This is a genomic window from Candidatus Binatia bacterium (assembly GCA_029243485.1).
In the GTDB taxonomy this organism is placed as follows: Bacteria; Desulfobacterota; Binatia; order UBA12015; family UBA12015; genus VGTG01.
This window is the reverse complement of sequence record JAQWRY010000002.1, coordinates 1-82,849: the sequence shown is the minus strand read 5'-3', so window position 1 is coordinate 82,849 and position 82,849 is coordinate 1. Positions and strand designations below refer to the sequence as shown.

The 82,849-nt window shown below is 64.6% G+C and carries 76 protein-coding genes; 44 read left to right on the top strand and 32 right to left on the bottom strand.

Annotation, left to right across the window (positions count from 1 at the left end):
* Positions 1–188: 188 nt before the first annotated feature.
* Positions 189–1,292, top strand: coding sequence for a Na/Pi symporter (locus tag P8R42_02085; GenBank protein MDG2303436.1), 1,104 nt, complete (start codon positions 189–191; stop codon positions 1,290–1,292).
* A gap of 29 nt (positions 1,293–1,321) precedes the next feature.
* Positions 1,322–1,999, top strand: coding sequence for a PhoU domain-containing protein (locus tag P8R42_02080; GenBank protein MDG2303435.1), 678 nt, complete (start codon positions 1,322–1,324; stop codon positions 1,997–1,999).
* Between the two features lie 97 nt (positions 2,000–2,096).
* Here P8R42_02080 and P8R42_02075 read toward each other — a convergent pair whose 3' ends face one another.
* The 4 genes from P8R42_02075 to P8R42_02060 form a co-directional block, all read right to left on the bottom strand.
* Complete coding sequence (locus P8R42_02075) at positions 2,097–2,291, bottom strand: hypothetical protein (protein MDG2303434.1); 195 nt, start codon at positions 2,289–2,291, stop codon at positions 2,097–2,099.
* A 78-nt stretch (positions 2,292–2,369) separates the two neighbouring features.
* Positions 2,370–2,510 carry a hypothetical protein gene (locus tag P8R42_02070; protein ID MDG2303433.1) on the bottom strand — a complete coding sequence of 47 codons (141 nt, stop codon included), beginning with the start codon at positions 2,508–2,510 and terminating at the stop codon, positions 2,370–2,372.
* A 124-nt stretch (positions 2,511–2,634) separates the two neighbouring features.
* Positions 2,635–3,264: a TetR/AcrR family transcriptional regulator gene (locus P8R42_02065; protein ID MDG2303432.1), complete on the bottom strand. Its 630-nt coding sequence runs from the start codon at positions 3,262–3,264 to the stop codon at positions 2,635–2,637.
* A complete protein-coding gene (locus P8R42_02060; GenBank protein MDG2303431.1) occupies positions 3,264–4,439 on the bottom strand; it encodes an acyl-CoA dehydrogenase family protein in 1,176 nt (391 codons plus the stop codon). Before P8R42_02060 ends, P8R42_02065 begins: the two co-directional genes overlap by 1 nt.
* Before the next feature lie 80 nt (positions 4,440–4,519).
* Here P8R42_02060 and P8R42_02055 point away from each other — a divergent pair, with 80 nt between their 5' ends.
* The 3 genes from P8R42_02055 to P8R42_02045 are packed head-to-tail and all read left to right on the top strand — an operon-like array spanning position 4,520 to position 8,077.
* Positions 4,520–5,371: a glutathione S-transferase family protein gene (locus P8R42_02055; protein ID MDG2303430.1), complete on the top strand. Its 852-nt coding sequence runs from the start codon at positions 4,520–4,522 to the stop codon at positions 5,369–5,371.
* Positions 5,372–5,428: 57 nt separating this feature from the next.
* Positions 5,429–6,562 (top strand): LLM class flavin-dependent oxidoreductase, encoded by a 1,134-nt coding sequence (locus P8R42_02050; GenBank protein ID MDG2303429.1) that lies wholly within the window; start codon positions 5,429–5,431, stop codon positions 6,560–6,562.
* 6 nt (positions 6,563–6,568) lie between these two features.
* Entirely contained in the window at positions 6,569–8,077 is a 1,509-nt protein-coding gene (locus tag P8R42_02045; GenBank protein ID MDG2303428.1) for an alkaline phosphatase, read from the top strand.
* A gap of 87 nt (positions 8,078–8,164) precedes the next feature.
* On the opposite strand, the gene P8R42_02040 is transcribed toward P8R42_02045, so the two are convergent.
* Positions 8,165–9,166 (bottom strand): prenyltransferase, encoded by a 1,002-nt coding sequence (locus tag P8R42_02040; GenBank protein ID MDG2303427.1) that lies wholly within the window; start codon positions 9,164–9,166, stop codon positions 8,165–8,167.
* 129 nt (positions 9,167–9,295) lie between these two features.
* Between P8R42_02040 and P8R42_02035 the strand changes: the two genes are divergently transcribed.
* From P8R42_02035 to P8R42_02015, 5 genes are all read left to right on the top strand, one after another.
* Entirely contained in the window at positions 9,296–9,685 is a 390-nt protein-coding gene (locus tag P8R42_02035; GenBank protein MDG2303426.1) for a PPOX class F420-dependent oxidoreductase, read from the top strand.
* A 40-nt stretch (positions 9,686–9,725) separates the two neighbouring features.
* Positions 9,726–9,932: a hypothetical protein gene (locus tag P8R42_02030; protein ID MDG2303425.1), complete on the top strand. Its 207-nt coding sequence runs from the start codon at positions 9,726–9,728 to the stop codon at positions 9,930–9,932.
* Positions 9,933–10,338: 406 nt separating this feature from the next.
* The gene (locus P8R42_02025; protein MDG2303424.1) at positions 10,339–12,810 is read left to right on the top strand and encodes a TonB-dependent receptor; all 2,472 of its coding nucleotides are present in this window, start codon (positions 10,339–10,341) and stop codon (positions 12,808–12,810) included.
* Positions 12,811–12,957: 147 nt separating this feature from the next.
* On the top strand, positions 12,958–15,381 hold the full coding sequence (locus tag P8R42_02020) for a CoA transferase (protein ID MDG2303423.1): 2,424 nt from the start codon (positions 12,958–12,960) through the stop codon (positions 15,379–15,381).
* 12 nt (positions 15,382–15,393) lie between these two features.
* The gene (locus P8R42_02015) at positions 15,394–16,251 is read left to right on the top strand and encodes an SDR family oxidoreductase (protein MDG2303422.1); all 858 of its coding nucleotides are present in this window, start codon (positions 15,394–15,396) and stop codon (positions 16,249–16,251) included.
* Between the two features lie 25 nt (positions 16,252–16,276).
* Here the strand turns inward: P8R42_02015 and P8R42_02010 are convergent, their stop codons facing one another.
* The 3 genes from P8R42_02010 to P8R42_02000 all read right to left on the bottom strand — a co-directional run bounded on the left by P8R42_02010 (position 16,277) and on the right by P8R42_02000 (position 19,292).
* Entirely contained in the window at positions 16,277–16,966 is a 690-nt protein-coding gene (locus P8R42_02010) for a hypothetical protein (protein MDG2303421.1), read from the bottom strand.
* A gap of 5 nt (positions 16,967–16,971) precedes the next feature.
* A complete protein-coding gene (locus tag P8R42_02005; GenBank protein MDG2303420.1) occupies positions 16,972–18,732 on the bottom strand; it encodes a hypothetical protein in 1,761 nt (586 codons plus the stop codon).
* Positions 18,733–18,821: 89 nt separating this feature from the next.
* Complete coding sequence (locus tag P8R42_02000; protein ID MDG2303419.1) at positions 18,822–19,292, bottom strand: DUF4920 domain-containing protein; 471 nt, start codon at positions 19,290–19,292, stop codon at positions 18,822–18,824.
* A gap of 151 nt (positions 19,293–19,443) precedes the next feature.
* Here P8R42_02000 and P8R42_01995 point away from each other — a divergent pair, with 151 nt between their 5' ends.
* The 6 genes from P8R42_01995 (at position 19,444) to P8R42_01970 (ending at position 24,721) form a co-directional block, all read left to right on the top strand.
* On the top strand, positions 19,444–20,043 hold the full coding sequence (locus P8R42_01995) for a helix-turn-helix domain containing protein (GenBank protein MDG2303418.1): 600 nt from the start codon (positions 19,444–19,446) through the stop codon (positions 20,041–20,043).
* Positions 20,044–20,123: 80 nt separating this feature from the next.
* Positions 20,124–21,305 (top strand): acyl-CoA dehydrogenase family protein, encoded by a 1,182-nt coding sequence (locus P8R42_01990; protein ID MDG2303417.1) that lies wholly within the window; start codon positions 20,124–20,126, stop codon positions 21,303–21,305.
* Positions 21,306–21,335: 30 nt separating this feature from the next.
* On the top strand, positions 21,336–22,454 hold the full coding sequence (locus P8R42_01985; protein MDG2303416.1) for an acyl-CoA/acyl-ACP dehydrogenase: 1,119 nt from the start codon (positions 21,336–21,338) through the stop codon (positions 22,452–22,454).
* Positions 22,455–22,467: 13 nt separating this feature from the next.
* Positions 22,468–22,980 (top strand): MaoC family dehydratase N-terminal domain-containing protein, encoded by a 513-nt coding sequence (locus P8R42_01980; GenBank protein ID MDG2303415.1) that lies wholly within the window; start codon positions 22,468–22,470, stop codon positions 22,978–22,980.
* Positions 22,977–23,459: a hypothetical protein gene (locus P8R42_01975; GenBank protein MDG2303414.1), complete on the top strand. Its 483-nt coding sequence runs from the start codon at positions 22,977–22,979 to the stop codon at positions 23,457–23,459. The genes P8R42_01980 and P8R42_01975 overlap by 4 nt, the downstream gene beginning before the upstream one ends.
* Positions 23,460–23,473: 14 nt before the next feature.
* Positions 23,474–24,721, top strand: a complete 1,248-nt coding sequence (locus P8R42_01970; protein MDG2303413.1) for a CoA transferase — start codon at positions 23,474–23,476, stop codon at positions 24,719–24,721.
* 102 nt (positions 24,722–24,823) lie between these two features.
* Here the strand turns inward: P8R42_01970 and P8R42_01965 are convergent, their stop codons facing one another.
* Positions 24,824–25,192, bottom strand: coding sequence for an EthD domain-containing protein (locus P8R42_01965; GenBank protein ID MDG2303412.1), 369 nt, complete (start codon positions 25,190–25,192; stop codon positions 24,824–24,826).
* A 52-nt stretch (positions 25,193–25,244) separates the two neighbouring features.
* Here P8R42_01965 and P8R42_01960 point away from each other — a divergent pair, with 52 nt between their 5' ends.
* Together P8R42_01960 and P8R42_01955 are read left to right on the top strand one after the other, a co-directional pair.
* Complete coding sequence (locus P8R42_01960; GenBank protein MDG2303411.1) at positions 25,245–26,399, top strand: acyl-CoA dehydrogenase family protein; 1,155 nt, start codon at positions 25,245–25,247, stop codon at positions 26,397–26,399.
* A 28-nt stretch (positions 26,400–26,427) separates the two neighbouring features.
* Positions 26,428–26,922, top strand: coding sequence for a MaoC family dehydratase (locus P8R42_01955; protein ID MDG2303410.1), 495 nt, complete (start codon positions 26,428–26,430; stop codon positions 26,920–26,922).
* 21 nt (positions 26,923–26,943) lie between these two features.
* On the opposite strand, the gene P8R42_01950 is transcribed toward P8R42_01955, so the two are convergent.
* Positions 26,944–27,291 (bottom strand): hypothetical protein, encoded by a 348-nt coding sequence (locus tag P8R42_01950; protein ID MDG2303409.1) that lies wholly within the window; start codon positions 27,289–27,291, stop codon positions 26,944–26,946.
* Positions 27,292–27,644: 353 nt separating this feature from the next.
* On the opposite strand from P8R42_01950, the gene P8R42_01945 reads away from it, so the two are divergent.
* Together P8R42_01945 and P8R42_01940 are read left to right on the top strand one after the other, a co-directional pair.
* Positions 27,645–27,818 carry a hypothetical protein gene (locus P8R42_01945; GenBank protein MDG2303408.1) on the top strand — a complete coding sequence of 58 codons (174 nt, stop codon included), beginning with the start codon at positions 27,645–27,647 and terminating at the stop codon, positions 27,816–27,818.
* On the top strand, positions 27,815–27,982 hold the full coding sequence (locus P8R42_01940) for a universal stress protein (protein ID MDG2303407.1): 168 nt from the start codon (positions 27,815–27,817) through the stop codon (positions 27,980–27,982). Before P8R42_01945 ends, P8R42_01940 begins: the two co-directional genes overlap by 4 nt.
* A gap of 10 nt (positions 27,983–27,992) precedes the next feature.
* Here the strand turns inward: P8R42_01940 and P8R42_01935 are convergent, their stop codons facing one another.
* A complete protein-coding gene (locus P8R42_01935) occupies positions 27,993–28,400 on the bottom strand; it encodes a hypothetical protein (protein MDG2303406.1) in 408 nt (135 codons plus the stop codon).
* A 338-nt stretch (positions 28,401–28,738) separates the two neighbouring features.
* On the opposite strand from P8R42_01935, the gene P8R42_01930 reads away from it, so the two are divergent.
* Positions 28,739–29,122 carry a hypothetical protein gene (locus P8R42_01930; protein MDG2303405.1) on the top strand — a complete coding sequence of 128 codons (384 nt, stop codon included), beginning with the start codon at positions 28,739–28,741 and terminating at the stop codon, positions 29,120–29,122.
* A 6-nt stretch (positions 29,123–29,128) separates the two neighbouring features.
* On the opposite strand, the gene P8R42_01925 is transcribed toward P8R42_01930, so the two are convergent.
* Positions 29,129–29,797 (bottom strand): hypothetical protein, encoded by a 669-nt coding sequence (locus tag P8R42_01925; GenBank protein MDG2303404.1) that lies wholly within the window; start codon positions 29,795–29,797, stop codon positions 29,129–29,131.
* Between the two features lie 71 nt (positions 29,798–29,868).
* Here P8R42_01925 and P8R42_01920 point away from each other — a divergent pair, with 71 nt between their 5' ends.
* The 3 genes from P8R42_01920 to P8R42_01910 are packed head-to-tail and all read left to right on the top strand — an operon-like array spanning position 29,869 to position 32,031.
* The gene (locus P8R42_01920; protein ID MDG2303403.1) at positions 29,869–30,888 is read left to right on the top strand and encodes a zinc-binding dehydrogenase; all 1,020 of its coding nucleotides are present in this window, start codon (positions 29,869–29,871) and stop codon (positions 30,886–30,888) included.
* Positions 30,875–31,729 (top strand): MaoC/PaaZ C-terminal domain-containing protein, encoded by an 855-nt coding sequence (locus P8R42_01915; protein MDG2303402.1) that lies wholly within the window; start codon positions 30,875–30,877, stop codon positions 31,727–31,729. The genes P8R42_01920 and P8R42_01915 overlap by 14 nt, the downstream gene beginning before the upstream one ends.
* A 26-nt stretch (positions 31,730–31,755) precedes the next feature.
* Complete coding sequence (locus P8R42_01910) at positions 31,756–32,031, top strand: lipoyl domain-containing protein (GenBank protein ID MDG2303401.1); 276 nt, start codon at positions 31,756–31,758, stop codon at positions 32,029–32,031.
* Between the two features lie 79 nt (positions 32,032–32,110).
* Here P8R42_01910 and P8R42_01905 read toward each other — a convergent pair whose 3' ends face one another.
* Both P8R42_01905 and P8R42_01900 read right to left on the bottom strand, forming a co-directional pair.
* Positions 32,111–32,773 carry a GDSL-type esterase/lipase family protein gene (locus P8R42_01905; GenBank protein ID MDG2303400.1) on the bottom strand — a complete coding sequence of 221 codons (663 nt, stop codon included), beginning with the start codon at positions 32,771–32,773 and terminating at the stop codon, positions 32,111–32,113.
* A 15-nt stretch (positions 32,774–32,788) separates the two neighbouring features.
* Complete coding sequence (locus P8R42_01900; protein MDG2303399.1) at positions 32,789–33,775, bottom strand: LLM class flavin-dependent oxidoreductase; 987 nt, start codon at positions 33,773–33,775, stop codon at positions 32,789–32,791.
* Between the two features lie 65 nt (positions 33,776–33,840).
* Here P8R42_01900 and P8R42_01895 point away from each other — a divergent pair, with 65 nt between their 5' ends.
* Positions 33,841–35,013: a CaiB/BaiF CoA-transferase family protein gene (locus tag P8R42_01895; protein ID MDG2303398.1), complete on the top strand. Its 1,173-nt coding sequence runs from the start codon at positions 33,841–33,843 to the stop codon at positions 35,011–35,013.
* On the opposite strand, the gene P8R42_01890 is transcribed toward P8R42_01895, so the two are convergent.
* From P8R42_01890 to P8R42_01880, 3 genes are all read right to left on the bottom strand, one after another.
* A complete protein-coding gene (locus tag P8R42_01890) occupies positions 34,980–35,327 on the bottom strand; it encodes a hypothetical protein (protein MDG2303397.1) in 348 nt (115 codons plus the stop codon). The two genes, P8R42_01895 and P8R42_01890, sit on opposite strands and share 34 nt — an antisense overlap.
* An 8-nt stretch (positions 35,328–35,335) precedes the next feature.
* On the bottom strand, positions 35,336–35,521 hold the full coding sequence (locus tag P8R42_01885; GenBank protein ID MDG2303396.1) for a hypothetical protein: 186 nt from the start codon (positions 35,519–35,521) through the stop codon (positions 35,336–35,338).
* 351 nt (positions 35,522–35,872) lie between these two features.
* A complete protein-coding gene (locus P8R42_01880; GenBank protein MDG2303395.1) occupies positions 35,873–38,530 on the bottom strand; it encodes an MMPL family transporter in 2,658 nt (885 codons plus the stop codon).
* Between the two features lie 192 nt (positions 38,531–38,722).
* Between P8R42_01880 and P8R42_01875 the strand changes: the two genes are divergently transcribed.
* Complete coding sequence (locus P8R42_01875; GenBank protein MDG2303394.1) at positions 38,723–39,535, top strand: VacJ family lipoprotein; 813 nt, start codon at positions 38,723–38,725, stop codon at positions 39,533–39,535.
* Here P8R42_01875 and P8R42_01870 read toward each other — a convergent pair.
* Positions 39,492–40,103 (bottom strand): ABC transporter substrate-binding protein, encoded by a 612-nt coding sequence (locus P8R42_01870; GenBank protein ID MDG2303393.1) that lies wholly within the window; start codon positions 40,101–40,103, stop codon positions 39,492–39,494. The genes P8R42_01875 and P8R42_01870 overlap by 44 nt on opposite strands.
* Before the next feature lie 119 nt (positions 40,104–40,222).
* Between P8R42_01870 and P8R42_01865 the strand changes: the two genes are divergently transcribed.
* Positions 40,223–41,473: an alkyl sulfatase dimerization domain-containing protein gene (locus P8R42_01865; GenBank protein MDG2303392.1), complete on the top strand. Its 1,251-nt coding sequence runs from the start codon at positions 40,223–40,225 to the stop codon at positions 41,471–41,473.
* A gap of 9 nt (positions 41,474–41,482) precedes the next feature.
* Complete coding sequence (locus tag P8R42_01860) at positions 41,483–42,733, top strand: sulfotransferase (protein MDG2303391.1); 1,251 nt, start codon at positions 41,483–41,485, stop codon at positions 42,731–42,733.
* Here P8R42_01860 and P8R42_01855 read toward each other — a convergent pair.
* Positions 42,730–44,868 carry an FAD-dependent oxidoreductase gene (locus P8R42_01855; protein ID MDG2303390.1) on the bottom strand — a complete coding sequence of 713 codons (2,139 nt, stop codon included), beginning with the start codon at positions 44,866–44,868 and terminating at the stop codon, positions 42,730–42,732. The genes P8R42_01860 and P8R42_01855 overlap by 4 nt on opposite strands.
* Positions 44,869–44,940: 72 nt before the next feature.
* On the opposite strand from P8R42_01855, the gene P8R42_01850 reads away from it, so the two are divergent.
* Positions 44,941–46,878 (top strand): DUF3604 domain-containing protein, encoded by a 1,938-nt coding sequence (locus tag P8R42_01850; GenBank protein MDG2303389.1) that lies wholly within the window; start codon positions 44,941–44,943, stop codon positions 46,876–46,878.
* A gap of 344 nt (positions 46,879–47,222) precedes the next feature.
* On the opposite strand, the gene P8R42_01845 is transcribed toward P8R42_01850, so the two are convergent.
* From P8R42_01845 to P8R42_01835, 3 genes are all read right to left on the bottom strand, one after another.
* Complete coding sequence (locus tag P8R42_01845; protein MDG2303388.1) at positions 47,223–47,663, bottom strand: nitroreductase/quinone reductase family protein; 441 nt, start codon at positions 47,661–47,663, stop codon at positions 47,223–47,225.
* Positions 47,664–47,691: 28 nt separating this feature from the next.
* Positions 47,692–49,338, bottom strand: coding sequence for a D-aminoacylase (locus P8R42_01840; GenBank protein MDG2303387.1), 1,647 nt, complete (start codon positions 49,336–49,338; stop codon positions 47,692–47,694).
* Between the two features lie 142 nt (positions 49,339–49,480).
* Positions 49,481–50,008, bottom strand: coding sequence for a DUF4136 domain-containing protein (locus P8R42_01835; GenBank protein MDG2303386.1), 528 nt, complete (start codon positions 50,006–50,008; stop codon positions 49,481–49,483).
* Positions 50,009–50,114: 106 nt separating this feature from the next.
* On the opposite strand from P8R42_01835, the gene P8R42_01830 reads away from it, so the two are divergent.
* The 3 genes from P8R42_01830 to P8R42_01820 are packed head-to-tail and all read left to right on the top strand — an operon-like array spanning position 50,115 to position 53,096.
* Positions 50,115–50,885, top strand: coding sequence for a TonB-dependent receptor plug domain-containing protein (locus P8R42_01830; protein ID MDG2303385.1), 771 nt, complete (start codon positions 50,115–50,117; stop codon positions 50,883–50,885).
* A 4-nt stretch (positions 50,886–50,889) separates the two neighbouring features.
* A complete protein-coding gene (locus tag P8R42_01825; GenBank protein MDG2303384.1) occupies positions 50,890–52,032 on the top strand; it encodes an LLM class flavin-dependent oxidoreductase in 1,143 nt (380 codons plus the stop codon).
* Positions 52,032–53,096 (top strand): Gfo/Idh/MocA family oxidoreductase, encoded by a 1,065-nt coding sequence (locus P8R42_01820; protein ID MDG2303383.1) that lies wholly within the window; start codon positions 52,032–52,034, stop codon positions 53,094–53,096. Before P8R42_01825 ends, P8R42_01820 begins: the two co-directional genes overlap by 1 nt.
* 3 nt (positions 53,097–53,099) lie before the next feature.
* Here P8R42_01820 and P8R42_01815 read toward each other — a convergent pair whose 3' ends face one another.
* The gene (locus P8R42_01815) at positions 53,100–53,879 is read right to left on the bottom strand and encodes an SDR family oxidoreductase (GenBank protein MDG2303382.1); all 780 of its coding nucleotides are present in this window, start codon (positions 53,877–53,879) and stop codon (positions 53,100–53,102) included.
* Between the two features lie 161 nt (positions 53,880–54,040).
* On the opposite strand from P8R42_01815, the gene P8R42_01810 reads away from it, so the two are divergent.
* Together P8R42_01810 and P8R42_01805 are read left to right on the top strand one after the other, a co-directional pair.
* Complete coding sequence (locus P8R42_01810) at positions 54,041–55,537, top strand: DUF1800 family protein (GenBank protein MDG2303381.1); 1,497 nt, start codon at positions 54,041–54,043, stop codon at positions 55,535–55,537.
* A 12-nt stretch (positions 55,538–55,549) separates the two neighbouring features.
* Positions 55,550–56,956 carry a DUF1501 domain-containing protein gene (locus P8R42_01805; protein MDG2303380.1) on the top strand — a complete coding sequence of 469 codons (1,407 nt, stop codon included), beginning with the start codon at positions 55,550–55,552 and terminating at the stop codon, positions 56,954–56,956.
* Positions 56,957–57,279: 323 nt separating this feature from the next.
* Here P8R42_01805 and P8R42_01800 read toward each other — a convergent pair whose 3' ends face one another.
* Entirely contained in the window at positions 57,280–58,128 is an 849-nt protein-coding gene (locus tag P8R42_01800; GenBank protein ID MDG2303379.1) for an LLM class F420-dependent oxidoreductase, read from the bottom strand.
* A gap of 162 nt (positions 58,129–58,290) precedes the next feature.
* On the opposite strand from P8R42_01800, the gene P8R42_01795 reads away from it, so the two are divergent.
* The 4 genes from P8R42_01795 to P8R42_01780 are packed head-to-tail and all read left to right on the top strand — an operon-like array spanning position 58,291 to position 61,994.
* Positions 58,291–58,935, top strand: coding sequence for a TetR/AcrR family transcriptional regulator (locus P8R42_01795; GenBank protein ID MDG2303378.1), 645 nt, complete (start codon positions 58,291–58,293; stop codon positions 58,933–58,935).
* A 3-nt stretch (positions 58,936–58,938) separates the two neighbouring features.
* A complete protein-coding gene (locus P8R42_01790; GenBank protein MDG2303377.1) occupies positions 58,939–59,928 on the top strand; it encodes a Rieske 2Fe-2S domain-containing protein in 990 nt (329 codons plus the stop codon).
* The gene (locus P8R42_01785) at positions 59,928–61,148 is read left to right on the top strand and encodes an amidohydrolase family protein (protein ID MDG2303376.1); all 1,221 of its coding nucleotides are present in this window, start codon (positions 59,928–59,930) and stop codon (positions 61,146–61,148) included. Before P8R42_01790 ends, P8R42_01785 begins: the two co-directional genes overlap by 1 nt.
* A 45-nt stretch (positions 61,149–61,193) precedes the next feature.
* Entirely contained in the window at positions 61,194–61,994 is an 801-nt protein-coding gene (locus P8R42_01780) for an acetoacetate decarboxylase family protein (protein MDG2303375.1), read from the top strand.
* 6 nt (positions 61,995–62,000) lie between these two features.
* Here the strand turns inward: P8R42_01780 and P8R42_01775 are convergent, their stop codons facing one another.
* Positions 62,001–64,976 carry an alpha/beta fold hydrolase gene (locus P8R42_01775; protein ID MDG2303374.1) on the bottom strand — a complete coding sequence of 992 codons (2,976 nt, stop codon included), beginning with the start codon at positions 64,974–64,976 and terminating at the stop codon, positions 62,001–62,003.
* Between the two features lie 93 nt (positions 64,977–65,069).
* On the opposite strand from P8R42_01775, the gene P8R42_01770 reads away from it, so the two are divergent.
* From P8R42_01770 to P8R42_01755, 4 genes are all read left to right on the top strand, one after another.
* Positions 65,070–65,495 carry a hypothetical protein gene (locus P8R42_01770; protein MDG2303373.1) on the top strand — a complete coding sequence of 142 codons (426 nt, stop codon included), beginning with the start codon at positions 65,070–65,072 and terminating at the stop codon, positions 65,493–65,495.
* Positions 65,483–65,959, top strand: a complete 477-nt coding sequence (locus P8R42_01765) for a hypothetical protein (protein ID MDG2303372.1) — start codon at positions 65,483–65,485, stop codon at positions 65,957–65,959. Before P8R42_01770 ends, P8R42_01765 begins: the two co-directional genes overlap by 13 nt.
* Before the next feature lie 28 nt (positions 65,960–65,987).
* A complete protein-coding gene (locus P8R42_01760) occupies positions 65,988–66,764 on the top strand; it encodes an SDR family NAD(P)-dependent oxidoreductase (protein MDG2303371.1) in 777 nt (258 codons plus the stop codon).
* A 589-nt stretch (positions 66,765–67,353) separates the two neighbouring features.
* Positions 67,354–68,340, top strand: a complete 987-nt coding sequence (locus P8R42_01755) for a TauD/TfdA family dioxygenase (protein MDG2303370.1) — start codon at positions 67,354–67,356, stop codon at positions 68,338–68,340.
* 4 nt (positions 68,341–68,344) lie between these two features.
* Here P8R42_01755 and P8R42_01750 read toward each other — a convergent pair whose 3' ends face one another.
* From P8R42_01750 to P8R42_01735, 4 genes are all read right to left on the bottom strand, one after another.
* The gene (locus P8R42_01750; GenBank protein ID MDG2303369.1) at positions 68,345–69,538 is read right to left on the bottom strand and encodes an MFS transporter; all 1,194 of its coding nucleotides are present in this window, start codon (positions 69,536–69,538) and stop codon (positions 68,345–68,347) included.
* A 44-nt stretch (positions 69,539–69,582) separates the two neighbouring features.
* A complete protein-coding gene (locus P8R42_01745) occupies positions 69,583–70,563 on the bottom strand; it encodes an aldo/keto reductase (GenBank protein MDG2303368.1) in 981 nt (326 codons plus the stop codon).
* 839 nt (positions 70,564–71,402) lie between these two features.
* On the bottom strand, positions 71,403–73,622 hold the full coding sequence (locus tag P8R42_01740; protein ID MDG2303367.1) for a DUF3604 domain-containing protein: 2,220 nt from the start codon (positions 73,620–73,622) through the stop codon (positions 71,403–71,405).
* Positions 73,623–73,644: 22 nt separating this feature from the next.
* The gene (locus P8R42_01735) at positions 73,645–75,339 is read right to left on the bottom strand and encodes a glycosyltransferase family 39 protein (GenBank protein ID MDG2303366.1); all 1,695 of its coding nucleotides are present in this window, start codon (positions 75,337–75,339) and stop codon (positions 73,645–73,647) included.
* A gap of 146 nt (positions 75,340–75,485) precedes the next feature.
* On the opposite strand from P8R42_01735, the gene P8R42_01730 reads away from it, so the two are divergent.
* On the top strand, positions 75,486–76,103 hold the full coding sequence (locus P8R42_01730) for a glutathione S-transferase family protein (GenBank protein MDG2303365.1): 618 nt from the start codon (positions 75,486–75,488) through the stop codon (positions 76,101–76,103).
* Between the two features lie 179 nt (positions 76,104–76,282).
* Here the strand turns inward: P8R42_01730 and P8R42_01725 are convergent, their stop codons facing one another.
* Genes P8R42_01725 through P8R42_01715 form a run of 3 tightly spaced genes read right to left on the bottom strand, consistent with a single transcriptional unit; the run spans position 76,283 to position 81,374 of the window.
* Positions 76,283–78,553, bottom strand: coding sequence for a DUF3604 domain-containing protein (locus P8R42_01725; protein MDG2303364.1), 2,271 nt, complete (start codon positions 78,551–78,553; stop codon positions 76,283–76,285).
* On the bottom strand, positions 78,550–80,925 hold the full coding sequence (locus P8R42_01720) for a penicillin acylase family protein (protein ID MDG2303363.1): 2,376 nt from the start codon (positions 80,923–80,925) through the stop codon (positions 78,550–78,552). Before P8R42_01720 ends, P8R42_01725 begins: the two co-directional genes overlap by 4 nt.
* Positions 80,926–80,936: 11 nt before the next feature.
* On the bottom strand, positions 80,937–81,374 hold the full coding sequence (locus tag P8R42_01715) for a CoA-binding protein (GenBank protein ID MDG2303362.1): 438 nt from the start codon (positions 81,372–81,374) through the stop codon (positions 80,937–80,939).
* 76 nt (positions 81,375–81,450) lie between these two features.
* Between P8R42_01715 and P8R42_01710 the strand changes: the two genes are divergently transcribed.
* On the top strand, positions 81,451–82,698 hold the full coding sequence (locus P8R42_01710; protein ID MDG2303361.1) for a cytochrome P450: 1,248 nt from the start codon (positions 81,451–81,453) through the stop codon (positions 82,696–82,698).
* Positions 82,699–82,849 lie beyond the last annotated feature (151 nt).

Here is an 82,849-nt window from a genome sequence, read left to right as displayed (position 1 = left end):
GGGGGCAAGGGTTGACTGCGTCGGCGGGCAGGGTACTACGCGCGGCATGCTCGTTCTGCGCAGTCAGCCGACGGATCGAGGAGCTGTTCAGGCGTCTCGTCCCTGGGCACTCCATGGCTGATTCGACACCTCCGGCGCGTCCCCCGGTGATTCCTCCGTCTTTTGCCGAGAGTCCATTCGTTCGGTTCGTGACGGTTGTTGCGCTTTTGTTCCTCTTCCTGCTCGGCGTGAACGGATTGGGAGACGGCTTCAAGTCTCTCGGCAAAGGGCTGCTCGACGTCTTCTTCAACGCGACGGACAATCCATTCATGGGGTTGGTCGTCGGGCTTCTTGCGACCACTCTGGTGCAGAGTTCGTCGGTTTCGACGGCGCTCATCGTCGGCTTGGTGGCGGCGCCGGAGAATCCGCTTCCCGTCGCGAACGCAGTGCCGATGATCATGGGCGCGAACATCGGCACGACGGTTACGAACACGATCGTTTCGCTGGGGCATGCCGGTCGACCGGACGAGTTCCGGCGGGCCTTCTCGGTGGCGACCTGTCACGATTTCTTCAACTTCATGGCCGTCGCGATCTTGCTGCCCTTCGAGATGATGACCGGGTACTTGCGACGCAGTGCCGAGTACCTCGAGCAGCTCGTCACGGGAATCGGCGGCGTGAAGTACCAGAGCCCGATCAAGGGCGCGCTGAAAGCCACCCTCAAGCCCGTGAAGGAGTTCGTCGCCGAGTTGGTGGAATCACCCCAGGCCCAGGCCTTGATTCTCATCAGTCTCTCGGTCGGGGTGATCTTCGTCGCATTGTTCATGATCGTTCGCGTGATGCGCGCGGCCACTTCGAGCCGCGTCGAGTCTCTGGTCTCCAAGGGCCTCGAGAAGGCGGCGCTGCTCTCGATGTTCGTCGGAGTCGTCGTGACGGTGATGGTTCAGTCGAGTTCCATCACCACGTCTCTTCTCGTCCCGCTCGCCGGCGCAGGTGTGGTGACGCTCGCGCAGGCCTTCCCAATCACGATCGGAGCCAACATCGGGACGACCGTGACGGCGCTGCTCGCGGCTCTCGCGACGACCGGGGCTAACGCGGGTGCCGGCATCACGATCGCGCTCGTCCACCTTCTGTTCAATCTGACAGCGACCGTGCTGATCTTCCCGATCGAGCGAGTCCGGGAGCTTCCCCTCCGCGCAGCGCGTTGGCTGGGCGATGTGGCAGTCCGTTCTCGACGTTGGGCTTTGATCTACGTCGTCGTGCTATTCTACGGCTTGCCCGCGGTGCTCGCGGCAATCGATCAATACCTACGGTAGGACCTGGAGGCGTTCATATGCTTCGCGAGATGTTGGATCTGTTGCGTTCCACCGAGCCGTTGAAAGAGATGGGAGACAACTTCTCCCAGATGCTTGAGATGTCTCGCCAGCTCACGGTTGCAGCCGGGGAGCTCTACTTCGGCGAAGCCGGAAAGCCGGAAGAGCGGACTGAGATCTACCGTCGTGACGTGAAGGTGAACAAGCTCGAGCGGCGGATCCGCAAACAGGTCATCAAGCATCTCTCGCTTGGCCTCAATAGCGCCGACCTGCCGTACTGTCTTCTGCTCATGAGTCTCGTGAAGGACGTCGAGCGTATCGGCGACTACGCGAAGAATCTGACCGAGGTTCACGACTTCCGCCCCGAGCTCCTGCCCGACGACGACATCGTCGCCGAGCTCCGTGAGATCCGCGTCGAAGTAGAAGGCGCGTTTTCCGCGACACTCGACATCTTCCAGAAGTCGGACCGCGAGCGCGCGATGGAGCTCATCCAGCAGGGCAAGACGACGGGGCAGCGCTGCGACGCACTCATCGTGCGGATCGCCCGGAGCGGGTACGACGCGGGCGCCGCGACGGCAGTGGTTCTCGGCACGCGCTACTACAAGCGGATCGGCGCGCACTCGACGAACGTTCTCACGAGCGTAGTGATGCCGCTGCACAAGCTGGACTACTACGACGAGCACACCGCGGCGCGAATCGTCGACTCCTAGCCGGTCCGGGCTCCGAACGCGCCGGAGACGGAAACGTCAAGCCGGTGGAAAAGGACCGCGCGTAGAGCGACAGCGGTGTTCCACGGATTCTTCTCCTTCACCTTGAAGTTGATCCCGATGGTTTCGCCCCCGATGTCGAACGCGGAAGCGCGAAGGCGAAAGTCTCGATGTTCTCGTTGAAGATGTTTATGTCGCTCGTGACGTAGGTGATGTCGACGAGCCCGTCGATGTTCATGAAGGGGAGCACCCAGGCATCGATGGTGCCGACATAGGAGGTCCAGGTGTTGTCCAAAAGGCTGAAGTTCGACGATGGAATGTTGAAGGTCCGATCGCGGAAAGTAATCTGGTTCGACGTGAAAACCTGCTTGTTTCACTGGGCGACAAACGCGAAGTCGAAGTCGATGGGCAGCGGCAGCCGATCCGCGAACTTTCCCGCGAGGTTCTTGAACAGCGGGAGGAACGACTGCAGCTCCCGCTCGAGCGGGCCGGGCTCGAACCCGACTGTCGCCATCTCCTCGAGACATCTGCGCCCAGGCGATCGGGGCCATCGCCAGGATCGCGATCAGCGCTGCGATTCTGAACGGGAGTCCGTTGGTCAAGAGTTTTGCGCTCACACGCTCGTGGTTACGTAAAGGCTACTCGATCGGAGGAAGCGGTCCGTGCGCGAGCTGCTGCGCTTCGTCTTCGCTGACCCCGAGCAGGCGGAGCGAGTACGACGTGAGATGCGGGTCGATCTCGTTGGTCGCTGTGCCGGAGAGCTTCGCCCGCATGCCTTCGAGAATCAGGCCGGAGAGTGCAATGGTCAAGCTCGCCGCGTGACCACGTTTGAACCGGCCGCTGCGCACGCCCTCCTCGACGTCGCGCAGCGCGCGATGTTGGAAGTGCTGCGTCAGCCGCGTACTGGCGTCGGGCATGCGGAGGATGAACCAGGCCCACACCGGATCGCGGTCGGGCGTGGCCAGGAGGTGTCGGAAGCATGTCGCGAGAACGCGGGCGGGATCGTCCATGCCCTGGGTGAGACGATCCAGCGCGGCCCCGAGCGCTTCCAAGCCGCTCGACAGAACCTCGTCGACGATCGCCTCCTTCGACTCGAAGTGGTTGTAGAACGTTCCGAAGCCGAGGTCGGCTTCTTCGGTGATCTCCGCGATCGTGGCGGCATCGACTCCCTTTCGCGACAGGATGGTGGCGGCTGCGGTGACCAGCCGCTCTCGGTTCCGCTGTTTTCGGCGGCTGCCGCGCGTGGGTTTCGCGTCGGGGAGGCCCATCAGATCATCACGGGGCCGAGCTCGAGTCCGACCATGTGACGTCCCGCGATCTCGGCAGATGTGTCCCACACGAGGATCGCGTGTGCGCCGACCGCGTGCAGATCCCGGAAGGCACGCTGGAGAGGCGCGTCGTCGCGCAGGCCGCCGCCGCCGCTCGCCTCAAAGAGTCGGTCGACCGCGCGGGTGCAGAGTCGCACGGCGTACGAGGCGTTGCGCCGGTATCGGACTCGCGAGGCTTCGTCCGGAACCTCCCCGTCGGTGGCGTCGCGGTCCATTCGTTTGCAGGCGTCCATGACCAGAAGGCGCGCCGCGTCGACCTCGGCCGCAGCTTCCGCGAGGCGCAGCTGCGACGCCGGCTGTTGCTTCTGCTTTTGCCCGGTGAAAACGAAGACGCGCTTCTGCAGCTGCTCCTGAAACGCCTCGATGGCTCCCTCGGCGATCCCGAGTGCCGCGCCGGCAAGGGCGATGGTGAGAGCGCCGGTGAAGGTGACGCGGAACAGCGGGCCGTCGTTCACGGCGTGTCCCGGACAGTTGCCCATCGCCGCTTGGATCAGCGACATCGTCCGGTGCTGTGGGACGAAGACGTCATCGATGACGATATCCTTGCTGCCGGTGCCGCGCAGGCCGGCGACGAACCACGTGTCGTCGATCGTGAAGTCGCTCTTCGGAACCAGGTGCATGAGGAGGTCGGGCGCTTCACCGGTGAGTTTTCCGCAGACGGCGACCCAATCTCCGTTGTCGCACCCGCTTGCGAACGACCAGCGTCCGCTGAGCCGCACGCCGCCTTCGGCGGGATCCGATTTCCCCATGGGGGCGAACACGGCTGCGAACGACGGGCGCGGGTTCTCGAACACCTCGCGCTGCGCCGCCTCGGGGAAGAGTCCGACGAGCCAGTTGTGAACGGCCATTACACCGAAGCACCAGCCCGTAGAGCCGCAGCCGCGCGCCACCGTGGCCGTCGCCTCGAGCAAGTCCGTCAAGCTGCGTTCGAGCCCGCCGCCGCTCGCGGGCTGCACGATGCTCACGAGTCCCGTGCGTCGCAGGTCCTCGAGGGTGCTCGCGGGAAGTCGGCGGAGCTTCTCGGTTTCGAGCGCGCGGCCTCTTAGGGTCGGGACCAGGGCTTCGGCGCGATTCAGCAGTTCCTCACGAGACGGCAATCCTTCGGGTTGGATCATGATGAAGTCATCATCTATGAGTGGTCCATCGGGAACAAGGGTGGACCCCGCCTGATCCCGCCTGAGAGGAGCGCCGTTCCATGATCATCCCGGACGATGAGGTCGCGACCGTAGAAGTGAAGTCCTGGAAGGGGCTGCACCTGCTCCACTTCCGCAGTTCGACCTGTTCGCAGAAGGTCCGCGTCCTGCTGCATGAGAAGGGGGTCCCGTACGAATCCCACCAGGTCGATCTGATGCGCGAGGAGCACGTCAGCGCCTGGTACCTCGGCATCAATCCGCGCGGAGTCGTGCCGGTGCTCGTGCACGACGGGGTCGTCCACGTGGAGAGCAACGACATCCTGGAGTACCTCGATGGTCACTTCCCATCGGAGGCGGAGCCATTCTTCCCCCAGAACGCCGAGGAGCGCGCGTGGGCCAAGGAGAATCTGGACCTCGAGGACAGCCTGCACGTGCATCTGCGGAACCTGACGATGGGGTTCCTGGTCCCGCGGCGCGTGGCGATCAAGTCCGAGGAGACTCTCGAGCGCTACGAACGAGAGGGCGCCATGAATCCGAAGCGAGCGCTCGAGGTGAAGTGGTGGCGCGACTACGCCCGCGACGGGATCGACGACGAGACCGCGCGCGCCTCGGCCGCGGCCCATCGGGCGGTGTTCGAAATGCTGGACGCTCGACTCGCGTCGTCCGCGTGGCTCATCGGGGATCGCCTTTCGGTGTTGGACATCGCGTGGTTCATCACGACCAACCGACTGCGCCGCACGGGGTATGATCTCAGCGTTCATGCGAATCTGCTGCGTTGGCACGTCGCCCTCGCCGCGCGACCGGCGTTTGCTGAGCAGACCCGCGATCCGTGGGTGCTCGAGAAGCTGGTCATGCCCCTCTACCGCTCCATCCGGAAGCTCCAGGGGACGAGCCTGGCCGACGTGGTGGGCTGACCGCGGGATCCAGCCGCTCGGCTTTCGCAACGCGCGAAGGCATGGCACGACTACCTCATGGAATTCGGTACCTTTCACTCGGCGCACGTCCCGCTTCAGCCCGAGGCCGAGGCGCAGCGTGCTCTCGAGCACGCGCGAATCATGGATGAGGTGGCGACGGCCGAAGCAGCCGACCGCGTGGGCTTCAAGTACGCGTGGATGACCGAGCACCACTTCCTCGAGGAGTATTCCCACCTTTCCGCGAGTGAGGTCTTCGGCGGCTTCATCGGAGCTCGGACCAAGAACATCCACATCTCGACCGGGATCCTGAACATCACGCCGCCGGTGAATCCGCCGGCGCGCGTCGCCGAGCGCGTCGCAATGATGGATCATCTCACCGAGGGGCGGTTCGAGTTCGGTGTCGGCCGAGGCTCGTCGAGCACCGAGTTTCAGGGGTTCGGGATCCCTGACGGAGACACCACTCGTTCGATGCACGATGAGGCTCTGGTCGAGATTCTGCGGATGATGAAGGACGAGCGGTACTCCTACGAGGGCAAGCACTTCTCGATGCCCGACCGACTCGTGCTGCCGAAGCCTTACACCCGCCCGCATCCGCCGCTGTGGATCGCCTGTGGGAGCCCCTCTACGTTCGAGAAGGCGGGACGGCTGGGGATGGGTGCGCTGTGCTTCACGCTCGGTCCGCCCGAACAGATTGCGCCGCTCATAGAGACCTACAAGAAGGCGATCCGCGACTGTGATCCGGTCGGTGACTACGTGAACGACAACGTGGCTTGCGTGAGTCGTTTGATCTGTGACGAGGACGGGAAGAAGGCGCGCGATCTCGCGTGCAGCATCGGAAGCGCGTACTATCAGAGCCTCGTGTTTCGCTGGCTCGACTCGTTCCCGCACCCCGACGGCATCCCGAAGTGGCCGGCTCTGATCCCCGAGCCCACTCCGGAGACGATCCAGGAGCAGATCGATTCCGGCCTCCTCGTTGCCGGAGATCCGGAGGACTGCGCTCACGGCGCCCAGAAGTATCTCGATGTGGGATGCGATCAGCTCATCTTTGGTGTTCTGAACAACACGATGAGCCGCGAGCAGGCGGTGAATTCCATCGAAACATTCGGAAAGAATGTAATTCCGCGCTTCGACGACGATCCCGTGCACAGCACGAGGCGTCAGCGCGAAGCGCAGTGTCCGGCGGCGGGTTGAGGCATCGTGTCGTCTCGTCTTCTCTTCTACGTTTGCGCCGCGCTTCTCGTCACCGGCTGCGCCGGCGGTAGTCGTCGGGCGGAGCCGACGCTCGCGCAAGAGAACGACCCCTGGTTCCGTTCCGGTGAGAAGACGCTGGCGGAGATCGAAGCCACGCGGCGGATAGTCGGTCAGGCGAAGAACGTGATCCTCTTCGTGGGCGACGGACTCGACGTCGCGACGGTTACGGCGGCGCGAATCTACGAGGGCCAGCTCCGCGGTGAGCCCGGCGAAGAGAACGTGCTCAGCTTCGAGCGGCTCCCGCATCGCGCGCTGCTGAAGACCTACAACACGAATCAGCAGGTCGCTGATTCTGCCGGGGCCGGCACGGCCTTGCTCGCCGGGGTCAAGACGAAGGCGGGTATCGTCGGTCTGAGCGAGGGCGTCACGCGTGGCGATTGTGCCTCGGCGGCGGGCCGTGAGGTTTCGAGCCTATTTGAAGTTGCGCAGAAGGCGGGTATGGCGACCGGTGTGGTCACGACGGCGCGGCTCACGCATGCGACCCCGGCGGCAGCCTTCGGCCACACGCCCGAGCGGAACTGGGAATCGGACGCCGACATGCCGTCTGAGGCGATCGAGGCCGGCTGCGTCGATCTCGCGCGGCAACTGGTCGACGGAGAAGTCGGTTCGAAGATAGGCATCGCGCTCGGCGGCGGTCGCGGGTACTTCCTTCCCGACGACGCGGAGGGCCCCGAGGGAGTGTCCGGGCTTCGAAGCGATGAGCTCGACCTAATCGCGCGGTGGAAGCAGACACATCCCGATGGTCACTTCCTCTGGAATCGGGAGCAGTTGCTCCGTCTCGTTCCAAAGAAAAACGAGCAGGTCCTCGGGCTCTTCGAAGCCGATCACATGGCATTCGAATCGGACCGTGACCGCGCGGGCGAGCCGTCTCTCACCGAGATGGCTTCTGCGGCACTCGACGCTCTCTCGAAGAACGATGACGGATACGTTCTGCTCGTCGAGGCGGGACGCATCGATCACGCGCACCACTACGACAACGCGTATCGGGCTCTGATGGGAACCGTGGAACTCGCCGCCGCCGTTCAGTTGGCGATGGACCGAACCGATCCCGACGACACCCTCATCATCGTCACGTCCGACCACGGGCACACGATGACGATCGCCGGCTACCCGACGCGCGGAAATCCGATCCTCGGCAAGGTCGTGTCAAACGATGCCTCCGGTCAACCGGAGACCGTGCCAGCGCGGGCGCTCGACGGCATGCCGTACACCACGCTCAGTTACGCGAACGGTCCGAGTGCCGCGCGCGGCATGCCGCGTCCCGACCTCACCGGCTTCGACACCACGACGACGAACTTTCAGCAGCCCGCCCAGGTGCCTCTCTCGATGGAGACCCACGGCGGAGCGGACGTGCCGAGCTATGCCCGCGGCCCCATGGCGCACTTGCTGACCGGCACCGCCGAGCAGAGCTACGTGTTCAACGTGATTCTGCGCGCGGCCGGACTTGCGCCCTAATTAGAAAAAACCCCTGCAAATGGGGCCAATATGCTCAGCTATCGTCACCGAGAGTAACAATAAGTCGGCGCGAGCGACGCCGCAGAGCTAGAGAACGCGCGAGATCACGATGTCGGCCGCGAGGCCGATCAGGAACAGCATGCCGAGGCGGCGGTTGTACCAAAAAGTGATCGCGACGTACCAAAGCGGCCACACGCCCGCGGGCAACTCGGGCGGCGGTGCTTCCGGGCGCGGCTCTTTGTATATCTGCCAGACGCGCTTGAGGGACGGCGCCGCACCGAAGCACAGCAGCATCGTGACGCTGAAGTACCCGATCCACACGAGGTACGAGATGACCCCGAGCTGTGCGAACAGCATTCCCATCACGGCGTAGCGCGAGAGCTGGTCGCCCAGGATCACGGGCAGCGTGTGAATGCCTTTCTCAGCGTCGGCGGGGAGTTTGTCGATGTGCTTGCCGAACAGCACCGCCGTCGGGCCGAGTGCGTAGGCGATGCTCGCGACGGCGACGTTGTTGCTCCACTCTCCCGTAATCACGTAGTATGTGCCGCCGACCATCAGCGGTCCCCACACGGCGAGCACCGCGGGCTCGCCCAGGCCGATGTACTTGAGCGGCCAGGTGTAGAACAAAACGAAGAACGCGCCCGAGCCCAGCAGCCACAAGACGACCTCACCGCGGAGCACGACGAGGTACACGCCGACGGCGAGAGCCGCGAGGCCGGTGACGATCGCGTACGTCATGAGTCCACGGACAGAGAGGAAGCCGTCTTGTACGGTCTGCGGACCGTACTGCGTGCGGAAGTAGTTCCCTTCGTCGACGCCTTTCCAATAGTCCGTCAGGTCGTTCACGAGGTTGTTCGTCGCGTGCGCCAGGCAGAGGCCCAGCGCGCACAGGCCGAACAAGAGGCCGTCGAACTGGCCGACCTTTGCGGCGAGCAGTCCCGCGAAGGCAGCCGACGTGAAGGTCATCACGATCACGGCCGAGCGCGTGGCGATGAGCCACCTCGAGACGAGGTCGAGACCGGCCCAATCTTCCTTGGTGATACGAGGCATGACGGTGAGCGCCTTGCCCCACATGGCGAAATTCAACATGAGGACCCCTCGTGGTTGGTGCCCCAGGTTATAGCCAGGCGTCCGCCTCGGAGCGAGCCCGGGGTGGGCAGGGCTTCACAGGGTTTCGAGGCTGGTGCGATTCCGCAGGCGGTACCGTAGAGTCGGACCGTGGCGAAGACCGAGCTGGCTGACGAGACGTACGTAAGTCTGGAGACCTTCAAGCGGGACGGCACCGGGGTGAAGACGCCCGTGTGGGCCGCGCCACTCGACGGCACCATGGTGATCTTCACTGAAGGCTCGTCCTACAAGGTGAAGCGCGTGCGTCAGAATCCGAAGGTGCGGGTGGCTGCGTGCGATGCACGGGGAGGCGGTGCACGGGACTGGGTTCCGGGGACGTGCGAGGTCGTTCCTGCGGGAGAGCACGAGGACCGGGCGTACCAAGCGTTACGTGCGAAGTACGGTTGGCAGATGACCACCGTCGACTTCTTCTCGTGGCTCTTCGGGCGGATCGACGGTCGCGTCGTCCTCGCGGTCAAACTCGACGAGGCCGCTTCCTAGCCATTGTCTGGTAGCTTTCGACGGTCGGGTCGAACCACGAGTGCAACTTCCCGCGCGCCTGGTCTCCGCCGCGCAGGAGCGAATCACCCTCGGCGAGGAGTATCGAGGACAACACGATGCGATTCACGTGCTCCGAGAGCAGCGTCATCTCGTCGGCGCTCACGTCGCCGACGGCTTTGCGGTACGAGCGGAGCGACGCCCGGGAGAAGGGTGCCGTGGCGGCCTGATCGGTGCCGATCGGCCGTAGGTTCGCCAGCGATCCGGGGCCGAAGGCCTGGGACAGGACGGGGTCTTTCGGGACCTCGCCGAGCGTCTCGACGGCATCGGGAATCCGGTCGTGGCGCGGAGAAACGCCTTGTAGATCAGCTCTCGACGGCCGGAAAAGTACCGGTAGGCGGTCTGCTGGCTCGAGCCCGCCTCGCGGACGATGTCGATTACGCCGGTCTTTGCGACCCCGAACTTCTTCAGGCATTTGGTGGTGGCGGCAATGAGACGCTCACCGGTCTCGTCCGAGGACCCGGGAGTTCGCCTGGGAGAGAGGGCGAAAGGGTTGCCATCGAGTCGGGAATCTTACATAGGACACGATCTGTCAAGTGTACATTTGTGGCTGCGGCGATTTCTGTCGGCCACCGACCGACGTCGAGAGGCCATCCATGAAATCGAGATTCCACCTGAGTAACCGATTCATTATCTGCGCCCTCATCGTGCTGGGGATCATGACCCTGTTCGCCACGCCGACCGTTGCACAACCCGTTGACGGAACCGAAGCGCCGGCTGAGTTTCAGCGCGATCTCGTCGACGACGACAGCCCCGGCGGCACGACCGACGAGATCGACGCCGCCGACGCGCAGTATGAGGCGGCCGAGGCCGACGGTGGGGACATCCCCGGCGCGACCCGCAGGGTGACGACGCAGGTCGAAGAGATCGTGGTCAGCGCGCGTAAACGGGCAGAGGCACTCGAGGACACTCCGGTCGCTGTGACGGCGCTCACCGCCAGCACGCTGCGCGAGGCGGGTGTCTATCGTGTCGACCAGGTGGCGGAACTCGTTCCGAATCTGCAGTTCCAGGACAGCATTCAGGGCAACCTGGCGCAGTTCGCGATTCGCGGTGTCGGCACTGGCGCCCCGGACATCCAGTTCGATCCGGGTGTCGCGCTCTACCTCGATGGCGTGTTCCTGCCGCGCGCCTCCGGTTCGCTGTTGAGCGTCGTCGACGTGCAGCAGATCGAAGTCCTGCGCGGTCCGCAGGGAACCTTGTTTGGTAAGAACAGCGTCGGCGGCGCGATCAACATGACGACCGTAAAGCCGCATCACGACTTCGAAGGCTTCGCGATGGTACGGCCGGGCAACTTCAACTCGGTCGAGACCGAGGTGATGCTGAACGTGCCGATCGTGGAGGACTTCCTTCTGAGCCGCGTGGCGCTTTTCACGGCAAACCGCGACGGCTACGTCCACAACACAGCGCAGGACAAGTACTACAGCAACCGCGACGAGATCGCCTTCTTGGGGAGCCTTCGCTTCCTGCTCACCGACGATCTCACCTTTGATCTGTCGGGAACGTGGTCGCGGTCGCACACTCTCGGTCGTGGCGGACGGTGCGTCGTCGTGAACGAAGATGCGCCGCTTTCGTCGCTCTACGGGGGGTTCTACCCCGAGTGTAAGAAGACGTCGCTTTTCGAGAACAACGCCAACATCCAAGGAATGTCGGACATCGAGGGTTACGGTACGTGGGGCGTGTTCAACTACGACCTCGGAGACGTGTGGGAGATCGAGGATCTCGCGATCAAGGCCCTTGGTTCGTGGAACGAGCAGATCCCGCGTACGCGCTTCGACGTGGACAACACGAGCGCCGAGGTCGTCGTCCTCTCCACGGCTGGTGGTTCCGAGTTCGACGGCGCACCGGGCAAGCAGCAGCAGACGTCTGGTGAGTTGCAGGTCAACGGCGCCGCGTTCGATGGCATGCTGGTGTTCGTCGGTGGCTTATTCGCCCAGTGGGAGAACGCGGCCGACACGCGCACGACGGTCGTGGGCCCGCCTCTGAACCGCTTCACGACGAACGTCTCCGAGATCAAGAACTGGACGTGGGCGCCCTACCTCCAGGCCACGGCCGATTTCACCGAGTGGCTGAGCATCACCGGCGGTATTCGCTACACGCAGGATAACAAGGAACTCACGCTCAGCCAGTTTGTTTCGAATACGGGTGAGGTCCTGCTCGACGAAGTGAACGACTCGGAGCTGTTTACCGCGTGGACGCCGATGGCGAGTATCGCTTCGACGGTTCCGTTCGATCTTCTGCCGGATTCGGTCGACCACGTCATGGGGTACTTCACCTACGCGCAGGGCTTCAAAGGCGGCGGCTTCAACGCACTTCCGGGCCCCCGGAACCAGGAGGGGACGGATGCCCTTGCCGCGGCGTTCCAGCCCGAGACGCTGAACAATTTCGAGTTGGGCTTGAAGTCGATCTACCTCGACAACAGGCTTACGCTGAACCTGGCCGGTTTCTACGGCAAGTATGACGACATCCAGAAGGTGTCGGTCCAGGCCGTCGGGTTCGATGAGCAGGGTGTGCCGATCATCCAGCGCATCACGGAGAACGCGGCGGTGGCGACGATCAAGGGCTTCGAGATCGAGGCGCAGGCGTACCCGGTCGAAGGTCTGCAGATCACCGGCAACATCGGCTACACGGACGCGACGTACGACGACTTCCCGAACGCCGTGAGCGATCTCACCGACCAGTCGATCGACCGCTCGGGCGAGACCTTCAACAACGTTCCGAAGTTCACGAGCTTCCTGGCCGTCCAGTACTCGTGGCTGATCGAAGGGGCTGATGAGGCCGAGATCCTGCAGGGTTGGCTCACGCCGCGCCTCGAGTGGTACTACCAGAGCATGGTGCACCTGAACGGCCCCGAGCTCGCCGACTCGGTGCAGTCCGGCTACAACCTCCTGAACGCGCGCCTCTCGTACGCCTTCTGGGATGATCGCGCCCAGGTCGCCCTCTGGGGCAAGAACCTCACTGACGAGACCTTCATCAACTGGTCGACCCCGACGGTCTCCACCTTCGGCTTTTTGGTGAACTTCCCCGGCCTCCCCCGCACCTGGGGCGGCGAGATCTCCTACAGGTTCTAGGCCCGAACCTCCCCGTCAGCTGGCGGGGGCAAAGGGGAAAAATCGAAGAGGGAAGCGGGGACACATTTCAGTGTGGCCCCGCTTCCTACTAGCCCCTTAGAGTCAGCCTGATAGAGCTCGGCCCAGCTTCCATATAGGAAGACCCCGATGCTCTCCCCCTACCGCGCCCTAGACCTCACCGACGTCCGCGGCCAGATCGCGGGCATGATCCTCGGCGACCTCGGAGCCGACGTCATCCGGGTCGAGCCGCTCGGCGGTAGCGACGCCCGCCGCACGGGCCCGTTCCTCGCGGACGGCCCGGAGGCGGAGCGCAGCCTCAGCTTCGCCGCCTACAACCGCGGCAAGCGTTCGGTCGAGCTGGATCTCGAGTCGGACGAGGGCCGCGCAGCGTTCGTCGAGCTGGTCCGCGGCAGCGACTTCGTCTTGGATTCGGGCCCCCCGAGCCTGCTCGACGGGCTCGGTCTCGGCCACGACGAACTCCGGAAGATCCAACGTCAGATCGTGCACGTCCGCGTGACCCCGTTCGGCAGCGACGGTCCGTACGCCGACCACCCGGCTGCCGACCTCACGATCGCGGCGCTCGGCGGACCGATGTCGGTTCAGGGAGATCCCGGCCGGCCACCCGTTCGTCTGAGCGTTCCGCAGGTCTGGCGACACGCCGGGGCCGAGGCTGCCGTCGCGGCGCTCCTGGGCCATGCGCGAATGCGGACGACGGGCGAAGGTGTGTTCGTCGACGTTTCGGCGCAGACCGCCATGACCTGGACGATGCTCAATGCGGCCGTCGCGCACGCAATCCAGGGTAGGGACTTCGAGCGCGAGGGGGCGAACCTTCAGATCGGTCCCGTAGGCTTCCGTTTGGTTCAGCGTTCTCGCGATGGCCACATCGTCAGTCTCCGCCGTGCGGTCGGCTTTCTCGGTCTTCTGCCGTGGATGCTCGAGAGTGGCGTCGTCGACCAGGAGTTCGCAGACCGCGAGGATTGGTCCACCTGGGACTATCGCGTGTTTCGCGGCGGTGAGTTCGCCGTCACGCGTGAGGAACTCTACGACGTCTTCGATCGGTTCTACGCGGCGCACGACAAGGACGAGCTATTTCGGCGCGGCCTCGAGATGGGTCAGACGCTGGCGCCGGTGCAGACCATCGATGAATTGCTCGACTTCGATCAACTGAAGGCCCGACAGTTCTTCGTCCCGCGGACGCTACCCACCGGCCAGGGAGTGCAAGTGCCTGGTGTGTTCGTGAAGACCGCGGGGGTGTCGATGGGCCAACCGTCGCCCCTCCTCGGGGAGCACACGGAAGAGATCGTCGCCGAGCTCAGTCGTTCGCCGCGAACCCGAGCGCGAATCGAAGTGAACGAGCCGCGTGCCCTTCCGCTCGAGGGGCTCAAGGTTGCGGACTTCAGCTGGGTGGGTGTCGGTCCGATCTCTGCGAAGTATCTCGCCGACCACGGCGCCGACGTCGTGCGCATCGAGTCGCAAGCACGGCCCGATGATCTGCGAACCGCCGGTCCGTTCATCGGCGGGAAGCCGGGCTGGAATCGCTCGCACTTCTTCGGTGAGTTCAACACCTCGAAACGAGGCCTCGCGCTGGATCTGAAGAACGAGAGTGCGGCTCAGGTGAGTCGCAGGCTCCTCGAGTGGGCGGACGTCGTGCTGGAGAGCTTCACTCCCGGCACCGCGGCGCGCCTCGGCATCGGCTACGAACAGGCTCGGGCTGCAAACCCGGGTGTGGTGATGGCCAGCACGTGTCTGATGGGCCAGAGCGGGCCGTGCGCGCACATGGCCGGCTACGGGTATCATGCCGCCGCCGTTGCGGGCTTTTACGAGCTCACCGGATGGGCCGATCTCCCGCCGGCGGGTCCGTGGAATGCCTACACCGACACGGTCGCGCCGCGCTTCCTCACGGCGACCTTGCTCGCGGCGATCGACCATCAGCGACGAACCGGCGAGGGGCGATACATCGACCTGGGCCAGATGGAGGCCGCGCTTCAGTTCCTCGCGCCGGAGATGATGTCCAGACAGGCGACCGGCGAGATGTACTCGCGCAACGGAAACCGGGCGAAGGATGCCGCACCGCAGGGCGTCTACCCGTGCGCCGGTGAGGATCAGTGGTGCGCCATCGCGGTCGAGACCGATGCGCAGTGGCGTTTGCTGCGTGCGACTCTGGGGGATCCGGATTGGGCCATGGACTCGAGCCTGAACGACGGGGCGGGGCGTCTCGCTGCGCACGACGAGATCGATGATCACATCGCGCGGTGGACGAAGGGGCGGGATGGCCACGAGGTCATGAATGGGCTCCTTGCTGCCGGCGTGCCCGCGGGCCGCGTGCAGCGGAGCAGCGATCTGATGGTCGACCCACAGCTCCGGCATCGGGGTTTCCACCGGGAGTACGAGCACGCCGAGATGGGGCGGGTGCCTTACAGTGGCCACCAGTTCCGCGTGAGTGGATACGAGAACGGGCCGCGTGGACCGGCGCCGATCCTCGGTGCTGACAGTTTTGAGATCCTCACCGAGACGCTGGGATTCGCCGCCGAAGCTGCGGCCGAACTCATCGCAGCCGGCGCGGTCGCGTAGGAGGCAGGTACAGTGAGCACGCAACGTCCTTCGAACGTTCCGCCCATCGAGAAGTGGGACCGGCTTCTTGCCGACAAGGTCTCCGTCATCACGGGTGGTGGCGACGGAATCGGCGGTGGAATCTCCCGTCTCTTCGCCCAGCATGGCGCGCTCGTAGAGATTGCCGAGATCGACGCGGATCGCGCGGCGGCGGCAATGAGAGACATCGAGGCGACCGGCGGCAAGGCGCGTGCGCACATCGTGGACGTGCGCCGCTCTGAGGATGTGGCGAAGCTCCGAGCCGCCGTTTTAGACGAGCACGGTCGCGTCGACGTGCTCGTGAACAACGTCGGTGACTACCGGCCGCTCGTCCGGTTCCAGGATTCGAACGCGGAGTCGTGGCAGGCGATGTACGAGATCAACCTGCTGCATGTGTTCGCCGTCACGCAGGCGTTTCTCGATCCGATGATCGAGAGTGGGGGCGGCGCGATCGTGAACGTCCACTCCGTCGAGGGCATGCGCGGCTTTCCGGGAGAGCCGGTCTACGCTGCGATGAAGGCGGCGGTGGCGCACTTCACGACGTCTCTCGCCGTCGCATACGGACGCAAGGGCATTCGGGCCAACGGCATCGGGACGGATCTCACCCAGACGCCGCAGGTCGACTACATCAAGGGCTACGAGGACCGTGAGGAGCTGTGGGAGGCGTGGGCACCCGTCGGTCGACTCGGTTGGCCGGAAGATCAGGCGCGCGCGGCGCTCTTTCTCGCGAGCGATCTGTCCTCGTTCATCAGCGGCCACAACCTGCCGGTCGACGGCGGCACGAAGGCCGGCGGTGGGTGGTTCTTCTCTCCGGACGCGCGTCGCTTCGTGAATCGTCCCAAGGGGCTGTAGCGGAGCCCATCGGAAGAGCGGTTCGCTAGAGCCGGGCCGCCGCGTCCGAGAGCCACATGATCGAGTTCGCGCGGTCGACGAACTGGTCTTCGTCCTCCTGCGCCCCGAGAGAGCGGTTCCAGTTCGTCTCCACAAAGAACTCTTTGAGGGAGCGAAGGTGTAGCTCCGAGACGCTGCTGACCTCCCCGATTCCGAACCCGCTTGCTTCGGCGGCCTGCCGGCTCGCCTCTGCGTCGACGTGGAACTGTGTGTAGCCCGCGATTCCCCTCGTCTTGATCCCGAAGGCGGAGTGGACCTCGCCGTAGCGCGCGAGATACGCGGCGGGCGAGAAGTCCGCCCGGCGTCGCATGCAGTACTGGTAGCGAATCGGGGTGGGGTCGCAGCTGACGAACACGTTGTTCTCGCCAACGAGGATGGCGCTCGAGTCCGCGTGAATCCGTGATTCCAATCGGGGGCCCAGATCACGAACGGCGCGCGCGAGATTGTTGCCCGCGTCCGACTCGCTCAGGCGGATCTCGAGGGTTGCGTCGAATGCCCGGGTGGGTCGCCCGGTGCCGGTCATTCGCATCGGGTCGTCGTCGCGAGCGACGAGGGTCGTCGCTCGTGCCCCGTTCGGAAGACCGGCGCACAGCGACCGGGAAAGATCCGGCAACGCGGAGACGAGCTCGTCCTTTTTCCCGCCGCGTGCGGTCAGGTGAAGGAGGAGCTTGTTCACGGACATCAGTCCGCTTGGAAGACTCGTCCCAGCAGCAGGAACATGGAGTTCTCGGTGCTGACGCCCGCCTGGATCGCGCACGCGTCACAGTGACCGTCACCGGCTCCGGGGCTCGAGTCGCACTTGGTGTCATCGCCCACACCGCCGCAGGCCGCGCCGATGTTTCCGGCCGCGCACGCGACCGGAGTGCAGGCGCCGCCGCCGCGTAGCTGATTCTCCGGCGTGCGCGAGGCTCGCGTCACTGTCTCGGTGTCGGGGGAGCCGTCTTTCGCGACGCCGTTGTTGAACAGGCCGCAGAATTTGATCGTGCGCTCCGCCGGATCTTCTCCGTCGAAGGCGAGGGGAGGTGTGAAATGCTCCACGATCGGATCGTTGTAGACGAAGTTCTCATAGAACTTCGTTCCGTCGGGAAGCCATGCCTCGAAGTGTCGGCCGAAGCGGTGCGTGTGCTGCGTGATCTCCGTGATTCGGGTGCCGGGCTCGAAGGTGAGCGAGTTGCAGTACCGCGCTTCGGTGAACGGGGGAGTCCCGGCGGCTTGATAGAGGCTGCCGAAGTCGACCGGGATCGGGGTCGACACGAAGTTCTGTTCGTCCGCGAAGAGGTAGTTCAGTCGTGCGTTCATCGCATGGTCCTGCGCGGTGAGATTGAACGCGTGCGAGTTCCAGTAGATGAGCCCACTCAGGGGAATCTCGGCGTACACGCCCTCGCCGAACTCGGTGAACAGCTGCGCGCGCTGCGCGCCGCCGATACCTTGGACGTCGGTGGGGTCGACGGAGGCTCCGAATTCGGATGGGCCAAAGCCGAAACACGAGCCGGTCTTCGTCGCGCTTGCGCACAGGCCGTCTCCGCATGATTCGGGGTCCGTCGGTTCGCAGACCTCGCCATGCAGTTCGCCGCCGCGGCAGGTCCACGCTCCGTAGGCCGGGTCGTGCACCTTATCGACGGGAACCGCGGGCGCGTACAGGATGAGGTGGTGACTCTGCGGATCCTGCCGCATGTCGAAACCCTTGTATCGGAACATCGTGCCGGTCGGGTCTTTGAACTCGTCGGGGACGCGGTCGGTGAAGTCGTAGTACGAGGCGAAGCAGACCTCGGTCTCCGAGCCGCCCTCGAGGTTGAACTGAGGCATGACGAACTGGATGCCTTCTTCGGGCGCCGGCGGTGGCAGGGGGTCGATCGTGATCGGCGTCGGGTCGGCGACGCAGCCGTCGATCAGGCTGACGGTCGACGCAACTACCCCGTTGCGCGGTGCACCCGAGTAGATCCAGAGCCGTAGGAGCTCGAGCTCCTCGCTGGACAGTGGCGCTTGCCCGTTTGGCATGGCGGCGCCCGGGACCTCGAATCGGTCGGGCAGCGTCGCGGCCGCGACCTTCAAGAAGAGAAGGCTGTTGTCGTTGCGCCCCGGCTGGACCAGCGGGATGTTCCGTATCTGACCGGTCTGGTTGTAGAGGTTGTCGTAGGCGACGTCGGCCGAGAGATCGAGGCCGCCCGCGGCGGCGCTGCCGTGACAGACTTCCGCCGCGCACCCGCGGCGCTCGAAGACGATCGTCTGGATTGCCTCGAAGGTGCTGTCGTACGAGTCGGCGCACTCCGGGTCGGTGGGGGCGGTCGGATCCGTGGGCTCGGTTGGTGGATCGACGGGGGGCTCGCTCGGGTCGCTGCCCGGTGCACTGTTGGTACTGGTGGGGCTCGTACCGCTGCTGCCGCACGCGGCGAAGATCAGGGTCAAGCAAACGGCAAAGACGGAACTCGTGAATTTCGACATTCTCCCCCCCCCCCGGGCCTCGGGGGGCCCAGCCGAGGTGATATGACAGCTGGTGGGCTCCGAGCAAGGCCCGAAGCCGGGCCGGGACTTCAGGGAGCGGCCGGCGCCTCGTAACGAATCGGCAGCAGTCGGACGCCGGTTGCGATCATCGAGACTTCCTGGCGTGGGCCGTCGACCTCGCCGGGCGAGCCGTTTCGAGCCTCTTCCTCGTAGTGTCGAGCCATGTCCTCGGAGAGCGTTTTCACCTCGACCACGCCTTCGACGAGCGCCTGCCGACCACTGCAGTCGGTCGGCACGAAGAAGCCGTAGTCCTTGAAGCGCACCCGGACATGGGTTTCGCCGCTCTGCAGCACCGTCCAGCAGCCCTTGCGTTGGCAGACGTCGGCGACGGTGCCGCGGACCAGGACCGGTTTCTTCCCCAGCTCCGCCGCCTGCTGCACGACCTGCGGCAGGGGGGTCTCGTCGACGAGCTGCAGCGTCGCGCCGAAATCCTGAGCCGGTGCTGCGACCGCGAACACCGTCAAAAGCGTCGCCGTGAAAAGCCCTGTGAGAGTCTTCATGGACATCGATCTCCTCGAGACGAGTTCTATCTGCTTCGGGCACTCCCGGGAAAGCGCTGCTGCGGGCGGAGGGAGGCTTTCACTGACGCTCCGCCATTCAATAGACAAGCGTCATTGACAGGACACACGTCATTTGGCAGAAAAAGGGGGAATGTCGGCCGCCGAAACCGCCCGGATGACCACCCGGGACCGTCAGCGCCTGGAAACGCGCCAGCGCCTATATGACACGGCTCTGGCCGAATTCCGGGAACGGGGCTTCGACGCCGTGCAGGTCGAGGACATCGTTCGTGCCGCGGGTGTCGCGCGCGGCACTTTCTATCTCCACTTCCAGAACAAGGAAGACCTGCTCAATGCCTTCCGCGGCACGGTCGAAGAGCAGATTCGCGACCGCCTCGACGGGCTCCCGCGCCCGCGCTCGGCCAAGGACCTCGTCCGTCTCGTGACCGATGCGCTCCTCTCGACGCGGGGCAACGCGACGAGCGCGCGGGAGTTGGTCGCCTTGGCCTTCCGGAATCAGCCCGAATACGACTGGAACGAGAACCCGTACTTCGCGCCGATCACTCGCTGGGTGGCGCACTTTCAGGAGCGCGGCGAGATTCGCAAGGACCTCTCCGCAGAAGAGATCACCGGCCTTTTCGCGACGACTTTTTTTGGAACGCTCCTCGGCCCGGCCGCTCCTCGTCGCGGCCGCCGACGCGCGATCGAGTGCCTCGGAGACGTCTTTCTCGATGGCATCCGGGCACGGAGCTGACGCACTGACGAACTACGAGGCGGGCTTCCCGCTTCGACTGACAATTCCCGCTCGTTTCACTTCACCAAGGAGGGCGCACCGTGGACTTCGATTTTACACCTGAGGAACAGGCTTTCGCCGACAAGGTCGACAAGTGGTTGGTCGACAATCACGACCCGGTCGTGATGGACCCGACGCGGGAGAACTTCACGCAGCTCGCGGACACGCCGGAGCGTCGTGCGTTCATGAAGAAGCTCGCTGCCCAGCGTTGGCTCGGGATGTCGTGGCCGAAGGAGTACGGCGGTCAGGAGATCGAGGGCGTTTACGAGTACATCCTGAACGAGGCACTCGCGAAGCACTCGGCGCCGCAGATCGGCAAGGGCGTCGGGATCATAGGCAAGACGTTGATCCGTCACGGGAGTGATTTCCTCAAGAAGGAGTTCCTCCCCAAGATTCTGAATGCCGAGGTCGAGTTCGCGGTCGGGTACAGCGAGCCGCAGGCCGGATCCGACGCGGCGAACATGCAGCTCAAGGCCGACAAGGTCGAGGGCGGCTGGAACCTGAACGGTCAGAAGATCTGGACCACCTCGGCGCACTTCGCCGATTGGTACTGGGTCGGCGCACGGACCGATCAGGACGCGTCGAAGCACACCGGGCTCAGTCTGTTCCTGATTCCGATGAAGGACAAAGGCCTCGAAGTCGTGAGTCTGCCCACGATCGGCAAGGACACGACGAACCAAGTCTTCTTCAACGACGTCTTCGTTCCCGACGAGTACATGGTTGGAACTCCGGGCATGGGCTTCCAGTACATCTCCGAAGCTCTCGATCTCGAGCGCTTCACGATGTTCACGCTCTCGCCGAGCACCGAGCGTGCGCGGCTGCTCATCGAGTGGGCGAAGGAAGCGAAGCGGGACGATCGCCAGATCAAGGACGACCCGAACGTGCGCCGGTTGATTGCGCGCATCGTGACCGATCAGGCTGTCGCGAAGGGGCTCAGCGTGCGCTTTGTGTGTGCGGCGCGGAAGGGCGGGAAGCCGCCGACGATCCAGTCGTCGCAGTACAAGCTCTTCGCCACGGCCCTGTCGCAGCGCGTCTGTAAGGACGCGCTGGACATCCAGGGTGCCGCCGGTCAGATCCGCGAAGGGCAGGACGAAGGTCCAATTCGCGGCCGCTTCGAAGGCGCCTATCGCGCGACGGTCGTGGAGACCATCGGCGGTGGCTCGTCGGAGATTCAAAAGAACATCATCGCCAGGCGCCATCTCGGGTTGCCCAAGAATTTCTGAACGCGACTCGAACGGACTGAGGATACGACGATGAATCTCGATTTTAGCGAAGAACAACAGATGATCACGGACATGGCCCGCGCGATGTTCGAGGAGCACTCGGACATGGATGCCGTCCGCAAGCTGGAGGACGACCCGAAGGGCTACTCCGACGGACTGTGGAAGCAGATGGCGGAATCCGGCCTTCTCGGCCTGACGATCCCGGCCGAGCACGGCGGTGGCGGGCAGAGCCTGCTCGAGGCGGCCCTGGTTTACGAAGAGCTCGGTCGCGCACTCGCATCCGTGCCGCACTTCGTCTCCGCGATCATGAGTGGGGGCATGCTCACCGAGGCGGGGAATGATGCGCAGAAGGGCGCGTGGCTGCCGAAGATCGCTACGGGTGAAGCGATTCTGACGCCCGCCTGGCTCGAGCCGGATCGGGGCTACGGACCGGTCGGCGTCCAACTCGCCGCGAAAGCGGACGGCGACGGCTTCGTGCTGAACGGCACGAAGCAGCACGTCTACTTCGCCAGCTCCGCGGATCGGCTGATCGTTCTTGCCCGCACGGATGCGGGCATCGATCTGTTCCTGGTCGATCCGAAGGCGGGTGGCGTCGAGATGCGGCAGATTCTCTCGCAGTCGGCCGACGCGCAGTATCGCGTGACGTTCAGCAACGTGAAGGTTTCGGCAGACGATCGAATCAGCGCAGCTGGTTCGGGCTGGGCCACGTTCGAGACCGCGATGTACGACGGCATCGTTCTGCTCGCAGCGCAGGCGGTGGGTGGGGCGAACAAGGCTCTCGACATCACGGCGGACTACTGCAAGATCCGGACGCAGTTCGATAAGCCTCTCGGAGCCTTCCAGGCATTGGCACACTATCTCGCCGATGCGTCGACTCGCATCGACGGCGGCCGGGTTCTTGTGCACGAAGCCGCGTGGAGTCGAGCCAATGGCCGTTCGATCCGACGTCTCGCGCCGATGGCGAAGCTGTTCTGCTGCGAGACCTACGCGGACGCCACGCGTATGTGTGAGCAGCTCTGGGGCGGTGTCGGCTTCACGTTGGAGTACGACGTGCAGCTCTACTTCCGCCGATCGAAGCAGCTGCAGCTTTCGTGGTGGGACACGCCGTACTTGGAAGAGCTCGTCGCAGTCGACGTGCTGGATTCCTGAGGGGGACCTGCGGATGTCGGATCTACCGGAAATCGTTGAGTCGTGGATCGGCCAGCGTCGTCACGAAGAGGACGGCGAGTTCGATGTGGAGCGCGGCTTCGTTCTGACGGGCTGCTCGTCGGTCGAGAACGGAAACCCGCTGTATTGGGATGAAGACGTCGCGAAGGACGTCACGGGAGGCTGGATTGCGCCGCCGACGATGATCTCGGTGTGGTGTCGCCCCCACTTTTGGGCGCCCTACCGGGACGAAGAGGGGCTCGCTCTCCGGACGCACTTCGACCTGAAGATCGAGCTCGACTGCCCCGAGGCGATCATGTCCGCCGATGAGCTCATCTTCTTCGAACCGGTGCGGATGGGGGAGCGGGTGAAGCAGTATCAGATCCTTCGTTCGGTGACGGGACCCAAGACGACCAAGCTCGGGACCGGCCGCTTTTGGAACATCGAAGTGAACTACGAGAACATGAAGGGCGACCTTCTCGTACGCGAGGAGATCGCCGGGTTCGGCTACAAAAAGGAAGCGAAATGAGCGCGACGAAGAATCTGACGCTCGATCAGGTGAAGGTGGGCGAAACCCTGCCGGATCTTCCGTACGACGTGACCGCGACCACGGTCGCCTTCGGTGCGATCGCGACGCGCGACATCCGTCCGATGCACCACGACAAGGATTTCGCCCAGAACCGCAACGGCGTGAAGGACATCTTCCTGAACACGCCGAATCTGGCGCATTGGTTCGAGAAGTATCTCACGGACTGGACCGGACCGAAGGGCCGCCCCGGACGGATGCAGTTCCGCATGAAGGGATCGGTCTTCTGTGGAGACCGCATGGTCTTCACGGGGAAGGTCACCGACGTCTCGACAGACGACAAGGGGTGCGGCTGGGTCTCGATCGACGTCAACGTGGACGTCGAAGGCAACACGATGACCTCCTGCGCCGCGCGCTTCGCAGTCCCGACGAACCCCGAAGACAATCCGTGGGCCCGCAAGGGCGACGACTGGCAGCCTTGAAGAAGGATTTCTCCGTGAAAGATTCCAAGCAGCTTCTCTTTGGTGTGCGCGTGATCGAGTCGAGTCTCCTCGGCCCGGGGCACGTGGCGACTTTCTTCGCCGACATGGGCGCCGACGTCATCAAGGTAGAGCCGCCTTCGGGTGACTACATCCGTCAGATGACGTGGCCGATCGTGGACGGCGTTTCTCTCCTCCACCTGCACACGCACCGTGGGAAGAAGAGCATCACGCTGAACCTGAAGAATCCCGAGGGTGTGCAGCTCTACAAGGATCTCGTCGCCACCGCGGACGTCGTGGTGGAGGCGTTGCGTCCTGGTTCGATGGCGAAGCTGGGGCTCGGCTACGACGACTTGAAGAAGGTGAACCCGAAGATCGTATTCGCCACTCTTTCAGGTTACGGCGCGACCGGGCCGTACCAGAACATGCCGAGTCACGGGATTGCTTACGACACGTGGTCGGGGATTGTGCAGCCCGTCGTCGACGACGAGGGCTTCTGTCACATCCCGCGGGACATGCCGAACGTGGGCATCAACGTCGGACCTATGATGGCCGCGATGGCGATTCTCGCGGGAGTCATCAAGGCCCGCGAGACGGGCGAGGGCTGTGAGATGGAGATGGCCCAGTCCGACGCGTCCGCGTACATGGACTGGTATCGCATCGAGACCGAGAGGGCGTACCTGCGGCCGGAGGACGAGGTCACGGGGAATCCTTCGGACGACTACGTCCGACGCCCCGCCGGGCTCGCGGGGATGTGGGAAGGCGTTCGCTACCAGGCCTACGAGGCCAAGGACGGCCACATCTTGTTCATGGCTTCGGAGCAGGCGTTCTGGAAGAACTTCTGCGCAGGCCTCGACCGTATGGACCTCTTCGAAAAGTGGCCCGGCTCGAAGTACGCCGACCATGCGCGCGGCAACAAGGAACTCCAGACGGAGTTACGCGACATCTTCCGCACCCGCACGGTGAAAGATTGGCTCACGTTCGCGTCGGAGAAAAACACGACGATCGCCCCGATCAACACGACGAAGAACGTCGGCGACGATCCCCAGTTCCAACACCGCATGCCCTTTCTCCCCATCGACGCCGTCGGCTGCGAACAGCTCCCCCTCCCAGTCTACGTCGACAACAAGCCCCTCCCAACCCCCACCATGGCCCCCACCGTCGGCCAAAACACCGACGAGGTCCTCTCCAAAGTCCTCAACAAAACCCCCGAAGACATAGCCACCCTCCGCAAAGCCGGAGTGTTCGGAGGGGACGTTGGTTAGTCTCGGCCTTTTTGTTTAGTCGTCGACTCCCCAAGCATCAGCCCTCACCTAAAGTGCGCGACGACTAAACAAAAAGGTCGAGACTAACCAACGTCCCCTCGCTCAGAAGATCTCGTGTTCTTCGGTGAGGAAGAGGGAGCAGTTGGGGAGGTCTAGGAAGCGGGCTTCGTCTTTTAGGAGGGCGCGGCCGGCGGCGAGGGCTTCTTCGGTGGTGGCGGCGCCTACGGATTCAAGGGAGTCGAACCAGACTTCGGTGATGCCGTCGTAGGGTTCGGCGGAGCCGCGTGAGGAGCGGAGCCCGTCTGTGCCGGGGCCGGGGATAAGGTGGCTCTGCACGTAGCGCGTCATCTGCGGGAGATTCTCGCGGACGCGCCTCACTAGGGGGCCGTGGTCGTTGAGCCAGGTCTCGAGGAACTCTTCGAGGGAGAGCTCCGGACGGCGGCGGCAGCAGAAGACGAGCTTGATGGCCATGCCGTTTTCTTAGCCTTATACGCGCGGCCCGACACGCGCTAAGTTGGATCTCATGGGCCGACGCAACGCGTGGATGACCGACGAGCTGGAGGCGATCTACCAGCAGACCCTCGACTTCGTGGCGCGGGAGGTCGAGCCGCAGGGCGCTGCGTGGGAGGAGGACGGCAAGGTTCCGCGGGAGATTCTGCAGAAGATGGGCGAACTCGGGATGCTGGGTCTTCGCGTTCCTGAATCTCTTGGCGGGGTTGGGCTCGGTCCGGTCGCATCCGCCGTGTTCTCCGAGGCGCTCGGTTCGTCGTCGTTCGGCGGGTTCGACGTGACTGTGCTCGTGCACACGGACATGGCCGGTCCACATCTGGTGAGTTCCGGTTCGCCGGCGCAGCACGAGCGGTGGATGGGTGATGTCCTCGCCGGAGAGGTCATCCTCGCGATCGCGGTGACCGAACCCGATGCGGGCTCCGACGTCGCCGGAATTCGAGCGACGGCGCGGCGTGATGGCGATGGTTGGATCCTGAACGGACGCAAGACGTTCATCACCAACGGCGTCTACGGCGATCTCACGATCGTCGCGGCTCGTACGAATCCAGACGACAAGTACGGCATCTCCATGTTCCTGGTTCCGAAGGGCACGCCGGGTTTCGAGGTCGCGAGTCAGTTGGACAAGCACGGCTGGCGCTGCTCGGACACTGCCGAGCTGGTTCTCGAGGACGTATTCGTCCCCGACGATCAGCTCCTCGGTACGCCGCACCGAGGCTTCTACGAGACGATGCGTAACTTCCAGAACGAGCGCATGGTCCTCGTGGGAATGGGTGTCGGGGCGGCGCAGAAGGCCATCGATCTCACGCTGAAATACACGCAGGACCGGCCGGCCTTCGGTGGGCGGCTCTACGACCTCGGCGCGATCCGACAGAGACTGGCTCTCGCGCAGGCCAAGGTCGACGCGGTCCGGGCTTCGATGTACCACGCGGCGTGGCTCGGGGAGCAGGGAACGGACAACGTGAAGGAGATGTCGGGCGTGAAAGCTTGGGGTGCGGAAGTCGTGAACCAAGTGATGTATGAGTGCACCCAGTTCCACGGCGGTATGGGCTTCATGCGCGAATCGGCCGTGGAGCGCATGTATCGCGATGCTCGGGTGTTGACGATCGGTGGCGGAGCGACCGAGGTCATGCTCGAAGAGGTGGCCAAGCGATCCATCGTCGGAGGGTGATCGGACCCGGCAGCGGAGGAGAGAACGAATGACGCAGAAGGATGCCCCAGCCCGGCCGGTCCGGGGAATGTGGTTCGAGGAGCTGACCCCCGGAGTCGTCGTCCAGCACGCCATCCGGCGGACGCTCACCGAGTCCGACAACGTTCTCTTCACGTCGATGACGATGAACCCGGCCTGGCTTCATCTCGACTTCGACTACGCGACGAACGAAACGGAGTTCGGCAAGCCGCTAGTGAACTCGATGCTCACGCTGGCCACCGTCATCGGAATCAGCGTGCATGAGACGACGCTCGGTACGACCGTCGCGAACCTCGGGTTTCAGTCGATCATTTTTCCTGCGCCTCTGTTCCACGGCGACACGATTCGTGTCGAGAGCGAGGTGATGGCTGCGCGTGCGTCGAAGTCACGGCCGACCCAAGGGGTGGTGACGTTCGAGCATCGGGCGTTCAATCAGGATGGGGCGCTGGTTTGTAAGGCGGTTCGGGATGCTTTGATGCACTGCAAGGAGAAGGGGACGCACTGAAGTACGTCCTCCTCGCTGCCCTTAGAAGCGGTGACTCAGCTCCGGCCCCCAGGTGCGGGGAGGTCCGTAGAACCGCGCTGCGATTCCGAAGGTGTTGGCGAGCCCCGACCCGAAGGTAAAGCAGGCCTCGTCGGCCAGGTTCTGGCCGCAGAGGGCGATCTGCGTTCGGTCGTCGCCGGAGTTCACGCCGTCGAAGCTGTCGTAGCGCGTATCGAGGATGCCCACGGATCCCTGCGCCCGGAGTCCCTCCATCAACAGAGCGAGACTGCCCATCGGTGTCCACGCGCTGAAGATCTGGCTGCCGGCGTCGTCCAGGTCGATGGTGTCGGTGCGAAGGTTGAGTATCTCTGCGGAGAGCCCCTTCTTCACTCGCCGTCTGCACCCACGCGGCTCCCGCAAGTGAGCCCGTGATGACGAGCGAAACGATCCGTCGAATGGCCGCAGACGTGCGCTCTCCTCGGTAGAGGATCAACTCATTCTAGCGCGGGGCACGGTTGAGCCGCAGAGGCCAAACACCGAACAAACATCATTGCGTGATAGTGTTTGCGGCTCTCCTTTCCCTTCGGTCAGCCCGCCCGCCATCTTCCAGGCCAGCGGAGCGACCAGTGATCAATCTCAGCCAGATTCTCTGCCCGACCGACCTTCCGGACCATTCCGAGGAGGTCGTCAGCGCGGCCGTGTAACTCGCCGATCCGTTCGAGGCGAAGTTCAAGCTGCTGTCTGTGGTGGAGGACACCTTTCCGTACACGGAGGTCTACCGTGCGCTTTCCGACGTCGGGATCTCCGACGTGATCTCCGAGCAGATCCGGAAGGATTTCGAAGCGCTGGCGGACCGACACCGAGATCCCGCCGTCGACATGGATACCATGGTGCTCGTCGGGAACCGGCGAAGGTGATTCTCGCAACGGCCGCCGAATCGAACGCCGATGTAATCGTGATGGGGAGCGTCGGTCGCAGCGCGCTCGATATCGGGCTCTTGGGTTCGGTCGTCGAGAAGGTGCTCCGCAAGGCACCCTGTCACGTTCTGATGGTGAAGCTTGAACCGCACTCGGGCGACTAGCCCACCGCTGTTACTTGGTCTGGACGCCCGTGTCGGCGTTGCCTACCTCCAGCGATCTCTCGATAAACGCCGCGGCGTCCGCGCGCCCGCGAAGATTCGCCTCGAAGTGCGCGAGCGTTGCGATCCGGACCAACTGGAGCTGTCGGTCTGCAGACATCGTTTGCACGTAGCCGTTGTTGCAGAACCGTTCGAGGTCGCAGTCGTCGCGACGGTACACGTCTCCGGGCACACCGTTGGTCATTAGAGCCTCCGATTCGGCGAAGGAGCCCTCGTCCTCTTCGTCGACCTCGCCTTGAACGGCGGCACAGCCCACGGTGATGTGGCCTGCGGTCGGGCTGCCCGGTGCGGCGCTGTTCGAGAGCGGGAAAGAACCGGGCGCCGGGGCGGGATTCTCGCTGCCGCCCGGGTCGCTAAGCACGAACGGCTACTAGATACGGACTGGCAGGTTTCTCTCGGCAGACCCGGAAAATTGCCGTTTGCTCGGGTCGAGCGACTGGTGTCGGCGTAGATCAGGTCGAAGGCGGCGACCCCGAACGGACCGAGTTGATCGAACTCCGTCTGGCTCGCGGCTTGGACGGTGCGGGTGGCGCCATCCCCACAACTGGTGAGGGCGACGAGCATGGCCAGAGTTCCAGCGGTGGCGATCCTGCGCACAGCGTCCATCCAAACTTCATAATGCGGCCGCCCGAAGCTGCCAAGCGCCCCTCGAAACCGTGCTTGTCTGCAGGCGCAGCGATCCCGTAAGAAGAAAGGATCATGTCACGAGCCAGCAAGTTCTTTGTCGGGATCCTCCTTGCTACGGTCTGCGGCCTGGCCCTTGTGGCGCCGGCCCGCGCGATCGACGTCATCATCTTCGAAGAGTTGAAAGAGGGGGCGGTGGAGTACGGTAAGATCAGCCAGCGCTTCGTCACCTGCAAGATGGATCCGCCCTATTCGGTCCGGACGGCATTCCTCAAGTACGCGCAGCACCAGGGCGTCTCGCAGCAGCACCTGGAGATCCTCTCGAAGATCTTCGACGACGGGTCCGCCCGCGTCAGGAATCTGCGCAGCGGGTTCTCGGAAGAAGAGTGCAAGGCGAAGATCGAGTCTCCCCAAGGGCAGAAGCTCTTGGAGGACATCCGCCAGTGGGGCGGGAAGTAGGACGCCTTAGCGGGCCAGCGAGCGGGCCAGCGCCTCGGTAGCCGCGAGCGCCGGTGAGGACAGCACCGGCACGCCCACCTCCGCGAGAAGCGGTTCGGCGCGAGCCATCGAAGCCTGGGCGAGAACGATGCAGCCCACGCGGTCTCCGCGGCCGAGGCGGACCCGCAGGGAGTTGGCGATCGCCGCGGCGAACGCATCGAGATCGCCGGCTTCGAAATGCGGCCAAGCGTCCAAGCACGGTGTGATCTCGTAGTCCGCTTTTCGTCCGGCCTCGCGATACGCGTCCTCGAGCAGCTGCGAGGTCGGATCGATCGTGCTCTCCAGACAGACCGCGACGACGCAGGTTCCGTCGCAGCGGACCGCGGCCTCGATCATGGGGCGATCGATGCGAAACACGGGCGCGCCCGCCGCCGCGATCTCGTCCGCGATCGGTCCCAACGTCGAGCACGTGCAGACGACTACGGCGGCATGCGTGCTCATCTCTTCGAGGTGGCGAGAGACGGCGGTGCGGAGATCTCCCGAGAGCCCTTCTCGCTGCGCACGTTCGAGCCAATCGGGCCGGACCGTGTGCTGGAGCTCGACCTGGCCGACATGTTCGGCGAGGAGCCGGTCGAAGGTCTCGATGTGGATCTTCGCGGTGTGGAGAAACGCGATGCGGGGAAGTGGGGTCGACATTCGTTCGGCTTCGAATCTTAGCAGAGAATGGGACCTTTGACCTGCGGAAACGCGGCCCGTAGAGCATCTGCATGAAGCAAGTTCGCATTCACGGCCCGGGCGACGTGCGGGTCGACGACATCGAGCCGATCCAGCCCGGTCCCCGGGATGCCGTCGTGCAGGTCGCGGCGTGCGGGATCTGCGGCAGCGATCTGGGGTACGTGAGGTTGGGCGGCGTCGCGGGGCCCTCGCCGGAGCCGGTTCCTCTGGGACACGAGCTCTCCGGAGTGATCCTCCGCGTCGGGAGCGAGGTCACCGAGCTTGCCCCGGGAACGCGGGTGGTGCTGAACCCGATGGGCGCCGGGAATTCGATCGGAAACGGCTCGGCGCAGGGCGGCTTCACTCCGGAGCTCCTCGTCCCGAACGCGGCCGACGGCGGTACGCTCTTTCCGATTCCGGATTCGCTCTCGTTTGCGGCGGCGGCTCTCGCGGAGCCGCTCGGTGTCGGAATGCAGGCCGTGAACCGGGCCGAGGTGTCGAAAGGCGACAAGGTCGCGATTTTCGGTGCCGGCCCGATCGGGTTGATGTCGCTCGCAACGCTTCGCTTCCGCGGCATCGATGACGTCGTCATGCTGGACTACTCGGACACGAGGCTCGAGGTCGCTCGCACCATGGGCGCGCGTGAAACCGTGAACCCGGGAAAAGAAGAGACATGGAAGCGTCTCACCGAACTGCACGGAACGGGTCCGTGGCTCGGCATGGAGATGCCGGGAAGCGATGCTTACATCGAGGCATCGGGCGCGGCTCCGGTGCTCACGCAGATCATCGAGAACGCGAAGTCGGATGCGCGTGTGTCGATAGTCGCACTCCACCGCGAGCCCATTCCGGTGAGCTTCCTGCTCGTCATGTCGAAGCAGCTGACCCTCGCTGGGTCGATTTGTTACCCGGAGGACTACACCACGATGATCGACATGCTCACCAAGGTCGATCTCACTCCCATCATCACGCACCGCTTTCCGCTCGACGAGTTCGGCGACGCCTTCGCGGTCGCGAACGACTCGAACGCCGGTGCCAAGGTCATGATCGAGGTGAACCCGAATGCCGATCGATAGAGACAAAGCGCTCGCCCACGAGTTTGAAGCGGGGGACGGCGGCTACTCGAAGGACAACGTCATCCTTTACCACCTCGGCGTGGGAGCGGGCGTGCCCGCGACGGACGCGAGCGAGCTTGAGTACACCTACGAGAAGAGGCTGAAGGTTCTTCCGAGCTTCACCACGGTCGCGAACTCCGGTGCTTCCGCCAAAATCTTCAGCATTCCGGGACTCGAGTTCAACCGGGCGATGATGCTTCACGGCGAGCAAGAGGTGGAGATCCACAAGCCGCTGCCGCCGGAGACGAAGTTGCGCGGGAAGACGAAGGTCGCGGACATCTACGACAAGGGGAAGGCGGCGCTTCTGTTGCTCGAGACCGCTGTCACGGATGAGGCCGGCGACGCGCTCTACACGAATCGCATGTCGCTCTTTCTTCGCGGCGAGGGCGGCTTCGGCGGACCGAAGGGGCCCGAGGTTTCGAACGCGAAGCCGGACCGCGCGCCCGACGGTGTGGTGGAGTCGACGACGCTCCCCCAGCAGGCGCTGCTCTATCGCTTGAACGGCGACAAGAACCCACTCCACTGCGATCCTGACTTCGCAGCGAAGGGCGGCTTCGATCGTCCGATCATCCACGGGCTCTGCTCGTACGGCATCGTCTGCAAGGCGGTTGTCGATGGCGTTCTCGGTGGCGATCCGACGAAGGTCGCGAAGTACTCCGCGCGTTTCCGCGGGATTGCGTTCCCGGGTGAGACGTACCTCACGTCGTTCTGGAAGGAAGGCGACACAATCCTGGTCGAGGCGAAGTCGAAGGAGCGTGACGCGGTCATCATCTCCAACGCGGTGGTGACGGTCCGGTCGTAGGCGCGCCGATGCCCATTCCAATCCGAATGCCAGCTTTCAGCGAGGGCATGCAGGAGGGGAAGATCGTCGCCTGGTCGCATATGCTGGGCGCTTGGGTCGAGAAGGGCCGCCCGCTCGTGATCATCGAAGCGGACAAGTCCGAACTGGAGATCGAGGCCTCTACGTCGGGCTTCGTGCGGCACTACTACGTCCATTCCGGCGACATCGTGCGGTGCGGAGGGCTTCTCGGCGTTATCACGGCTCGCGCCGATGAGGAGTTTGATCCGGTGGCCTTCGAGGTCGAGGAGACGACTGGGTTCTAGGCCGGCGTCGCCGAGACCGGGCTCATGGATTGCCGTCGACCAGCGGCGAGGCATGGACCCCCCGTCGAACTGCGGTGCCCTAGTTCCGCACGTACGGATCGAGCGCGTCGCGCCAAACGACGTAGGCCGGTCCCATCAAGTGAAGCCGGTCGTTCGCGTACTCGCTGCGGATGGCGCCGCCGTCCGCATCGACGAACAGCGGAAAGACGTCGATCCAGGTCGCATCGTGCGCCACAGCCACCTTCTCCAGCAGGCGGTTCAGCTCCTGAACGCCCGGAGTAAACCAGCTGTCGCGCGGGAGGACGCTTTGGACGTAGACCTGGGTCCCGGGAGACTCCCGGTGGATCCGGTCGAGGATCGTACCGACGTTCGTCGAGATATCCTCTGCAGAGATCGTCATGGCGAGATCGTTGGTGCCGATCTTGAGGAACACCTTCGAGGGCTTGCCGCGCGTGATTGTCTCGAGGCGGTCGAGAACGCCCTCGCTCGTATCTCCGCCGATGCCGCGGTTCTTCGCGGGTATGCCCGGGAAGAGCTCGTCCCACGCACCGCCCTCGGTGATAGAGTCGCCTAAGAAGACGACGTCTCCTTCTTCGATCGGAAGCGTTTCGTATAGGGACCGCAACCGTTCCTGCTGCATACGGATGAATGCGAACCCATCGGTGATGTAGTAGAGCCCGCCCACGCCGGCGACGGTGATCACGTTGAAGAGGACGGAGAGGCCGATCAGCAACCGTTTCATCGAGATCGACGGGTATCAGCTGGTGGTGTCGCGCAGAAACGGCGCAACTTCCCGCTCATACAGACGCAGCATCTCCCACGCGTAGGCGGGGTCGATCCCGGCGAGCAGCGGGCTCAAATACAGGACGCCGTCCTCTCCGAGGCTCTCGCCGAGTGCGATCGCTTCCTCGGGCCGAAGCACCTGGTACGCGCTGCTCTGCTTTGCGGTCTCGGCGGTGATGTCCTCCGCGTAGGGCCCCAGCGGGCGGCCGTACGCTTGGACTGTCCACTCGCTGTAGGAGCGAAGCTGATGCAGGACGTGCGGGAGGAGCCGCTCCCAGGCGCGCTCGGGTTCCTTCGAGACCCACAGGAAGATCGGGCCGTGTGGCGGATAGATGCCGGGGTCGGGCTTCCCGAGCTTCACGCACTCTTCGCGGTAGGGCGTCCAGAGCCGGGGATCCAACGGAGGAAACCAGCCGTCGGCGATGCGCGCCGCGCGTCGAGCCGAAGCCTTGGTGCCGCCGCCAAGAATGATGGGAGGTGCCGGATCTGGCTTCGGCGTGACGTGGCAACGCCGGCCTTTCCACTCGAACGGTTCTCCGGTCCAGGCGAGTCGGAGGAACTTGATCGTCTCGCCGACGGTCTTCCACCGGTCCTCCAAGCGGCGTCCGTACATCTCGAACTCGGATGGTCGGTAGCCGCCTCCGATCCCGAGGATGAGTCGCCCGTTTGTGGCGAGCTGCGTTACCGCGGCGTCCTCGGCGAGTCGGACTGTGTCGTAGAACGGGGCGAGGATCACCGACGTCCGCAGGAGGATGCGCTTGCTCCGCGCCCCCATCGCGGCGGCGAGCGGAATCGGCGACGGGTTGTAGCCGTCCGGGGAGCCGTGGTGTTCGCCGAGACCGACGCTCTCGAATCCGAGATCGTCGGCCCACGCGACCTGGTCGAGGGCGGCGGCGTAGAGTTCTCGGGCGGGCGCACCAAACTCCGGGGCGCGCATGTCGAAGGTGATGACCCGCTTCATGGCTGTCTATGAGCCGCGCACCGGCGGCGTTGTCAAATCCGAGAGCGACCCGTATCCACGTGCGCATGGCGAATCGACCTGCGGCGCTTGAAGGAATCACGATCCTCGACTTCTCTACGGTCGGGCCGGCCACGCGCTGCGCGCGGATCCTGGCCGACTACGGCGCACGAGTCATCAAGGTCGGCGTTCCGCCGAAGAAGATGGGTCTGCAGACGCAGCCTGCGTTCTGGAGCTACTCCGCGAACCGCGGGCTCGAGCAGGTCCGCATCGATCTGAAGGCACCCGAGGGGAAGGCCGCGTTCCTCGCCCTCGCGAAGACCGCCGACGTTGTAATCGAAAGCTACCGCCCCGGTGTGATGAAGAAGCTGGGCCTGTCGTACGAAGAATTGAAGGCGCAGAATCCGCGGATCATCGCTTGCTCGACCAGCGGGTTCGGGCAGGATGGACCCGCTTCCTTGCAGGCCGGCCACGACATCAACTACCTGGCCGTCGGCGGCTACATGCACACCAGCAACCGTCGCGAGGACGGCGGTCCGCCGATCCCGGGAGCGACCGTCGCCGATAGCGCGGCCGGCGGCATGCACGCCGCGCTCTCGATCTTCGCGGCGCTGATGCGGCGTGAACGAACGGGGGAGGGCGAGTACCTCGATGTCTGCGTGGTCGAAGGCGTGCTGTGGCTCACCTCGCTGTACGTCGATCAGTATCTGGCCACGGGTGACTCTCCGGGGCCGGGGCACGACGTTCTGACCGGACGGTACGCCTGCTACGACATCTACGGCTGCAGCGACGGCAAGTGGCTCGCGGTCGGTGCCATCGAAGGACATTTCTACGCGAATCTCTGTCGCCTCCTCGGGTGCGAACAGTGGATCGAGAGTCAGTACGACGACGCCGTGCAGGATCAGATCCGCGCTGACTTCAAGGCCGCGATTGCGAAGCGACCGCGCGACGAGTGGGCGGCCGAGCTTCCGCCGGCGAACACGTGCGTGGCGCCGGTCTACTCCATCGACGAGCTCGTAGAGGATCCGCAGTTTCAGGCCCGCGGCATCTTCACCGAGGCCGTGCACCCCGAGCACGGCAAGTTTCGTCAGGTCGCCCCGGCGCTCGCGGGCATGGATCGACCGACGGAGCCGGTTCCGGTCCCCGACTGGAGCAAGACCAACACCGACGAACTGCTCGCCGAAGCCGGAATCGCGTCGGACGAGATTCAGAAGATGCGCGACGAGGGCATCATCGGCTGAAGGTCCTGAGCGTGTCCTCGCGCTTCATCTTCAGAACAGGTCTTCTCTCGGCGGGAGGAAGGCCTGGCTGGCACTGCTGCCGGGAAGTCGACGATGATGTCGACGTTCTGCGTTACGGAGCCGGGCCACCTTCCCACGGGGAGGGCGTTCGTCGCGATGTGCGCTCGCCCCTTGTCGTCGATCACGCTCAGTTGTGCGGACGTCGCTTGGCCCGTCTCGTCGAGGAGGCGTAGCTCGACTTCGGCCGCACCAGCGATCGTGCCGATGAGGAAGAACGGGACGAGAACGAGCCGACGTGCGAGAGCGCGCAGCACCGAGTGGCTTAGAGCAAGGCGTCGCAGCTCAGCGTTTCCAGCGCGCCGAGGATGAGTGCCTGGTCGCCAAGGGGGAACAGCACGAGGTCGGCGACGCCAGCATTCAGAAACTCGTTCATCACTACGGCGCCCTCGAAGGTTGCGAGTGCGGCCGAGGGGGCGGAGAAAGTGGGAGGCGAATTTGTGTTCGCCATGTCGATCGTGAGTACTTCGGCGACCCCGGTCGCGTTGTCGGTCGCGAAATCGGTTCCGGGGAGAACCCGAGGATGTTGGTGCCGAGGCCGAAGGCCTGCTTGTACGCGGTGTCGCCGCCCTGTGCCGTGTTGGCTCCCGTGGTGCCCTTCTCATCGTTCTTCTTCTCGGTGCCGCCGAACTCGGTGCAGTAAGTCGACGTCGATGCCGTGGCCGGAAGCGCGAGCGAGATGCCTTACGTGCCGGCGAACGGCGTGGTGAGACTCACGGCAGGTCCCTTGCCGACCGCTTTGATCACCTTCTCCTTGATGAGAACGCTCTTGCACGTTCTCTTCGGATCCGGGTCGAAGGCGTCATTCGCGCCCTTGTACCCCTTGCTGCCGGCGGGCCAGCTCGATAAGGGCTGGGAGAACGACGAGGTTCGCCGCGAGGGTGAAGAGCATCCCAAAGACCAGGACCTCCCCCATGGTCGCGATTCCCTGGTGACGAGAGAGTGCGAGGCTCCCGAAGCTCGCGATCGTCGTGATCGCACTCCAGAAGACGGCCCGGGCGGTGGTGGTTCCGAGGAGTTGCTTTCCCGATGCGAGCGCGTCGTGTGAGCGCCGAACGAGATGGACGCCGCTATCGACGCCGATGCCGAGAAGAAGCGGGAGGACGATCACGTTCGCGAAGTTGAAGGGCATCCGGATCAACGCCATGCCGCCGAACGTCCAGGCCCCCGCGAGGACCAGTGGCGAGAGAATCAGAAGAACGTTGCGCAGGCTCCGCGTGAGGACGAAGAGGAGAATCGCGATAGAGATGAGGGCGAAGGCCAACGCCTGGCGGAGCGAGCGTGCGGTCGCGCGGCCAAACTCGATCAGGTTTACCGAGACTCCCGTGGCGTGGGGCGCGATGCTGCGTACGGCGTCCACGAACTCTTCGCGGGCACCTTCCTCCGAAAGGTCGGCTCTGGGGAAGACCTGCACGCGGGCTTCGCCCGTTGTTGCGAGCATCTCTCCGCGGAGACCCGGTGGGAGGTCGTCGAGCCCGAACGGCTCGGCCGCGAGGGCCATGCGCATGCGGTCGATCTGCGCGGGGAGATTGCCGAGCAGGACCTGCTCGAGGGTAGCAAGAGACGCGGCCGGATCCTGATCCGCCTCTAGCCTGGCGAGGAACGTGTCGAGTCTCGTTCGGAGCCCCCTCACGCTCTGATAGAGAAGTCCTTCGTCGCTCGCGAGGTCGGGGTCATCGAGGAGTGAGCGTAGGTCGCGGAGGGCTTCGATCTGCTCGGCGACGGTGGGAGGCGCTCGATCGCTCGGGGGGGCCTCCGGCGTGTCGAGAAAAAACGCGGCGTCGGCCAGGATCTCGACTTTGTCGTCCTGATCGGATGGGACCCAGTAGTTCACCGTGCGCGTTGATTCGACGAGCTCGAGTTCATCGAGCCGCTTCTGCACGCTCTCGGCGGTCGTGAGGTCCGGAGCGAGGACGTCGGCGTACCACGGAGACGTGTCGCTCTGCTTTAGGAGGTCCTGAAAGGCCTCCACCGACTCCGTGTTCGGGTCCCGCATCGCGACGACGTCGCTGTCGAACCACGCGCGCGGATAGAGGCTGACGGCGACCAGAGCGAGCGCGACGCCGATGCCCACCACAACGCGCGGGTGGCGTTCCAGCGCGGCGGGCGTGGCGATCCACGAGTGCTGGGGGCCCGCCGGAGTCGCGAGCGGTTCATCCGTGGGCCGCCTCCAGAAGAGCAGCACTGGCAGCAGGGTGAGATTTTGGAAGAGGATGACGAACATCCCTGTGCCCGAGATCAGCCCGAGCTCCGCGACGCCGAGGTAGTCCGTCGGGACGAAGGCGTAGAAGCCGATCGACGTGGTGAAAGTGCAGATCAGGAGCGAGGTCCCGACCTCGTCGATCGCGGACCGCAGCGCACGGATCGGATCGGTGCCGTGCCGCATCTCTTCCTGGAAGTGCATGCCGAGGTGGATCGAGAAGTCGACCCCGAGCCCGATGAACAGAACCCCGAATGCAATCGAAATCAGATTCAGCTGCCCGACCACGGCGGCGGCGAACGCGGCCGTCCAGATGAGGCCGACGAGAAGTGTTCCGGCGGCCGCTCCAACCATGCGCCCGGAGCGGAAGGCCATCTGGAGAACGATCGCGACGAGGAGGAAGGATCCGATCCCCGAGAGGCCGACGTCCACCGCGAGGCCGAGCATCTCCTCGTGGTTGAGCGCGGGGTTGCCGGTGATCCGGACACGGACGCCGCGTTCGGGCCCAAGACCCGCGGCGTCCGCCAGCTCTCGGATCTTCCACATCGCCGGACCGGCGGGGAGAAGCGCATCGAACGAGAGCACCGGCTCGACGATGATGACCTGCCGCGTGCCCGGGTCGATTGCCGAGCCCTCCAGCATCAGTGCTTCCCACGAGATCTCGATCGGGAACTCTTCGTAGACGCGCGTGGTCGCATCTCCGAGTCGTTCGAAGATCGGCGCGAAGCGCGCTCTCTCCTCGCCGCTCGTCTCGTCGAGGCCCATGCGGAGGAGGCGACTCAGGTTCGCGATGCTGCCGTCGCGCGTGAGATCGGCGATCACCGGCTGCATGCGGACGAAGCCATCGGTCAGCTCCTCGAGTTCCTCGACCGAGAGAAGGAGAAGGCCGTTCTGCTCGAAGAACGGGTCGCCCCCGGGCACGTTCACTGCTTTGAATTTCTCGGGTTCTTCGCGGAGCCGCGCGGCCAGCTCCGTTGCGGCTTCGCGAGCGATCTCCGGGCTGCCGGCGTCGATCACGATCAGGATCGAGTCGTCCAACGAAGAGAAGTGCTCCTGGAAAGCGGCCGCATCCCGCTGGAAGGGAAGATCGGGAGACAGCAAGCGCTTGTTGTCTGCATTCACGCCGAGGTGCGTGACGGTGAAGAGAGCGAGCGCGAGCGTCACGATGGCTTCCACCGCGACCACCGCCGATGCGCGTCGAGCGACGAACTCCACCCAATCGCCGAGCGCGCCCCGTACTGCCTCCTCGATCCTCCCCACCCTCGAGAGCACGATAGCAAGGTCTGGTGGAGCTGTCAGATGTCAGGACCGGGTGACGGGCTGGCGAGTGCGCCAGTATTTGCGCCCCGGCCGCCCCGCCTCGACTCATCGGCAGTCCTGCACTACCCTGACGGGGTGCTGTCTCGGGTTGGTTTAGGGTGCCTGCTTTTCGGAGGAGCGGTTGCATCGGCAGTGTTGTGCGTCGCATCCGCCGGCTGGGCCGAGTCGGAGTCCGACCCCGTCGCTGCGGAGTCCCCGGATCCCCTGTTTGACGATGATTTCGACGACTTCGACGTCGGGCCGCCCCGGCCGGCCGACCCGTTCGAGGGCGTGAATCGCGGTACGCACCGCGTGAACGAGGAGATCGATCGCTGGGTCCTCGACCCCATCACGTGGACGTACCGCAAGGTCACGCCGAAGATGTTCCGAAGATCGATGCGGAACTTCTTCTGGAATCTGAGCGAGCCGACGACGATGGTGAACGACCTGCTCCAACGCGAGTGGGACGACGCGGCGGTCGCCCTCACGCGGCTGGTCGTGAACTCGACGTTCGGCATCGGTGGGTTGTTCGATCCAGCGAGTTCCCTCGGGCTCGAGCCGCACGAATCCGACTTCGGTCAGACCATGGCTCTCGCCGGGATTGGGCCGGGGCCGTACATGGTACTTCCCGTCGTCGGTCCGTCGACCTTACGCGACGGATTTGGCCTCGCCGTCGACGTCATGTTCCGCCCGTCGACGTTCGTCGTCCCGCTCGCCGATCAGTTGGTGTTCACGACGATCCAGGGCGGTGGCTTCGGGCTGACCACGCGCGAGGAGTACTACGATCAGCTGAAGATCTTGCGGGAGTCTTCGATCGATTACTACTCGGCGCTACGAAGCGCGTATTCGCAGAATCGCGAAGCCGAGATCTGGGATCGACGCGAGCATCACCTCGAGGACGAGGAGGTCGAGGAGGGGGCGGCTACTCCGGCGGACCCGCAGCCAGCTGTTCAGACTTCGAGTTGACGGCCTTCACCAGAGCCTCGAAGCCATCGCGCCGCAGGACCGCTCCGTACTCGGACCTCCGCAGTGCGATCTCGCTCACGGTTCCGTTCAAGTAGCAGTCGATCACCTTCCACCCGTTCGGCGTCTCGCGCAGGCGGTAGGTCAGCAGGGTGTTGTCCTTGCCGGGGGTCACGATCTGGGTCCGGACGACGACCGTGTCGTGGGTGCCGTCTTCTTCGCCGAGGGTTTCGAACGAGGGCCCCTTCTCTCCCACGAACCGTCCGGCGTAGTTCGACGCGGTGAGGCGTGTGAAGGTAGCCAGCCACTCGGCTTTTTGCTCCGGTGTGAGGTCCTTCCCGCGGCGGCCGAGCACCTTGCTCGCCATGAATCCGAGGTCGAAGGCCTTCTTCACGGCGGGTTCGGTCGTGTCGAACCGGCTCTGGAAGTCGCCCCCACCCTCGAATAGGCTCAGGAGCGTTCCATTGAATTGCTCGACCACTTCGGTCTGGGGTGACGCTAGGGTGGGCGAGGCGTGCAGCGCAAGCGCCACCCCAACGGCGGCCAGCGCGATTTTGTAGCTGTGGATCAAGGTTTCTCCTGAACGGTTCCGTGCTGGGTTCGCCACAGAGGCTAGGCGGCCACTCGGGCGGCCGCAAGGTTGCTTCGCTCGGTCGGGCGAGGGAGAGGAGAGACGGAGGAATATTCCCTATGAGTGCGCCGATATACCGCGCCCGTCCGAACGCGTTCGACATCAAGCCCGCGTCCCAGACCGAGACGCAGAAGGTGAACGACTTTATCCACCTCTCGGAGGGGCTGTCGAACAGCTACATGATCTCGACATCCGAAGGTCGCATCGTGATCAACACCGGGATGGGCTTCGAAGCCCCGGTCCACAAGGATGTGTACGACAAGGCGGACTCGTCGGCGACGCGCTACATCTTGCTCACGCAGGGGCACGTCGACCACGTCGGCGGGGTCGATCACTTTCGAGAAGACGGGACGGACGTCGTCGCGCAGGCGAACAATCCCGAGCACCAGGAGTACGACGCTCGGATCCAGACGTTCCGGACGATGCGAAGCTTCTTCGCCTTCGCGGAAGCAATCACGGCGGCGGGGCGCATGCCCGGTGCGAAGAAGCCGGCCAAGCAATCGATTCCGACTCCGACGATCCTGTTCGACGACCATCACCGACTGGAGCTCGGCGGGCTCGAGATCGAATTGTTCGCCACGCCGGGCGGCGAGACAAGAGACTCGTTGATCGCGTGGCTTCCCCAACACCGAATCTGCTTCGTCGGGAATCTCTTCAGCGCTCTCTTCGGACACATTCCGAATCTCGTCACGATCCGGGGCGATCGGTATCGGGACCCGATGGAGTTCGTGGAGTCGATCGAACGCGTCCGCGACCTCGAGCCCGAAGTTCTCTTGGTGGGACATGGTGGCCCGATCCACGGGGCCGAACGAATCCGCGAAGAGATCGAACGCGTGCGGGGTGCCGTCCTCTACCTCCAGGCCGAAGTCGTGAAGGGGATGAATGCGCAAAAGACTGTGCACCAGCTGATGCGCGAGATTGAGCTTCCTCCCGAACTCGAGGTTGGCCAGGGGTACGGCAAGGTCAGCTGGGATGTCCGGGCGATTTGGGAACTCTACGCAGGTTGGTTTCACGCCTCCTCGACGACCGAGCTCTATCCCGAGCCCGTGTCGACCGTTTACGAAGACCTCGTGGAGCTAGCAGGCGGCGCCGAGCGTGTGGCCTCGGGCGCCGCGGCAAAGGTCGCCGCCGGAGATCCTGTCGCTGCCATTCACCTCGCGGAGATCGCCCTCGCGGCAGACGACGCCAATGCGACCGCGCTTCGCGCGAGCCGCGACGCCCATTGTCAGCTCGAAGAGAAGAGTGTGAACTTCTGGGAGACGAAGTGGCTTCGCCAACAGATTACCCAGACCGAAAAGAAGCTCGGCTAGGGAGCCACGATGCCCGAAGACATTCGCATCACCGATCTCGTCGACCCTGTTCTGAACGACTTCCAGAAGGCGGTGCGGGCCTACGGCGACACCCTCGAACTCGATTTCACCGTCGACGGGATTCTCGCGCAGGCGCGCGCGGCCACCGGGCTCGACGATTTCGGGCCGGATGACTACCTGGAACGCCTCGGTCTCCTCGTCGACGAGTGGTCGGCCGACGATGGTCTTACGGGCATCGGGAAGCTCACGCTCTGGAACAAGCTCACCCTGTTCGCGCGAAGCCGCTTGGTGATCCTCGACTATCTGAAGGCGCACCCGGAGGTCCACGACGTCGAGATCGAGCGGCCGATCATCGTTGCCGGTCTGCCGCGGTCCGGAACGACCCACCTCCTGAATCTGATGGCGGCGGACTCACAGAAGCACTCGTTGCCCCTGTGGGAGTCATACGAGCCTCTCCCGATGCCGAACGAAGAAGCCGGCGAAGACGGCATAGACCCGCGGTACGCGCGCTGCGCGGCGCAGTGGGATGCTATTCAGAAGTCGTCGCCGCTTTTGCCGGCGATGCATCCGCTCGATCCGGATCACATTCACGAAGAGCTCGAGCTCATGGGCCCGAACTTTGCATCGTACAATTTCGAGTGGCTCGCGATGTCGCCGCGCTGGCGGGATGATTACTACGCACACGATCAGACGCCCCACTACGAGTACATGAAGACGGTGCTCAAGATCCTGCAGTCGCGGCGCGGGCCGGGGCGCTGGGTGCTGAAGTGTCCGCAGCATCTGGAGCAACTGCCGGTCCTGCGCGCGACCTTCCCGGATGCGACGTTCGCGGTCACGCATCGCGACCCGGTGTCTGTCATCCAATCCGCGGTGACGATGCTGGCCTACGGGCAACGCAACGGGCGGAAGAAGGTCCAGGTGAAGGCGCTCGTCGAGTATTGGAGCGACCGCGTGGAGCATCTCCTGCGGGCGTGCGTCCGCGACCGTGATGCGTTGCCGGAAGCCCAGAGCATCGACATCCCGTTCCACGAGTTCATGGCCGACGACATGGCCATGGTCGAGAGGATTTACGAGAAGGCGGGAGAAGTGATGACAGACACGACGCGTGCTGAGCTGCGCGGCTTCATCGACAATCACCCGCGCGGAAAGTACGGGCGCGTGATCTACGCCCTCAAGGACGACTTCGGTGTGGATCCCGAGGAGTTGCGCGAGCGCTTCTCGTTCTACTTCGACGCGTTCCCGGTGAAGCGCGAGCGCTAACCGATCTCCAACGCGGCGCGGAAGCCGTCGTGGATGGCTCCTTCGAGGTAGCTCACGCCGTTGACGTCGCCGACCGACACGACGGGTACGCCCGCCGATTCGAGGGCCGACGTGGCCGCGGGGTTGGCATCCAGCCCTTTTGCGAGAACCACGGTGTCGGCGGGAGCCTGCTGTTGGGTGGCTTCATGCCCAGGTTCGATGGGGGCACGGAACGTCACCTTGTCTTCACCGATCTCCACAACGGTTGCGTCGGTCACGAGCTGGACGCCGGCTTCGCGGAGTTCGTAGAGCACGCGCCAGCGCCGGGGGTGGGCCATCTCCGTTGCGATTACCGGCCCCTCCTCGAGAACGACGACCTCGCGGCCGCGCTCTGCGAAGAAGTCGGCGATCTCCGCGCCGACCAGGCCGCCGCCGACCACGACGACGCGCTTCCCGACCGGCATGTACGCTCGTGACGCTTCGCGGAGCTTGGCCGGATCGCTCGAGATCCCGGTCATACGGCCGGCGCGGACGGCAAGACGGCCGGTGAAGGAGAGTTTGTTTGCTGCCTCATCGCTGCCGTCGCCGGTGAGAAGGGCGCGCAGGTCATTGCCGTCGAAGACGTGGGTCTGATCGACGCCGGGGATCTCGGGTTTCGCGCGCCGTGCGCCCGCGGCGGAGATGACGACGTCGGCTCGCCACGCTCGAATGGTATCGGCCGTCGCCTCTTCGTCGAGATGGACGTCGATCTCGAGCGTCCGCATCTGCTCCTCGAACCAGCGCAGCAGCCGTTCATTGGGTTCGTACACCAATGCGGCAAATCGGAGGGTCCCACCTAGGTGGGACGATTTCTCGTAGAGAACGACGTCGTGGCCGCGGAGCGCGGCGACTCGCGCGGCCTCCATGCCGGCAGGGCCGCCACCGACGACGAGGACGCGCTTCTTCGTAGTGGCGCTCGTGCGGGCGGGCTCTGCGCGTTCGAGTTCGAGCCCGGTGATCGGGTTCACGGCGCAGCGCACGCGTTTGTCGAAGAAGGGCTGCGCGACGCAGACGTAGCAATAGATGCAGGGGCGGATGTCCTGTGGGCGACCGGCGGTGAGCTTTGCCGGGAGCTCCGGGTCGGCGAGAAGCTTGCGACCCATGGAGACGACGTCGGCCTTCCCTTCCGCGATGAGACGGTCGCCGGCTTCGGGCTCGATGCGGCCCACGGCGATCACCGGGACGTCGACCCGTTTCTTGATCTGGGCTGCGAAGTCCGCATAGCCCGACGGCTCGTGCACGATGGGGCCGAGCGTGAAGCCGGCGCCGATCGGGTCGGAATACGCACTCACGTGAATGGCGTCGGCTCCGGCTTCGGCGGCAAGCTCGGCTGTGCACATCGCTTCTTCGAACCGGATTCCGTTCTCGACGCCGAACTCCGTGGCGTCGATGCGGCACCAGACGGTGAAGTCCTGCCCCGCGCGCTCCTTGCAAGCGCGCAGCGTATCGCAGAGGAGCCGAGCGCGGTTCTCGATGGATCCGCCCCACTTGTCGTCGCGGAAATTCCACGCGGGCGAGAGAAACTCGGAAAAGATGTATCCGTGGGCCCCGTGTAACTCGACCGCGTCGAAGCCGGCGCGGCGCGCCCGTTCTGCGGCGTCGGCAAAGTCTGCGACGAGTTGGTCGAGATCTTCGGAAGTGGCCACGTGAATCGTCGGTTGGCCCCCGGCGGCGCGGCCCATCTGGGTCATCTCGTCCATCGTGAGATCGAGCGGGCCCTTCGGAAAGCCTGCGTGCTCCGGCTCGGACGGCATGAGGAGGGGACGGCCTTCGCGCGTGTCGAAGCGCCCGACCTTGCCGTGATGCGCGAGCTGAATCGCGATTTTCGCGCCGTGCTCGTGTGCCGTGTTGGCGAGGGCCGTGAGGCCGGGCAGGTAGCGATCGTCGGAGACGGCGATCTCGTTGGCGGTGTTGGCACCGCGCGGATAGCACGCCGCGGTATTCTCGGTGATGAGCAGTCCGGCGCCGCCCCGCGCACGTTCTTCGTAGTATCGGAGCACCGGTTCGCGGATCGACCCGTCGGATTCGACGATCTCGACGCCCATGGGGGCCATCGCGATGCGATTCCTCAGCTCTACGTTTCCGATCTTGGTCGGCGAGAGAAGGTGTTCGAGCATGACGTGGGCATACCACAGGGTGGGGCGAGTTCGGGGTTGAAGCGCCTCGTGCCCTTACTCTATGCCTGCAGGATGCGCCGCGCCGTTCTTCTCGCTGGTCTCGTTCTCTGCCTCCCGACCGCCTCGGTGGCCGTGCCCGATCGTCCCTACGAGGTGACCGAAGAGCGCGCCGACTGTGCAGACTTCGATGCGCTCCGCCGGCCGTTCTTCGGCGACACGCACGTTCATACTGCGTACTCGTTCGACGCGCGGGCGCAGGACACGCGCAACACGCCTCGCGATGCGTACCGCTTTGCCAAGGGTGCGCCGATGGGCATCCAGCCCTACGACGAGAAGGGCGAACCGACTCGGACCATTCGGATCGACCGGCCGCTCGATTGGACGATGCTCAGCGATCACGCCGAGTTCCTCGGCGAGGTCCGGATCTGTCGTACCCCGGGTACGTGGAGCTACTGGCATCCGGTCTGCATCGCGCACCGCAATTCCGACTCCGGTAACAAATTCATGTTGGCGGCTTACGGTCTCGTCCTGAAGCGTCGCTGGGGCATCTGTGGCGACGAGAACCAGAGCTGCTTCGACACCGCGCGGGACGTCTGGTCGGAGATTCGAGACGCCGCCGAAGAAGCGTACGATCGCAGCGAGGCGTGCGCGTTCACGAGCTTCGTCGGGTACGAGTGGACGGCGAGCGTGGGCGAGGGAAGTAACCTTCATCGAAACGTCGTCTTTCGGAACGATCAAGTGCCCGACCTGCCCGTGAGCTGGATCGAGACCCCGTCGGCCATGGACCTCTGGAGCCATCTTCAAGAAGAGTGCGTAGATGGCATCGAAGGATGCGACGCCCTCACGATTCCCCACAACTCCAACTTGAGCGGTGGCTTGATGTTCCAGACCGCGAAGGTGTCCGAAGATGCGATCCCTGGAGCCGTCGACCGGGAAGAGGCGAAACTCCGATCCCGTTGGGAACCGCTCGTCGAGATGATGCAGCACAAGGGGGATTCCGAATGTGATCCGCTCGCGGGCTCGATCTGGGCGGACGACGAAGCGTGCGGGTTCGAGAAGCTCCACTACGATCGATTCGGTGCGACGCAGTCGTCCTGGGCGACATGGCAGCAGGCCGCTCCGTCCAACTTCGTACGCGATGCTCTTAAACAGGGGCTGCGGTACGAGGGTGAGCTCGGAGCCAACCCACTCAAGTACGGCGTCATCGCGTCCACCGACACGCATATCGCAGCGCCCGGGCTCGTCGCTGAGAAGAACCACCCTGGACACGGTGGGGCCGGCAAGGGCGGCGGTGCGGAAGCGGCGGATGAGTTCCCTGACGACTTCGAGTTCAGCCCTGGCGGACTCGCGGTTCTCTGGGCCGAAGAGAACACGCGCGACTCGCTGTTCGCCGCCATGCAGCGCCGCGAGGCGTACGGAACGAGCGGAACGCGGCCGGTCGTCCGCTTCTTCGGCGGGTGGGACTACCCCGACACGCTGTGCACGGATCCGCTTCTCGTCGCGAAGGGGTATGCGGGCGGCGTGCCCATGGGCGGAGACCTCTCGGCGCCGCCGGACGGTGAGGCGCGGGCACCCCGCTTCGTCGCGTGGGCCGCACAGGACCCGGGTACGTGGGATGGTGAGACGACACCGCTCCAGCGGATCCAGATCGTGAAGGGTTGGGTCGACGGTCGCGAGCTTCACGAGCGCGTCATCGACGTTGCCGGCGGGCCGAACGGGGCCGGTGTCGACCTCGCGACGTGCGAGCGTCGCGGGGAAGGGGCACAGAACCTGTGCTCGGTCTGGACCGATCCGGACTTCGATCCGCTCCAGCGTGCCTTCTACTACGTGCGCGTCCTCGAGAATCCGACGTGTCGCTGGAGTCAGTACTTCTGCAACGAGCAGAACGTCGATTGCGGGGACCCGGCGTCCATCCCCGAAGGACTCGCGAAGTGTTGCGCAGAGGAGCATCGCCCCGTCATCCAGGAGCGCGCCTGGACGTCGCCGATCTGGTACTCGCCGGCCTCGTAGCACCGGCGGGGGCCTTCGGTGGTTCGTCTAGATCTCTGGCGGGCACGGGAGCTTCTACTGATCTCGGTCGGGCGCGGGAGTCGCTCCGACCCGACAGCGACTCCCGCACCCTACGGTTGGTCGTCGGGGCCACGGGTGTCCGCAAGGGCCGCTCTTCTTGGGGCGGTGCTCTTCAATCCCGGTCTGGAGGCTGACTGGGCGCGGTAGTGCCTCCCGTGCCCCGATCGTGCACATCAAGCCCGCGCCTCGCCGCAGAGCCCGCCGAGTTGCGGAGGGCCGAGCAGGGCGGGGAGGGTGCGAGATTGACCCCGCGCCCTCCGCGTTTAGATCAGGCCGCTTCCAGGTCAGGCGATCGGGTCGAGCACGATGACCGGGATCTGCCGTTCGGTCTTCTCCTGGTACTCGTCGTACGGCGGGTAGATCGCCGCCATTTCCTTCCAGAGCTGTGCGCGCTCGTCGCCTTCTGCGACGCGTGCGCGGGCGGACACGTTCTTCGGTCCCACCATGAGGTCGCACTCGGGCTTCGCCTGGAGGTTCAGGTGCCACGCGGGATGGGACGGCCAGCCGCCCTTGGACGCGATGATCACGTAGCTGCTGCCGTGCGTGCCGTAGATGAGCGGGAGGGCGCGCGGCTCACCGGACTTTCGGCCGGTCGTCGTGAGGAGAAGGGTAGGTAGGGGGCCGGGGCCACCTGCGACCGAGGAGTCCCACATGTGCGCCTTCTCGGGGTCGCTTCGGTAGAGCTCGGTGTGGTCTTTGATCCAGGGAATCTCGCCGAAGTTCATCGGTAGTCCTTTCTATTCTGGTCGGTCCCTAGCCGAGCCGGGCCATATGGCCCGGACGGTTTTCGGGAGACGTCGACTCGCCGTCGATTCGGATCGGTGTGCCGTTCACCAGGACGTGGCGCATCCCCTCGGGCTGGTCCGCGGTGAGCCGCTCCGCGTTTGCCGGGAAATCGCGCACGCGGCGAATGGGGCCGGGAGCGACGGTTGCGGGATCGAACACGGCCACGTCGGCGTGGGCGCCCGGGCGCAGAACGCCGCGGTCGATGAAATTGAAGATGCTCGCCGGTTGTCCGGTGAGCTTGTGAACGGCTGTCTCCAACGGAATCACGCCGCGCTCGCGTACCCAGTTGCCGAGGAGGTCGGTCGGAAGGGGTGCGTCGCACAGCATGCCGACGTGGGCGCCCGCGTCGGAGAGTCCCATCACCATGTGGTCCTGTTGGAGCAGGTGCTCCACGCCTTCCTCGTCGTCGTTGGACTGGACGTAGCGGAAGCGGGTCAGAAGGTTTTCGCTGAGCGACAACTCCATCATCAGCTCGAAGGGAATCTGGTTTCGCTCCTTCGCGACATCGATGAGCGCCCGATCGATCAGACCCGCATGCACGTCGCTTTCGGCGATCTCAAAATTCTCCCACCGGGTGGGGAGTGGGGTTTGGCCGAGCTCCTCGAGCGCACGAACGCGCCACTGCGGATCGCGGTAGCGTTGCTCGCGTACTTCCGGTGCTTCCGCGCGCAGCTCCGCGAAGCACGGTGCCATGTCGAATGGGAACGGGTCGGCGAGCTGCATCTGCATCGTGATCTTGCGACAGGAGATCTGGGGCCAGACGCCGGTTCCCTTTGCGACCTCCTTTGCGTGGAGTTCCGAGCCGTACTGCCAGAAGCCCGGGATCGCCAAGAGGGCAGTGTAGGTGAGAGGCACGCCCACGCGGCGCTGGAAGTCGTAGAGTTCGTCGAACGCGAACCCCGCCCCGAGCGTCGCTTCGATCACACCACGTTTGCGCTTGCCGAGCTCGGCCGCCATGGTTTCGAACTCGCTCAGTTCGGCGAGGCGGCTGGGCACGGGCTTGCCCGCGACGCCGAGGTGCGTGGGCGCGAAGCTGGTGGCGAGTCCGGCAGCGCCGGCATCCATCGCTTCGCCGACGGAGCGCGCCATCGCGGCGACTTCGTCTTCGGTGGCGGTGCGCTCGTAGGCTTCGTCGCCCATGTGGTACAGGCGCAGCGCGGTGTGTCCGACGTAAGCGGCGAAGTTCAACATCGTGCCGCGCTTGGCAACAGATGCGAGGTATTCGGGGAACGTTTCGAAGTCCCACGGAATGCCGGCTGCGAGCGTCGCGGGGTTCATGTCCTCGACGCTCTCGAGCGTGAGCGCGATGGTCTCGCGGTGCTCGGGGCGCGTGGGCGCGATCGAGAAACCGCAGTTGCCGACGACCACCGTCGTTACGCCGTGGAAGCAAGACGGGGTGAGCGCCGGGTCCCAGAAGACCTGCGCATCGTAGTGGGTGTGGATGTCGATGAAGCCTGGCGTCACGACGCAGCCGCCCGCGTCGATCTCTTCCTTTGCGCGCAGCCCCGTGCCGATTTCGGCGATCTTACCGTCTCGGATCAACACGTCGGCTTCTTGGCCGGGTGCGCCCGTTCCGTCGATCACCGTCCCTCCGCGAATCAAAATCTCAGCCATGGATTCCATCCATAGCAGGGAGGCTGGGCGGAGGGGCAACCCCGCCCGGCACGGGAGCTCTTTCTGATCTCGGCCGAGCCCCATTCGTGCAGATCAGCCCGCGTCCCGGAACCGGGCGGGCCGAGTTGCGGTGGGGCTCAGGTCACGGCGAGGGCGGGAAGTCGGCGAAGAGCTTCTTCACGACTTCTTTGATGGTCTTCTCGGTCTGGGCGGGCGTGGGGTCGTCCGCCAGCTGCCGTTCGGCCGAGCCCTGCCAAACGAGCTTGCCAGTCTTCAGGTCCACCATCTCGATGACGAGGGCCCCGGCGGAGACGAGCTCCTTGTCCTTGGCCCATAGGACGCCACCGGTGCTCTTCCAGGTATCGATGGCCTTCGGTAGCACGCCCAGGTAGGCGGCCACCCCGACGTCCGCGAAGGTTCGGTCGCCGACGATGTCGAGTCCCTTGCGTTGAAGCTCGTCCCGGATCGCGTTTGCGAGCCGCTTTACGTTGAACTCGTTGACGCCGCGTTGGGCCTGGATCCCGAACCAGATGAACGTCTCGACCCGGTTCCAGTCGGTGTCCGGGTCGTAGTTGTCCCGAACCTCGGTCTTGGGGCCGCCGCAGCCGATGGCGAGAAGGAAGATCGCCACGAGGGCGATCGATGTTCCGTGCATGCGTCGAGCAATCATCACGGCTTTTCGCTACCAGAGACCGGCCGCCGGCCGAAACGCCTCGGGTTGACCCGCTCCAAGGGGCGTGATTCGTGCGGCTCTTCTTTGTCGGAGGTTTTCCGCCATGCCAAACAAGCTAGTTGCTGCCCTCAGGGCGCTGCCCCTTTCCGCGGTCTTGCCGGTCCTGGGTTTCGCCCAGGAGGGTCCTGCCGCGGAGGCGGCGGATGACACCGCACCGGGCCTCTCTGGGCGCGCGACGGCGCAGGTCGAAGAGAGCGTCGTGCAAGCGCGCAAGCGCGCCGAGCTTCTGGAAGACACGCCGGTCGCGGTGACCGCGCTGTCCGAGAGCACGCTGCGCGAGGCCAACGTCACACAGATCGACCAGATCCAGGAGTTGGTGCCGAATCTCACGTTCGTCGTGGGCGGCAGCGGGCAGGAGCAGCAGCTGCTCATTCGCGGCATCGGGACCGCCACGCTCGGCGCGGATTTCGAGCCCGGCGTCGGATTCTACATCGATGGGGTCTTTCTCCCGCGCGCGCAGGGCGGAATCCTAGATGTCGTCGACGTCCAGCAGGTCGAAGTACTGCGCGGAGCGCAGGGGACGCTGCTTGGAAAAAACAACATCCGCGGCGCCGTCAACATCACGAGCATCAAGCCGCACGAAGAGTTGGAAGCGTTCGCGATGGTTCGCCCGGGCAACCTCGGCACGGTCGATGCGCGGATCATGTTCAATCTCCCGATCGACGCGAGCGTCGCGCTGTGGGACCGGAACCTGACGGGCCCAAAGTACACCACCTTCGTGGCTCCCCTCGCCTCTCTCTTCGGACACGTGGTGCGCTACCACGGTGCGCCGCGGACGTTCGGTGCGGAGCTCAGCTACCGGTTTGGAGGCTGATACCGTGGCAAAGGTTAGAACCGAAGCCCGGGCGGCTGAAGTTTCGTGGTTCAGTGCGCTGTGCAACGACGACTATGAGCTGCTCGGCGTGCCGACCGGCGAGCTTCGGAGTAGCTTCGAGCATTGCCGGGACATCGTGGTCGGCGCAGATCGACTCGGCTTCGACAACATCCTCCTCCCGAGTTCCTATCAGGTGGGGCAGGATCCCCTGACTTTTGCGGGCGCGGTCGGTCCGATGCTCAAGCAGATGTCGCTTCTCGTCGCGATTCGGTGCGGCGAGGTGCATCCGCCCATGCTCGCGCGTGCCCTTTCGACCCTTGATCATCTCCTTCAGGGTCGTCTCACGATCAACATCATTTCGTCGGACCTCCCTGGCGCGGTGCTCGACTCGCCGGCGCGTTACCGGCGCTCTAGTGAGGTCATCCAGATCCTCAAACAAGCCTGGACCCAGCCCGAGATCTCGTTCCACGGTGAGTTCTACGATGTCGAGCTCGCCGTCGATCCGGTCCGGCCGTACCAGCAGAACGGCGGACCGCTTCTGTATTTCGGTGGGTACTCCGAGGATGCGCGACGTCTGTGCGCCGCGGCGTGCGACGTCTACCTGATGTGGCCGGACACGGAAGAGGGACTTCAGAGCACTATGGACGATCTGGCGTCTCGCGCCGCGGCCGTCGGGCGCGTGCTCGACTACGGGCTGCGGATCCACGTCGTCGTTCGTGAGACGGAGGACAAGGCGCGCCGTGCGGCGGGGCACCTCCTATCGCAGCTCGATCTGACCCGCGGCGACGAGATCAAGCACCGAGCGCAAGACTCCCGTTCGGCCGGTGTGCAGCGGCAAGACGATCTCCGCGGGGCGAGCGATGACGATTACATCGAGCCGCTGGTGTGGAGTGGCATCGGGCGTGCGCGCTCCGGGTGCGGCAGTGCGCTCGTCGGGAATCCCGATCAGATCGTCGCCAAGCTCGAGCGCTACATGGACATGGGGATTCGCGCGTTCATTCTCTCGGGGTATCCGCACATCGAGGAGTGCGGGCTCTTCGCGCGCGATGTGCTGCCGCGACTCCCCCGGTGTCGGCTAGCCGACGTGCAGGGCCGCCTCCCGAAGGGCCTTCCCGTGACCCCCCTTACTACGGAGGCGCGACGCTGATGGCGGTTCGATACGGAATCATCGGGTTCGGCATGATGGCACTCGAGCATCTCCAGAACCTGGCGGTGCTCGACGGCGCCGAGTTGGTTGCGGCGGCCGATCCCGACGAGAAGCAGCGGGGATTCGCCGTCGATCTGGGTGTGCCGGCGCCCGCGGTCTACGCCGACTATCGCGAGATGCTCGACAAGGCGGCGCTCGACGCCGTCATAATTTCGACGCCGAACTACACGCACATCGACGTGCTCCGGGACTGCTTGGGCACGGAGACGCACCTGCTGATCGAGAAGCCCCTGTGCACGACGATGGACGACTGCCGGGAAGTCGAGCGCCTCGCCGAGAAGCACGCGGGCGTTGTGTGGGTCGGGATGGAGTATCGCTACATGCCGCCGGTCGCGCGTCTGATCGAAGAGGTGCACAGCGGGACGGTAGGCCGTCTCCGCATGCTCGCGATTCGGGAGCACCGCTTCCCGTTCCTGCCGAAGGTGGGTGATTGGAACCGGTTCGCCCGCAATACGGGCGGGACGCTCGTGGAGAAGTGCTGCCACTTCTTCGATCTGATGAACTTCATCACGGGCGCCAATGCGGTCCGCGTTTACGCCTCGGGTGCGCAGGACGTGAACCACCTGGACGAGAGTTACGACGGGGAAACGCCTGACATTCTCGACAACGCCTACGTCATCGTGGACTACGACGACGGCACGCGGGCCTTGCTCGATCTCTGCATGTTCGCAGAAGCGTCGACCAACCAGGAGGAGATCGCGGCGACCGGGGATGCGGGGAAGGTCGAGTGCTTCATTCCGAAGTCGACGCTCACCGTCGGTCGGCGGTCGATGTACAAGTCCGAGTCTCTCGAGACGACGAAGGTCGAGGTGGACCCGACTGCGCTCAAGGCGGGGTTCCACCACGGCTCGACCTACTACGAGCATCTGGCGTTCCTCGACGCGATTCGGAGCGGGACGAAGCCCGCCGTCGGAATTCGTGAAGGCTTACGCGCCGTTGCGATCGGCACCGCGGCAGAGCTCTCGATCGCCGAGGGCCGTCCGGTCCACCTGTCCGAGGTCTAGCGTTCAGACCATCGACTGCCCGGCGTTTACCTGAAGCCACTGTCCGGTGATCATGCGGGCGCGATCCGAACACAGGAACACGATCGCCTCGGCGACGTCGCCGTCCTCGGGGATCTCTCCGAGCGGCATCTGACTTGCGATCTCCGCGACGACGACGCTCTCGTCGACCCCACGCGCCTCGGCCTGAATAGCAACGAACTTCTGCACGGGTGGACCCCACATCCACGTCGGGACCACAGTGTTGACGCGGATCTTGTCGGGGCCGAGTTCCTTGGCCATGTAGTACATCGCCGAGCGGAGCGCGCCCTTCGACGCCGCGTACGCGATCTGCGCGGTCGTGGGGAGGGAGGCCGCTTGCGATCCGACCAGCACGATCGACCCACCGCCCGCCTTGCGCATATGGGGTAGAGCCGCGCGCGAGGTGCGCACCGTGCCCGCCACGTTCACCTGGTAGGCGCGTTCCCAGTCGCCGAGATCGGATTCTTCGAAGGAGCCGTGGAGTGACGCGAGCGCCGCTACCTGCGCGAGTCCGTCGAGCCGCCCGAAGCGGGAAACTGCGAGTTCGACGAGCGCTTGTACCTGATTGTCGTCGGCGAGGTCCGTCGGGAGCCAGGCGACCCGATCTCCGCTCGGGTCGATCGCCTTCCCCACGGCTTCGAGTTGGGCCTCGGTCCGCGCGGCGAGTACGACGTTCGCGCCGTCGCGAGCGGCCTTCTCGGCGACTTCCCGGCCGAGGCCGTCTCCCACACCCATCACCACGATCGTTTTCCCCTGGAGAATCATGAGGGTTTCTTAGCGCGCACGTGCGATCCGTTCACATTCGGAACGGTCCGTCGAATGTGCCAGGGATTTGGGCAAAAGTTGACTTTGCCTTCCGTCGACGTAGTGCTCCTTGGAGGCTGTACATGCTCTGACACTGTGAAAACCGAGAAGGGGGAGTTGGGATGGGTGATGAGAACACGGCCCTGTCCGTAAACGAGGTGCGGCACGTGATGCGCCGGACCGGATTTGGCGCGCCACCGAAAGATCTGGGGAAGCTCCTCAAGGCCGTCAACGATGCGCCCACGCGTGGGAACCTTGCGGACGAGCTTCTGGGCTACAAGCCGAAGCTCTACAAGCCGGGCGGCAAAGATCCGTACACCGCCCACAACAAGTGGATTAGCTACCTGCAGAAGCCCAAATCCCCGCTGCAGTCGAAGCTGGTCTTGTTCTGGCACGATCACTTCGCGACGCAGGCCTCAGCGGTCGGAGATACGAAACTGCTCGCTCGTCAGATTCGGATGTTGCACGAGCACGCGAAAGGCAACTTCAGAACTCTGGTCAAAGAGGTCAACCTCGACGCGGCCATGATGGAGATGCTCGACACGGTTCGGAACAAGAAGGCCATCCCGAACGAGAACTACTCCCGGGAGTTGCAAGAGCTCTTCTCCCTTGGGGTCGACGATCTCGCCGGCAATCCCAATTACACGCAGGCGGACGTCAGCCAGATCGCTCGTGCCTTCACGGGCTGGGACTACGACTACCCGAAGGGAACGCCGGATCTCGACACCGACGATCACGATTACGAAGCCGATTTCCCGTTGCGGGGTCCGAAGGTGATCTTTCAGACCACGGGCGGGTTCGGTCCGGCGGGTCGCGACTTCACGGCCGGGGGTGAAGGCGAGGCGGAGGTCGACACGGTCACCGACATCCTCTTCGATCACACGGACACCGACGGCGAGAACACCGTCGCACGCCGGATCACGCGCCGTCTGTTGCGCTTCTTCTGCCACGAGGACTATGCGAGTCCTGGGGCTGCGGAGATCGCCACCATCGACCAGATCATTTCGGACGCGAACTTCACGAACACGTGGGACCTGCAGGCGCTCTATCGCACGATCTTCGTTCACGACGTGTTCTTCGAGACCTCCGGAACCGCGCCCTACGGGGCCGGCACCAAGAAGGCCATCAAGTGGCCGGTCGACTACTTCATCTCGACGCTGCGCCTGACGGGCATGAAGCTCAAGTCCCGCGACAGGCGGATCTTCGGTGGGGCCTACGACGGTGCGTTCGACCACCTGACGCAGATGGGTCAGGTTCTCCTCGAGCCCCCCAGCGTCTTCGGGTGGGACTGGGACACGGCCTGGATCAGTAGCTCGACGTTGCTGGCGCGGTACCGATTCGCACGCGACATCGTGGCGGCGCGGGACGCGGGCGCGTTTCGGCCGGACAAGCTCATCGACACCGACCTGACAGACCCGGGCGAGATCGTGGACGCCGTGTCCGACTCCCTCGGAGTACCCGACCAGGTGACGGTGGCGGAGCGTCAGGTCTACATCGACTACCTGACGGACAACGGCGCCAATCCGACGATCGACCTGGACGACGACGACGTTCTCAACACGAAACTGCACGGTTTGTATGCGCTGGTCATGCAATCGCCGGCCTACCAGCTGCACTAGGGGAGGGGAACGATGAAGGTCTCACGCAGAAGGTTCCTCCAAGGCGCGACCGCAGGCGCGGTTCTCGGCCCAACTCTCTTCAATCACGCACTGGTCCGGAAGTCGCTGGCGAACACCATCGGCAATCGATATCTCGTCGTAGTCCTCCTCGACGGAGGAAACGACGGCTTGAATACGATCACGCCGATCGATGACGGAGCCGCGACGTTGCGGCAGGCGTACGACGCCCATCGCAATACGGGCAATGGCGGTGTGAACTTGCCTTCGGGCAACCTGCTCCCGGTCGGTGCTGACCCGAACAGCGGGGCCAGCCTCGGGTTGCACCCGTCGTTGCAGGGGCTCCACGATCTGCACACGTCGAAGGGCACCGTGGCCTTCATTCAGGGCTGCGGATATCCGGACGCAAGTCTCTCGCACGACGTCTCGCGATCCATCTGGGAGACTGCGAACCCGCTCGGTGTGCCCCTCGTGGGCGGTTGGGTCGGGCGGCACTTGGCGGGCTGCTACGGCCCCACGGACGTGCCGGCGGTTGTGGTAGACTACGGCCTGCCCGGAGATTTCCGGCAGACCACGACGAGTGTCCTCGCGATCAAGAAGCTCGAGGACTTCGGCTTCCCGTATGACTACTACGACGGCGGTGATGTCGCGGCGAAGCGCGCCGCTTTCGATGCGATTTACTCCGCAGCGAGCGGAAGCGCGCAGAGCCAGTTCGACTTCATCGGAAACAGCGGTGCGGCGACGCTGGTTTCCAGCGAAGCCTATCCGCCCCTGCACGACCTGTACGAGACCGACCGCGCCGCGTGGAGTGCGCAGTACTCGGCGATCGGTCGTAGTTTCGCGGAAGATCTTCGCGAAGTGGCTAAGATGATTTACGGCGTCGAGCAGGGCGTCCCCGACGTCAACGCCAGATACTTCGAGTGCAACAACGGCGGCTACGATACGCACTCGGGACAGGGTGCAGACGAGCCAGGGGGCCGTCACGGCGAGCTCCACGCGGAGGTCGGTGATTCGCTCAAGGTCTTTTATGAAGACCTCGAGGACATGGGCGTCATCGATGACGTCGCGATTCTCGTCTGGAGTGAGTTCAGCCGTCGCATCCAGCAGAACTCGAACGGGACGGATCACGGCTCACAGGGGCCGATGTTGCTCCTCGGGGGTGACGTCAAAGGTGGGGTCTTCGGGAACCATCCGAACATCAATGACGTTGCACTCAACAACAACGGCAACACCGTCTACTCGCAGTCTGCGACCGATCCGTTCCGTTCGACGGACTTCCGCGACATCTACGGCTCGGTCCTGAAGCAGTGGGCGGGAATGCCCCACAACGACATTCTCACGATGATGCCGCTCGACACGGCGGCTCCCGCCTCGAACTACTGGACGGTCGAGGACTTCGACCTCGACCTCTTCTTGCCCTGAACGCCGACGGGGGCTCCGGGCACACGCCCGGAGCCCCCGAAGACGCATCGCCTGCGCGGATCTACGGGATCGAAACGATCGCTGACGCGACCAGAACCGCGCCCTTGAGAACCAGGACCAAGCTTTGGGATCGGGCTATTCTGCGATCTTCTTGCCGGCGCGCTTGGCGCTGTGGCTAGCGACCTCACCTGGTTTGCGCCGGCCTGGACGGGAGCAGCGATGAGGGCCAACCCGAGGGCGAGAGCGGTGCCAATCGTGATCGTCTTGGGGAACCACCCATCCAACGGCGCCGGCATTTGCGTCAAACGGTTCGTGGCCGGCGCTCAAATCTTCTGGCCCGCCTCCGCGTACGTGTCGAGCATCTTCGTCATATCGTCTCCGGCCAGGGGAAGCGCGATGAACAGAACCCGGGAGTAGCCCGCATCGCTGAGCTTGGAGAGCTCGGTTTCGTCGGTCGGGGCCACGTAGAGGGAGACCTCCATGGAGTCGGGGTCCCGGCCGGCTTCCTTGGCCATCGTCCGGAACTGCTTCATGTCCGAGATCGGATCCGAGTCACCTCGTCCGGAGAGGGGAATCCAGCCGTCTCCGTACCGCAGGGCTCGCTTGATACCCCACGGAGCTGCGCCTCCGACGTGGATCGGTGGATTCGGCTTCTGCACCGGCTTGGGCCAAGAGAAGATCTCGTCGAAGTTCACGAATTCGCCGTGGTAGGCGGCTTTGTCCTGGGTCCAGATGGCCTTCATGGCCTCGATACGTTCCCGCATGACTTTCCAGCGTCGTTCGAAGGGGAAGTCGTAGTGGTTCGCAAGCTCTTCGCGGTTCCACCCGCCGCCGACCCCGAAGAGGAACCGACCGCCCGTCATCTGGTCGAGGGTGGCGATCTCCTTCGCGAGGGTGATCGGGTCGTGCTGCGCGACGAGTTGGATGCCGGTACCGAGCTTCAGCGTCTTCGTCGTGGCGCCGACCGCGGCCAGCGTCAGGAGCGGCGCGAAGCAGTCGTAGTACATCTTGGGTAGCTCGGCCCCGCCGGGCCACGGCGACTCGCGGGAGCACGGAATGTGGGTGTGCTCGGCGACCCACAAGGATTCGAAGCCGCGCTCTTCGAGTTTGGGCCCGAGTTCCGCGGGATTCATCGCGTAGTCGGTCGGGAACATGCAGACGCCGTACTTCATCAGTGGCTACCTCTTCTCTGGAGTTGGCCGGTCTAACTGATCGATTTCTCGAATATGATGAATCGATCATATTTGGCAAGTGTTCGACATCGAACCTTCGTTTTACAAAATCTATTGCGAAGTAAACTTGCATGAGAGTGTAAGTTCACGCAGGATCCACCCGTGAACGACGTACGAGCCGCAATTCTCGCCGACGCGGAGCCCGTCACCCGACGGGAGCGGCGTAAGCTCGAAGTGCGCGGTCGAATGGTGGACGCGGCGGCCGAACTCTTTGAGGAGCAGGGGTATCAGGCGACCACCGTGGCCGAGATCTGCGATCGGGCGGACGTCGCCACAAAGACCTTCTTCAACTATTTTCCGACCAAGCAGCACCTCGTCCGCGAACTCGCCCATCAGGCCATCGAGGGCTTCCTCGTGGACATCGAGGCCCTGCGCGCCGGCGTCATGTCGACCCGGGAGCGCCTGGTCCACTTCTTCGACATGATCGGGGCAGGGGCGACCGACGTCGGACCCAAGCACCGCGAGGTGCTGACGGAGATCATCCACGCGGCGAGCAGCGAGGGTGAGAAGGACAAGCGGGCACGCCAACTCCATGACGCAATGGGCGCGATCGTTCGCGACGGCGTCGCCGCCGGCGAGGTCACGATCAAGCACAGCCCCGAGACTCTGACGGAGCTGATTCTTGGCGCGTTCTACGCGCTGATGTTCAGCTGGACGAACCTGGACGACTACCCGGTACGCGAGCAGGCCCGCGCCATGGCGCAGCTTCTCGGTGATACGATCGCACCGGGGGAGCAGGAGGATTGAATCATGGCTTTTCGCGAAGCCGAACATGTGAGTCTGCCCGTGCCGAATGGTTGGTACGCGGTCGCGTTCAGCAAAGATCTCATCAAGGGAGCCGTTCAGCCGATCCACTACTTCGGCGAAGACATGGTGCTGTTCCGCACGCGCTCCGGCGAGGCGCGGGTGCTCGATGCGTTCTGTCCACACCTCGGCGCGCACATCGGACACGGCGGTCGAGTGATCGGCGAGACGGTGCGCTGCCCGTTTCATGGCTGGCAGTACGACGGTGAGAACGGCAGCTGCGTGAAGATTCCGTACTGCGACACGATCCCGAAGGGGGCGAAGGTCGGCGTGTGGCACACCCAGGAGAAGAACGAGATGATCTTCGTCTGGTACCACGCGGAGAAGAAGCCTCCCTTGTGGGACTTTCCGCAATTGCCGGAGCTCGGCGATGAGGAATGGTCCGAACCGAAGATCTTCGAGTTGTCCGTCCACGCGCATGTGCAGGACATGCACGAGAACAACAACGACCCGGTCCACTTCCAGTTCGTGCACAACATGGCGGGCCAGGAGTTCCCGGGCGAGATCACGTACAGCGACGACGGCCGTCACTACCGCATGACGAACCAGCAGACGATGGACACCGCCATCGGTTCGTTCGAGACCTCGTTGGTTCGTGACTCGTGGGGGATCGGCATGAGCGCCGTTCGTCTCGAGGGGATTCCCGAGGCGGGCATGCTGCTCTACTCCTCGACGACGCCGATCGATCTCGATCCGGCGCACACGATTTCTCGGTGGGTCCTCAGCGCGTCGAACAATATGATCGATCATGCCGGCGACGACTTCCTACACCGCCTCGTTCAGGGCGTGGAGCAAGATCAGCCGATCTGGGCCAACAAGGTCCACCGCGCGAAGCCCCTTCTGTGCAAGGGGGACAAGTATATCGCCGAGTATCGGCGTTGGGTGAAGCAGTTCTACACCGACCCGGCTCCGCTGCGCGCCGCAGGAGAAAATTGATGGACCGCTACCTCGTCATTTCGTCCGATTGCCACGCCGGCTTGCCGCCGGAGAAGTACCGCGACTACCTCGATCCGCAGTACCGTGAGACCTTCGATGTCGCGCTGCCGATTCAACTCGAGCAGGTGAAGCGGATGTCGGACCAGTTCCTCGTCGCGGAGATCAACGAGGAGTGGCGTAAAGGCCGCGACGCCGAGCTCTCGGGCGCGTGGGATCACGACGAGCGAATCAAAGTGCTCGACGGCGACGGCATTGCCGGCGAAGTGATCTTCCCCGACGGCATCACCGAGATGAACATGCCGCCCTTCGGTGCGGGGCTCAGCCTTCCGACGGAAGGCGGGATCGTCCCCGAGCTGCAATGGGCCGGTGCGCGTGCGCACAATCGCTGGCTCGCCGAGTTCGTTTCGCAGGCGCCCGACCGGCACGTGGGAGTCGCGTTGGTCCCCGCTCTGTGGGATGTCGACGAAGCGGTTCGCGAAGTCGTGTGGGCGCGCAAGAACGGTCTTTCCGGAGCATTGCTCCCGTGTCAGTGGGGCTCGCACGCGCCGTATCACCATCCCAAGTACGACCCGCTCTGGGCGGCGTGCCAGGACAACGACGTCGTCGTGCACTTCCATTCGGGGCCGGCGCCGATGGGTGATTACTTCGGCGACCTGACCGATCCGGGTGCCGAGAAGCTGCCCGGCGGGATGGGTATCTACGTGTCCGAGGTCTGTTGGTACAACGTCCGGCCGCTCACGTTTCTGATGTGGGGCGGCGTGTTCGAGCGCTTTCCGCGCATCAAGGTGTCGATCACGGAGGGCACGGTCGTGTGGGTGCCCGAGTACCTGGCACTCATGGATCACCGGTACACCGACACGCATCAGTCCGCGAAACTCGGCGACTACCACAGCCACTTGAAGATGAAGCCGAGCGAGTACTTTGCCCGGAACGTGGGTCTCGGCGCCTCGTGCCTCTCGAGTCGCGAAGCCGCGATGCGCAACGACATTGGCGTGAAGAACATCATGTGGGGTAGCGACTACCCGCATCCCGAGGGCACGTGGCCGTTTACGAAGAGCCATCGGTGCGACTCCCTTCGCGGTCTTCCCGAGGGCGACGTCGCGGCGATCCTCGGTGGAAACGCGGCCCGCTTCTACGGCTTCGACGCCGAGCGCCTCGCGCCGGTCGTCGATCGGGTCGGCCCGAAGAAGGGCGACTTCGACGAAGCCGCCGCCGTCTGAAGCAGTTAACGATCGCAGGCGAAAGCGAAAAGGAAAGGAAATGACATGGCCAAGCTTCGCTACGTGAAGACCGATGAGCAGGTGAAAAAAGGGCAGGAAGAAAACCCGGAGTTCATGGACAGCACGGTTCGCTCGATTCGTTGTGTCTATGAGACGAACGAGGCGATCGCGCGTGCTCTGCTCCCGCAGCCGCTCGAGCTCGCGCGCCCGGAGATCAACGTCACGTTTTCGCATGTGGCGATGCACATCACGCCCGAGTTCACGTTCGAGATCGGCTCCGCGGTGTTCGGCGTCGCCGCGACCTTCGAAGGCGTCGAGGGCGACTACCTCGTCACGATGCCCATGACGACGGAGCAAGCCGTCGTCCCCGGACGCGAGACGTTTGGCGAGCCGAAGAAGATCGCAGAGATCGACTTCAAGAGGGACGGTGACGCTCTTTCCTCGAGCGTGTCCCGCATGGGGATGACGTATCTCTCCGTGAAGGGCAAGGTCGGAAAGGACCTCGGCCCGCGTGAGTTCACGCAGTACGCCTATTGCTTCAAGGCGATGCCCTCGTGCGAGCAGGGCCGGGCTTTCGATGCCGATCCGCTCTTGGTACGACTCGAGTGGCGGCACAAACACAAGGCCGTTCACGAGGTCGACGGTGCGGAGCTCGTTCTGGGCGACTCGCCGATGGATCCGGTGGCCGACGTTCCGATCAAGCGCCTGGTGCGGGTCGAGTACGAAGAGGGAAACTCGGAGAGCAACGGAACGGTGCTGCGGGCCGTGCCGGGAGACTGGCTGCTCCCCTTCCTGCACCAGCGCTACGACGATACGTCCGGCGACGGCATCGAGATCGCGGTCTGAGGCGGCTCAGTACCGCTCGCTTTTCTTGATGCGGGTGTAGATGGGCAGGGTCGGGTCGAGCCGGTAGCGCTTGCCCGACCCTTTCTTGCAGCCTTCGGCGCGGAGCGGCTGTTTGCGCACGCGCTGGCCCGACGTCATCGGGAGATCGTCGAGGACGCGGACGAGGGCAGGGCGCTGCTCCGTAAGTAAAAGCGCGTCCGCGGTCTGGCGGAAGGCCTCGGCGTCGAACTTGTGGCCCGGCCGGAGAGTGATTGCGGCTGCTACCGATTCGTCGTCGTCGCCCGGGAGGACGACGCCGTATACGGCGCAGAGATCGACGAACTCCAGCTCGGTGGCGAGCAGGTCCTCAATCGGAATCGTGGCGATCGCGCGGCCCTTGGTGTGGATGACGTCGGACACGTGATCCACGAGCCAGTAGTCGCCGTCGGGATCGCGCCGTACGAGATCGCCGGTGTCGAGCCAGGCGTCGCCGGGGTTGAACACACCCCGCAGCGGTCGTCCCTCGACCTCTCCACGTTCCGGGGCCGCGCGAGCGAGGAGGAGGCCTACCGCACCACGCTTGCAGCGCTCGGCAAAGCCGTTGCCGCGCTCGACGAGCCCGCTGCGGTCGAGATCCCACGCGGCGAGCGCGAGTTCGGCTCCACCGGGAAGCGGCCGGCCGACGGAGCCGACCTTCTCGCCGGTCAGATTCACGAGCACCGCGTTGCCCTCGGTCGAGGCGAAGAACTCGATCGCCAGCGCCGGGCGAAAGCGGTCGATCAATCGCTGCCAGATGCCGGCGGGCATGCCGCTGCCGGCGAACAAGCGGATGGGGTGATCGCGTTCGGCCGGATTGCGTGGGGCGTTCACGAGCGCGCGACAGAGGGTGCCGCTGTAGAAGACGACGTTGACTCCGTAGCGTCGGATGTCGTCCCAGAACGTTTCGAGTTCGAAGCCGCGCGTCATCGCGAGGCGCGCCCCGCTCACGAGCGCTCCGCCAACACAGACGAGCATGCCGGTCGCGTGATGCGTGGGTGAGACGCAGTAGACCGTATCGCGGGACGTGAGTGCGGTCGCCGAAGAGGTCCCGTATGCGGACGTGGCCCAGCGACGATTGGTGACGCGACTCATGCCGAGCCTGTGGCCGTCTCCGGTGATGAAGACCATGGCGAGCTCTCCGGCGCGTCCCGGGTTCGGTCGGTACCAATCCGGGGGCGTCACCTCCGAAGGATCGATCGCCTCCATGTCGATCAATCCGTCGGCGAGCGATCGGGGGTCACCGCCGCCGCCGAGTACGAGGACCTTGCGGCGGTGCGCCTTGTAGGCCGCTTCTCCGAGCTCCGGGTCGGTCAGGAGATGACCGATGGGCGTGAGTTCGAGTTGCTTCTTTAGAGAGACGTCGGGGCGCAGGAGAACGATGACGGCGCCGAGTCGAGAGAGTGCGACCGCGGCGGCGACGGCGCTGGGCCGGGTCTCCATCAGAAGTCCGACGTGATCGCCGTGGCGTACGCCGCACGAGAGCAAGCCGAGCACGATGTTGTCGATGCGGACGTTCGCTTCGCCGTAGTTGTACGCTCGACCCTCGAACAAGAAGAATGTGTCGTCGCCGGATTCGTCCGCTTTTTCCTGGAGCGCCTGCCCGGGGCTGATCGGTGTATCGCTGCGGATCGACGCGAGTCTCGAGAGCCGGGGCAGCTGTGGTGCAACGGCCTCGAGCATCCGGCCGAGTGTGCCCATTCTCCCACCGACCATTTCGGCCGCGCCCGACGCGAGTTCCTTGCCGATGTGCCACGCCGTTTCGGCGCCGCCCACCAGATCGTCCATGACCGTGTGCTGTGGTGCGTCCTCGATGATGGTGGACGACAGCGCACGAGCGGCCAGAGGGCGTGGCCCTTTCTCTTCGCGCCAGCGAATCCACTGCGCGACGGTCGGCCAGGTCTCTTCGATCGCGCGGCTGCCTGCGACCAGGCCGAAGTGACCGGCGTTGAGGCTCACCTCGTAGGATTCGGCTCGCGGCGCGGCGGAGTGGATCGCGCGGACCGTAGGCGCGGGCGCGATGGAATCCGTGTCGCCGGTGAAGGCGAGGATCGGGCAGGTGATGTCCGCCAGCGTCACGGTGCGGTCGCCGATGACGACACCGCCGCGCAGGAGTCGGTTGTGCGCCACGAGCTGTTGGATTGCGTCGCGAAGAGCGGGCCCGGGGAATGCGGTCCACGCCTCGTCATCCATGAAGCGGCGCATGCCCTCGCGCTCGAGAAGCGCTTCGCGATCGTAGAGGCGCTTCGCGAATTCGATGCGCTGTTGGACCGTCTTAATCGGGTCCATCAGCTGGAAGCCGAGCCGCGTCGCCCAACGTGGGATCCCGGAGGGGAGGAGGGACGAGTCGATTCGCCCGACCTTCTCGACGAGGTCGAGGATGAACTCGGTTGGCACCATGTCTAGCAGTGCACGATGTAGATCGACGGGGCTGCCGAAGGTGATCAAAGAGGACAATCCCTCGGAGCGGATATACGCGGCCGCTTGGTACGCGAACATCCCGCCTTGGGAATAGCCGGAGAGATGGACGTCCCGGCCGGTCGCGGTGCGGACGTCTTCGACGGCGTTACAGACGGCGATGACGTGATCGCTCAGGGTTCGTTCGAGACCGCCCTCTTCCTTTTCCGGTGAGCCGAAGTCGACGACCCAGGGATCCATCTGGTGGCCCTGCAGGGCGAGGACTGCGCTGTATTCGGGGGCGACGTCCCAGACCTCTGCGGTCATCATGAGCGGCGGGATCAGCAGTACGGGTGGCGCGCCCGCCGGTACGTCGTCGGGGAAGTACCGCCGCAGCCGGTGCACGGGCCCTTCCGTGACGACTTCGTAGGGCGACGCCTGCTTTTCGCCGAGTCCGCCGAACCGAGCGATCTCGATCCCATTCTGGACGGCCGCGAGAAATCGACGCGCGAGCCGAGTCGCCTGGGGACGCTCGGTGGTCGGCGCGGGGTTCGGGGCGGGAGCACTCATCAATTTCCTTCCTACGGGTCCGGCGGCCGTTTTGGAAACTCCCAGGTCGGCGACGGTTCCCTCTTGCGCGGCTCTGCGGTAGATCCGGCAGAGGTGAGAAGGCTCCGTCTGCGGGGTCTAACCGCCCTGGTCGTGGTCCTCCCGCTGTGGTGCATCTGCTTGTTGCTGCATCTGGGGCTGGTGATGAACGGGGAACTCGGGTGGTTGCCCGTGATCGCCCAGGCGCCCGGTGCGGGTTCGAGCCCGGTGGTCTCCGCGTTCTGGCCGGAGGCGGGCATGCGCGGCACGCTTGCCGTGAACGTCGCCTTCATCCTCACCGCGATGATCGTGGTGGCGCGCACGTACCTGCAGGCCGACAAGTACGGGCGGCGCCAGGTGAAGTGGGTCGGGCTCGGCCCCTATCTTGGAACGGTCCCGGTGCCGGCTGCCGCGGCCTCGGCGGGGGTCGATCCGAGCCTCTGGTGGCTCTACGAGGCGAGCGTGATCGCAACGCTCGCGATTCCCGTGTGCGTTTTTTAGCACGCGTTTCGGCGCAACTGTTCGACATCGATCGGCTGATCAGCGAGGCCGCCGCCTTCACGATCTTGTCGGCATTGCTCGTGCTGACCGTCGTGCTCGTCGTGCTTCGGGTCTTGTCCCTTGTGGGCGGTGGCCTCGGGGAGAGTTCTACGGCGGAGTTGCTCACATCCATGGCGATCGCGGCCTGGCTCGTTCCGGCGCCCGGTGGCGTCGGGGGTTGGGTCGAGCGCTTCTTCTTCGAGGAGCGCGGCGGAACTGTCGTGGAGTTCAATGGCGACGGGATGATGACGGTCTTCGGTGCGCCGGAGGCGCATGAGAGCAAGGAGCGCGCGGCCGTCGGATCCGCGAGTGATATCGTGAAGGGCGTCGCGAGAATGCGTGTGGCCGACGGCGCGAGCCTGTCGGCCGGCGTTGGGATTTTGACCGGGCCCGCCTTCGTCGGCAACATTCGCGCGGTGGCTTAGCAGTGCCCTGGTAGGCTACGACGGGGCCATGCCACGCCTCAGTACGAGAAGTCGGTCGGTCGAGGGAAAGGTCGTTCTGGTCACGGGAGCGGCGAGCGGAATGGGCCGAGCGACGGCGCATCTCTTCGCGGACGAAGGCGCGAAGGTCGCGGTGACGGACCTGAACGCGGAAGGTGTCGGGCAAGTCGTGGACGAAATCACCGGGGCGGGTGGTGTTGCGCGAGGGTGGGCTCTCGATGTCAGCGATGGTGAGCAGATCCGCGCCGTCGTCGGCGAGATCGATCGTGACCTCGGCGGCGTCGACGTGCTCGTCAACAATGCGGGCATCTCGATCGGTGCGCCGATCGGGGCGGATGACTACGAAACGCATTGGGACCGCGCGCTCTCGGTCATGCTGACCGCGCAGGTGCGGCTCGTTCGGGCGTGCCTACCGTTGCTCCAGCGCAGCGGCGAGGGACGCATCATCAACATCGCGTCGAGTGAAGGCCTCGGCGCGCAGTTGTACGCGGGGCCGTATACGGCGGCGAAGCACGGAGTGATCGGTCTCACGCGCTCGCTCGCCGTCGAACTCGGGAAGACCGGAATCACCGCGAATTGTGTCTGCCCCGGGCCGATTCGAACCGGCATGACCGCGGCCATCCCTGATGACGCGAAGGAGAAGTTCGCCCATCGTCGTGTCCCGCTGGCGCGGTACGGGGACCCTGAGGAGGTCGCCCACGCGACCCTGAACCTGGCGCTTCCTGCCGCGTCGTACATCAACGGGGTGACCCTCCCGGTCGACGGTGGCATGACCATTAAGAACTGACGGCTTCGCGCGATGAAACTCACTTGGCGGCGCGGTTGGTGGGTCCTGACATCGATCGTCCTCACGGTTGGCATCGCGGAGGGCGCGGCGGAACCGCGTCGTGTGGATCAGGTGCTTCTACGCGTCAGGCCGCGGAGCCTCGAACCAAAGTTTCCGTTCCCGCGTCCTCAGGTCGCCGTGCATCATTGGCTGGATCCGATCGTCGGCATCACGGAGCTTCTTCGGGTGGCGTGTAGGCCGATCGCCACAGGGATCTGCGGGCAAAGGACGAAGTTGATTACGGCTACCGACTGATCGTGGCGCCGGGGGCCTCCGACGGGAGCTGATGTCCAGGCCCCTGCGCGTCCGATACTTCGAGAGTGCGCGCGACCATAGCCCCGGAAATCTCTGCTCTCGTCGTCCTAGTCGCTCTCGCCGCCGAATGTGAGGAGGCCGAGTTTTCGCAGGCCCGCCGCGGCTGCTCGGACTCGATTTTCGAATGGGAGGACTGTCTCGAGAACGAAGGGTTTGAGAAATTCGGCGAAGGTTGGCGCCGGGTGGAGCGCTGATTCGGTCTTAAGCGGTCGGCTCGGCGTGGTAAGGCTGCGTGGTGGACGAGCACTTTCGATCATACGCCGAACAGACCGTGCACTACTTCGATCGGTCCAATGAGGGCGTCCTCGATAGCCCCCTCGACGTGCCTGCCGCCTGGCGTGGCGCGGACCTCGTGCAGGATGTGAGTTGGCGCTTTCGGCTGACCGCAGAGCACGTGGCCGAGTTGGAGGCGGCGCTCTGCGTGGCGAAACGGACGGGCCGCCCGACGGGCGAGCTTACGGTGGAGGACTTTCCGCTGACGGCTCTTGGCAGCGCGATTGTCTCCTGGCGCAACGCACTCGATGGTGGGCGCGGGTTTGTCTTGATCTCCGGTGTGCCGGTCGAGCGTTTCGGGGAAGCGGACGCGCAGATCTTCTTTTGGGGTCTCGGTCTGCATCTCGGGCGCCCCGGTGCGCAGAATCCGGACGGTGATCTTCTCGGGCACGTCATCGACACGGGAGAGGATGCGGCGAATCCTCTCGTGCGGCTGTACCGAACCTCGTCCGACATCGCGTACCACTGCGATGCGGCCGACGTCGTCGGGCTTCTCTGTCTGACGAAAGCGAAAGAGGGCGGCCTCTCGCGGATCGCGAGCTCCGTGACCGTGTGGAATGAAGTCGTTCGTCGCCGACCCGACCTTGCGTCGCGGCTCTTTGACACGTTCCCGCTCGACATCCGCAACGAAGAGCGCTCGGGGATGGCCGGTTGGCTTCCGATACCGCCGTGTCGGTACGGGGGCGGCCAGCTGCGGACGTTCTACCACAGCGACTATTTCCGCTCGGCGCCGCGGCACGCGGATGCCCCTGCCCTCGAGGGAGCGGACCTCGAGCTGTTGGATCTCTACGACGAGATCGCGGTCTCCGAGGACGTGCGACTCGACATGGATCTCGAGCCGGGGGATATCCAACTCGTTTCGAACCACACAGTGATCCATGCGCGGACTGGCTACGAAGACACGCCGGACGCGCGGCGCCATCTCCTTCGTCTCTGGTTGTCGCTCTAGGACCCTAGCGAAGCGACCAGAGACGGGTCGTGAGACAGAGGACGGCGGCCGCCGCGCCGGCTGTCACGGCGGAGAAGACGAGGGTGCCGTGTAGGCCGAGCGGCTCGGCGAGTGCTCCGGAGAGAACACTGCCGAACGGGCTCGCCCCCATCAGACCGAGCGTGTAGACGGACAGCACGCGGCCGCGGTTCTCCGCCGAAGCGTGCTGTTGGAACAGAGTTCGCCCGGTGTTGATGAACAGCGAGCCGGATACGCCCCACAAAAGGACACTGAGGGCGGTTCCCTCGAATGGCAGACCGATTCCGATTGAGGCGATCGACGTGGCACCGAGAATCTGACCGATCGCGAGCGCCCGTCCGTTGCGTTCGATTCCGCCGCGCGAGACGATCACGGCGCCGCCGCCGACGGCACCCAAGGGGAACATGCCTGTCAGGATGCCCATCTCGCCGGCGCCTCCGCCGTAGACGTCGCGTACGATGAGCGGAAGGATCACGAGGAACGGTCCGATGAAGAACATCCCGGTCGTGATCGAGAGCAGGAAGACGGGGCGAAGGATCGGGGAACGAACGACCTCGAGGAGGCCTTCGCGGAGTTCTTGAAGGCGGATCGGTTTGCGGGGCTCGTCGGGTGCCTTGGGGCGTCCGGGCAGTCGTGCGACGAAGCCGGTGCCGACCAGCAGGAAGGCTGCTTGCGACGCGATGATCGGGCCGGGGCCGGCGAACGTGGCAAGACCACCGATGAACGCGCCGCACATCTGCGCCATGTGCTGCACCATCGTGAGCCCGGCGACGGCGCGGCTCAGTCCCGCGTGACGTACCACGTCGGAGAGCTGCGTGTCGCGCGCGGGCATCCCGAAGGCCTGCAGCGTCCCGACCGCGAGCGCGTACCCGATCAGCCACTCGTACGAGAGCTCGTCCCGAACGACGAGAAAGCACAGGGCGCCCGCGACCGCCGCTGTGAGGAAGTGGACCACGAGCAGCACGCGGCGTGGGTCGAGCCGGTCGGCGGCTGCGCCTCCGATCAACACGAAGAGGAGCGACGGAAGCATCATCGCCATCTGCGCCGTTCCGACCAGGGTGGCCGGGGCGCCGAGGCCTTCCACCACGAGCCACTGGAACATGACCTGACTGGTCCCCCAGAAGAGGAACCACGAGGCCATGCCCCCCAGCAGGTTGGTGAATGGGGTTGCTGCGGGCATGACCGCTCTTGGGCGCGGTCTAGGAGCCATCTTGGGTTAGGCTTTTAGTGCCCGAGAACGGGGTGCGGTATGTATGCCGCTTCGAGCTTCAGGATCTCATCGTCGGTGAGTTCGAGTCCCACGGCTTCGATCGCGTCGTCGAGATGGGGGAGCTTCGTTGCCCCGATGATGGGCGCTGAGACCCCCGGGCGCGAGAGCAGCCACGCGAGTGCGGTGCGCGCGGGCGGCACGCTGCGCTCCTTTGCGACATCGAGGTTCGCCTGGACGACGTTCCAGTCGGACTCCTGCGCGTAAAGGAAATTCGCAAGGCCGTCACTGCCCGCGCGCGTCGTGGAGTCCTTGTCATTTAGAGCCTTGCGGCTGCCGGTGAGCATGCCGCGCGCGAGAGGCGACCAGGGGATCACGCCGATGCCCTCCGCTTGGCACTGCGGAATCATCTCGCGTTCTTCTTCGCGGTAGACCAGGTTGTAGTGGTTCTGCATCGACACGAAGCGCGCCCAGCCGTTGTGCTCGGACAGACCGAGGCATTTCTGAAACTCCCAGGCGCACATCGAGCTCGAGCCGATGTAGCGAACTTTTCCTTGCTGGACGAGCCAATCGAGGGCGGCGAGGATTTCCTCCATCGGAGTGAACTTGTCGAGGCGATGGATTTGGTAGAGATCGATCGCGTCGACGCCGAGCCGCTTCAGGCTTGCTTCGCATGCTTCCTGGATGTGCTTGCGGGAGAGACCGCCCTGGTTGGGGCCCTGTCGGAATGGGAAGAACACCTTCGTCGCGATGACGACCTCGTCGGGGCGTCCGAACTCGCGCAGCATCTTGCCGGTGATTTCCTCGCTGCGTCCGAGCGAGTACATGTCGGCGGTGTCGAAGAAGTTGATGCCCGCCTCGACGGCGCGCCGGAAGAACGGTCGGGAGGCGTCCTCGTCGAGAACCCAGTCCCGCCAATCCTTCGTGCCGTAGCTCATGCAGCCGAGGCAGATTCGGGACACGTCGAGGCCGGTGCGACCGAGCTTGGTGAACTCCATGCGTACTCATCGCTTCCGGATGGCGCGGAGGCAAGCTGGAAGTGGGCGTGTGTGTCCACGTTCGGGTAAAGCGATGTCGTGCACGAACTCCCGTTCACCGGCCCGTGGATGCTCGCTCCGATGGAGGGGGTGACCGAACCCGCTTTCCGTGAGGTGGTGATAGAGCTTCATCGGCCCGAGGTTCTGGGCGGGGCCTTCACGGAGTTCGTCGTCGTTCCGCGGAATGCGCCGGTTCCCGACCACGTGCTTCGCAAGCACCTGGGCCGCAATAGCTTCGGGACGCCGGTTGGGATGCAACTCATGGGTTCGAACCCCGACACGATGGCGGAAACCGCACGTCGGGTGGAGGCGCTTGGCGTCGTCCCGGTTCTCGATATCAATTTCGGTTGTCCGGCGAAGGGTGCTCTGAAGACCTGCTCTGGGTCGGCGGCCCTGCGGGACCCGCTCTCGATGGAGGCGGTCATTCGTCAGGTCTCGGACGCGGTCAGGGCGATCCCCGTGACGGTGAAGATCCGGGCCGGTTTCGACAACGCCGACCACGTCGAAGACCTGGCTCGAGCGGTGGAGCAGGGCGGCGCGGCGATGCTCACGATCCACTGCCGAACGCGCTCCGAGAAATACCAGGAAGAGGTCTACTGGGAACGCATCGCGCGCGCGGTGTCCGCCGTCTCGATTCCCGTCTGTGGCAACGGGAGCATCAAGACCCATGCGGATCTCGAGCGTATGCGCCGCGAGACTGGATGTCGCTACGCGATGATCGGCCGCGGCGCGCTCGCGGACCCGTGGGTGTTCTCAGGCGAGCAGGTAGACCGCCGCCGGTCCTTCCAGTTCCTGTGCCGCTACGTCGAAGCCATGCGCGAGTCCGGCCCCGGGCACCCCCGCGGCCTGGCGTCGCGAGTGAAGCAGTTGATCCGAAATTGGACCGCGGGAGACGCCGTCACTGACACCCGCACCGATTGGCTCCGAGAAACGGACCCAGATCGACTTCTCTCGAGGCTAGAGGAGGAGGCCGCCGGCGGTTCGAACCAGATGGGCGACGTCCACGCGCGTTCGTGGATGACCTGCGGGATGGTGTCGTCGGTGCAGCCGGCGGGCCGGTCGTCCGCGGCAAACTCGAGGCATTGCCGCCACGACCAGCGACAGGTCGGATTCTCGATCACGCGCGCGTAGTATACGGCGGCTTGCTCGGCGTCGAAGTCGGGGTCACGCCAGACACCGCAAAGGCTCGCGTAGCCGGGGCCCGAAGTTTCGCAGGTTGCGAGGTCGACAGCCGCGCCGTTGTCGGCCGTACCGGCGACGTCGTACACGGCCTGGTAGAAGCGCCCGTGCGGTCCGACCCAGCCCTTCACGATCTGCGCGCGCTGCAGCAGACCACCGGGTTGCTCAGGGGTCCCCGCGTCGTGCGCCGCAATCACAGCGAACGTCGGGGCGCCGTGTCCCACCCGCTCCGGAAGATCGGAGCCCATCGGGACGCCAATCGCGTAGCCCTGTTCGACGAGATCTTCCCGATCACAGAGATCGCTTGGTAGATCCCAGCCGCCGAAGAAGCGCGGCGCTATGCGCGGTCCGCTCGTCGCGAACGTCTCGCGCCGTCGCATGCCGTCGAACAGCGAATCCCGCGAGTTCTCCTCGGCCCAGACGCCCGCGAGACCTCCGGGGTTCCGACTCACTTCCTTCCGGTTCTGCGGGGTTCCCGCCGGGGCGGAAGAGAGTCGGAGCGCCGCCGTCATGTCCTCGACGCCGCCGGAGCCCGGGTAGCCGGCCTCACTTATACCGCCGGGATTCCCGTTGTGGGTGTCCGTGCTCCCGATGAAGCCGAACTTAAACGGATTGACGCCGATTCGCTTGCCCTCTCGGAGGCCCTCGATGAGCGCGTATCGGACGAAGTCGAGTCGGGACTGGCAGCCGGCACCCTTGAGCGCACCTTTGCCGGTGTCTTCGACGCAATCCTCCGGCGCGTTGGGCCCGATCCCGCGAACCTTCTCGAAGTCGCAGAACTCATCGGTGCCGCCGAGGACTCCGTGCATGCCGTTCGCGCACTCGGACTCGCCTTTGACCTGCATCATCTCGACGAGCGGCTCCATCGACGCGCGAAGGGCGGCCTGCTCCCGCTGCTCTTCGATCGGACGGTCGCGGTACCAGACGTTGAACATGTTGCCGTTCGAGAGGTTTGGATTGTGAGGGATCGAAAGGACGTCGCAGCCCACCTGGGGGTCGAGGCAACGTTCTCGCAGGCGCTGCCAAAGCTCTTGCTCGGTCTGCGTGTCTATCCACGAGATCGGGAGTTCGGGTACGATCTCGTTGCGGAAGATCACGTTGCGATGGATCTTCGAGCGGCCGGGGCTGCGGCTGTACTCCCACGCCGGGAAGGTCGTGAATTCGCAGGCGGCGCTTCGGTCGTAGAACCGTTCGGCAGACTCCCGTGTGTCGTCCCAGACAGACTTGGTTGCGGCCCGACATTCCTTCGAGTCGGGGCCGCAGACCTCGCTGTTTCGACCACCGATCCCGACGACGCCGACGATGCGTGAGTGGCTACCCGTCACACCAAAGAGCCACGCGAGCCAGGAGTCTTCCTCGCCGCGGAAGATCCGACAGCTGTGGGTGTCGTACGCCGCACTCCTCGGGTCGAGGCAGATCTTGATTTCGCCCATCCACTCGGCGTGATCGGTGACCGCCGCGAAGTCGAGAGGGCGGTCGATTCGGATCTGCCGCCTGCTGAGTCCGTTGTCGCCGGTCGGCATGATGTCGACGGGCCGGCCCGTCGCATAGCGATAGGCATCGTCCGGGGTGAGCAGCGTCTCGCGAATTCGCGCATCCATCGAGTAGGCGGTGTGAACGTGGAGGTCGCCGTACAAGGGTTGGCGCAGGGGGTCGTGGTTCGCGCAGGGTTCACGGGCGAGGAGGGGCTGGGCCACCGCCGGATCGCCCGGGGGGCTCCATTCCTCGCTTCCCGGGTTCTCCGGGATGAGGACGCACCCCACCGGGACGATGAGGAGGCACAGGAACAGCGCGAGCCGGGCCAGATGGCCCCTGTGCGCCGAGAAGTCAGCCGGCACCATGAACCCGCGTTACTAACGAATCCTACTCCTGGTTGCCCAGTCGGTCCGGGGCGGCCGCGAGCGGCTTCTCGAAGAGCGACATGCCCACGTGCGTGCTCAGGACGAAGCCGGGCGCGCGGGACGGTGGTTCCACTTGATGCCGCCAGTAGTGCAGGAGCCCGATCTGACCCACGGGGGCAGCCGTCTGGGGCGCAGCGGACACCTCGAGGAGCTCGAGCATCTCGCGCATGGAGTTGAACGGTCCGATCGCGCCCACCTTCTTCTGCACGCGGGCCGCGGGTTCGCCGACACAGCCCTCGGGGCAGAGTCGATGGATGGTCTGGCGAGTCTGGATCGGCCGATCGCTGCCCCGCAGGATCACGCGGTCGTCGAGTCCGTACCATTCCAGGTATGTCGCCAAGACGGGGTTGCTGATGTGTCCCGGGCGGCGGCGCTCGGCGATGAGCAAGTAGACCTGATCGGGTTCCAGCGCTGCGACCTGGTCCTGCAGGTACACCATGAGCGACTTGAAGTGCCGCACGGTCTTCGATCGTTTGAACCGCGGGTTCGGGTTGTCGAGATGACGGACGACGGGCGTCGCCTCCGTGCCGACGACCAGCACGAGTGCAAGGGCGGTGTAGATCGCCTTCCGAGTGGCCTGCCGTAGCTTGGTGCGCCGCAGTGGGTCCAGGCCGCGCACGGCGACTAGCAGTCCGCCGGCCGCGACGATCGCGAAGATCGGAAGCAAGAAGAAGGAGTGGCGCGGGTGGAAGTAGTACTCTTTCCATCGCTCGATCTCGACGATGATTGGGATGGCGAAGAAGGAAATCCCGAGGCCGGCGGCAATCGCGACCCGGTCGCGCCCTTGCTGCCATCCGTGCCAGATGAGGAGTGCGAGACCGGCGAAGAACGCCGCGAGCAAGAGCGGATTCCCTCCGGCAAAGAAGTCGAACGCCGTGTAGGTACGCTCCCAGGTGTCGATGCCGTCGGTCGCGCGACCGTAGCGAACTCCGAGGAAGGTCCCACGTAGGTAGGCGCCTACGGCGCTCAGGACTGCCAGCCCGCTCGCGAGAGGGAAGGCGAGTCGCACCAATTCTCGTACCTGCTTGGGTCGTTTGCGGAGGTCCATGAGCAGAAGGACCGCGAGGATCAAGTACTGCCCGAGCGTCACGAGGAGCGACATGAAGCCGGTGGAGAAGTAGACGACGGCGACGGCAGTGTACGCGATCCAGGCGCCCGTGCTTCGCCGGCGGAGCACGAGAGCCGAGAAGGCGTACAGGTTAACGACCGCCATCAGCGCGAACATCGAGTAGTTCCGAACCTCCGCCGCATACAGCGAGTGCGACACCGAAATCGCGAGGATTGTGGCCGCCACGAGGGCCACCCCCCGATCGAAGAACCGTCGCACGTACACGTACGTGAAGAGAACGGTCACCACGCTCCACAGAAGGGCCGGCGTGCGGTAGTACGCCTCGATCCACTCGAGGGAGGGTGCGGGCACGGAGCGCAGCCACGCGTTGAGCAACAAGTAGTCGGCGGGCACGGCGCCCGCGTTGCCGAACCCGGGCGGGATGCCGAGCTTCACGGCTTCGAACACCGAGAAGAAGCCGCCCTTCGTCGCGGTCTTGAGATGAACCAGCTCGTCCCACCACAGCGTCATCTCCGCGATCGGCGCGACGCGAAGGAGCATGGCGACGATCCCGAGGACGAGCAAAGCGACCACGTCGAAAGTGCGCAAAGCGACCCCTTCCGTCCCCGATTTTGGTGCGGTCACGGTGAGACGTCCCCCGTGGGCGGCCGCGGGTCAAGTGGTGGCGAGGTCAGGGGGCGCGGTGGTAGGTTTTCGACGGATACGACTACGCGTATCGAGAGGAGCATCGAGAAATGAAGCTGCACACCGGAATGGGTCCCAACCCACGCACCGTTCGCATGTTCGCCGCCGAGAAAGGCCTGGATCTTCCGCTCGTGGAGGTCGACCTGATGGCCGGTGAGAACCGTCAGGAGCCCTACAAGCAGAAGAACCCGGATGCGCGCCTGCCGTGCCTGGAACTGGACGACGGAACGTTCATCTCGGAGATCATCCCGATCTGCGAGTACCTCGAGGAGAAGAATCCGTCACCGGCTCTGGTCGGGACGACGGCCGAGGAACGCGCCGAGACCCGGATGTGGGTTCGCCGGATCGATCTGAACATCATCGAACCCCTCACGAACGGTTTTCGCTTCGCCGAGGGACAGGGGCTGTTCGAGAGCCGTATGCACCTGATCCCGCATGCCGCCGACGACTTGAAAGCGATCGCGCAGGAGAACCTTGCGTGGTTGGACGGCCTCATGGGCAAAAATGAGTGGATCGCCGGCTCACGCCTCACACTCGCCGACGTGTTCCTGTTCGCCTTCGCCGATTTCGGCAAGATGGTCGGTCAGACCATCGACCCGAAGTGTGCTTGGCTGACGTCGTGGCAGGACCGTATGGGTGCGCGCCCGAGCGCCGTGGCTAGCGCCTGAATCGGACGTACCGAAAAACTGCGTAGTGCCCCGCCCCCCGGGACCCGGGGCACCACGCAGGATCCTCCCGCGCCCGGCCGAAATCAGTAGAAGCTCGCGTGTCCGCCGTAGATCAAGGCCCGTGGCCACACGGACAGCGGCTTTTGCAAAGCGAGCGTTCCGGTCCTCCGATCGGCCGGTCAGGTGGGTGCTTGCTCTGCTGCCTTGGGGCGCTCCGCCTCCGGTTGCTCGGCGACCGGTTGTTCCGGCGCCGTGTAGTCGACGAAGATCGGCGAGGACCACGCGCGTTCCTGGCTCGGGCCGAGACAATCCTGCCCGACTTCCGGCGCACACCAGTCGATGGCGATCGCCCGACCCTGCTCATCGAACGTGGTCTTGAGCTGCGCGCCGTTGATCTCGGAGGTCTCCACCTGCACCGCGCGGGCGTAATACAACGTGTCGCGCGCGTCCTGCGGAAAGCTCGAATCTTCGAACTCGACGACGCACCCGGCCGGATCGAGGTCGCAGTCGAATCGCTTCCAGGGATCCTCGATGAGCGGCTCAATCGCTTCGTCTGCATCGTTGCGGGTTCGAATTCGGATGATCTCGATGGCGGCGATCGGATGTCGTTCATCACTCGGGTTGTTGCACTCATTTCGACAAAGGCGCGTGACACGATCCTTGGAGAGGCCGTGGTGGACCCACTCGGGGCAGCCGGCTTTCTGAATCGAAGCACCGGCGGCGCGCACTTGGAACCGGGGTGCCTCGTCGCGCTCGACCTGACTCCCCATCGGGAAGCGCTCATTGCCGTCGAGAAGGTCGAACCACAGCAGAATCCGCGGTCCGCTTGTCCCGTAGACCTCACGACGCTGCATCGCTTCCCAGATCTCCTCGCGGCTTCGACCTTCGGAGTGTACGGCTGCGATGCCACCTGGGTACAAGAAGTTCGAGATACGAAGGTCGTTGCCGGACAGACGAATGGGCCCGGTCGCTGGTCGCGCGGGCTGCTGGGGGTCGTCCATCCGGGCCAGGTAGTCCTGAAGCTTCAGGACGAGACCATTCGGTTCCCCGGTGATGTCGGTCATCATCCCGCGCTCAACGGGCTTGTAGCCGGTTCCGGGGCGGCCGGAGTGGCCGTCGCTCGAGCCGATGAAGCCGTAACGGAAGCGTAGCGGCTTGCCATCGGCCCCGGTCGCGTCGTCGCGCGTGAGGGTCATCGCGTACTGCACCGATTCGAGCGGGCGGTACGAGAACGCGGGTTTGAAGCAGTCGCGACATTGGTCGCAGTCGAGCCAGTCCTCCAACGGGGCATCCGGGAAGACCTCCCGAGGTTTGGTGTAGGCTTCGGTCGCGAAGGCGCGCGCCTGGATGACGCGTCGTTCGCATTCGTCGGCGGGCAGATCGCCGCATCGCGAGCGCATGATCTCACCCGCCTGCCAGCAGCACGGTAGATAGTCTTCGGTGGGCTCGGGGCATACGACGTTCCCGTTGGCGTCGGTCTCCCATTCGCGGAAGGCGCGGTACTCCTCGGAGTTGCCGTGGCCCGACATGATTTCGACGAGGAGCTGGCGCTCGGGATCGAACTGCATGGGGTCGAGATGCTTGTCGATCTTCGTCGTTGCGGGCGTGTAGACACCCCACGCCGTGCCGTGCGGGATGACGAGCGCTTCGTAGTCCCAGTCGTCGAGCTTCTCGCGCAGAATCCGGGGGGTTTCGGCGACGTCTTTGCAGTCGGAGGGATTGTCGCGAACCGGGACGCCGTCTTCACAGAGCGGCTGGTCGATCACCCGTGTCACGTACTTCATGTAGTCGTCGTACTGTTGGTAGTTCCACGGCGTGACCATCCGCATCATCCCGATGTTGTCGCGTGCTGACGACATGATGTCGGTATCGGCACGGGAGCCGATCGGGCGGACGGGAAGCGCGTCGTCTTCGGTGTCGCGGAAGAAGACGCAGCGGTGTCCGTAGTGTGACTCAGGGGTCGTGCCGGCCTGGCTCCATTCGAAGCCCATGAAGGCGACGACGTCGGGATCCGTCGGGTCGCCCGCGACCTGGTTGCACTGCCGCACGCTCTGCTTCGAGGCCTCCCACGTCTGCTCCACCAGGGACTCGGCGTGGTCGGTCAGGGCGTAGAAGTCGAGGTCGGCACAATAGCGCGCGAAGTCGCACGCGTCGTTCGGGGGGTGTGCGCCTTCGCCGCCCAGCACGGGCAGCGAGAAGAGGTAGGCATCGAAGGAGTACGTCGTGTGAACGTGCAGATCGCCGAACAGGACGACTTTGTCGTCGCGCGGAGTCTCGCCGAGTGCCCGCCCGACGTCGCGCCGACCGGTGTCGGTCGCCGTGACGTCGGCCGCGGGCCGGGCCGGGCCCTCGATCGGTGCATCCCAGTTCGGACGTCCGGGATCGCAGCCGATCAAGAGCGCGGCCACCGCGAGAGGATGTAGAAAGTGTGCCCGGGGGCGAGAACTCATGGCTGGAGGGTCGTCTCGGAGATCTTCTCCGCCTCGATGTCGTCCGCGCAGTACGGCATGTCCACCCACTCTTCGGCGGAGTAGACGCGCGTCATGTCGGCGTAGTGCGGCGATGCCGGATCGGTCGATTGCGAGTAGGTGAGGACCGCGTAGGCGTCGGGGCACTCGCTCTCGTCCCACGTGACGGCGTGGATGTAGCTGTTGCCGGCCCGGATGGTGCCGAGGCCTTGGTCGTCGACGTACCGCGACGAGATCACGCTGAACATTGAGGCGCCCGAGCCGCCGTGGATCGGGATGCGCTCGTCTCCGTCGGTACGGTACTGCACCTGGCCCCAGGGGCGGTCCATCGGCAAACCACGGTCGTCCACGAGCTCGTCGACCGCGGCGCCGAGCGACGCCTTGACCTCCTCGACGACCGCCGCGTCGCCCACGTTGAGCTCTCGCGGGGTGTTCACGGAGTCGTTCGCGTCGAACGGGACGGCCCAGAGGTTGGCGACACCCGACACCTCGCTCCAGAACTCTTGCCAGATGTGCGGACCTACGCTCGTCGTGTTGAAGCGGCCGTCCCAACTGCCGAGCACCGCACACGCTTGGGCTGCCTCGGCGGGGTTGCCCGCGTAAGGTGTCCAATCCTCTACGCCTTCACAGATCGAGAGCACGTCCGCGCGAATCAGCTCGCCACCGATGTTGCGGTTACCGTAGAGCAGCTCCTGAACGTGCGCGACCGTGAAGCCGGGTGCGCCGAGGCCGTCGGTGCCGGCGAGGCGATCTTCGACTTGGACGAATGCTTGCCGCGTTCGGAGCGACTGCTGAACGCGCTCGCGCCCGATGACGGGAGAGAAGTTTTCGAGGAGCTGGTTCGGATTCGACAGCCAGTAGCTGTCGTTGGAATTGGCGACGTAGCTCTTGGTTTCGAGCGACGGGAGGTTTTCTGGGCTGAAGATTCCTTCGCGCGTGTTCGGGTCGGTGCCCCACTCACACTCGCTGCGCGAGCCGTCGAGAGAAGGGAAGCCCTGCGAGGTGAGGATGAATGTGAGGGGCGTGTTGCCGCATGTGGCGATCTTGTCGGCGCTGATGTGCGGAACCGAGCCGATGTCGGCGTAGTACGCGGTGCCGGCACGGTCCGCGGCAATCGTGTTCACCCAGGGCACGCCGAGAAGTCCGAGGGCGGTCTTCAACTCGGCGATGCTCTTCGACTTGCCGATCTCGAGCCACTGGGACAGCGCCTGCGTGTTGAAGAGGTTCGCATCGGCCACAGCGAGGACAGTACCAAACGCGGTCGGCCATCCGCCGACGATTTCGTTGATCGAACCGATGTCCACGATCGGGCCGAAGTGGCTCATGTAGATCGTCTCGGTGCGGGTCTCGACGGTGCCATCGTCCAGCGTGATCTCGGCGCTGACGGGATGCGCTTCGATCTGACGGATCTCGCCGTCGTACCGGTAGCGCATGGGGTCGTCTTCGAGGATCTGGAGCTCGAAGAAGCCGAAGCGGCGGGCGGTCGAGACCGTGTGTGACCACGCGAGGTCCTCGTTGAAGCCGATGTTGATGACCGGAACGCCGTGCAGGGAGGCACCCATGACGTCGTAGACGTCGGGAATCGTCAGGTGGGCGATGTAGAAACGTTCCGGCCCCTGCCAGGGGAAGTGTGGGTTGCCGAGGAGGATGCCGTAGCCAGTTTGTGACGCGTTCGAACCGATGCCGTACGCGTTGCTGCCCATCTCGGTGGGGGGCGGAAGGCCGATGTCGGTGGCGGCGAACTCGAAGCTCTGCGGCGCGCGCTCGCCGGCCTTTGCCGTCGATTGCGAGGGCGGCGTCGCGGCGATTATGGCCGGCGCGAGGGGGCCGGTCGAACCGCGGAGGATCAGCTTGCGGAACACCTTCGCGAGATCGAACGGCGTGACGTCGCGGACCCAGGCGGCGTCCCGGCAACCTTCGGGTCCTTCGGCGAGCGCGCCGGCGCCGGTGTCTGCGAGGTAGCGGTTCATTCCGGCCGCGTAGCCGTCGACGAGGTCCTGCAATTCCTCGGGAGCCGAGGGGGTGAACTCGTTCTGGATGTAGTCGTCGGTGTTGTAGAACCGGTAGACGAAGTCGTCGGACAGGCTACCGTCGTCGCCGAGGTAGAGCGCAGACTCGCCGTTTGCCCGCACGACCTCCTTCATGAGGACGCAGTAGTTGTCCTCCGAGTAGGCGTAGCCGTATCCGAGGCCTAGTCCGTAGAAGTTGTTGGCCGTGATGTGGGGAATGCCGTACGTCGTTCGTACGAGCTTCACGCCGTCGGTGCCACCGCCGCCGTCGCTCAAGTTGGCATCGGAGCAGCTGGAGACGGTGAGGACGAGCGCGGCGAGAAGGGGAAGAAATCGGTTGGGCATAATGATCCTCTCTATGATCGGACTTCGTTCTGGAACAGACGGCGGTACTCGATCGAGGGGCAGCGGTCCATTACGACGGTCATGCCGCCCTCGGTTGCACGTTCGGCGGACGCTTTGTCGACGACGCCGAGTTGGAGCCACAAGATCGTAGAGCCGATCGCGAGTGCCTCGTCTACGATCTGAGCGACGGCGTCGGGTCGCCGGAAAACGTCGATCATTTCGATGGGTTCGTGGATGCTTTGAAGTGATGTAGCCACGGGTCGCTCGAGGATCACCCCACCACGGGGGTTCACGGGAAAGACCAGATGTCCGCGATCTTGCAGAAGCTGTGCGATCCGATGACTGTCACGAGTCGGTTCTGCGGAGCAACCCACCACGGCGATCGAACGCGGGGTGCCCAGGATCTCCCGGATTCGCTCGTCTGCCGGGTTCTGGAAGCGAACTGCCACGCTTGTTCATACAGGAGGTGAAGGGCCGGATTCCAGGCTGCTGGCTCTGACGCACCGGGTGCAGTAGGTTTGCCAAATGTTCGATGACACGCTGACACGCGAAAATTTCAATCTCGTCTCCGGCCCGGACTACGCGGCCAAGGGCTATCCGCACTCGATCTGGACCCAGCTACGTAAAGACGACCCGATTCACTGGTACGAGCAGGCCGATGGTGGCCCCTCGTTCTGGGCCGTCACCAAGTCGGAGGACATCCAGACGGTGGGCCGTCTCCCGGATTTGTTCCAGAACGGCCCCCGGTTGGTCCTAGACAATACCCAGGCGAATGACTCCGATTTCCCGGCGACGCTGATCCAGATGGATCCGCCGAAACACACGGACTATCGCAAACTCGCGAGTAAGCGGTTCACGCCCGGCAGGCTTCGGAAGCTCCACGGGGACATCGAACTGCTCGCCAAGGAGATCATCGATTCGATGCTCGCCGAGGGGAACGAGGGCGAGTGCGACTTCGTCGAGAAGGTCTCGGCACCGCTGCCCATCGCGGTGATCGCGTGGTTGCTCGGCGTGCCGCGTGAGGACTGGCGCCTGCTCTTTGACTGGACGAATCGCACGATAGGCGCGAACGACCCCGACTTCATCGGCGACGGCATGACCGGGCGCGAGACGGCGCTGCAGGCGATGACGGAGCTGTTCACGTACTTCTCAGGGCTCGTCGAGGATCGCCGGAAGAATCCGCAGGACGACTTGATCACATTCTTCGCCGAGATGGAGGTCGACGGGAAGCGGATCCCGGACGTCGACGTCCTCACCTGGAACCTCATCATCGTGATTGCGGGCAACGAGACGACGCGCAACGCAACGAGCGGCGGCATGCTCGCGCTCATTGAGCATCAGGAGCAGCTTCGGAAGATCCAGGGCGACGTCGATCTCTTGAAGAACGGTGTCGAGGAGATCCTCCGCTGGACCAGCCCGATCATCCACTTCTGCCGCACGGCGAGCGAGGATACCGAGCTCGGCGGCCGCAAGATCGAGAAGGGCCAACACCTCGGCCTCTTCTACCCTTCGGCGAATCGTGACGAAGACGTCTTCGAGAACCCGTTCGAGTTCCAGATCGATCGCTACCCGAACCGCCACCTCGCCTTCGGTGTCGGCGAGCACTTCTGCCTCGGTGCCCACGTCGCCCGCCTCGAGATGGAGTTCGCCTACCGCTACCTGCTCCCCCGCATCGAAGAGATCGAACTCGCCGGCCCCGTCGTCCGCCTCCAATCCGCCCTCGTAGGCGGCCTAAAAAGCCTCCCCATCCGCTACAAGCTGAACGAGGGGTAGGGACGTTGGTTAGTCTCGGCCTTTTTGTTTAGTCGCGTCGTTGTCGCACAACGGGACTCGGAAGCTCGGCAATTTGTTGCCACCACTTTGAAATCTTTTGTTTGTTAGATTTTTGTAAGTTAAGGTTTTTCTTTTTTATTGTTTTAGTAGT

Bases quoted from the DNA above. Each gene is read 5' to 3' on its own strand.
- P8R42_01780 (MDG2303375.1), top strand. From the start codon at position 61,194: ATGGCCAAGCTTCGCTACGTGAAGACCGATGAGCAGGTGAAAAAAGGG.
- P8R42_02005 (MDG2303420.1), bottom strand. From the start codon at position 18,732: ATGTCGAAATTCACGAGTTCCGTCTTTGCCGTTTGCTTGACCCTGATC.
- P8R42_01920 (MDG2303403.1), top strand. From the start codon at position 29,869: ATGAAGCAAGTTCGCATTCACGGCCCGGGCGACGTGCGGGTCGACGAC.
- P8R42_01830 (MDG2303385.1), top strand. From the start codon at position 50,115: ATGCCAAACAAGCTAGTTGCTGCCCTCAGGGCGCTGCCCCTTTCCGCG.
- P8R42_01740 (MDG2303367.1), bottom strand. From the start codon at position 73,622: ATGGTGCCGGCTGACTTCTCGGCGCACAGGGGCCATCTGGCCCGGCTC.
- P8R42_01775 (MDG2303374.1), bottom strand. From the start codon at position 64,976: ATGAGTGCTCCCGCCCCGAACCCCGCGCCGACCACCGAGCGTCCCCAG.
- P8R42_02060 (MDG2303431.1), bottom strand. From the start codon at position 4,439: ATGATCCAACCCGAAGGATTGCCGTCTCGTGAGGAACTGCTGAATCGC.
- P8R42_01800 (MDG2303379.1), bottom strand. From the start codon at position 58,128: ATGAAGTACGGCGTCTGCATGTTCCCGACCGACTACGCGATGAATCCC.
- P8R42_01975 (MDG2303414.1), top strand. From the start codon at position 22,977: ATGAGCGCGACGAAGAATCTGACGCTCGATCAGGTGAAGGTGGGCGAA.
- P8R42_01785 (MDG2303376.1), top strand. From the start codon at position 59,928: ATGGACCGCTACCTCGTCATTTCGTCCGATTGCCACGCCGGCTTGCCG.
- P8R42_01730 (MDG2303365.1), top strand. From the start codon at position 75,486: ATGAAGCTGCACACCGGAATGGGTCCCAACCCACGCACCGTTCGCATG.
- P8R42_02065 (MDG2303432.1), bottom strand. From the start codon at position 3,264: ATGGGCCTCCCCGACGCGAAACCCACGCGCGGCAGCCGCCGAAAACAG.
- P8R42_01850 (MDG2303389.1), top strand. From the start codon at position 44,941: ATGCGCCGCGCCGTTCTTCTCGCTGGTCTCGTTCTCTGCCTCCCGACC.
- P8R42_01805 (MDG2303380.1), top strand. From the start codon at position 55,550: ATGAAGGTCTCACGCAGAAGGTTCCTCCAAGGCGCGACCGCAGGCGCG.
- P8R42_01790 (MDG2303377.1), top strand. From the start codon at position 58,939: ATGGCTTTTCGCGAAGCCGAACATGTGAGTCTGCCCGTGCCGAATGGT.
- P8R42_02080 (MDG2303435.1), top strand. From the start codon at position 1,322: ATGTTGGATCTGTTGCGTTCCACCGAGCCGTTGAAAGAGATGGGAGAC.
- P8R42_01895 (MDG2303398.1), top strand. From the start codon at position 33,841: ATGGCGAATCGACCTGCGGCGCTTGAAGGAATCACGATCCTCGACTTC.
- P8R42_01955 (MDG2303410.1), top strand. From the start codon at position 26,428: ATGACGCAGAAGGATGCCCCAGCCCGGCCGGTCCGGGGAATGTGGTTC.
- P8R42_01960 (MDG2303411.1), top strand. From the start codon at position 25,245: ATGGGCCGACGCAACGCGTGGATGACCGACGAGCTGGAGGCGATCTAC.
- P8R42_02020 (MDG2303423.1), top strand. From the start codon at position 12,958: ATGCTCTCCCCCTACCGCGCCCTAGACCTCACCGACGTCCGCGGCCAG.
- P8R42_01845 (MDG2303388.1), bottom strand. From the start codon at position 47,663: ATGAACTTCGGCGAGATTCCCTGGATCAAAGACCACACCGAGCTCTAC.
- P8R42_01720 (MDG2303363.1), bottom strand. From the start codon at position 80,925: ATGCCCAACCGATTTCTTCCCCTTCTCGCCGCGCTCGTCCTCACCGTC.
- P8R42_01815 (MDG2303382.1), bottom strand. From the start codon at position 53,879: ATGATTCTCCAGGGGAAAACGATCGTGGTGATGGGTGTGGGAGACGGC.
- P8R42_01995 (MDG2303418.1), top strand. From the start codon at position 19,444: ATGTCGGCCGCCGAAACCGCCCGGATGACCACCCGGGACCGTCAGCGC.
- P8R42_01725 (MDG2303364.1), bottom strand. From the start codon at position 78,553: ATGAGTTCTCGCCCCCGGGCACACTTTCTACATCCTCTCGCGGTGGCC.
- P8R42_01980 (MDG2303415.1), top strand. From the start codon at position 22,468: ATGTCGGATCTACCGGAAATCGTTGAGTCGTGGATCGGCCAGCGTCGT.
- P8R42_01985 (MDG2303416.1), top strand. From the start codon at position 21,336: ATGAATCTCGATTTTAGCGAAGAACAACAGATGATCACGGACATGGCC.
- P8R42_01820 (MDG2303383.1), top strand. From the start codon at position 52,032: ATGGCGGTTCGATACGGAATCATCGGGTTCGGCATGATGGCACTCGAG.
- P8R42_02050 (MDG2303429.1), top strand. From the start codon at position 5,429: ATGGAATTCGGTACCTTTCACTCGGCGCACGTCCCGCTTCAGCCCGAG.
- P8R42_01745 (MDG2303368.1), bottom strand. From the start codon at position 70,563: ATGGAGTTCACCAAGCTCGGTCGCACCGGCCTCGACGTGTCCCGAATC.
- P8R42_01760 (MDG2303371.1), top strand. From the start codon at position 65,988: ATGCCACGCCTCAGTACGAGAAGTCGGTCGGTCGAGGGAAAGGTCGTT.
- P8R42_02070 (MDG2303433.1), bottom strand. From the start codon at position 2,510: ATGGCGACAGTCGGGTTCGAGCCCGGCCCGCTCGAGCGGGAGCTGCAG.
- P8R42_02055 (MDG2303430.1), top strand. From the start codon at position 4,520: ATGATCATCCCGGACGATGAGGTCGCGACCGTAGAAGTGAAGTCCTGG.
- P8R42_01885 (MDG2303396.1), bottom strand. From the start codon at position 35,521: ATGGCGAACACAAATTCGCCTCCCACTTTCTCCGCCCCCTCGGCCGCA.
- P8R42_02000 (MDG2303419.1), bottom strand. From the start codon at position 19,292: ATGAAGACTCTCACAGGGCTTTTCACGGCGACGCTTTTGACGGTGTTC.
- P8R42_01835 (MDG2303386.1), bottom strand. From the start codon at position 50,008: ATGATTGCTCGACGCATGCACGGAACATCGATCGCCCTCGTGGCGATC.
- P8R42_01865 (MDG2303392.1), top strand. From the start codon at position 40,223: ATGAGTGCGCCGATATACCGCGCCCGTCCGAACGCGTTCGACATCAAG.
- P8R42_02025 (MDG2303424.1), top strand. From the start codon at position 10,339: ATGAAATCGAGATTCCACCTGAGTAACCGATTCATTATCTGCGCCCTC.
- P8R42_01930 (MDG2303405.1), top strand. From the start codon at position 28,739: ATGTCACGAGCCAGCAAGTTCTTTGTCGGGATCCTCCTTGCTACGGTC.
- P8R42_01810 (MDG2303381.1), top strand. From the start codon at position 54,041: ATGGGTGATGAGAACACGGCCCTGTCCGTAAACGAGGTGCGGCACGTG.
- P8R42_01710 (MDG2303361.1), top strand. From the start codon at position 81,451: ATGTTCGATGACACGCTGACACGCGAAAATTTCAATCTCGTCTCCGGC.
- P8R42_02040 (MDG2303427.1), bottom strand. From the start codon at position 9,166: ATGTTGAATTTCGCCATGTGGGGCAAGGCGCTCACCGTCATGCCTCGT.
- P8R42_01910 (MDG2303401.1), top strand. From the start codon at position 31,756: ATGCCAGCTTTCAGCGAGGGCATGCAGGAGGGGAAGATCGTCGCCTGG.
- P8R42_01840 (MDG2303387.1), bottom strand. From the start codon at position 49,338: ATGGCTGAGATTTTGATTCGCGGAGGGACGGTGATCGACGGAACGGGC.
- P8R42_01855 (MDG2303390.1), bottom strand. From the start codon at position 44,868: ATGCTCGAACACCTTCTCTCGCCGACCAAGATCGGAAACGTAGAGCTG.
- P8R42_01900 (MDG2303399.1), bottom strand. From the start codon at position 33,775: ATGAAGCGGGTCATCACCTTCGACATGCGCGCCCCGGAGTTTGGTGCG.
- P8R42_01915 (MDG2303402.1), top strand. From the start codon at position 30,875: ATGCCGATCGATAGAGACAAAGCGCTCGCCCACGAGTTTGAAGCGGGG.
- P8R42_01905 (MDG2303400.1), bottom strand. From the start codon at position 32,773: ATGAAACGGTTGCTGATCGGCCTCTCCGTCCTCTTCAACGTGATCACC.
- P8R42_01860 (MDG2303391.1), top strand. From the start codon at position 41,483: ATGCCCGAAGACATTCGCATCACCGATCTCGTCGACCCTGTTCTGAAC.
- P8R42_01925 (MDG2303404.1), bottom strand. From the start codon at position 29,797: ATGTCGACCCCACTTCCCCGCATCGCGTTTCTCCACACCGCGAAGATC.
- P8R42_01750 (MDG2303369.1), bottom strand. From the start codon at position 69,538: ATGCCCGCAGCAACCCCATTCACCAACCTGCTGGGGGGCATGGCCTCG.
- P8R42_01965 (MDG2303412.1), bottom strand. From the start codon at position 25,192: ATGGCCATCAAGCTCGTCTTCTGCTGCCGCCGCCGTCCGGAGCTCTCC.